The sequence below is a fragment of the Salmonella sp. SAL04162 genome (assembly GCF_046551535.1).
GTDB lineage: Bacteria > Pseudomonadota > Gammaproteobacteria > Enterobacterales > Enterobacteriaceae > Salmonella > Salmonella enterica.
Map to the genome: position 1 here is coordinate 342,189 of NZ_JBGDVX010000003.1, position 100,651 is coordinate 442,839.

Below are 100,651 nucleotides of genomic sequence, written 5' to 3' on the forward strand. Positions count from 1 at the left end.
GGAGGCGGCACAGCTTGCCGCTGATGTGCTGTGTATTGATTACCGGGCAGCGCAAACCGACCCGGCAATAGCGAGCCAGAGAAGGGAGCAACTGGAAGCTGACCGCCAGCAGCGTGAGCAGGAGCGCCAGAAACAGGCAGCAGAGGACGCAGAGCAGCGAAGGGCTACGTTTGCCCGTCTGTATGCTGAAATGCGCCAGAGCGTCACGCAGGGCGAATCTGAGTACCTGCAATCAAAAGGGCTGTCCGGGTTTAACTATCCTGTTATGACGGATGGATCGTTATTGCTGGAACTGGTGGGCGAATCAGGCGCAGTGACCGCTGCACAGACCATTACACCGCAGGGAGAGAAGCGACTTCTGACAGGTTCAGCGAAGCGCGGGGCATATCACGTAGTAAACGCACCAGAACAGCCGCAGTGCGTGTTAATTGCTGAGGGGCTGGCGACCGCCCTATCTGTTCACCTGATGCGCCCGGAGGCGCTGACAGTGGCAGCGGTAGACGCTGGCAACCTGCTACCCGTTGCCGAAGTGATGCGCCGGATATATCCAGCCGCGCAGATTGTCATTGCCGCCGATAACGACCACCAGCGGGACGGACAGGCGAACACGGGCAAAGATGCTGCAGAGAAAGCCGCCTTATCCGTGGCTGGCTGGGTGGCGTTGCCACCGACAGACCATAAAGCAGACTGGGACGACTACCGCCAGCAAAACGGGCTGGAAGCCGCTACAGCCGCATTTAGTGATTCGATGTACCAGATTCAGGGGGAAGCCGTGAAACCACAGTTACAGGCCATTGAGGGTGGCAAAACTGACCAGCCAGAGAAAGACCCGCTAAAACCGCGCATTGAGAGCCGCAAAGATGGCGTTTACTGGATCACGCCTAAAGTGGACAAGGAAAGCGGCGAGATTATCAACAATGAAAACTGGCTTGCATCGCCTCTGGAGGTTATCGGCACCGGGCGCGACGAAAAGGATCAGTACCTGATAATTCGCTGGCTGGCCTTTGGTTCAGATTCGCACGTTACCGCCGCAATCCCTCTGGCCGATATTGGTGAGCGCGAGGGATGGCGCACGCTTAAAGCTGGCGGCATCAACGTCACGACTAAAAGCAGCCTTCGCGCCATTCTGGCCGACTGGCTACAGCGTAGCGGTGCGCGAGAGCTGTGGCGTGTTGCTCATGCCACCGGCTGGCAGTGCGGCGCATACATCATGCCTGATGGTGAAATTATCGGAACGCCTGAACATCCTGTTCTGTTCAATGGCCGCAGTTCTGCCGCTGCCGGATATACCGTTACGGGTACCGCAGAAGGGTGGCGTAACAGCGTAGCGCGGCTGGCACATGGCAATTACTCAATGATGACCGGCATTGCCGCAGCGCTGGCGGCGCCTTTAATCGGGTTATCAGGCGCTGACGGGTTCGGGATTCACTTTTACGAGCAGTCGAGCGCAGGTAAGACAACCACTGCGAACGTGGCAAGCAGTCTGTACGGCAACCCCGATTTATTACGTCTGACGTGGTACGGCACGGCGCTGGGGCTGGCGAACGAAGCAGCCGCGCACAATGACGGCCTGATGCCTCTGGATGAAGTCGGACAGGGCGCAGATCCGGTAAGCGTGTCGCAGTCTGCCTACGCGCTGTTTAACGGCGTGGGTAAATTGCAGGGTGCGAAGGACGGCGGGAACCGGGATCTGAAACGGTGGCGGACCGTTGCCATCAGTACCGGCGAAATGGATTTAGAAACCTTCATCGCCACTGCAGGGCGGAAAACGAAGGCCGGGCAGCTGGTGCGCCTGCTCAATATCCCAATGAGCAAAGCGGTACGTTTTCACGATCACCAGAACGGTAAGCAGCACGCTGACGCCCTTAAAGATGCCTGGCAAAACCAACACGGCGCAGCGGGCCGGGCATGGATTAAATGGCTGGCAGACCACCAGCAGGAGGCAGTCAGCGTGGTACGCCAGTGTGAGGAACGGTGGCGCAGCCTGATACCCGCTGACTATGGGGAGCAGGTACACCGAGTGGGCGCGCGCTTCGCCATTCTGGAGGCTGCGTTGTTGTTGGGTGAGGTTGTAACCGGGTGGGATGCTCAGACCTGCCGTGACGCTGTACAGCACACCTATAACGCCTGGCTGCGTGAGTTTGGCACGGGCAACAGGGAGCACCAGCAGATAGTTGAGCAGACGGAGGCGTTTCTTAACGCACACGGCCTGAGTCGCTTTGCGCCTTTCCCGTACAGTCCTGCAGACATGCCCATCAGAGAACTTGCCGGATACCGCCAGCGCGGAGAGCACGACGAGAGCCCGATGATTTTCTACACCTTTCCGGCCACGTTCGAGAAGGAGATTGCTGCAGGGTTCAATGCCAAGCAGTTTGCCGAGGTGCTGAAAAATGCCGGAATGCTTACCCCGCCAAACAGCGGACGGGGGTACCAGCGCAAATCACCGCGCATTGAAGGCCGGCAGATTAACGTTTACGTACTCAACTATCAGCCAGGGGACTACAGCCAGCCAGAAGAATAATTTTCTTCATGTGCGTAGAAATGGTGTTGGTTCAGTTGGTTCAGTTGGTTCAATTTGTAAAGATGCTTGTTTTTATTAGTTATTTCTCAGAAAAGTGAACCAACACTGAACCAACAAATGCCCGTTTTGAACCAACACCAGAACATGGCTAATTACTCTCTGGCAGGAAAATACCCGCATTCCGATGATTTTTAGTGTGATGGAGACATCTTGATGAGCACACTCACGATTAACCGCAAACCGAAAGGTATATATCAGAATCTGCAGCAGGCGAAGCAGGCGGCGTCTGAGGGCAATATTTCACTGAAAGGCGTTAACGGTGCGCCTGAATTAAAGAACGGCGCAGAGAAGCGTACAGGCCCGAAAACGAAAGCAGCCAGGGCCCGCCTGAGAAAGATGATGCGCCTCGAGCAACTCTGGCCTGAGCTGTTCAGCCTGAATGAGCCAAAGCCATTGAAGATTGGGGTACTAGAGGACCTGCAAAATAGCATCGCCAGCAGAAAGATTGATTTTGGTAACGGCTCGCTAAAGGCTGCGCTGGCAGGATATACCCGGCGTTATCAGTATAAAAAGGCATTAGCGGCTGGTGGGCATCGCTTCGGTATTGATGGCACTCCTTATGGAGAAGTGACCACCGAACAGCAGCAGAACGCGCTGGCCGGCTTAACGAAATCTGCCGTGGAGAGCCAGAAAAATGGTTAAGGATGAAAAGGCCGAAGAACTCGAAGCAAAAGGACTGTACCGCCGGGCGGCTGCCCGCTGGGTTGAGGTTATGGCCCAAAGCAACAGCGAAGGGGATCGGGACTGGATAGCCACGCATCGCAAAGAATGCCTGGAAAAAATCAGAAGGCCACCAGCCAGAGCGGATGATTACGGGGACCTGCACAAGGCCGTGAATGACACTCAGCGCCGCATGGGTATTGCGAGGCCGAACGGCGAAGCATTCAGGCTGAAGGGCAAAGCTATTTAGACAATGGTAACGGAACGGGAAGCCAGTTAGCACGGGCTGTTTCCCGTTCCGCTAAACGCTGGTAGGCTTTATTCACATTTACATTTTAGGGTCAGTGATATGAAAAAAGCTTTGCTGTGTTTGCCATTTTTATTTTTAATTTATGGATGCGATGAAAGTAAGAACGCAACGGCCTCTGGTGGGTCCGATACAGCCATCAAAATGTTCAAAGCTGAAATGGATAAGGGCGATCACCCCTCCTTCACTTACGGCCACCTTGTTTTCAAACCAGACCATCAAAACAGCAATAAAGCTTTAAGTGGCTGGGTATGCGGTGATGGGAGTATGGTACGCAACGAAAGAACATTCAATTTTAAGGTAAGGGGGCATGTTATAAAAACTGATGATGTCTCATATGTCGGAGATTTGGCTGCGTTGCTGGCTGATACTGAGATGTCCAAGCAGGACGCTTTATACGACACGCATTGCAATTAACAAACATACAAACGCTGTGATAAGCCCCGCTCTGTCGGGGTTTTTTATTGTCTACATATCAATAAATTCGATCGTGAGCATTAAATAATCATTTCAAAATACGCAATGTCGCCATTAACCGTTGCTGATTATGCAAGTATAATTACTGTATAAATATCAGGAGGAACTAAAATGGCAACACCATCAGTAAAACCAGTATTGCTCAGTCGTGACCAGATTGAACAACTTCGAGCGCTGCAGGAGCAGGAGCGTAAAAAATCCCCTCTGGGCCTCGCTCCAACAATTCATGTCATCGCACGTCAGCTAATGGATCGTGCCCTGAATATGCCGAAGGAGGCGTAATGGAGCAGTTAACCAGGCTGGCAGATACCATCGCAGAAATCTATGTTCGTGAACTGGAGCGAGTAACCGGCGGAAATACCGTTGAATACAACGGCGTCTCAGGGCGGGTAGTTCCCCATAAGTTGTCATCAGGGCTGGTGGACAATGTTATCTCTGCCGTTCGTGAAGACGCTGATAAGGAAGCTTCGGCATATAAATTACTGGTGCGGCTAATTGATATTAACGGGCGCGAATACCGGATTACGGCACATGGCGCACTGGTTATAGAAAGTATGCTCAGGAACGGCCTGATGAATAGCAACAAACGTGTAGTTCACTAAGGAGGGGCAATGGAAGTCGGATCAGTTGTCTATATCATCAAAGCAGAAACAGACCAGCTGCTAAAAGCCAACAAGCAGGTCGATAAATTCCTTTCACAATTACAGTCAAACTTCGACGGAGCGGACAAAGCCGCTGATAACCTTGGCGGAACACTCAAGCAGACAAGCTCCGCTATCGATGATACCAGTGGCGCTGCGGGTGCTATGTCCCGAAATGTCGCCGCAGTAGAGGGCGCGATAGGAAAGCTTAATACCAATATTAACTCTCTAACCCGGGCTATTCTCGAATCCAGATCCGGAGTCAGCAGCGCCAGCTCAGAATTTAGCCGGGCAGAATCAATTATCGAATCGCTGGGCAACCAGCTCGCAATCCTCGAAGAACAGCAGGAAGGCAGCGCCAGAAGCGCCGCCATTTTGGCTGCACAGCTCCGGGCCGGGAGTAATGCCACTGAGGAAGAGAAAAAGACCATAGCCGATCTGACTGGGCGGCTGTACGACATGAAGAACGGCACGGAAGCGGGAGCAAAGGGAACTAAAAACTGGAAATCCACCATGCAGCAGGCGGGTTATCAGGTAAATGACTTCATCGTACAGGTTCAGGGCGGACAGTCGGCATTATTAGCGTTTAGTCAGCAGGGTTCTCAACTGGCTGGCGCATTTGGTCCGGGCGGGGCTGTGCTGGGCGCAGTGATTGCGCTTAGCTCGGTAATTGCCGGGACGCTGATTACATCGTTAAGTGGCGGTAAAAATGCCATGGAAGCCCTTAAAGATGCGACGGAGGCGATGGATCGGGTAATTAATATCTCTCAAAACGGAGTGGCTGCCCTATCTGATAAATACGCGATGTTGGCTAAAACAAATGCAGAAGCAGCCACTATCCTCCGTAATCAAGCCATTATTGAGTACAACGTCGCTGTTTCTAAAATACCAAAGGCTATAGGTGACGCAGCAGCGTCTGTAATCAACTTTGGCGACAAGGCATTAAGCGCCTTTTCGGGTGGGTATGCGTCAATTCAGGGATTTAGTGATCGGCTTGCGGCGCTTGAAATTACTACCGATGACTATTCCGAGGCAATGAAGCAGGCGTACGGAGCTGGGCAGGCATTCGAGGCTACAGCGAACAGTATTGGGAATACAGTGGGCTCAGTTGCGAGCAAGTTTGGGATTTCTGAGCAGGCCGCATTTAAACTGGTTAAGCAGATGGACGAGGTGCAAAGGACCCGAACGCCTGAAGCACTTCAAAGGCTGGTTATTGAATTACAAAATACCAAAAGCTCCTCCGATAGTGGTGCCAGCGCAATCGCTGCGTTTTTGAAGCCCCTTACAGAATTAGTCGGCGCCGCGGGAATGGCGAAAGTTAATTTGGCTGGAATGAATAGCGAAATGGATCTTCTGACTGCCGGCCAGAAGAACCTCATCAAGCAGTCTGAGCGTAACCTTGCGCTTTCAAAGCTGCAGGGGGAAGCGCGCGCACGATTGCAGGCGCAATATGCTGCTGAGGATGCAGGTTTTGCGAAAGACGATCCCCACGCTAAGCGTATGGAGGATGACGCGGCCGCCACGTACAGGAATACGCAGGCACAGAAAGACCTACAGTCCCAGCAAAAGAAAGGCGCCTCACAAGCTGAATCCATTGCTCAGAAGCTTGAGCGACTGAAGCAGCAATCAGATCTCGCAGCCGATTCGACAAAAGAATTAAGCCGCGAACAGGCAGTTCTCGCAGCCCAGCAATCACTGGGGAAAGGCGCAACTCAAGAGCAGATCGCGCTGGCTGGTAAATATCGCGGGGAAATCTGGGATACAGCAAACGCCCTTAAAGCTCAGGCCGCTGCTGAAAAACTACTACCGGAAGCCAGAGAAAACGCGAGCTACAAGCAGGATGTTGAAGACCTTAAAACCGCTCTGGCTGCCAAGAAAATAAATCAGCAGCAATATAACCAGGCGAGTGAGCAGCTTGAGCAGCAGCACCAGACTAATTTAGCAAAAATCAGAGCAGAGCAGGCATCCGTTAACCCCATTGCCGAGGCGAGAGGACAGGTAGACCCGGTTCAACAGCTTGCTAATGAGAACACTCAAAAACTGAAGCTCATGCAGCAGTACCAGCAGCAGGAGCAGGCAGTTCTTAGCCAGTCATATAAAAATGGGCAAATGTCTTATGCGGAATACATCGCCGCCAAACAGACAACAGACGCTCAGTACCTCGCGCTCAGAACCGCACAGGAAACACAGTACGAACAGCAGCGTATTGAGGCGCAGTGGGAGATCTTCCGCAACCAGAGTCAGGCTAACGAGTTGCTGGCGGCATCGCTGGATGGCCTGCAGAACAGCACTTCTAGCGCCCTTACCGGTTTGATAAATGGGACTCAAAGCCTGCAGGAATCATTCGCCAATATTGGTTCGACAATACTCAACAGCGTTGTAAGCGCCATTGTGGATATGGGTGTTCAGTATGTTAAGAGCCTGATTATAGGTAAGGCCATGTCATCTGCCGCAACTGCCGCACAAATTGCTGAGGCTGGCGCTCTAGCAACAGCTTGGGCTCCTGCAGCCATGGCGGCGTCTATTGCGACTCAGGGTAAAGCATCTGCTATCGGTTTGGCTGCCTATAGTTCTTCCATGGCGGCAGGGCAGGCACTTCCTATTGCCGGCGCCCGCTATAACGGCGGGCCCGTTGCTGCTAGCTCGATGTATCGTGTCGGTGAGCACGGAAAGCCTGAGATATTCCAGGCGGCCAATGGCAACCAGTACATGATACCCGGGGACAACGGTCGGGTGATTAGCAACCGGGATATGCAGGGAGGTGGGAGTGGTGGAGTTGTTCAACATATCACTTTTGAAATTAACACTACAGGCGGCATTTCAGATGCTGATTGGGCGCGAATTGAAGCGAACGGTGTGAAAATAAGCAAGAAAATGGCGCTTTTCCATATTCATGATGAAGCTAATCGACCTGGCGGGATAATCCAGAAAAGGAAGTAACTTTAATTAGGCTGGTGGGCTTTTATTCCACCAGCTTTATTCACTTATGCGCCCTACCCCATGAGAAGTTAGCAAAACTTGACATCAAGAGGCGAGCCTGTGACTGACAATGAGAAGCGAAAACTCTACCGAGCATGGGCAGAGAATATCTGCGCGTTAAAACCATTTCCGGCTGATTGTCGCGGCCTGACATGCGGAGCAACCACCAGAAAGGGAACACCTTGTAAAATAACGGCGCTCTTTGCTTCCGGGCGATGCAAGCTGCATGGTGGTATGAGCACTGGCGCAAAGACAGCGGAAGGAAAAGCCCGGCAGTTAGAAGGGTATCGTCGCTGGCGGGAGAAACAGCTACAGACCGACAGCGAAGCGGATGGTTCGTAATAGTGGGCCACACCGAAACAGCTACAAATTTGGACAGTCCTTGACGGGTTTAGAGACAGAGTGATGCTGGAAACCACGTCATTAGCGACTTGCGGCAGTAATACCTGCTTTGCTTGTCAAAAATAATCCTGTATGGAGTACGCTTTCTTGTACGCAGCAAAAATGGCAATTCCGGTTTTCTGACGGAATTAGCTGAAATCAAAGGGTTAGATACATCATCATCGGCATAAATGCAAAACCATGCACACGCCACGATGATGTCCACGACCTTACCCCATGAACGCGGTACGATTACGGTAAGGTTAAAAACAAAGTGCTGACAGGGCTTAAATAAAAAAGAAAGGATTCTCTTGACACCAATATCTATCCTCACAGGAGACATAACCATGCTGGATCACCAAACGCTTGAGTTAACCATGCTGGAAATCGCCAGAAAGAGCGGTAGGCCGCTGGATAGACACACTATTTATGAGGTGAGAAATGGTGTTAGAAACGCGCTGGCGGCAAAAGAACGACATCGTAAACGCATGAATGCCCCGGCCTACCAGTGGAAAAAGCCAGCATCACTACGAAGTTAGTAATATTGGTGGCCGCGCGCTCATAAGCTATTGGAGTCGGTGAACTACTACACCTCTAACAACTCTGATAGCTTTTGAGCATTATTACCTTGACGCTTCCACGCACTGTAAATGTCCTTGTCCCACGCCTTACCTGCTTTAGTCTGATACCCGGCTTCGTTGATCCGTTCGGCTATCACCCGTCCATTGTCAAAGCCCTGACGGATAGTATCAGCAGCAATTTGGATCACCGCGCTCTCGTTATACGGTTTTGGAGGTACACCTTGCTTTCCTGCCATCAACGCAGCGGCGGCAGTTTCCATTCGCTCCACCAGACCAATCATACGAGAATCAATGGTATTCTCTGGCTGGCCCAGCTTGTGACGTATAGCATCGACAAGCCATGCAGTTTTATCCCCGCCTGACGCCGCTACAGAATGATTGAATGCTTCCTGTAAATCAGCAGGAATCCGGAATGCTACCAGATTGGTTTTGCTCACTGTATAAACCGCCTAAGTGGTACTGGATGACGTACAGTATACTACCGTATAACAGCGTTATACATCATAACAGTAAGCTATAAGGTGAGATTTCTCACCTTTAACGAACGAGTAATTAATGAAAGAAGATACGGGATTTTCCCGCATGTAGACTCCACGAAAGGAAATTGAATATGGCGACGAGAAAAATGTTGGTTCAAGGCGAAACTATGTTGGTTCAAAATGGTGCTGTGTTGGTTCACTTTTCTGAGAAATAACTAATAAAAACAAGCATCTTTACAAATTGAACCAACTGAACCAACTGAACCAACACCTTTTTGCTTATATATATAAAAAAGTGGAGCGATACCCTCATACAATAAGCCGCATTGATGGCGCTGCTATTCTGTCAGGCTGGGACATCTATCCTGATTGCTTCGCCCTCTATAGGCGGCCGGACACCGGTATCCCCGGTATGCCGATATATTCCGCACTTACCCGGCAATCCGTAGCGAGCCACGTTACACCATACCCCCGGCGCATCGGCACTACTCTGGGTGATGTTTTGCCGCTGCTCATAAACCGTCACCTTTTCCAATAGCCCACCAGCCACCATATTCTCGAGGGTGCGGCGTGTGGATTCGAGCTGGTGGCGCTTGTCGAGCGATTCCATGCCATGAATGAGGTAGGCTATCCCGGACACATCGAAAGGCGGCGCGCCAATCTCACCTATCACCCATTCGAGACTATCCGGCTCGTAGTAGCTCAGTATCTCTTTTTTACGGCTGGTCATTCTCATGGCTGGACTGTCTCCTTATTGTGGGATAGATCTATCATACAATAAGGCGTGAGAGGGTGAGGCTAAGATAAGTGTAAAAAACAACCAAAAGGCCAAGCGCCTCAGAAAAGCGTGTACACAAGGGTGTACACAACAAAACATCTCCCATCACAAAATCCAGCAAAGACATGAACTTAAGCCATTCACTCAATAAACAAATCCAGAATATTGAATAATTCTGGCGCTCAATATGTCACAGAGCCCGCCTTATGCGGGCTCTCGCGTTTATCGGTAGTACGTTTTTAATTTCCGGCGAATAGCGTCGATAAGGCGCCGCTTCCACTCTACCGTTGAAGCCCGATACTGCATAAAAATAGCGCCTTCCGCCTGCTCCCCGGCAAGCGGCAGGACAAAAAGACCGCGCTTATCGGATAAATTTTCATACCAGGGGCGCGGTACAATCGCCATTAGCGGCGCCGACTGGACAGCAGGCGCAAGTTGACTGTAATCATGACAAACAAACGCCAGCGGACGTTCAAACCCGGCACGAGCCTGCTGCCTGTCCAGTTCGTTGTTCTCTTTTGTCCACGGCAAACAGTAAATGTGTTGATAATGCTGTAGATCAGCAAAATTCAACGCTGTGGCATTCTCCAGACGTGAACGCAATGGCGCGCCATAAACCGCGATCAAACGCGTAGTCCCCACCCGCTCGTAATGCAGAGCGCTGACCTGCTTTTGATGGTCGCCAATTGCCAGCACCAAATCAACCGAGCTATCCAACAGTTCATCACGCCAGGGTCGGCGGGCAAAAGGAAGGCACTCGATCACCGCCTGATGAAGATGACCTTTCTCTGCGAGAACAGGCGTAAGCAGCGCGTTCAATGCGGGAGGAAGTACCACCCGGAAACAACGGGAGCCGTTCTCTTTATCGCCAAACAGCTCCTCATTAAGCGAAACAAACACAGGCGCCAATTTGTCACGCAGCGCCTGCGCATAAGGCGTAGGAATCTGGCGGTTCCCTTCCCGTCGAAACAATGGGTCGTTTAGCGCATCGCGCAATCTCATTAACGCATGACTTACCGCAGAAGGCGACAAAGCCAGCTTTTGCGCCGTTTTCCCCGTAGAGCTCGTCTCCAGCAGCACATACAGTACTTTTAACAGGTTCATATCCATTTGCAGCAAGTTCATTAAACGTCTCTCTTATTGAACCTGACTAAATTACTGCCAGGTATACTGCGGGCGCTTCAATCAGGAGAACATTATGAATCGCTATGAATTATTCTTTGTATGTATATTTTCAACATCAGCACTTCCTGCCATGGCGGCATTAGATCCTTCACAACCGTTATCACCCGCGCCTCCGTTATCACTGTTTAAAGCGTGGGCTAAGCCTATGAAGCCGTTTCAAATCACAGAAGGCGTGTGGTATGTCGGCACGGAAAATCTCTCTTCTATTCTGCTGACCACCCCGGCAGGGCATATTCTTATTGATGCGGGATTGGATGAAAGCGCACCGCAAATTAAAGCGAATATTGAAGCGGCAGGATTCCGCCTCACAGACATACGCTATCTATTGAACAGCCATGCGCGGCTGGATCAAGCGGGGGGCATGGCACGTTTGAAAGCGTGGAGCGGCGCACAATTGGTCGCCAGCCAACCCAACGCCGATCAGATGGCGAGGGGTGGACGAGAGGATTTTGCGCTTGGCGATGCGCTCCCCTTCCCGCCCGTCACCACTGATAAAATTATCCACAACCAGGAAAGCATCAGCCTCGGAGGGATAACCGTGACAGCACTATTCACGCCTGGACATCTGCCCGGCTCAACTTCCTGGCGCGTAACGCTCCGCAACGGCAAGACGCTAATTTACGCAGATAGTCTCGCCACACCTGACTATCTGCTGATTAACAACAAAAATTACCCTGACCTGGTTACTGATATTCAGAGCAGCTTTAAAACACTGGCCGCCCAGCATGTTGATATCTTTATTGCCAACAAAGGTGACCGCTTCGGGCTACTGGAGAAACGACAGCAACTTCGCAACGGCGATACACAGGCATTCTTTGATTCCAATGGCTTGCAACAGTATGTGGAACGCTCGCGCCAGCGCTTCATCACACAACTTACCGCACAGCAGCCATAATGAAATGATTCACCGGCGGCGCGTCCAGGGCGCCGTTCTTTTAAATTATCTAAGTCAAAATAGAAAAACCTCGCATACAATAAACCACAAAAATGATGTTCAATTTATTGATATTTATAATAAATAATTATTAATCATAAATTTAAAATCATTACTAAAATTTATTAATCGTGTAATGCCTTAGAAAATCTCAATCGTGATACAGCGCACAAATCGTTAATCTTCGCCCCCAGTAAATTAGGGGGAAATCATGCTGTTGCACGTTCTTTATTTAATTGGCATCACTGCCGAGGCCATGACGGGCGCACTCGCTGCGGGTCGTCGTCGCATGGATACATTCGGCGTAATTATTATTGCTACCGCCACTGCCATTGGTGGAGGATCGGTTCGCGACATTCTGCTCGGTCACTATCCGCTGGGTTGGGTGAAGCATCCCGAATATGTCATTATTGTGGCGACTGCCGCTGTATTGACCACCATTGTTGCCCCCGTCATGCCCTATTTACGCAAGCTTTTCCTGGTACTTGACGCGCTGGGGTTGGTGGTTTTCTCTATTATTGGCGCTCAGATAGCCCTTGATATGGGCGAAGGGCCAATTATCGCCGTGGTAGCCGCCGTCACTACCGGCGTCTTTGGCGGCGTGCTCCGCGATATGTTCTGCAAACGCATTCCACTGGTGTTTCAAAAAGAGCTATATGCCGGCATTTCGTTCGCCTCGGCGGTGCTCTATATTGCGCTGCAACATTACGTCATGAATCCGGATGTCGTCGTTATCTCTACGTTACTGTTTGGCTTTACAGCAAGGTTATTAGCGCTACGTCTTAAACTTGGCCTGCCGGTATTTTATTACCGCCATGAAGGGCACTAAGACCCAAATCCGGGAATATGCTGAGCAGCCAGCCATCTGCTCAGCGCTTTGATCTGCGGATTATTCCGCCAGTCGATGACTCTCCCGGCACGACGCTCGCCCGTCGCTGGTAACTGCCGCCAGTGTTGCTCTGTTCGCATTAATAACTGCTCCCATGAACGATCGCCGCAGGCCTGTAATGCAGCCTGCGTTAAGGGGATATCCATCGCCATGATCCAGCGGGTAAACGACTGCCGGCGCGCCAGGTTAAATTGCCGCCATATCTGCTCGCTTTTTCCTTTAGCAAAGCCTGGCGTGTGGGCTATTTGCGCTGACGTCAGGGCAAGCCAGGAGAAGATATGCTCAAAGCGATGCGTCTGATGCAAGGCCCGCCAGCTGGCTTCGCCCATTCCGTCCAGACCCAACGCCGACCGTGACCCCAGCCATACCAGCCTGGAGATAAACTGTTCCTGACACGTTGCCGACGCGTAAAAGCAGGTCAGCGAGTTGAAATGGCTATCAGGCGGTACAGGCTTACTCCGCTCACGACTCCGCCAGACGACCTCATCAAGCCGGGGAATGCCTTGCCCGGCCAGACTCACCAGGATCTGATCGCCCGGCGCGATATCCCACGCTTCCCAACGTTTCACAGAGCCGATATTGACCCGCTGAACCCGCTTATCATCCAATATAACGGGGACAAGCGACGCTACTACGGTAATTTTGCCGCTTTTCCCCACCGAGAACTGAATAGCGCTCACTTGCGCGACCTGCGCTACTGGCGGATATTTCCATGCTGCCAGCCAGTCGCCCTGCCCGGGTCGCCAGTATTGTGCCGCGGGCTCTTTAGCCATGCGTATCACTACGCCATCCGTCACAAAGGGCAACGCTGACGTCAGCCATGACTGGCGCGCCCGCTCGACCTCGCTGGCATCTTTTACCGCCAGGGTATATTTCTTCGTCAGACTGAATCCAGCCTTAGCAAGTTGGCTTAATCTTTCGGGCATATTTGCCGGACCGTCCGGCCACGCCCAAATAAAAATACCCAACGAATTTAGCGCGGAGGCGTTATCCTGGCGCATTAACATTCCTGCGACTTTCGAGCGCGCATTCATCCCGCCCATCCGTTGCTGGATATGCCCCTCGCGCTGTAGAAAGATTTCGCCCTGCAACACCGCGTTAGCAAGCGCGCCTTGTGTTGTCTGCGGTATAGAGGGGATCAGGCGAATTTTTGGCGTCCAGTCCTCGCCTTGTAGTCCGTTACCCCGGCTGATAGCCCTGGTCAGTTTACCGTTTTGATAAACCAGCGTTACCGCTACGCCATCCACTTTTGGTTGTACCCAAAGCTCGCTGCGCCCGCGCATCCACTGTTCTACCGCCTGTCGGTCCGCGAGTTTGCGTACGCCCGTATGCGCAACAGGGTGCATTGTTGTACCGTTTAACGGCGGTGAAACCGGAGTAGATGATACATCCTGACCAACACAGCGTTGCCACTGAACCAGCCTTGCGCTGAGTTGGTCGTACACACTATCGTCAACCGCGCTAACACCTTGTTTCCAGTAGATGTCATTCCAGTCAGCGAGCTGTTGCTGTAAACGGGCGATTTCTTCAGCGGCCCTTGCTGGCGGCCAGGTCGGGCAAAGCGCCCCACTCTGCGAATGCCACAATAAAATTCCCCACGCCATGCTTTTCCATAATCTCATCACGACCTCCTGCGCACATTGCCCGGCAGGTATAGCGCTTTAGTGAATAAAAACCGACAGGTAAAAATGCATCATCCGAGCCACTTTCCAGATTTTTTGGTGGGTTGCTGCAACGACGCGATAAAAGCGGAAAAAGGGACGCAAAATGCAATAATCTGGCGCAAAAAGTGTGACAAAGACTACGTCGCATAACGGCGATGTGTATAATAAGCCCGTATCAAGGCTCTATTTCGATAATCACAGACGTAAGATACTCATGGCTCAAGGTACGCTTTATATTGTTTCTGCCCCCAGTGGCGCGGGTAAATCCAGCCTGATTCAGGCTTTATTAAAAACCCAACCGTTGTATGACACTCAGGTTTCCGTTTCACATACCACGCGCGCGCCGCGTCCGGGTGAAGTGCACGGTGAGCACTATTTCTTTGTAAATCATGATGAGTTTAAAACCATGATTGGCAGGGAGGCGTTTCTGGAGCACGCGGAAGTGTTTGGCAATTACTACGGCACTTCGCGCGAAACCATTGAGCAAGTGCTGGCAACCGGCGTTGATGTTTTTCTGGATATCGACTGGCAGGGCGCCCAGCAAATTCGCGAAAAGATGCCGCAAGCACGCAGCATTTTTATTTTGCCTCCGTCAAAGATCGAATTGGATCGCCGTTTACGCGGTCGCGGGCAAGATAGCGAAGAAGTCATTGCCAAACGAATGGCGCAAGCGGTTGCAGAAATGAGCCATTACGCCGAATATGATTATCTTATTGTGAATGACGACTTTGATACCGCGTTAAGCGACTTGAAAACCATCATTCGCGCTGAACGTCTGCGTATGAGCCGCCAAAAGCAGCGTCATGACGCTTTAATCAGCAAATTGTTGGCAGACTGAACCCACTTTCAGTATCATGCCCAGTCATTTCTTCACCTGTGGAGCATTTTAAGTATGGCACGCGTAACTGTTCAGGACGCTGTAGAGAAAATTGGTAACCGTTTTGACCTGGTACTGGTCGCCGCGCGTCGCGCTCGTCAGATGCAGGTAGGCGGAAAGGATCCGCTGGTACCGGAAGAAAACGATAAAACTACCGTTATCGCGCTGCGCGAAATCGAAGAAGGTCTGATTAACAACCAGATCCTTGACGTCCGCGAGCGCCAGGAACAGCAAGAGCAGGAAGCCGCTGAATTACAAGCCGTTACCGCTATTGCTGAAGGTCGTCGTTAATCACAAAGCGGGTCGCCCTTGTATCTGTTTGAAAGCCTGAATCAACTGATTCAAACCTACCTGCCGGAAGACCAGATTAAGCGTCTTCGGCAGGCGTATCTCGTTGCACGTGACGCTCACGAGGGCCAGACACGTTCAAGCGGTGAACCCTATATCACGCACCCGGTAGCGGTGGCCTGTATTCTGGCCGAGATGAAACTCGACTACGAAACGCTGATGGCCGCTCTGCTGCATGACGTGATTGAAGATACCCCCGCCACCTATCAGGACATGGAACAGCTTTTCGGTAAAAGCGTTGCCGAGCTGGTAGAGGGGGTGTCGAAACTTGATAAGCTCAAGTTCCGCGATAAGAAAGAGGCGCAGGCCGAAAACTTTCGCAAAATGATTATGGCGATGGTGCAGGATATCCGCGTCATTCTCATTAAGCTTGCTGACCGTACCCATAACATGCGCACGCTGGGCTCATTACGCCCGGATAAACGTCGTCGTATTGCCCGCGAAACGCTGGAAATCTACAGTCCTCTGGCGCACCGTTTAGGTATTCATCACATTAAAACCGAGCTGGAAGAGCTGGGTTTTGAAGCGCTGTATCCCAATCGTTACCGCGTCATCAAAGAAGTGGTAAAAGCGGCGCGCGGCAACCGTAAAGAGATGATCCAAAAAATCCTCTCTGAAATCGAAGGACGCTTGCAAGAGGCGGGAATTCCGTGTCGCGTTAGCGGTCGCGAAAAACATCTTTACTCGATCTACTGTAAAATGGTGCTCAAAGAGCAGCGTTTTCACTCGATCATGGACATTTACGCGTTTCGCGTCATCGTTCATGACTCCGATACCTGCTATCGCGTACTCGGCCAGATGCACAGTCTCTATAAGCCGCGTCCGGGACGCGTGAAAGACTATATAGCCATTCCCAAAGCGAACGGCTATCAGTCTTTGCACACCTCGATGATCGGCCCGCACGGCGTTCCTGTTGAAGTCCAGATCCGTACCGAAGATATGGATCAGATGGCGGAAATGGGGGTCGCGGCGCACTGGGCGTATAAAGAACACGGTGAGACCAGCACCACGGCGCAGATCCGCGCCCAGCGCTGGATGCAGAGCCTGCTGGAGCTACAACAGAGCGCCGGTAGTTCGTTTGAATTTATCGAAAGCGTAAAATCCGATCTCTTCCCGGATGAGATTTACGTTTTCACCCCGGAAGGACGCATTGTCGAACTGCCCGCTGGCGCTACGCCGGTGGATTTTGCCTATGCAGTGCATACCGACATCGGTCACGCCTGCGTCGGCGCGCGTGTCGACCGGCAGCCTTATCCGCTGTCGCAGCCGCTTAGCAGCGGTCAGACCGTCGAAATTATTACCGCGCCAGGCGCGCGTCCCAACGCCGCCTGGCTGAACTTTGTCGTCAGCTCTAAAGCGCGCGCTAAAATTCGTCAGTTGCTGAAAAACCTCAAACGTGATGACTCCGTAAGCCTGGGCCGTCGTCTGCTTAACCATGCTTTAGGCGGTAGTCGTAAGCTGGCGGAAATTCCGCAGGAAAATATTCAGCGCGAATTGGATCGTATGAAGCTGGCAACGCTTGACGATCTGCTGGCGGAAATCGGTCTCGGCAACGCGATGAGCGTAGTGGTCGCGAAAAATCTGCAGCAAGGCGAAGCCGTGGTGCCGACCGTTGCGCAATCGAATCACGGCCACCTGCCGATTAAAGGCGCGGATGGCGTGCTTATCACCTTTGCGAAGTGTTGTCGTCCGATCCCAGGCGACCCGATCATCGCCCACGTAAGCCCAGGTAAAGGACTGGTGATCCACCACGAATCCTGCCGTAATATCCGTGGATACCAGAAAGAGCCAGAGAAATTTATGGCGGTCGAATGGGACAAAGAGACGGAGCAGGAATTCATTACCGAAATCAAGGTGGAAATGTTTAACCATCAGGGCGCGCTGGCTAACCTGACGGCGGCGATTAATACCACCACCTCCAATATTCAAAGCCTGAATACTGAAGAGAAAGATGGTCGCGTCTATAGTACCTTTATTCGCCTTACCGCACGCGATCGCGTACATCTTGCGAATATCATGCGCAAAATCCGCGTGATGCCAGACGTTATTAAAGTCACCCGTAACCGAAACTAGCGCTATGAATCCAAAACGTTATGCGCGTATATGCGAAATGCTCGCCAGGCGTCAGCCTGATCTCACGGTCTGCATGGAGCAAGTCCACAAACCTCATAACGTTTCTGCAATCATTCGTACCGCAGATGCCGTTGGCGTCCATGAAGTCCATGCTATCTGGCCAGGTAGCCGGATGCGTACCATGGCTTCCGCGGCGGCGGGCAGCAACAGTTGGGTACAGGTGAAAACACACCGTACCATTGGCGATGCGGTAGCCCATTTGAAAGGGCGGGGAATGCAGATTCTGGCAACCCATCTTTCTGATAAGGCCGTAGACTTTCGCGAGATTGATTACACGCGCCCGACCTGTATTCTGATGGGTCAGGAGAAAACCGGTATTACTCAGGAAGCATTAGACCTGGCGGATCGGGATATCATCATTCCTATGATCGGCATGGTACAGTCGCTGAACGTTTCCGTCGCCTCCGCGCTCATTCTTTATGAAGCCCAGCGTCAGCGTCAGAACGCGGGCATGTATCTGCGTGAAAATAGCATGTTGCCGGAAGATGAACAGCAGCGCCTGCTGTTTGAGGGCGGTTATCCGGTGCTGGCGAAAGTCGCTAAACGTAAAGGTCTGCCTTATCCTCGCGTCAATCAGCAGGGCGAAATCGACGCCGATGCTGACTGGTGGGCGACGATGCAGGCGGCAGGGTAATCACCATGTCAGGCCGCTTGTTAGACGCTGTTCCGCTCAATTCCCTGACAGGTGTCGGCGCAGCGCAAAGCAGTAAACTGGCGAAAATTGGCCTGCATACCGTCCAGGATTTGCTATTACATCTTCCTCTGCGTTACGAAGACCGTACCCATCTCTACCCCATTGGCGAACTGCTGCCTGGCATCTACGCCACCGTTGAAGGTGAAGTGCTGAACTGCAATATCACTTTCGGCGGTCGTCGGATGATGACCTGCCAGATTAGCGACGGTTCCGGCATTCTTACCATGCGCTTTTTCAATTTTAACGCGGCGATGAAAAACAGCCTGGCGACGGGGCGACGTGTGCTGGCCTACGGGGAAGCGAAGCGCGGCAAGTATGGCGCAGAGATGATCCATCCGGAATATCGCCTGCAGGGCGATCTCAGCACGCCGGAACTTCAGGAAACGCTCACCCCCGTCTATCCGACCACCGAGGGCGTGAAGCAAGCGACACTGCGCAAGCTTACCGATCAGGCGCTGGAGTTGCTCGACACCTGCGCCATTGCCGAACTACTGCCGCCGGAACTGGCGCAGGGTATGATGAGCCTGCCGGAGGCGCTACGTACCTTGCATCGCCCGCCGCCGACGCTCCAGCTCGCCGATTTAGAAACCGGCAAACACCCGGCGCAGCGGCGGCTTATTCTTGAAGAGCTACTGGCACATAATCTCAGCATGCTGGCACTTCGCGCAGGCGCGCAGCGCTATCACGCTCAGCCGCTAAGTACAAACGATACCTTAAAGCAGCAACTGTTAGCGTCGTTGCCGTTTAAACCCACCAGCGCGCAGGCGCGGGTGGTGGCAGAGATCGAACGTGATATGGCGCTCGATGTGCCAATGATGCGTCTGGTTCAGGGCGACGTCGGCTCAGGGAAAACGCTGGTTGCGGCGCTTGCCGCCTTGCGCGCTATTGCCCACGGTAAGCAGGTGGCGCTGATGGCGCCGACCGAATTGCTGGCTGAACAGCACGCAAATAATTTCCGCAACTGGTTCGAACCGTTGGGCGTTGAAGTGGGTTGGCTGGCGGGTAAGCAAAAAGGTAAAGCGCGTCAGGCGCAGCAAGAGGCTATTGCCAGTGGTCAGGTGCAGATGATTGTCGGCACCCACGCTATCTTTCAGGAACAGGTGCAGTTTAATGGGCTGGCGCTGGTCATTATCGATGAGCAGCACCGCTTTGGCGTCCACCAGCGTCTGGCATTGTGGGAAAAAGGCCAGCAGCAGGGCTTTCATCCGCATCAGTTGATTATGACCGCAACGCCTATTCCGCGCACCCTGGCGATGACTGCCTACGCCGATCTCGATACCTCGGTGATTGACGAGCTACCGCCGGGCCGTACCCCTGTCACTACCGTTGCTATTCCGGATACCCGTCGCCATGAAATCATTGATCGTGTGCGCAATGCCTGCACAACCGAAGGCCGTCAGGCCTACTGGGTCTGTACGCTGATTGAAGAGTCCGACCTGCTGGAAGCGCAGGCGGCGGAAGCTACCTGGGAGGAACTCAAGCTGGCGTTACCGGAGTTGAATATTGGCCTGGTACATGGCCGCATGAAGCCCGCCGAAAAACAGGCGGTGATGCAGGCCTTTAAGCAGGGTGAACTGCATCTGCTGGTCGCCACTACGGTGATTGAGGTGGGGGTCGATGTTCCTAACGCCAGCCTGATGATTATTGAAAACCCGGAGCGACTGGGCCTGGCGCAGCTGCACCAGCTCAGAGGGCGCGTTGGCCGTGGCGCGGTCGCATCGCACTGCGTGCTGCTCTATAAATCGCCGTTGTCGAAAACGGCGCAGAAGCGTTTACAGGTATTGCGCGACAGCAATGACGGCTTTGTGATTGCACAAAAAGATTTAGAGATTCGCGGCCCGGGGGAATTACTGGGCACGCGCCAGACGGGTAACGCCGAATTTAAAGTAGCTGATTTGCTGCGCGATCAAGCCATGATCCCCGAAGTTCAGCGTATTGCCCGTCATATTCACGAACGTTATCCGCAGCAGGCACAAGCGCTGATTGAGCGCTGGATGCCGGAAACCGAACGTTATTCCAACGCCTAATGAGCACGGCGGCTTTAATGCCGCCGTACAAACTATTATTGCGCGAAAATCGGTAACAGCAGGTACAGCTTGATTACCAACGCATTGACGATATCGATAAAGAACGCGCCGACCATCGGCACCACCAGGAACGCCATATGCGAGGGGCCAAAACGGTCGGTAATCGCCTGCATATTAGCAATGGCGGTCGGCGTTGCGCCCAGGCCAAAACCGCAGTGACCCGCCGCCAACACCGCTGCATCGTAGTTTTTCCCCATCATGCGCCAGGTGACGAAGATCGCGTACAGCGCCATGAAGATGGTCTGTACCACCAGAATCGCCAGCATCGGCAGCGCCAGCGACGCCAGTTCCCACAGCTTCAGGCTCATCAGCGCCATTGCCAGGAACAGTGACAGACTCACGTTCCCCAGCACCGAAACAGCACGCTCAAATACGCGATAAAAACCCACCAGCGCCAGGCCATTGCTGAGGATCACCCCAACAAATAGCACACAAACGAAGACCGGCAGTTCAAGCACCGTTCCCGCCAGTAGCTGCGCTACGATTTTGCCCACGGTCAGACAGATAGCAATCAGGGCGATGGTTTCGATTAGCACCAGAGAAGTGATCATACGGCCCACATCCGGCTTTTCAAAGGCTGTCGGCACGGCCTGATCGTCAGGCATTCCATCCGGCGTGGTGGAGTGTTTCACCAGATAACGCGCTACCGGGCCGCCTATCAACCCGCCCAGCACCAGGCCAAAGGTCGCACATGCCATCGCAACTTCGGTGGCATTGGCAAAACCATAACGTTCGACAAACAGTTTACTCCACGCCGCGCCGGTACCGTGTCCGCCGGACAGCGTAATTGACCCGGCAATCAGCCCCATTAACGGGTCCAGCCCCAACAGACTCGCCATGCCGATACCGATGGCATTCTGCATCAGCAGTAATCCGACCACGACGACCAGGAAGACGCCAACAACGCGTCCCCCCTTGCGCAGGCTGGCAAGGTTAGCGTTAAGGCCGATCGTCGCGAAAAACGCCAGCATCAACGGATCGCGCAGGGTCATATCAAAGTTGACCTCCCAACCGACGCTTTTTTTCAGTACCAGCAGAGCAACCGCGACCAGTAACCCCCCTGCCACCGGCTCCGGAATCGTATATTTCTTCAGTAAGGAGACAGACTGGACCAGCTTGCGACCCAGTAGCAGCACCAGCGTGGCGGCGACAAGGGTCGATAAGGTATCGAGTTCAAACATTTAAAGCTCCTGTAGTGCGCTGTGACACGTGCGCACAAATCATTTCCTGAGTCAGTTTTTTAGCTCTTTGCGAGTCTTCGGCATGGATTTTAAGCAGAAAAAGGCAAAAAGTTATATAAAAAGGTGCATTTATCTTTTTTAAATATTAAGAATATTCGCTCGCAATCGTTTGCTTTTACCACCTGGTCAGATAAAATCACCGCTTTTCCACCACGAGAATGTCCCTGATGTCCGTTAACGCCATCGAGCCGGCAGATGCGCAACCGGTTGCGCAGACGCAAAACAGCGAATTAATTTACCGTCTTGAAGATCGCCCGCCGCTCCCTCAAACACTTTTTGCCGCTTGTCAGCATCTGCTGGCCATGTTTGTCGCGGTAATCACGCCAGCGCTGTTAATCTGCCAGGCGTTGGGTTTACCGGCGCAGGATACGCAGCACATTATCAGCATGTCGCTGTTCGCCTCCGGCGTAGCCTCTATTATTCAAATCAAAGCGTGGGGGCCGGTAGGATCGGGGCTGTTATCCATCCAGGGAACCAGTTTTAACTTTGTCGCCCCGCTGATTATGGGCGGTACCGCGCTGAAAACCGGCGGCGCGGACGTCCCGACGATGATGGCGGCGCTGTTCGGCACGCTGATGCTGGCAAGCTGCACCGAGATGGTGCTTTCTCGCATTCTACATCTGGCGCGCCGGATTATCACGCCGTTAGTCTCCGGCGTCGTGGTGATGATTATTGGCCTGTCGCTGATTCAGGTGGGGCTAACCTCCATCGGCGGCGGCTATGCCGCCATGAGCGACAACACCTTTGGCGCACCGAAAAACCTGCTGCTGGCCGGCGTCGTCCTGGCCATTATTATCCTGCTGAATCGGCAGCGTAATCCCTACCTACGCGTGGCTTCTTTGGTTATTGCCATGGCGGCAGGCTATCTTTTGGCCTGGTTTATGGGCATGTTGCCTGAGAATAACGCGCCAGTCTCGCAGGACATCCTGATGGTGCCGACCCCGCTGTATTATGGTCTGGGCATTGACTGGAACCTGTTACTGCCGTTGATGCTGGTCTTTATGATTACGTCGCTGGAGACCATCGGCGACATCACCGCCACCTCTGATGTCTCCGAGCAGCCGGTATCCGGCCCCTTGTATATGAAACGGCTAAAGGGCGGCGTACTGGCTAACGGCCTGAACTCATTTGTTTCAGCGGTATTTAATACGTTCCCGAATTCCTGTTTCGGTCAGAACAACGGCGTAATTCAGTTGACCGGCGTCGCCAGCCGCTATGTGGGATTTGTCGTCGCGCTGATGCTGATTGTGCTCGGCCTGTTCCCGGCGGTAAGCGGTTTTGTGCAGCATATCCCGGAACCGGTGCTCGGCGGCGCCACGTTAGTGATGTTCGGCACCATTGCCGCCTCCGGGGTGCGTATTGTCTCACGTGAGCCGCTGAACCGCCGCGCGATTCTGATTATCGCCCTGTCGCTGGCCGTGGGTCTTGGCGTCTCGCAACAGCCGCAGATCCTGCAGTTCGCGCCGGAATGGGTGAAAAATCTGCTCTCATCCGGAATTGCCGCTGGCGGCATCACGGCTATCGTGCTGAACCTGATTCTCCCGCCGGAAAAACCGTAAAAACCCTGCGGCGGCGACGCGATTCGCCGCTGCTGTAACGCTCTTTCACCATTCCTGTCTTGAGGATTGCACGCAAATCGTGCATAAATCCCCTATGTGCATTTCACGGGATGGAAGACCATGAAATTGATTGGGAGGTTGCTTCTCTATGTGCTGATCGCCTGTTTAGTGGTGATTTTCGGCTTTTATTTTCTGCTGCAAACGCGCTGGGGCGCAGATCACATCAGCAACTGGGTATCAGAGAACAGCGGTTATCACCTCACATTCGACGTGATGGATCATCGTTTTTCCGCCCCATCCCATCTTTTACTGGAGAATGTGACCTTTGGTCGTGATGGTCAGCCTGCTACCCTGGTCGCGAAAACCGTAGATATCGGCCTGAGCATTCGCCAGTTAACCGCGCCGCTGCATGTCGACACGATTCTGTTACAGGACGGCACGCTGAATATTTCAGTGCAAACCGCACCTTTCCCGTTTGAGGCCGACCGCCTGCAACTTCGCAATATGGCGCTCAATAGTCCCGGCAGCGAATGGCGGTTGAGCGCCCAGCGCGTTAACGGCGGCGTAATGCCCTGGCGCCCCGAAGCCGGTCGGGTATTGGGCAATAAAGCCCAGATCCAACTGAGCGCCGGTTCGCTGACGTTAAACGACGTTCCCGCCACTAATGTGCTTATTGAAGGCAGTATCGACCATAATCAGGTGATGTTAAACACCGTCGGCGCCGATATGGCGCGCGGAGCGTTAACCGGCGTCGCCCGACGTAACGCTGATGGTAGTTGGGTCGTTGAAAATCTGCGGCTGAATGATATTCGGTTACAAAGCGATAAATCCCTGAGCGAGTTTTTCGCGCCGCTTACTACGGTTCCATCTTTGCAGATTGGTCGTCTTGAAGTGACGGACTCCAGCCTGCAAGGACCAGACTGGGCAGTCACCGATCTTGACCTGAGTTTGCGCAATCTGACTCTGCGCAAAGAAGACTGGCAAAGTCAGGAAGGTAAATTATCGATGAACGCCAGCGAGTTTATTTACGGCTCGCTGCACTTGCTCGATCCAATCCTGAACGCCGAATTTTCACCACAGGGCGTTGCGCTACGCCAGTTCACCACCCGCTGGGAAGGCGGTATGGTCAGAACCTCCGGCGCCTGGTTACGCGAGAGCAAAGCGCTTATTCTGGACGATACCGCTATCGCCGGGCTGGAGTATACGCTGCCGGAAAACTGGAAGCAGTTATGGATGAAGCCGTTGCCCGACTGGTTGAACAGCCTGACGCTGAAAAAATTCAGCGCCAGCCGCAATCTGGTGATTGATATCGACCCGGCCTTCCCGTGGCAAATCACCGCTCTGGACGGCTACGGCGCAAACCTGGAGCTGGTACAACATCATCAATGGGGCGTCTGGAGCGGCAATGCGACCCTCAACGCCGCAGCGGCAACCTTTAACCGTGTGGATGTGCGCCGCCCGTCGCTGTCGTTGACGGCTAATGCCAGCACGGTCAACATCAGCGATCTGAGCGCGTTTACTGGAAAAGGGATACTGGAAGCCACTGCCAGCGTATCGCAACTGCCGCAGCGTCAGACGCAAATCAGCCTGAACGGACGCGGCGTACCAATGGATGTGCTACAGCAGTGGGGCTGGCCGACATTACCGATTGCTGGCGATGGCAATATTCAGCTCACGGCCAGCGGCAATATTCAGGCCGATGCGCCGTTGAAACCGACGGTAAATGGGCAATTACACGCGGTCAACGCACAAAAGCAGCAGATAACGCAAACGATGCAAGCGGGCGTGGTGTCCGGCGGGGAAGTTACGTCAACGGAGCCAGCGCTGTAATTGAGGGCTTGCCCGGTGGCGATGGCGCTTACCGGGCTTACGGTTCTTGCTCATTTATAGGCCGGATAAGCGCAGCTCACGGCGCCATCCGGCGATTCAGATTTAAAGCGTAATCACCACTTCATTTCCCTGCGGGGTGATCACTACGCCCAGTTCACTTCCCGCATATGAGCCGCATTTGGTACCGCTAATCTGCGTAATATTACGCAGACACAGCGTCCAGTTGCGCGCCTCGCCTTCGCCGCTCACCGTAATGGTATTGCCTGTGCGTTTCGCCTGCAGCGTAAAGATTGTCGAACCATCCGTAGCAGGGACTTCGCAGACCGCTTCGCAACCGTCATCCAGATGGAATAACTGGAAGGCCGTACCCTCATGCCAGGCGTAATCGGGCTTCTGGCTATTGTTGCCCAGCGCCAGTAGTGTATTGTCACGCACGTACACTGGCAGGCTCAGGAAGCCATGCTGCTGTTTATGCCAGCGACTGCCCTGCACTTCATCGTTGCGCCACAGGTGCGTCCAGCGGCCTTCTGGCAGGTAGAACTCCACGTCGCCCGCTTCACTAAATACCGGCGCTACCATGACCGCATCTCCCAGCATGTACTGGCGATCAAGATAATCACACGCCGGATCGTCCGGGAACTCCAGCATCATCGCCCGCATCATTGGCGTACCGGCTTCGTTGGCGCGCGCCGCTTCCCGATACAGATACGGCATCATCCGGCACTTCTGTTCGGTGAAGAAGCGCACCACGTCACAGGACTCGTCGTCATAGGCCCACGGAACCCGGTAGGATTTGCTACCGTGCAGGCGGCTGTGGCTGGAGAGCAAGCCGAATGCGCACCAACGCTTGTAGACATGCGCCGGCGCGGTATTCTCGAATCCGCCAATATCATGGCTCCAGAAGCCAAATCCTGACAGGCCAATGGACAGCCCGCCGCGCAGGCTTTCCGCCATCGATTCGTAGTTGGCGTAACAGTCGCCGCCCCAGTGCACCGGGAACTGTTGCGCGCCCACCGAGGCGGAACGGGCGAACAGCACCGCCTCTTCAACGCCGACGGTCTCTTTCAGCACGTTCCATACCAGTTCGTTGTAGATATAGGCATAATGGTTATGCATTTTCTGTGGATCTGAACCATCAAACCACTGCACATCCGTTGGAATGCGTTCGCCGAAGTCAGTTTTGAAGCAGTCCACTCCCATCTCCACCAGGCCCTTCAGCTTGTCGGCATACCATTCGCAGGCTTGCGGGTTGGTGAAGTCGTAAATCGCCAGTCCCGGCTGCCATTTATCCCACTGCCACAAGGAGCCGTCCGGGCGTTTAAGCAAATACCCTTTCTCTTTTAGCTCCTGGAAGACCGGGGATTTCTGGCCGATGTAGGGGTTAATCCACACGCAGACTTTCAGCCCTTTCGCTTTCAGGCGGCGAATCATCCCTTTCGGATCGGGGAAAGTCACCGGGTCCCATTCAAAATCGCACCACTGAAAAGCTTTCATCCAGAAACAGTCGAAGTGGAAGACGTGCAGCGGTAGATTGCGCTCGGCCATACCGTCGATAAAGCTGTTAACGGTCGCTTCGTCGTAGTTGGTGGTAAATGAGGTGGTCAGCCACAGGCCAAACGACCAGGCGGGCGGCAGCGCCGGACGACCCGTAAATTGGGTATAGCGGTTCAGCACGTCTTTCGGGGTCGGGCCGTCGATGACGAAGTATTCCAGATACTCGCTCTCGACGCTGAACTGAACTTTGGAGACTTTCTCGGAGCCAATTTCAAACGACACGCACTGCGGATGGTTTACCAGCACACCGTAGCCACGGTTGGTGATATAGAACGGGATGTTCTTGTAAGACTGCTCGGTACTGGTGCCGCCGTCGCGGTTCCAGGTCTCCACCGTCTGCCCGTTACGCACCAGCGCGGTAAAGCGCTCGCCCAGCCCGTAGACGGTTTCGCCCACGCCGAGATCCAGACGCTCGAACATGTAGTTGCGCCCGCTATTGGTGTCCTGCACATAGCCGTTATTTTTCAACTGACTACCGGTGATACGTACACCGTTGCGCAGAAAATCCAGAGACCAGAGCTCGCCTTTGGTGACGCGCACGCTCAGGCTGCCGCTCTTGAGTTCGGCAAATTCGGCGTTGTTCTGCATCTCTACGTTGATATCTTGCAAGACATTGAGTGGATAATGTGGGCCGTTATCCAAAGCGCCCTGGAAGTGTTCCATCCGTACACCTATCACTCCTTCCTGCGGCGAGAAAAAGCGCAAGGTAAACAACGGGGTATCCAGTTGCCAGGTTCGTTCGCGGACATCGCGCGGCGCGGCATAGACCACCATCTCATTCCCCTGCTGTTCAACGTCGAACACCTGAACCGGGTGAATCAAATTAAGGCCAGGCTGGATCAGCCAGTTTCCGTCGCTAATTTTCATAGTCTGTTCCTTTAGTTTTGCAATTCTTTATGGGTAAATTCTTGTTCGTTGCGGTGTGCGCCCTGCGCCAGTTGTTCCAGAATGGTTTTCAGGAACGGGCTTTTCAGGGTGTAGTAGCGTTTAGCGATCGCGGCGCTCAGCAGATAACAGATGGCCGGGACGATAGTGAACAGAGCGATAATGATGCTGATCGTGGCGCTGTTTTGCGTTTTCGCCGCCGCGTCGTAACCGCCGCCTGCCAGCATCCAGCCAATCAGCGCCCCGCCGAGGGCAAGACCCAGTTTCAGCACGAACAACGTGCCGGCAAAACTGATCCCCGTCAGGCGTTTGCCGTTACACCATTCACCGTAGTCGACGGTGTCAGACATCATCACCCACTGGATAGGCGTGACTAACTGGTGCAACACGCCAATCACGAAGATAAAGACGAACATAGCGATCGTGGCGTGCATCGGTACGAAGAACATCGCCACGCTGATTACTGCGAGTAAAGCGTTGGTCCACCAGAAAACGCTCACTTTGCATTTCCAGTCGGTCAACGGTTTTGCCAGCGCCGAGCCAATCAGGTTGCCGACGCAATAGGTAGTGAGGAAGGCGACAAACACGCCCGGCTTGCCCAATATCCAGGTGACGTAATACATCATCGCCCCGCCGCGCACGCATACCGCCAGAATATTCAGGATGGTGAGCAGGCCGACTATGCGCCACTGGTCGTTGTGCCAGATATCACGCAGGTCTTCACGCATGGAGGTATGGGTGGCAGGCGCTTCAACGCGCTCTTTGGTGGTAAAGAAGCAGAACGCCAGCATCAGGAACGCCACCACCGAGAGCGCCGCGATACCCCCCTGGAAGCCCAGCGCCTTATTCTCGCCGCCAATCAGTTTCACCAGAGGCATCATCAGTACGGTAGAGAGCATTCCGCCCGCCGTTGCCAGCACAAAGCGCCAGGATTGCAGGGAGATACGCTGCGTTGGGTCATTGGTTATTACACCCCCCAACGCGCAGTAAGGGATGTTGACCACAGTGTACAGAAGGGTGAGCAACGTGTAGGTGATGGCGGCATAAATCATTTTGCCGTTCAGACTGAGATCCGGCGTGCTATAAGCCAGCACACAAACGATACCAAACGGCAACGCGCCAAACAGCACCCAGGGTCGGAATTTGCCCCAGCGAGAGCGGGTGCGGTCGGCCAGCAGGCCCATGCAAGGGTCGGAGATGGCATCAAGCGCACGCGCCAGTAAAAACATGGTGCCGACAAAACCAGCAGGAATGCCGAAAATATCGGTATAGAAGAACATCATATATAACATGACGTTATCAAAGATGATGTGGCTGGCGGCATCGCCCATACCATAGCCAATCTTCTCCTTAACGGAGAGAATTTCACTTTTCATTACGCATCCTTAACGCTCACAACACTCACTGATACCGGTTACAGTTTTTGTAAACCTTCCCTGCGAGCGTGAATATTCCGTTATTTAGTTATCAAATTACGATTCTTGTTTTCTGTGATCGGGGTAGCGTCAAAAAGTGTGATGAAATGTAACTAATGGATTTTATGGGGATTTACATGAAACCGATCATGGCAGAAGGAAAGGGAAGTTAAAAAAGCACGGGAGGGGATGTGGAAACGCCAGGAAGTAGCTATAATGCGCGCGCCTCCATGTAGCAATCGAGGCGCGGAAGATCGTCGTCTCCGGTGAGGCGGCTGGACTTCAAATCCAGTTGGGGCCGCCAGCGGTCCCGGGCAGGTTCGACTCCTGTGATCTTCCGCCAAAATTCCTCCGCCGGTATTCGAGAACGTCTAAAAATCCTTTATTTTCAACATCAATAGTAAATCACTTATCCGTAACCGTCCGACAAGTTCTCCCTGAATCCATGAAAAATATGTATAGTGATGTGTATAGATTTTTTATACACATTTTTGGCTTATACAAATGGCACTTACAGATATACAAATCAAACGAGCAAAGCCCCAAGACAAGCCATACACATTGAACGACGGGCAAGGCCTGTCATTGCTTATCAATCCCGATGGATCGAAGGGCTGGCGTTTCCGTTTCCGCTTTGCCGGAAAAGCGCGGTTAATGTCATTTGGTAGCTACGACCTTGTGAGCCTAGCTGAAGCACGTGAGAAGCGTGAGACCGCTCGTAAGCAAGTTGCCAATGGCATTGACCCGGTTGAGGAACGCAAAGCCCAGAAACTGGCTCAGCAACTCTCCACTGAAAACTCATTCGAAGCTATATGTCGAGAATGGCACACCAACAAAGCTGACCGCTGGACAGTGGCCTATCGCGAAGAAATCATTAAGACATTTGAACAAGATGTGTTCCCGTTCATTGGTAAACGCCCTATCAGTGAAATCAAACCGTTAGAACTGCTTGAAGTATTGAGACGAATAGAGAAGCGTGGAGCACTAGAGAAGACCAGAAAAGTGCGCCAAAAATGCGGCGAGGTCTATCGCTATGCAATCATAACTGGCCGCGCAGAATACAATCCTGCTCCTGATTTGGCTATTGCTTTGACCGTTCCGAAGCAAAAGCATCATCCATTTTTATCCGCTGAAGAGTTACCTCATTTTATTCGTGATCTTGAAGCGTATACCGGCAGCATCATCACTAAGAATGCGACAAAAATCGTTATGCTAACTGGTGTTCGAACACAAGAGATGCGCTTTGCTACGTGGGATGAAGTTGACCTTGAGAAAGGTATTTGGGAAATCCCAGCAGAAAGGATGAAAATGCGCAGGCCTCACATAGTGCCACTTTCTACTCAGGTAATCGACCTTTTCAAGCAACTCAAGCCTATTACTGGTCACTACCCTTATATTTTTATTGGCAGGAACAACCGTAGTAAACCGATCTCAAAAGAAAGTGTGTCACAGGTAATTGAGTTGCTTGGTTACAAAGGACGTGCTACCGGTCACGGTTTTAGACATACAATGTCGACAATTTTACATGAACAGGGGTTTGATAGTGCATGGATTGAAATGCAGTTAGCACATGCTGATAAAAACAGTATACGAGGCATTTATAATCATGCGCTATATTTTGAAAAACGCAGTGAAATGATGCAATGGTATGCTGACAACTTATATGCATATTATAAATTGCCAGCATGATAAATCATTTTGATTTGAGTATAAAATAGGATGGGTGGTTTTTAATCGCCGCCATTCTATTATTATAATCATAAACTGTTTTTCCTGCTTGCAAAGCTACTGCAAGAAAACTTGCTGGCATTGTAGTTAACCCAACCGCCAGTAACCCAAAATCAAAAGCTGAATTTAAAACAACATTCTTTTTCATATCTTTTATTGCCTTTTTAACTTCAGGCATACCTTCATCTATAATTTTCTCTTTAAGCTCTTGATGTAATCCTATTATCTCGTTTTCACTACTTGCAAATTGAATCCGTCTAGCTATATCTTTAAGGATTAACTTATAAGCATTAAAACTCTCACCATAGTCTTTTTTGACATTTGCGATATAATCAATTGAAAGATTATTCAATATTGGAGAATCAACTTCAACCATTTTTTGAATAACACTTGAACCGTCATTTAGATAAGGAAGTATTTTATTAATAAAAGGACATGTAGTTGTGAATGATGAATTTAGATAATAGGCAAATCCATAATCTATAGAAAAACTATTGTAATGCTGAGAAATTGTTCTGTGAATGGAGGATTTGACCCAGTTCTTGAAAATTTCTTCAGTCTCAGGAGGTGTGTCTTTTTTTATTTGGAATCTCAACAACCCGCTATTTTGATCATAATCAATAACCTCCATTGTAGAGTAGTTATAACAATTCACATAGTCACTAGTACAATCACTCAAATTAATAATAATAAAATCACTTATTTCTTGAGCATCTAGTATTTTTATATGCCCTTCAGCAGATAGGCGCTTACAACTCCTATAACTTGCAGCATTTAAATATTCGCTGACAATAGCCGGATTGGATATCATTTCATGCAACTTTTCCTCATCGGCATCATTCAGAAGCATAGCTTGCTTTGTAACATAGTGATACGCACTCGATTTTCTCCCAACAATCTGTATAGAACCTATAGCAATAAGATCTTTGTTTTTTCTTATAAAATTTATAAAATTTGCCACCTGAGACTTTAACTTTGGAATGATGTTTGAATCCTTTTTCCAAAGCATATTACTCATCGTTTCATCGATATCCGTGCGTTTAGCTTGGTAATAGCACTCAATAATTTCATCATTAATTATTATATTATCAATACTAAGAAGAGCCTTGTAATAAAAACTAGAATCATTTATATCCGTCATATATAAATTCAAAAAACCATCATCCTCCAGAAAATACTTAGCTTGAGCATCCACTTCTGAAGAATAACTGTAATACTCCTCTAACAACCTCACAAAATCTGAATCAGGAACATTCGAATATATCTGTGAGGAATCAATATCGTCATATAATTGACTTTGCAAAAGAAAATCTATTAAATTTTTATCCATATCTTCTCCAAATTCGTTTAAATACTACCTAAATTAGTTCAGAACAACCCCAAGCCCCCATTAGGTAATGCTCTAAACCTCCGACCATTAGAGGGTCATTACAGCATATTACGCTTTAGTCACGTCATCAGAAATCACATCGTCATAGAGATGCGGTTTATAACTCATCTCCAATAACTCAGTGACATTAAACTGCTAAAAACGATTAACATCTGAAGCACGCAATGCTCTCCCCGCCACGCCTGCCCGCTTTATAGGGTAGTTTTCATGCAGGTGCATGAACCGGCTCAGGCCGCGCCGGTACTGGCGTGGTAGGGGAAATAAAATACGGGGATTTGCATGCAAAACCATGCACCTTATGGATGCATGGCTTTTTTCGGGAAAAATAGCAGAATTTTCGGTGATTTTTTTGCGTGCTACCGTGCGGCCAGTTCTGCACGTCGGCGGGTGTAAGTCAGGTTCTGTGCCGGGGTGAATTTCTGGCGATTATCATCCCGCGAAGCCGCATCAGGCCTGAATCCGATGGCCGTTAAAATATCGTTGTCCTGCACGGAATAATTAATTTTTTCACCTGCGGCCAGCCACACCGACAGGGCTTCACGCAGATAATCAACCGAGTGCTGCATGGCGCTCTGTTTTACTGCGGGAAGCTGTTCGTTATACCCCATCAGCTCAGGTGCCAGCGTGGCGGCCAGCTCCGCGCCGTGCTGCTGCATAAAGTCATGGAGCCGGTTGCGAATGCTGATGTGCTGCACTTCCTCATGTGAGCGGATATAACGACCGGCGGCCTGATTAATCTCCCATTTTTTCACGTCGATATTGTCGCGCAAATCCTGCATTCTGCGCGGGATTTGTTCGTCACCGGCAAGGAGCTGTTCACGGTATTCCCGTTCAAGGTCTGCCAGTTCGGCTTTACGTTTCAGCCAGGTATTTTTGTTCGTCTGACAGGCCTCAAAGGCCTGCTGTATGGTCACAGTGGTCACGAGTCTCTCTCCTGATTAATGCCGGAACGGCGAGCTGTAGCAGCCCTGTACTTTACGCGGCGGCGGTGGCGTCACCGGGGCGGGGTCGGTTTTTTCCGGTGCGGCACGTATCACACCGTCAACCGACTCAATGGTGCGGAAAGTGGCCGAACATTCGATATTGGTACACTGGTGATAACGCTGTTTGACGTTTTCCGACAGATACCGGCTGGTACGGACGTGCGCGGTCTTTTTGCAGAACGGACAGTGAAACATAATTCAGCCCTCTGCCTGTTCGTGGTCTTTTGCGGCCAGTTCAGCGGCAAGCTTCATCCGTCTGGCCGGGCTTCTTAACAGCGCCATATCAACCCCGGTTATGACCGGGCGATTCATGCCCGTTACGGACAGGACCGGCTCCTGCTCCATATCAAAATGATACAGGGCTGACTGCATATTCAGGGCATCACCCAGCTCACGGCTCACGGTCGCACGCGGCGAGGTTTCTCCGCTCATTTCCAGCGACTGAATACGCAACAGAAAGGCACGTAACAGTGCGGGGCTGATACCGGCTAACGCCTTCTTCCACTCGCTGTTGGCGTAGGTAGTGAACGCTTTTTCATGGGCGCTGATATAAGCCGTACCGGAGGAGCATGCGCCAAGCATGGCGTGGCTTTTATCTTTCTCCAGTTCGGTAATCAGACCGGTGAACTCATCAGCCAGTTCGCGGCTGGCGATACGTTTACTGTGTTCAGCTTTCAGTTCAGGAGTAAGGTTGCCGCGCAGAGTTCGAAAGCGGCTGCGCCAGTCCTGTTCGGCCTGTGCACTTTCACTGAGGGCGGTCTGTCGTTCCTGCTCACAACGCTGAATGGAAGCCTCAATGTCGCTGAGTTTACCCATGCTGGCCGTGTGTGCGTCTTTTGCTTCATTAAGTGCGGCCAGCGCACCGGCAATACGTTGTTCCGCGCCTTCATCCTGTTTACTGATAACGGTCTGCATGGCTTTGATAATGAGTTCGGGTTTCATGTTCAGGCTCTCCGTGTGTTCAACCTGAAATGATTCTGACGCCTCCTGCACAACAACACGATTCATTGCCGTTGTCAGAGTGCTGGCACAAACAGACCTTAAAATCAGGCTGGCCAGAGAAAGGTCGCAGGAAAACCTTACTCACCGTTTGTTTTTTTACTTATAACTATTCACCACTGTTCACCTTAAATAAAAAGATAAGTAATACAGTAAGTTAAATGGTGAACAGTTGAAGATCTGACTGTTCACCGTCTGTTCACCACTGTTCACCTTACAGTTTGTTCAGCCAGTCAGTTACTTAGACTTTTAGCGATTAAAAATAGAAATATATAAACAAAAGTAATCATAAATGGGCCACCGGTTTGCCAACGTTTACCAAAAAACGGCCAACGTTTGCCACTGTATAAAAATCGCTCTGTTGTGTGGTGGAGCAGTACAAAATGACTTGTTGCCCTGAGGGAAAATATTCACAAAATAGAGAGCTACCCGAAGCCGGACGGACACGACCGGCACTGTATGGACTTTGTGAGGTAGCCCGATGCAACACCGCTTTTTCTTCCCCGTCTTCTGCCCCTGCCGCGCCACTGATGCCGGTTTCTGATACCGTTCACGAACGCTTTATCCGTCTGCCCGAAGTGATGCATCTGTGCGGCCTGTCCCGCTCGACCATTTACGACCTCATCAGCCGGGAAGCCTTCCCGAAACAAATCTCCCTCGGCGGAAAAAATGTGGCGTGGGCGCAGTCTGAAATCACTGCATGGATGGCGGATCGCATTGCCGAACGTAACCGGGGTTATGACGCATGATGATGACCATTCAGCAAACAGCCTCTTTTTCTGGCTTGCTTCTTTTCGCCGTTTCCAGGTATAGTTTTCCCGCTGTCGCAAAATCGGCAGCCGGGCGTAGGAACCCGTGTTTAACTATGGCGACACCGGACGCGCCTTGCGTCTTTTTTTGTGTCTGTGCCTTGATGCACCCATTCAATACACAGTGGCCTTTTCGCCATTGTGGGTATCGCGTAATGGTGGCTCAGGCGGGGCAGCTTTCGGGCTGGCCGGTTCTCATAGTTACCGGTATTCCTACCCCCGTCTGGGCTACCACCCATGAGCGTAGGAACTCCGGTGGTAGCTGTAACCAGCTAACTATGGAGGTTGCCCTTATGGCTACGACCCTCACCCCGTCACACCCGCAGTTTGTCTTTGTGTTTGCCGCCGTTCGTCGCGCAGACCGTAAACCCCGTATCTGTATGCTGCGCACCGTTGCCGGTGACGAGCACGCCGCACGCCTTTCCCTCGTTCGCGATTACATCCTCTCGTTTGCGGGTCGCCTGCCGGTTGCGGAGGTGCGCGCATGAGATACACCACCATTACCGCCCGTGACCTCGAATGCCTTGAGCATATGCGCAATGTCGGCCAGCTCGTCGGCGACCTGATGCAGGTGTAGGACTGCGCCACCGTTCGTCGTGACCCGGCGCAGCACTTACAGCTCACCTCCGTGATTTACCTCATGACCGCCCAGCTCGACGGCGTGGTCGAACGCTGCAATCAGCAGTGGCTGACCGGGGAGGGCAACGTATGAAAAAGCCATTACCACCCGTATTACGCGCCGCGCTGTATCGTCGTGCCGTGGCCTGTGCATGGCTGACCCTGTGCGAACGCCAGCACCGCTACCCGCACCTCACCCTCGACGCGCTGGAAAGCGCCATTGCCGCCGAGCTGGAGGGCTTCTACCTGCGCCAGCACGGCGAGGAAAAAGGCCGTCAGATTGCCTGTGCCCTACTGGAAGATTTAATGGAAGTCGGACCACTGAAAGCTGCCCCGTCGCTGTCCTTTCTCGGGCTGGCCGTGATGGATGAGCTTTGCGCCCGTCATATCACCGCATCGGTACTGTACTGAGGGAGAAAACAACCATGAAAATGAACGTAACAGAAACGGTAAAACAGGCGTGCGGCCACTGGCCGCGCATTCTCCCTGCGCTGGGTGTGAAAGTGATTAAAAACCGCCATCAGTCCTGCCCGGTATGCGGCGGCTCTGACCGTTTCCGCTTTGACGATAAAGAAGGGCGCGGGACGTGGTTCTGCAATCAATGCGGCGCGGGTGACGGGCTTAAGCTGGTAGAAAAAGTGTTTGGCGTGACTCCCTCAGAGGCCGCCGGGAAGGTGAACGCCGTGACCGGCAATCTGTCGCCGGTTGCCCCGGAAGTGATTGCGGTCGCAGAGGCCGAAACTGTGGCCGGCCGCAAAGCGGCGGCCGCGCTGGCCGTCAGGCTCATGGAGAAAACCCGACCGGCCACCGGCAACGCCTACCTCACCCGCAAGGGTTTCCCCGCTCTGGAATGTCTGACGCTCACCGTCATGCATAAAACCGGCGGCGTGACGTTCCGCACCGGGGATGTGGTTGTCCCGCTGTATGACGATACCGGCGTACTGGTTAACCTTCAGCTTATCAATGCAGACGGTCTCAAACGCACCCTGAAAGGCGGTCAGGTCAAAGGGGCATGTCATGTCATCGAAGGGAAAAAACAGGCCGGAAAACGCCTGTGGATTGCAGAGGGTTATGCGACCGCACTCACCGTCCATCACCTGACCAGCGAAACTGTCATGGTGGCGCTGTCCTCCGTGAACCTCCTTTCTCTGGCGAGCCTTGCCCGTCAGAAGTCCCCGGCCTGTCAGATTGTCCTCGCCGCCGACCGTGACCTTAACTGCGACGGCCAGAGTAAAGCCGCTGTGGCCGCAGATGCCTGTGAGGGCGTTGTTGCCCTGCCGCCGGTGTTCGGTGACTGGAATGATGCGTTTATACAGTACGGCGAGGAAGCCACGCGCAAAGCCATTTATGACGCCATCCGGCCACCGGCGCAAAGTCCGTTCGACACCATGAGCGAGGCAGAATTTACCGCCATGAGCGCCAGCGACAAGGCTTTGCGGGTCCATGAGCATTACGGCGAAGCGCTGGCTGTGGATGCGAACGGCCAGCTCCTGTCCCGCTATGAAAACGGCATCTGGAAAAATATCCCTGCCGCCACTTTTTCACGGAATGTGGCTGATTTATTCCAGCGTTTACGCGCCCCGTTCTCATCCGGGAAAATTGCCTCGGTGGTGGAGACCCTGAAACTGATTATTCCGCAGCAGAATACACCGGCACGTCGTCTGATTGGCTTTCGCAACGGGGTACTCGATACTCAAAGCGGCCTGTTCAGCCCGCACAGTAAATCGCACTGGCTGCGCACGCTGTGCGACGTGGATTTTACCCCGCCGGTGGAAGGGGAAACGCTGGAGACGCACGCGCCGAACTTCTGGCGCTGGCTCGACCGTGCGGCCGGTAAAAATCCACAAAAACGCGATGTGATACTGGCTGCGCTGTTTATGGTGCTGGCGAACCGCTACGACTGGCAGCTCTTTCTCGAAGTCACCGGTCCGGGTGGTAGCGGCAAAAGTATTCTCGCCGAAATTGCGACCCTGCTTGCCGGGGAAGATAATGCCACGTCAGCCGATATCGACACGCTGGAAGACCCGCGCAAGCGTGCCTCCCTGATTGGCTTTTCGCTTATCCGACTGCCTGACCAGGAAAAATGGAGTGGTGACGGCGCAGGGCTTAAGGCCATCACCGGCGGCGATGCGGTCTCGGTTGACCCGAAATACCAGAACCCGTACTCAACACATATTCCGGCAGTGATTCTGGCCGTGAACAACAACCCGATGCGCTTCACCGACCGCAGCGGCGGCGTCTCCCGTCGCCGGGTGATTATTCATTTCCCGGAGCAGATTGCCCCGGAGGAACGCGACCCGCAGCTCAGGGATAAAATTGCGCGCGAGCTGGCCGTCATCGTGCGCCAGCTTATGCAGAAATTCAGCGACCCTATGACCGCCCGCGCACTGCTCCAGTCGCAGCAGAATTCCGACGAGGCGCTCAGCATTAAGCGCGATACTGACCCGACATTTGATTTTTGCGGCTATCTGGAAATGCTCCCGCAGACCAACGGGATGTTTATGGGGAATGCCAGCATCATCCCGCGTAATTACCGTAAATATCTCTATCACGCGTATCTGGCCTATATGGAGGCTAACGGGTACAGGAACGTGCTCAGCCTGAAAATGTTCGGGCTGGGGCTACCCATGATGCTGAAAGAGTACGGCCTGAATTATGAGAAGCGGCACACCAAGCAGGGTATACAAACCAACCTGTCGCTGAAAGAGGAAAGCTACGGCGACTGGCTGCCGAAGTGCGACGAACCCGCAGCAACATAACCTCACCCAGACCGGCAACAGCCGGTCTTTTTCTTTCTGCTCATTGCCACAAGGTGAACAATCCACTGTTCACCCTTAACCGTATATTCACCCTGTATCACCATGAAATTATTGATAAAAAACCAGATGTGAACAGTGTGAACAGTAAAACCTGAAAAAACTTTTTGCTCTCACTACAGCCTGACTGATCGTCTCCATAGCGAGCAGAAAATCATCAATAATGAAGAATCGACTGTTAACTCTGCGTCAATTCATGACCACTTAACTTAATGATATAAAATGGAAAACTATCGAAATGAATAGTCTGCAAAGTTAAATGCAAAAAATATATTCCAGTCAAATTTCGTTACGCACTCTCTCCAAAGAAGGAGATAAATACTTTATACGTCCACCATACTATGTTATTTTTTCTATACGGCTCTGCCTTAAATCTGTGAGGTTGTTTCGCCTCGAAGTATCTTATGTTAGTACATCACGCTACCAATCAGCGGTTAGTTACTTGACGTAACTGTTAATTGGCTAAAGTTTGCATAAAGTGATTGGGCGGAGCCGTAAATTTAGTCCATAAATACAGTGACGAGGTAGAGAGTGTCTTTACATGACAAGCTACTGATGCTTAGTCTCAGTTCAGCAAATAAAGAAGAAAATGAGACAATCCCGGAGTTACCTAAGTTAGAGCCTCAGCCCTATCAAGCTGGAAAAAATTTGAAATGGGATAATAAAGAACTCAAAAATCATCCCATTACTTCAAAGATTGACATTGATGTAATATGCAAAAAAATTGAAAACAAAAGCATTGTAATTACGTCAGCTAACGATGTAGCCAATCTTTTAGAAGTTCCGGTCGGACAATTATTATTTATTTTATATAATAAAAAAGATAACTATAGAACTTTTGAAATAAAAAAGAAAAATGGAAAAAGTAGAATAATAAACGCACCTCAAGGGGGTTTATCAATTCTGCAGGAGAAATTAAAGCCGATTATTGAGTACTTTTATCGTCCCAAAAAACCAGCGCATGGATTCATTAAGGATAAAAGTATATTAACAAATGCAGAAAAACATACAAAGAAAAAATATGTTGTTAATGTAGATTTAGAAAATTATTTTGGTTCAGTCACTTTCGCGAGAGTGTATGGAATATTTAAAAGTAAGCCATTTAATTTCTCACATCCTGCGGCGAGTATATTAGCTCAATTATGTACTAAAGATGGGAAATTACCTCAAGGAGCCTGCACTTCCCCTATCCTGGCAAATTTAGCATCAGCATCGCTCGATAAACACCTAACTCAACTGGCACGTAGAAAAAACATCACATACACAAGATATGCAGATGATATTACTTTTTCATTTAATCAACAACAAGTCAGAGAAATCATAACGTTAGATAATGAGAATAATTTTGAATTGGGTGAGGCTGTTATCTCTGTGATCGAGAAAAGTGGCTTTAGCATAAATACAAGTAAATTCAGAGTTCATAAAAGAAATGAACGTCAAAAAGTTACTGGATTAGTGGTAAATGAAAAAGCAAATGTCGAGCGTAAATATCTTAGAGTTACTCGTTCATTAGTTCATAAATGGAGAGAAGACAAGTTAACATCAGCATTATTATTTGTTAATAAAAAAGGCTTTAAAGCAGCAAATAATGAGCATGCTATATCAATTTTTCGCAATCATATTTATGGCCGATTGAGTTTTATAAAAATGATCCGTGGTGATGACTTTCCATTATATCTTAAATTAATGGCTGAAATGAGTCATCATGATCCTTTAAAAACAAAAGAAGGACTTAGAGCAATGAAAGAAACTGAAACTTATGATGTATTTATTTGTCATGCAAGCGAAGATAAAACATCCATCGCAATTCCAATTTACGAAGAATTAACCAAATTAAAAATATCAACATTCATAGATCATGTCGAAATAAATTGGGGCGATTCATTAATCCAGAAAATTAACTCAGCTCTTGTAAAGTCTAAATATGTAATTGCTATTCTTTCGGCTAATTCTGTAGATAAGCATTGGCCTAAGAAAGAATTGCATTCTGTGCTTGCAAGAGAAATCGCTGAAGGTGAAGTAAAATTACTTACTCTTGTAAAAGAAGCAGATGAAGCAATAGTTGCTGCATCTTTGCCTCTCTTAAGTGATAAGCTTTATATTACCTATAAAGATAATCCGGCAGAGATTGCGGATAAGGTTCGTGCACTTTTGAACAAGTGACAACTACTGTCCAATGTGTATAGTAGTGTGTATAAAGTCATTGATATGTTTATTTATATTTAACCAAAATCAATGACTTACAATCCAAATAAGACTCCTGTGATCTTCCGCCAATTAGCCTCTTCTGAACTAAATAAAATGAATTGCCACGCGCCCGTGGACTTCGGTATCCGACCCGAGCCTTTATCCCCACACGTTGCATCAACCACCAGACTTTGCTTACACCGCATTGTTCCTGATATCCCGCAGATCGAGACAGCTCTTGCGATAGCCATAAACACAGCCCGATTCTAGCCAGAACTGCCTGTATGCCCCGTCAGATTCAGGTCAACATGATGCCGTCGTGAATGTGGCGGCTTTATCCAGGCGTAAAGACTATGGGTAGTAATATCAAGACGTGTTGCGACGCTGGAAACAGAATGGCCGCGCTCAATAATCTGTTTTACCGCTTTAATTTTAAACGCTTCGGGATAACATTTACCGCTCATGGGCTCTTCTCTTTAAGTCATCTTAAATGACTCAGCGGTGTCTGTTAAACCTGTGGCGATTCACTCCTCCGTTTTATCCAGACAAAATTATCCTGATAATGTGCTGTAGCGGCTGAATGACTTAATAACACATCAACCTAAACACTGAATAGTTTCTCAGTTACCTGATTTTTCATTGTTATCTATTAGATACTGCAAGCATTTCATCTTTATACCCTTGTTCTCCCATACGTCCTGTTTATTCTTACCCCCCCCCATTATTATATTTCAGTAGTAAAATATCCGTATACATTCTTATACCAGGTACTCATATTACTGGCAGTTAGTTTAATTTTTTGTACGTATCCCACATAATCGTGCTATTCACATTTAGAGATCACGTCATCGAACTGCTGACGAAGGAATCTCTATGCATAAAGCCCGTCTCACTGAGCATCAGAACATCGCCGTAATTAAGTTGGTCGAAGCTGGACGAGCGGTTAAAGATATCTGCCAGGAGGCGGATATTTGTGAAGTGACTGACGACATCTATGGACATTAGGTTTGACCACATTCTGTTTCTCACTAATGTGCTCCGGGAAAGAGTTTTCATCAAATGAGCAATTGAAAAGAGAAGCCAGAAGCTGAAGTTGCTTCGACCGATAAGTCTGTCGGTTGCTCAGACCGTCACGATCAGAATTAAGTCAGATCAACTTATTGGCAAGGTATAACTCCCGGCGTTAAGTTACAAGATTTTCTCATGGCATTAGCATTACACCCTCTTAAAGTTTACATGTGTCTCTATAAAATAGTCTTAAATTTGTATATAAGAAGTTGATGAGAGCACAAATGTCACCATTAAGTCATTGAATAACAATGCAATAAAAGAAAAAATCTTAAATTAGGTTTTAATAATAAGAATTCATTACAGGTTTACAGGATTTACTTTTATATTTCATCACATCACCCCGATAGTGACGAAGGCAGCAGGCAGATGGTATTGAGAACCGTTATTTATCACTCTCATGATTTAGCAAATAGTGCTGTTTTAAGATTCTTTATGATATTGGAGATTATGTATAAAAATCCCAATGGGTGAAATACAAATCCGAAATGATGTATTACGACTGTCGGATCTGTCATGGTTCCTTAAAGCTGTATTTTAGGTCTTTCCAGGAGTTTATGACACTGACAATAATTCGCGACTTTTGACAGCCGTAGCACTGTATATTATCTGGATTGACACATTTATTTACCAATGAAATATTAATAGAAACATCGACGGGAGTCGTTCAGGATGATGAGAAAGCCTTCACAAATTGTCCATTGCATTAGTTGCGATTTATCCTGTCAATTATTCCCTGACAGCGCAGTACGGGTGCAATACTGTCATAATGCGGCATTTTCCATCTGGCCAGATGGTAATGCTTTCCTGAAAAAAGGGTTTATTGAAAAGTTATTGCTTGATAGACACAACCATTTATCCAGCGGTTTTATCTTTGTTGATTTTTCTTTCCCGAATCTTCGACGATTTACCGATTTGCAGTGGGCTGACAGTCTGGCAGACAGTGGCATGCATATTGTCCTGATTTCTGACAGAAGTTTAACTCCGCTGGCCAATTACTGGATTTTGAAAAGCAATAAAATACAAGGAATTATTTATTCCGATGACGATGATATTGTGCAACAGCAAAAGATACACCGCTTGTTTACCGGTCGGCTCGCCAACAGTAAACGTGGACGAACGCTTAACTATACGGAATTTATATTACTGAAGCGCTTTGTATCAGGAATAAGTATTCAGCAGATTGTAAATATTGACAATATTGATATTAAGAAACTTTATGTGCATAAGCTGCGGCTTGAAAATAAGCTAGGGCATAGCATTCATAAAATAATATCAAATATTTTATAGATCCGTTTCCATTTTTATTATTTCCATATTATTGCGATGTGGAAGACGCTTTACGCCATAATGCAGGAGGCAGAATGCCAACTCCCCAAAATTACTCATTCATCGCCATAGCGGTATCAGCAGCATTAGCCTCTATGGTATTTCCCTCCCAGGCGGCCTGGGTTGACGTTGATAGTCTGCCATCCAGTGGGCTAGTCAGCCAGTTGCCGCCGGAATTACAGGCCATTATTCCCGCTCAGGCCAGTACCGGTTTCACCAAAGTCGGTACCATGCCCAACTACGTTTATCAGTGGAACACCGGCACCATCCCGGTTTATGGCAATGGCCTCACGCTTAATGGGCCGGGCGCGGAGGCGTTTGAACACACTGTCACGGTTATTCAAAACAGCGGGACGGGAAGTCCGGGCGTGATTTTTGGCAACGACCTGACCATTCGGACGCAGTCGGCGAATGCCGCGAATAATGGTAGAGACGTCGATGGCATCCGTACTCACGGCGCGAATACTCCGGATAACCCGGTATTTATTATTACCGGTGACCGCACCCGCATCTACGTGGATGGTCAGGATGGTGACGGTATTAACGCCGGATATAACTCACTGGGCCAGGGTTGGACCGGATCGGCCAATATTTACGTCGGCGACGATCTGTATATCAAAACTACCGGTAGCCAGGGACGTGGAATTACAGCCAACGCCATGAGGGATGCGTCACGTGCCAAAAATACGATTGTCGTCGGCAATCGTGCACATATTGTTACTACCGGCGACAGTTCGGAGGGGCTGCGTACCGGACAAAGCGGTTCGTTGATTCGTCTGGGTGACGATGCAACCATCGAAACCTCCGGCGCATCCTCTACGGGGATTTACGCAGCATCCTCCTCCAGAACCGAGCTTGGCAACAACGCTACTATTACGGTGAACGGTGCCAGCGCACACGCGGTATATGCAACTAACGCTACCGTTAATTTGGGAGAGAATGCCGCTATTAGCGTTAACAGCGCCAGTAAGGCTGCATCCTATAGTAAAGCCCCTGCCGGTTTATACGCCCTCTCCCGAGGCGCCATTAATCTGGCAGGCGGTGCGGCTATTACTATGGCGGGCGATAACAGTAGCGAAAGTTACGCCATCAGCACGGAGACTGGCGGCATTGTTGACGGTTCTTCAGGAGGACGTTTCGTCATCGACGGTGATATTCGTGCTGCTGGCGCCACCGCTGCCAGCGGTACGCTACCGCAGCAGAACAGTACGATTAAGCTCAATATGACGGACAACTCGCGGTGGGACGGGGCGTCGTACATCACCAGCGCTACGGCGGGCACAGGCGTTATCTCTGTACAAATGAGCGATGCGACCTGGAATATGACCAGCAGCTCAACGCTCACTGACCTGACGCTGAATAGTGGCGCAACCATTAACTTCAGCCATGAAGATGGCGAGCCATGGCAAACGCTCACCATCAATGAAGATTATGTAGGCAACGGCGGTAAGCTGGTCTTTAATACTGTGCTCAACGATGATGATTCCGAAACGGACAGGCTGCAGGTTCTCGGCAATACTTCAGGTAACACATTTGTTGCAGTAAATAATATTGGAGGAGCCGGGGCGCAAACCATTGAAGGTATTGAAATTGTTAACGTTGCTGGCAATTCCAACGGTACTTTCGAAAAAGCAAGCCGTATTGTTGCCGGAGCCTATGACTACAACGTGGTGCAGAAAGGTAAAAACTGGTATCTGACCAGCTACATTGAGCCGGACGAACCAATTATTCCCGATCCGGTGGACCCTGTTATTCCCGATCCGGTAGACCCTGATCCAGTAGACCCGGTTATCCCTGACCCTGTTATTCCCGATCCGGTGGACCCTGATCCAGTAGACCCTGAGCCAGTAGACCCGGTCATCCCTGATCCGACAATTCCTGACATAGGGCAATCTGACACACCGCCGATAACAGAACATCAGTTCCGTCCGGAAGTGGGCAGCTATCTTGCCAACAACTATGCGGCAAATACGCTGTTCATGACGCGTCTCCATGACCGTCTGGGTGAAACCCAGTACACCGACATGCTGACGGGTGAGAAGAAGGTCACCAGCCTGTGGATGCGTAACGTCGGCGCCCATACTCGCTTCAACGATGGCAGCGGGCAGCTAAAAACCCGCATCAACAGCTATGTGTTACAACTGGGAGGCGATCTGGCACAGTGGAGCACTGACGGTCTTGACCGTTGGCATATTGGTGCAATGGCAGGTTATGCCAACAGCCAGAACCGCACGCTGTCGTCCGTGAGTGACTATCATTCCCGTGGTCAAGTCACCGGTTACAGCGTCGGCCTTTACGGCACCTGGTATGCTAACAATATCGATCGGTCTGGGGCTTATGTGGATACCTGGATGCTGTACAACTGGTTTGATAACAAGGTCATGGGTCAGGATCAGGCCGCTGAGAAATATAAATCCAAAGGAATTACCGCCTCGGTTGAAGCCGGTTACAGCTTCAGGTTAGGTGAAAGCGCGCATCAAAGCTACTGGTTGCAGCCCAAAGCGCAGGTGGTATGGATGGGCGTGCAGGCTGACGACAATCGCGAAGCCAATGGTACTCTCGTGAAGGATGATACCGCCGGTAATCTGCTAACCCGCATGGGCGTAAAAGCCTATATTAACGGCCACAACGCTATTGATAACGATAAATCTCGAGAGTTCCAGCCGTTCGTGGAAGCGAACTGGATCCATAATACGCAGCCTGCCAGCGTGAAGATGGACGATGTCAGCAGCGATATGCGTGGTACGAAAAATATTGGTGAACTGAAAGTGGGCATTGAAGGGCAAATTACCCCGCGCCTGAACGTATGGGGTAACGTGGCGCAACAGGTAGGTGACCAGGGCTATAGTAATACCCAAGGCCTACTGGGGGTTAAATACAGTTTCTGATTCAGGTAACAACAGAGCCGCTGATCTTCAGCGGCTTTTACCCGGAAGCGCTTTCATTTGGCTGATAGGTTTCATGAACGGCTCCAAAACCGCTTAATGTGTACAGAAAAATATCGGGCGTTTCCCGATGGTGAACATAAAGCCACGATGGCCCTGAGTCAGGATGGTGTAACTGATACTTTTCCCTGGATAGACATAAAAATCGGGTAAAACCGTCTCGATAACCGCATCGGACAGTGTTTCGTCACGCGTGACTTTGTTGATATCCGTCGATATAAAATGGGTACTGTCTTTATTTTCACTCCATACATAGGAAACATCACGGCGGATCACGCCGCTCATTTTATTATCGACGTAATACGTTCCGCTGATGGAAACCACCCCAGTGCGTTTTTTCAGCGAATACATAAAGTCCAGCGTCAGGTTAGCCTGAGTGTTGTTATAAAACACAATCACAGGCGCCGTACATTTCTCAGGATCCCGGTTCTTTTCCGTATATAAATGAAAAAGATGCCCAAGCCCTACTCCCAGAAACAGTAGCGTCAGGCAGGCTAACATCAGTGCCTTTTTACCCATGAGCCACCCCGCGGAAAAAAAGCGTCACGCAGCCTGTATCACCGCGCGTTTTATAAGGTTGCTGACAAATCAATGCCGTAACCGCTGGGGTGCGACTGCTGGAAGGGAAATAGACCCATGGGTATTTCTGACAATCCATACCGGTTTTTAGAATCATTGACTTATAGCTTGCAAAGCGGCTACCGCTTTCGATATCTTCATTCCGCGAGAAAAAATGACAACCCTGGGTTGTTTCAACCAGCGTGTAGCGATCATAAAAATCCTTATCAGGAACGGTTTGCCAGCTTATAGTGCCAAGCAAAATACCGACAGCAAATGTCCCGGTCATCCAAAGTACAGGTACATAATGTTTAAACCAACGCTCTGACATACGCGGCGGCGTCTCACCCTTTTTTTCTATTGTCTGAGCGAAGTCTTTGCGGATGGTCATGATGCTCACGCCAGGCTCAATCTGAAAGCCTCTACGCGGAACCGTGATTATCAGCGTATCTTCATTTTCGCCAACGGTACGTAATCCGCGGCGAATAATGGAGATATTCTGATAAAGCGTATTTGCCGACACCACCATGCCGTCTTCTTCCCACACTTTTTGAAAGAATGTTTGTTGTGAGACGACAGAGGGGGCGTTTTCCAGCAGAAGGCGCAAGCAACGGCTGGCGGGCGTTGTCAGAATAATGTTGAGATCTGGCCTCGATAATGACGCCAGGCGATTCATTTCTGGATTAAATTCAATATTATCGTTAATTATCCATAACATCGCATTGTTACCATGCCAAAACATAACGTAGTTGGAGAGGGTTAATAGACACCACTGAGTATAGTCTGATGCTGTGGCTGCGTAGCAGGACATGGATTGTCCCCTGCACATACCGATCATATAGAAGAGCGAGAGGCATAAGACATTAACAGGTAAGCGTAGACACCGCTTTTCTCATTATAGCAGACTCAGGGGTGAAAGTACGTTTGGTTTTCTTGTTCGTTAAGTCACCTGTTTTGTATTGAGGTGAGAATATCACCTTTAATCAGGTGGCCAAATTTACTGTGCCGCTACGCTTTAATATCTCATATATAAATCATGAGAAAATATATCCTGACAATCTATATCATATGAAAGACAGGGTTTTATTGAACGTGTTCTCTATAATGGCTTGTAATATCCAAAAAAGCAGCACTCGTTATGTAGGGATAGTTTTCAATTTATTAAGAGTTACAGTAGCCATACTTAATGTCAGCACGCTTCCCACTTAATATTTAAGCTACGCTTTATATTATTTAAATATAAATAAGTTAATCCTTAAATTGAACTATTTCAAATTTATACTAAATAAGTTTAAAACTATCTATCAGAAACAATTTGTAGGGATATTGCCTGTTTTTTCAATCAATAATCCTCTCTGACATGTAAAATAGAAACATTTATTCATAATATGAATATTGTTGTGATAACAGATTCGCGTGAAAGTAAATCGACTGAAGGTGATGCCGATGAATATTCCTTCAGAAAGAACTCAACAGGGTAATCCAAAATCGGCAACGGATTACTGTCATCAGCTTAAAAACGGAAATCGCCCCGGCGATTAATGACTTTAACACTGATAGTGATTATCAGTGAAAGGCAACAACAAGGAATGAATTATGTCTACACCCGCGAATTTTAACGGTCAACGCCCTGCCATTGATGCTAACGACGCAGTAATGCTGCTGATTGACCACCAAAGTGGCCTGTTTCAGACCGTCGGCGACATGCCGATGCCGGAATTACGCGCGCGCGCCGCGGCGCTGGCTAAGATCGCTACCTTATGCAATATGCCGGTCATTACTACCGCATCCGTACCACAGGGACCGAATGGTCCGCTGATTCCGGAAATCCATGCGAATGCGCCACACGCGCAATATGTCGCGCGTAAAGGGGAAATTAATGCCTGGGATAATGCCGATTTTGTACAAGCGGTAAAAGCGACAGGCCGTAAAACGCTGATCATCGCCGGTACTATTACCAGTGTCTGCATGGCTTTTCCAGCCATCAGCGCCGTCGCGGAAGGTTACAAGGTATTTGCGGTAATTGATGCCTCCGGTACGTACAGTAAAATGGCGCAGGAAATTACGATGGCCCGCGTGGTGCAGGCGGGCGTAGTACCAATGGATACCGCGGCGGTAGCCTCTGAGCTGCAACGTACCTGGAATAGGGAAGATGCCGCAGAATGGGCGGATGTATATACCAAAATATTCCCGGCCTATCAGCTACTGATTGAAAGTTATACCAAAGCGCAGGAAGTAGTAAAAAATAATGAACTGCTGGATTCTCAGCGCGCATAAATAACGCCCTGAAGCGGCTAAATAGCCCCATTTAATGGGGCTATTTTACTTGCCATTTTGGTCCTGGGCAGAAAATCCTCACGTACTACGTGTACGCTCCGGTTTTTGCGCGCTGTCCGTGTCCAAACTGGCTGCGCCAATAACGCCTGGTGGGATAGGCTCTTAATCAAATACGCCATTAATAATCGCCGTGACCACCGCGGTACTGAGCGCGATCAGCACCAGATTATCCCCAATGATTTTCCACTCATAGCCCGGATAATAAGGTAATTGTCCCAGCATAGACGCCGGCACCGTTTTTTTAGCGATTCCCGGCGGCAGCGGTTTTCCTCTCGCCAGATTTTTCGCAATCCCCGGAGGTAAAGACTGATAACCCGTCAGCCCTAAATTCACTGCCAGTTGCCTGGCGACAGCATAGCTAATGTCCGACTCGACGTGATCCGGTTTACCGCCATTTTTACGGTGTTCCGTTTTTTGCCCGGCATTTCCTTTATGTCCGTTACCGTTATTACCCTGATTAGCCGCGTTATTACCATGTCCGCCGCCATTGCCATTTCCCGGATTCGCCAGCACAGGCGTAGCGCTCAGGGAAAACGTAATCAACGTCGCCAGGACGGCGGTTAAACCACGACGATTATTCATGATATTGCCCTTCTGATGTGGGATACCATGAAAATAGCGCCCCGCCATAAAAAGAACAACTACATCGATTCTTATTTTAAGCGGGGCTCGCCAACAGCAGCTTATCGTATCCAGATAGTCAGTAAAATCAGGATGATTGCTATCAGGACAACCTGATAAAAAATTTTGTCCAACCCTCTTTTTTGCATGGCGTCACCTCGTTATAAAACGATTTGCCAGAGGGCTAAACACAACACCAACAGGCTAATCAGTAAAAATATCAGCGCGATGATTTTATCGGGTGAGCGATTCATCTGGGCGATCCTCAAACATCATTAAAACCACTGGCCAAAGCGTTTGATATAAAAGCGCTTCATGCCTTGCGCCACCAGACAGTAGCTCAATAATGTCGCCACCAACCACGGGAAGTAGCTCAGCGGCAGCGGCTCCAGTCCAACCATCGCACCCAAAGGTGAGAATGGAATATAAATGCCTATCGCCATAATCAAGCCGGTCGTCAATAATACCGGCAACGTCGCCCGACTTTGGATAAACGGTATTTTCTGCGTCCTTAGCATATGCACGACCAGTGTCTGCGAGAGCAGACCCTCAATAAACCAGCCGGACTGAAAGAGCGCCTGCGCCTCTACGTTATTAGCCGCAAAGACGTACCACATCAACGCAAAGGTTGTGATATCGAAAATAGAAGACGTTGGGCCAATCCATAGCATAAAACGACCAATATTTTTCGCGTCCCATTTCCGCGGCTTACGCAGGAACTCTTTATCCATTTTGTCCCACGGCAACGACAACTGCGAAATATCGTACATCAAATTCTGGATCAACAGATGAATCGCCAGCATCGGCAGAAACGGAATAAACGCGCTGGCTACCAGTACCGAAAAAACATTGCCGAAATTAGAGCTGGCGGTCATATTCAGGTATTTAATGATATTGCCAAAGGTTTCCCGCCCTTTGATGACGCCTTCCTCAAGCACCATGAGATCTTTTTCCAGCAGAATAATATCTGATGACTCTTTAGCAATATCGGCGGCGCTATCGACGGAAATCCCCACATCCGCATCACGAAGCGCGGGCGCGTCGTTGATCCCATCCCCAAGAAAACCAACGGTATGACCATTTTTCTGTAGCGCTTGCAAAATACGCGTTTTTTGTAACGGCGTCAGCCGGGCGAATACTGCGCGTTTCTCCACTTCAGACGCCAGTTCGGCATCTGACATAGCCTCAACCTGGGTTCCGGTCAGGATATCGTGCGTATCAATACCCACTTCCAGACAGATACGCGCCGTCACGACCGGATTATCGCCGGTGAGGACTTTGACCGCCACGCCGTTATCCCGCAACGCGGCAATCGCTTTTCCGGCGCTCTCTTTCGGCGGATCGAGAAAAGTGAGCATCCCTTCGATGGTAAGTTCGGTCTCATCCTCCACACTTAATGTCGGATTGTTCCCGGAACCATCCAGCTTACGTGTCGCTATCAGCAATACACGGAATCCCTGCGCATTGTAATCTTCGGTTTTCGCCAGCAGCAGCTCGCGGCGTGTTTCCGTCAGCGCCACCACACGATCGCCTTCGCGAAGATGGGTGGCTACCATCATCATCTCTTCAACAGCGCCTTTGCAGATCAGGCATCTGTCTCCATGCTGCGTATCCTCCACCAGGACCGATACCCGGCGACGTACAAAGTCGAATGGCAGTTCATCGCGTTTAACGAAGCGCGCTTTTGTCGATGGCGCGATGCGACCCTCGCCAAAACGCAGTATGGCGCGATCCATCACATTCCGGGCGCCGCTCTGGCTGCTACTATTCAGCCAGGCCAGCATCAATACCCGGCTGCTTTTTACACCGCTCACATCCAGATGATGCTCCAGAAAAATATTGTCCTGGGTTAAGGTGCCGGTTTTATCTGTACACAACACATCCATCGCGCCGAAGTTTTGAATAGCGTTCAGGCGCTTGACGATCACTTTGCGCCGCGACATCGCAATCGCGCCTTTTGCCAGGTTGGAACTGACAATCATGGGCAACATTTCCGGCGTCAACCCCACCGCAACCGCCAGCGCGAACAGCGAAGCCTCTACCCAGTCTCCCTTACTGAACCCATTGATCAGCAGGACAACCGGCACCATGATCAGCATAAAGCGTATCAACAGCCAGCTCACGCTGTTGACTCCACGATCGAAAGCCGTCTGGGTACGCGTACCCACAATGGATTTCGCCAGCGAGCCGAACCAGGTACGGCTTCCCGTCGCGACCACGACCGCTTGCGCTCTGCCGCTGGTTACATTGGTTCCCATCAGACAGATATTGCCCAAATCTAGCAGGCTTTTATCTTTGTCAGGCAATTGCTCGCTGTCTTTACCTGCCACATCAGCCATAACATCGTATTTTTCTACGGGTAATGATTCACCACTAAGAATTGACTGGCTGATAAAGAGATCGCGCGACGCCAGCAGTCGGACGTCGGCGGGCACCAGATCGCCTGCGGCCAGAAAAACCACATCGCCCGGCACCAGTTCTTCAATGGGAATCTCTTCCTGCACCGCGCCTATATTGCCCGGCCCACGACGCAACACCGTGGCGGTGGTGCGAACCATCTTTTTCAGCGCCTGTGCTGCTCTGTTAGTGCGAAACTCCTGCCAGAAACGCAATAACCCGCTCAAACTGACCATCGTCAGAATAATCAGCACGCCGGTGAGATCGGTCTCTTCGCCACGGTGTAACGGGAGCCAGTAATCCGTGATGAAACTGACCCCTGCCAGTGCCATCAGAACGTAAATAAACGGGTTATTGAATGCCTGCAGAAGCTGAACCAGCACCGGAGGAACTTGCTCATGCGCCACTTCATTGCGCCCATACACTTTCAACCGTTCGCTGGCCTCTTCTATCGTGAGGCCCTGACGATGGCTGTTCAGCCGCGCCAGTGTCTCCTCCGGGCTATGAAAAGCTTCCGCTTCGATCGGAAATACTTTTTTATGCTGCTTATCATTTTCTGACGCCGGGCGATTGAGTTTCCGGTTTTCAATGTTCATGTCAGTCATGATGAATCCCCAAAATTAAGGTGTAGTGTTTCCTGCATATCACGCCCAGGGAATAGTAAACTCACGATTACAAGGTGAATGCCCCGGGAGAACTATCTATGCATAAAAAAGGTTATTGCTTACTCACTATTTTGAGTGGGTTTTATTTTATCGACTCGGGAATATCCATCATTCCCTCCTTATACGTCTGGCGTAATGTTGAAATTGAATCAAAAACTATTATTGACTATCAATACTCCAGTGAATTGCGGTGATATTATCGTTATCACCTATTCTGGATATAATCAGTTCTCGCGTTTTACGATAATCAGCATGACCCACGAGCTCGGCACGAATTTCTTTATAGCCCTGTTCCTGAGCGGGGACCGAACCTAACCCTTGTAAACAGATCGCAGCCTCTTTTACGATATTCAGTAACCACTGACGAACCTCGCTCTCATCTTCTTTATTACAGGTTACTTTCAGGATATAACGTTTTTCTCCCTCGGCGGATACCGGGAGTTGATTTATACGCTGCGCCGCTTCACGCAGTAAAATATTGGCACAAAGAATAATGATCGTCGCCGCCAGCGCATTTTTGAACTGCCCTAAGCCGCATAACACGCCGATGCCCGCCGAACACCATAGCGTTGCCGCAGTGTTCAGCCCGCGCACATTCATCCCTTCGCGCATGATGACGCCCGCCCCCAGAAAGCCAATACCAGAGACAATCTGCGCCGCAATTCTCCCGGGGCTGTCTGGCGATGTCGTCATGGAGCTCAGAATAAAAACGGCGGCGCCTGTCGCCACCAGCGCATTAGTGCGTAATCCCGCCATACGTTGACGCCATTGTCTTTCCGCGCCAATCAGCGCGCCCAACAGCATAGCGGCCAGTAAATTTAAAATATAAGGAAACATTAACATACGTTCCTCCATTTTTTCTGGAAGAATAAGTACGTGCTATATTTAGCACACGACAAATTTCTGCCCTGAGGCAATTAGCGTCGTGTTAACGGCGGAGGAAATAAAGCGTGTTTAAACATGAACATGACGATTACCTCGCGACAATGCGCGTGTTGTAACATTATTGGGATGACAATCGTCACAAGGGGAGATTGCTGCCCACCGGTTCGGCAAGCAGCGCAGGAATAGCGTGCGTTAACTTGCCAGATGATTTACGTAAAAGTGACTGTCCAACATATTACTCCTGCATGAATTTGCGCTTATTATAGTCAGTCAATATGTTCTGTAAAGTGCAAAGGCGGGGATAGTGACGATTTGTTTAAGTTTGTTTGATATTTTCTATGACAAAAAAATGACAATATTATGTCAATAACAGGCTCGTCTGAAATCATTAAACAATAAATTCCTGCTTAATGCCGGCGATAGCTCTGTTATGATGCCTGCACGTAAAAAAATAAAACAACATGACGAGGAAAAAATGGGTTCCACCAGAAAAGGGATGCTAAACGTCCTGATTGCCGCCGTATTGTGGGGGAGTTCAGGCGTTTGCGCGCAGTACATCATGGAGCAAAGCCGTATGTCGTCACAGTTCCTGACGATGATACGTTTGTTATTCGCCGGGCTGATACTGGTGACCTTCTCCTTTATGCACGGCGATAAGATATTTTCAATTCTTAAAAACCGCAAAGATGCACTGAGTCTGCTGATTTTCTCCGTGGTGGGCGCGCTCACCGTTCAGCTAACCTTCCTGCTCACGATTGAAAAATCCAATGCTGCCACCGCGACAGTGCTGCAATTTTTATCGCCGACCATTATTGTAGCGTGGTTTGCATTAGCGCGAAGAACACGACCAGGCATTCTGGTCTTAACCGCCATTCTTACATCGCTTATCGGCACCTTTTTACTGGTCACTCACGGCAATCCAACATCGCTGTCGATCTCTTCAGGCGCGCTGTTCTGGGGTATCGCCTCCGCATTTGCCGCCGCCTTTTATACGACCTGGCCTTCCAGGCTAATCGCCCAATACGGCACACTGCCAGTGGTCGGCTGGAGTATGTCCTTTGGCGGCCTTATTCTGCTGCCCTTCTACGCTAAAGAAGGAACGCACTTTGCGGTGAGCGGCAGTCTGATTCTGGCCTTTTTCTACCTTGTGGTGATCGGTACGTCGCTGACGTTCAGCCTGTATTTGAAAGGCGCGCAACTGATTGGTGGCCCCAAGGCCAGCATTTTAAGCTGCGCGGAACCGTTAAGCAGCGCCCTGCTGTCGCTGCTGCTGTTGGGGATTAGTTTTACCTTGCCGGACTGGCTGGGCACGCTGCTCATTCTCTCGTCAGTGATTCTGATCTCCCTCGATTCCCGTCGACGCGCGCGGGCCGCTTAACGCCGTTGATAATCACGATGACCGGGCGGAAGAGGGAAAAGTTTAATGGCGCTTTGCCTTAATCTCTTCGTCAGAAAGCCCGGTAATCATCAGCACCATCTCTCGCTCGATCCCCTGTTCCAGCATCGTATGCGCAATACGCAAGGCCTCCTCCTGCTTACCTTGATGTATACCTTGTTGTACGCCTTCACGCTTACCTTTTCTGCGCCCCGATTCACGTATTCTGTCTACGATCGTCATTAATCTCTCCTTGTGTTGGGGAACACGACGCGCCACCTCGCGGATAAACTTGCCAAAACGAGGCGTGCTGCCATGCTGTATTAGCAAATAATTAAACAGCGCTTTTAGCTGACTGTCATTAGCGTTTCCCGTAATAAGAAGTACCGCTAAGCGCTCGACCAATCCCATCAGGTCGCGCTGACGTATATGCTTTTGTACCAGCTCCAACATCGCGATACGTCGATGCTGCATAATCTCGTTATCCGGCACCACCGTAATGTCTACCAGTGGAAATGCCGTCGCATAAAGCTGACGCGCCAGTGCAGGATCGTCAAACTCATCCAGCCAGCACAGCGAAAAGGGATACGGGCTTTTCGCGCCATGGTAAAACAGCATGGGAATCACCAGCGGTAACGTTTTATGGCCAGCATCCAGATGGCGCTGCATCGCGGCAGTCGCGTAACGCATTAACCGGAACGCCATATGCGCGTCCGGCGTACTCTGATGCTCTATAACGACATAGATATAACCGTCGCCTTCACACGTTTTTAGCGACCAAAGGACATCGGAATAAAACGCGCGTAAATTTTTCTCGATAAAACTGTCTGGCGCCAGTTTCAACGTCGTCAGATCGCAACGTATTCTTAGCGAATGGGGAAGATGAATATTGAGAAAATCCCGCGCGGTATCCGGATGGCGTAAAAACGTTTTGAATACCGCATCATGAGGCGTGGATGTGGGGCTTTTTTTCATGGCGATCCGTCACCTGAGGAATAAGATGACGCCACTGTACTCGCCAAAAATACAGACAGCATTCAGGAAAATTTAACCCTGCGAGGAGGCTCGAAAGGGAATCACTGACGGCTGCAATACGTACATTTTTGCCCGGCCTGCTACGCATTATCGCCCGGTAGCGTAACGCTAACCGGGCCTACAAATACACGTCATCTGTAGGCCAGGTGAACGCAGCGCTCTTCGGCGATAAATCTCACACCAGCGCTTTGACTATCTCCATCAACCGAATGACGTCTTCGGGGCGCGTATTGCCGGTTTGCGGATCGATAATCGAGCTGTAAACATGCGGCATGACGCGCGGCACGCCTGCCTCCAGGCAGGTTTGCAGGATAATACCGAAATTATCCAGTGAGATACCGCCGGTCGGCTCGATGAGCGTCATGCCGTGGCGGGCGGCGGCTGTCGCCAGCGCATAGAGTTCCGGTAACGACTTTTCGCCGCCCATCGGGAAAAACTTCGCCGCATGTGCGCCCATATCCTGCATCATGCGTACCGCCGCTTCACAGGAAACGCGGGCTGGCGTTCCCTGGCTGCTGCTGACGCCGGTAGAAATCACCACCTCGCCAGGCGTTCCCGTCGGGCTGACCAGGGCGTTAATATGTGTTTGCTCGCCGCCTGTCGCCGCCAGTGCGCCCGCTGCGAAGCCGCTGCCGGTAAAAGTCTGGTTGACGTGGGCCGGGTGAGTATGGGCGGCAATCATCGCCGCTTTGTAGTACTGCGCCGGGTCGCCTGCGCCCAGACCCACTGAGATTGACGGCACCTCCGCCATCCAGCGTTTCACCTCCGGCACGCCCTCTTCTACCGTAGCGAACTGCGCGGAAAGTACGCCAATGACCGCATGGCCTTCGGCGGCTTCATAGATAGCCTTCGCGTTGGCGATATCCTTTGCCAGCACGTTAATCGCTACCCGCTGACGATAAAAATTAATCTGCTGCATGTTCTGCAATCTCCCTGAGTCGCGCCACAATCAATGCCATTTCCCCTTCGGCTACCGTGCGTGGATCGAGGCTAAAAACCCCCTGATGAAGCTGATATTTGCGGGCGTAAATCGCTATCTCACCGCCGCGCAACTGCGCTTCGACGTCCTGCGCATTCAGCCCCAATTCAGATGCGTTCACCCGCACACGAATACGCCAGATTGCACGCCCGGCTTCATCCTGTTCGATATCGGCATAAAGACCATGGATGGCGGAAATCGCTTCCGCGACCGGCTGTAACTGTGCTGCGGTCACGGTCGTCTGGCCCTGGTGGTAATTCTCCAGCGCATACACCAGCCCAACCATGTTTTCCTTGCCAATTTTCATCGCCCTGGCAATCCCCTGGTGCTGCGCTTTGCAGGCGGCAATCCACGTTTTCCTACCAGTGATAAAGCCAGAGGTTGGCGCATTAAAGGCTTTCGCGCCGCTATAGATAACCATATCCGCGCCGCTCGCCACCCAGCCGCGCAAATCCTCTTCCGCCGCGGCATCGACAATCAACGGCAGGTGGTTGGCCTGCGCCACCTGTACAAAATCGTCAATGCTCAACATGCCTTTCTGTACGCAATGGTGTGATTTCACATACAGTAGCGCGGCGGTCTTTTCGTTAATGGCGCTTTCCAGTTGCCAGCGGGCCGCCAGATTGCTCGACCCCACTTCCACTATGCGCCCGCCGCCAAGACGAATGGCGCTGGTGACTGGCGCGCCGTAGTCCACATTATGCCCGCGCAGCATCACCACCTCATTGGCCATACCGGTACTGTCCGGCATCAGGGCGACGCGCGCCCGATCGCCGTGGGTGATAGCGGCAGCGACGGCAATGGCAATACCCGCCGAGGCGCACGAGGTGATATAGCTATCTTCAGCACCCGTATAGCGCGATACCAGTTCGCCGGTTTTTTCCACCAGCGCGTCAATCTCGACGAAAGCGGAAGCCGCGCGCGCGGTGGCCTGCATGACCTCCGGCGCGACGCTTGAGACGCCCAGAATGGTCATTTTGCCGCAGGCGTTAATGACCTTTTTCAACCCCAGTTGTTGATAGATATTCGGCGTCATGATTTACAGCACTCCCAACAACGAACAGACTATGCTCAGTGCGACAATCGACAGTAAAATGGTGGTGTAGCGCGGCCCTTTTTTTACCAGATAGAAGTAGATGGCGAATACCGCCGCCAGTGGCAGTAAGCCCGGCGCGATAGAGTCGAGGATCTGCTGAACCACCACTTCAGATCCTTTCAAAGCGCTAATTTTTAACGGCGTGGTGATTTTGACGTAGCTGGCGGAAAGCGCGCCCATCATGATCAAACCCAGCACGTTGGCCCCGTAGATCAGTTCTTTGATTCGCCCCCCTTGCAGCAGGCCGATAATCGAATCACGCCCCAGCGTATATCCCTTGTGGACCATACCGTAGCTGATCGCCAGGGTGATCGCCGGGTAGAGAATCAGCGGGATAATACCGCCCATCGCGCTGCCATTTGCCGCGAACGGAATAAAGATCGCTATCAACAGCGGCATCACCGCCGCCCAGATAATCGAATCGCCCATCCCGGCAAGCGGCCCCATCAGGCCAGTTTTAATGCCGGTGATAGACGAGTCGTTAATCGGCTCGCCGCGCGTTTTTTGTTCTTCCATGGCAATAGAGATGCCCTGAATCACCGCGCCGAAGGTCTGCTCGGAGTTAAAGAAGTTAAGGTGGCGTTTTAGCGCTTCTACCTGCTCCTCTTTTTGTGGGTAGAGTTTTTTGATGATCGGCGTCATCGAGGCGCAGAAAATCAGGCTCTGTAAGCGCTCATAGGAGCTGGAAACCTCGGCGCCCAGCCAGTAGATAAACCAGGCTTTGGTGATATCTGCTTTGGTCAGCGCCCCGCTTTCCCGCGCGCGCTCAACCAGTTCATGCTGCATTACGTCACTGCTCATCATGCTGCTCCTTCATTTTTCGCCAGGCCTTTAATCAGGAAGGCGACACAGGTGCCGAAGATGGCCATCGCCATGATGTCGACCTTGAGGTACAACACCGCGAAGAACCCGCCGATAAACCACGGCAACAGGCTCTTTTTACCGATCACCATAATGGTGATGGCAAAGCCCAGCGCCGGCAGAATGCCGCCCATGATTTCAAAGGAGTGGGTTAACCAGTGCGGCATCAGTTTAAGGAAACTTTCCACCACATCCTGGCCAAAGTAGTTAGCGGCAAAGACCACCGGGAAGCGCAGCACCAGCCCCAGCAATGCCGGGTAAAGAAAGGCGCAACGCATGATGCCCGCCATGTTTGCCGTTTCCGCGTGTTTATCCGCCATATGTACCCAGGCGGCGTTCAGCGTGCGCCTCAGCTGATCGAGAAACACGCCAATCACGCCAAACGGGATTGCCAGCGCGATCGCCAGGTTTGGGTCCATACCGGCCTTCACCGCGATAGGAATGGAGATACAGGCCGCCAGCGCCGGGTCCGACGGCACGTTGCCGCCCGGCGTTGAGGTCACGCCCAAATAAACGAGCTGCATCCCTGCGCCGATGATCATCGCAGTCTGCATATTGCCAAGCAAAAGCCCGACAAATACCGCGATCACCACCGGTTGTAACAGCATCGCGGAGAAGGTGTAGCCGAGGCGTAAACGGGCAAACCAGTAATACAACCCCATCAGGCTTGCAAAGAGTAAGGTATCCATAGTGTTATCCTATACACTTCATCCTTCAGGCTGCCTCTTTGTTGGCTGCCTTCGCTCACCCCAGTCACTTACTTTAGTAAGCTCCAGGGGATTCACTCAGTTGCCGCCTCGATGCATCCAGAATGATTTTGTGTCTATTAAAGGGTTAGAATTTTTTCAGGATATCGTCGAGCGGCTGCGGCTTATCCTCCGGGATGGTCTGGAAAAATACCTGAACGCCACGGTTTTTCAGGTCGTTAAGAATGCCGACGTCTTTTTCATCCAGCGTAATATTCTGAAAAACCGCCTTGCGGTTTGGCCCGCCGCCGAGACCGCCAACCTGAATGCGGGTAACGTCAAAGCCCAGTTGTATGGCGTCCTGCACCGCCGCCAGTGAGGGAAAAAGCACCAGCACGTTACCGTCGCCAAGCTGATTTTCTTTCCATGCGGCGGCAAAACTCTGGTTGCCGAAGCAATCCACTTTGATATTTGGCGGCGCGGCCATCAGGTAGATATTTTTCATAAACGGATCGGCATCCAGTTCATCACTCACAACGGCTATCCGGTTCGCCTGAGATTGTCCGACCCACTTCGTGACAACCTGCCCATGAATGAGACGGCTGTCGATGCGGCATAAAACGATATTGGCCATGATGTTTTCCTTAGAGTGATTGTTGTAGCTGACGTACATGGGCGACCACATCCAGGCAGCTACTGCGCCCGGCCTCAACTAACTCGTCCACGCAGGCAGTTAGCATCCCTTGTTCGCGCCTGTCCAGCGCCTCCAGCAGTAGCGACGCATTCAATCCGGCAATCACCGCCACCGGATAATCGGCGCTTAGCCGCGCCGCGACGTTGGACGTCGTGCCGCCGACAAAATCCGTCAGGATCAGCGAGCCTTCCGGCAGCGTTTTCACCACGGCCTCGACGCGTTGATAAAACTCGCCCAGCGTATCGACAGGCATTAGCGCGATTTCCGTCACGCCTTTAATTTCGCCCGTGACCATACGCAGGCTGTTGCAAAGCGGTTGTCCCCAGCCGCCATGCGTCAGCAGCAGGATGTGGGGCAACGGTTGTGTGGTAGTCAAAATGGCCTCCTGGCGCAATTACATGAGGACACCGGCATATATTGCCCGGTGGCACTGCGCTTACCGGGCCTACAGGACACTCCCGGTAGGCCGGATAAGGCGTTTACGCCGCTATCCGGCATAACGCATCATCAGAAGAGCAAAGGTTGTGCCAGAATTTGTGTCACGCGAGGAAGAAGAAAGGTCTGGCGAGGCGCGAAGCCCCGCCAGTAAAAGGATTAGCTATAGAGCAGTTCGTAGATATAAAAATATTCCGCATCTGATAAACGGATGGCGTAGGCATCTTCGATCGGCAGAAAAGCGGATTTGATGACACTAAACGCGCGCGCGTCCAGATTCGGCTGACTTTCCAACGCCATCTGTAACGGTTTTCGGTTAATCACAATACGCTCTACCATACAGCAGCAGTGGATCAGGAAGCGCAGTGTCACCTGGCGGCTTGGTTTCAGGGAAAGCGAAGACGTCAGATGGTTAAAAACGCCCTCCATCTCTTTCAGAATACGCTGCGGGTTAAGCACGGAAATATGATTGATGATGCTCTCCATCGTTAGCGCGCTGATAAAGCGCATGGCGCTGCGCTCCATCTCCAGACGGCGTTCAGCGTTGGACAGATCGGGCGTTAACAGGCTCAACACCAGTTCCGGCCCTTGTTCGGAGAAAAGCTCTTCCAGCGAAATAAACGGAATATCCGGCAGCCCCGGCTGGAAAGTGCCGACAATCCCCGCCAGCCGCTCGCTGGCATTCAATGCCTGCTGAACGCGCTCCAGACTTCGTACCTCGTTATAATCAAGGATCACCATCCTGGTATCTTGCGACATCAGTTCGCCAAAGCTCTCCTCCAGCACCTTTTTGATTTTTTCCGCCGTTCCCATGCCGGTAATACAGGAGATGACCAGCACTTTGCCGCCGTTCTCCTGCTGCGGCGTACAAAGCTGGCAGGGGATATTTTTACTCTGCAGGAGCGCCGTCAGCTGTGGTAAATCGCTGGTTTCATAGCTTAAATCTAGCCCGACTTCCAGCAGACTGGTCAGCGTGATGTTCGGCATGAGCAAAACATCTATCTGGAATAACTTACTGATCGTACTGCCGAAATGGATCAATGAACCGATGTCCACCAACAGGATAAGCCGCCGATATTGGCGGGTTTGAATCATTTGGGTCAGCGTTTCCAGCGTGTCATGCACCGACTGTTCAAACGGCATGTCGATGGCGCTGAACAGCTCGCGCTCCAGTACGCGGTTGACATATTGCGCCTGACTGGTGGCGGTGGTCGCGCCGTGGGCGATCAAAATAACCCCGCAGTCGGGGCTGGCATCGATACGCTGACGATAATGGCGGCACTCTTTCAGGAACAGGCATAGCCAGACCACTTCCGTCGCCGGACACTGAATATGCAGCAGTTCGTTGATTTTCCGACACAGCAGCGCGGCGTTGTCATATTCGTCTTTGCAGCGATCCAGGATCAAACTGGAAGAGTAAAGCTGCGGGATCAGGCCGCGCTGCACGTAGCCTATCAGCGCCAGGAAGTGTTTACGCAGTGGGTTAACCAGATTTTCCGGCAGCGAAAAGCCCAACACCTGCTCTACGCAGCCAATCAGCAGCGTCACGCGCTCTTCAATCTGGTCGCCATAGCGCGGCGGATGCGCCACGCTGTCGCGGCTGTAGAGACCGTATTCAAAAATCGAGCTGAGTTTATTTTTCAGGATCGCCAGCGTCTCCGCCGGGGGGACGTTACTGTTGCGCAAATTAACATATTCGCGCGTCAGGAAGCTGTAAAAGAGGTCGCTCTCTTCAATTTCCGCCCCGGTCGCCAGCGACGTCTTCAATGCGGGCAGCGTGCGCGCGTCTATATTTAGCCGCGCTTTACCGTCAAACAGAGTATCCACCAATAGACGCTGTTCCGGCGTCGGGTTAACCGACATCTCCGCCAGCCGCTTATCCAGCTGTAGCGTGTCGTTATGCTCGGTCATTCCCGATGCCCACGCCTGAGCGCAGAGAAACTGAATATCGCTTTTTAGCTGACCGATATTGCCTTCAAGGGGTTTATTCAGCAACCAGAGCAACAACGGTTTATCAATGCTGACCGTGCGTTCTATTTTGCGGCTTTCCCGCTGTAAGAACCCCACGATCAGTTCGATCTGTTCTTCAACGGAGCGCTGGCGAATGCCCGGCAAATCAATACATACCTGAATACGCCGCTGGAAAGTACGTAACAGCGCCGACCCGACCGGCTCGGTAGTGGCGCAAATCAGGCGTACCGAAATTGATCGCGGCTGGCTGCTCACGCCAAGCGGACGGTACTCGCCTTTATCCAGAATAGAGAACAGCTTTTCCTGCCCTTCATAAGACAGACGGTGCACCTCGTCCAGCAGCAGATAACCACCGTCCGCCTGCTCCACGAGGCCTGTTTTATGTTCATTCGCGCCGGTAAACGCCCCCTGCCGATGACCAAACAGATGCGAGGAGAGCAGTTCCGGGTTATGGGCGTATTCCGCGCAGTTAAAGTAGACCAGCGGCGGGATAGCGCCGCTCGCCTGTTCACAGGCGAAACGGTGCATCAGTTCCGCAAAAAAGGTTTTACCGACGCCGGACGGCCCGGTAAGCAGAACGTGTAAACCGTGCGGATAGAGCACCGCCGCACGGCCTTTTTCTACCGCATCGCGCAGGCTGCGATCGTAACCAATCAGGCTGGTAAACGGATCGTCGGGCGCGTAATACTCTTCATGCGGCAGCACATCCGCCACCGACCGCACCTCGCGTTCAGACTCTTCCAGCTGTCGTCCCAGCAACGTTTCCAGCGCCTGGCGATGCAGAAAATAGACCGGGCGGCCACGGCTTTTGATTGCCAGGCCGTCATTCCATAACTGATTGAGATCTTTGCTGACGGAGTTACGCGCCAGCCCAAGATTGAAACCTATCGCCTCCGCCGTAAACGCCGTCTCCTGCGCCAAATCGGCAAGACATAACCCGCGCGTCAGCCGTTCCAGCTCTCCCAGTACGATCTCAATACGTCTCATTACACTACCGCTTACGAAATAAAAGAGTAGTCAGAACATACACTATTCTGCCACGCAAGAAAGTGAAGGCGCAGCGAGAAACCGCCTTCCCACTTTTGCCTGACTTCAACGCCAACGGATAGCACGCCCCGATGAGTGAACGTCGCACGGTCTACACTTACTCTTGAAAAAGTGCAAACCGATAAGGATACCGTTTATGAAACGAAAAACGCTTCTGCTTATTGCCGCGCTTGTCGCGCTACCGGGCGTCACGTATGCCGACTCTCCGTTTAGCTCGCTTCAGACGGCACATGAAAAAACCACGATTTTAAAGGATTTGCGCAAAATGTGTACGCCCAAAGGCGCGCTAACCGATGAAGCCTGGGAGAAAAAAATCATGGCGAGCGAGGGGAACCAGCAGCATATTCGGGAGGCGATGATCGCGATAGAGCGCAACAATCAGCATAACTACTGGCAGGCTCTCGGCAAGGTGGAATGCCCGGAGATGTAGCACACCTTTTCCGTTTTTTGGTCGCGAAAATGCGGACTGTAACCGGTTTCTGTTCGCCAAAACCGCGTATTCTGGAGCGAATTTACGCGATCAAGGAGCACGACAATGCGATACCGTTTTCCCGATAACTTCTGGTGGGGCAGCGCCTGCTCAGCGTTGCAAACCGAAGGGGATAGTCTGAATGGCGGTAAAAGCCAGACCACGTGGGATGTGTGGTTCGAGCGCCAGCCGGGTCGTTTTCATCAGGGCATCGGTCCAGCAGAAACCTCAACGTTCTATCGCCACTGGAAGCAAGACATCACGCTACTGAAACAGTTAAAACACAACAGTTTTCGCACCTCGCTAAGCTGGGCGCGGCTCATTCCAGACGGCGTAGGCGAGGTGAATCCACAAGCGGTGAGCTTCTACAATCACGTCATCGACGAGCTACTGGCGCAGGGCATCACGCCGTTTATTACGCTGTTCCATTTTGATATGCCGATGGTCATGCAGGAGAAAGGCGGCTGGGAAAATCGCGACGTCGTAGAGGCGTTTGGTCGGTACGCGCAAACGTGTTTTACCTTGTTTGGCGACCGCGTGAAGCACTGGTTTACCTTTAACGAGCCGATTGTGCCGGTGGAAGGCGGCTATTTGTACGACTTCCACTATCCCAATGTGGTGGATTTTAAACGTGCAGCCACCGTGGCGTACCATACCGTGCTGGCGCACTCGACCGCCGTGCGCGCCTGGCGCGCCGGGCGCTACGACGGTGAAATCGGCGTAGTGCTGAATCTGACGCCGTCCTACCCACGCTCGCAGCATCCCGCCGATGTGCAAGCCGCGCATCATGCGGATCTGTTATTCAACCGCAGTTTTCTTGACCCGGTATTAAAGGGAGAATACCCGGCGGACTTGGTGGCGCTGCTGAAAACCTATGATCAGTTGCCTGCCTGTCAGCCAGGCGATCGTCAGCTTATTACCGACGGCAAAATCGATTTACTGGGGATTAACTATTATCAGCCGCGCCGCGTGAAATGCCGTGATACGGCGGTGAATCCGCAAGCGCCATTTATGCCGGAGTGGTTATTTGACTATTACGACATGCCGGGGCGCAAGATGAACCCTTACCGCGGCTGGGAAATTTACGCGCCCGGAATTTACGACATCATCACCAACCTACGGGATAATTACGGCAATCCGCGCTGTTTTATCTCCGAAAACGGGATGGGCGTTGAGAACGAGCAGCGTTTTGCGCAAGCGGGACAGATTCACGATGATTACCGGATTGACTTTATTTCTGAGCATCTTAAATGGCTGCATAAAGGCATTAGCGAGGGCTGTCACTGTCTTGGCTACCACATGTGGACCTTTATCGATAACTGGTCATGGCTGAACGGCTATAAAAATCGCTATGGTTTTGTACAACTGGATTTAGCCACCCAAACGCGCACGGTGAAAAAAAGCGGAGAATGGTTTGCCGCCACCGCAGAGCATAACGGTTTTGATTAAGCATTTATTATTGCCGGATGACGACTAACGTCGTATCCGGCCTACAAATGGCAGCAATATCAACTCATTGGCGTAATACGGACTTTCGCCGCCACGACTAACGCCGTCAACAGCATCAGGCCGCCGGAAAGCGCCAGCGGCGAAAGCAGCCCGAAATTGTCGAGCGCATAACCGCCCACCGCCGCGCCACAGGTATTTGCCAGTTGAATCACCGCGACCTGGATGGAACCGGCTTTTTCCGCCTGATCGGCAAGGGAACGAGTGATCCACGTTGACCATCCCACCGGCACCAGCGCAAACGCCAGTCCCCAGATAATCGCTATGACCGCCGCCACGGTTTTGTCGCTTCCCCACACAATGAGCGTCAGCGCGCTCAGCGCCAGTAGCAGCGGCGCACCGGCCAGCGCCAGTTTTACCGAACGTTTCAGGACATAAGATGAGAAAGAAGTGCCAACGAAGCTGGCAATACCAAAGCTTAGCAACACCAGCGTCAGACCATCAACGTCAAAGCCCGCCAGATTCATATAGACCGGGCGAATATAGGTAAAGAAAGCGAACTGCCCGGCAAAAGACATAAAGATGGCGATCATCCCGGCCATCACGCCAGGGCGTTGCAACAGGCTAAACATATTCTGTTTCTGGTGAGAAGGTTCGCCCGGCAGCGACGGCAGTGATTTCACCACCCAGATGACGCACAGTACGCCCATCACCGCAGCGGCGTTAAAGACATTACGCCAGCCAATAATACCGCCCAAAAAACTGCCCAGCGGCGCGGCGATCACTAACGCGATGGAAACCGCGCCAAAAATCACCGACAGCGCTTTCGGCACGGTACGCGCGGGAACCAGTCGCATGGTCAGCGACGCCGACATCGCCCAGAATCCGCCCAGCGCCAACCCAAGACAGGCGCGGCCCAGCAATAGCAGCGTAAAGCTGTTGGCAAAGGAGACCATCAGACAAGAAGCCGTCAGCAAAACGGCGAACAGAATAACGATATAACGCCTGTCGGTCGCCTGAATAATCTGGGTAATGAACAGGCTGGAAAACATCGCGACAAATGCCGTAACGGTGACCGACTGACCGGCGACGCCCTCGGAGATCCCCAGATCCTGCGCCATCGGCGTCAACAGACTAACGGGCAAAAACTCAACGGTAATCAGGCAGGCGACACAAAACGCTACGGCAAAAACGGCTGACCAATTAGGCCTGGCAACCCCATCAGCGCGGAATTTTTCTGCGATATTTTCATTCATTGTGGTTACCTGCGTCGTTTTAGTGCGGAAAATCCACGCAGTGTAACATTACAAAATGTGATCTGATTAACGTTTTAGCAACTGACATTGTTGTGCTGCATTTTGCGAGGCTGGTCGAGCGTTGAGAATTATCTTCTCTCGCTGCGTGCAAAACCAAAAGGTAAGACATAGTGTATCACCTGGTGCTATACTTTAGATTACAGGATGTCAACCTGATGCGAATCTTCAAAACCAGGTGGTTTAACAGAGAAGCGAAGTCCCACACGATAAAAGATGACGAGTTAAGCGAGGCCATCAACGCCGTACTGCAAGGAAAAGCAGATAATCTTGGCGGCGGAGTTCATAAAAAACGTCTCAATCAAAATCGCGATCGCGCAATCGTGTTGGCAAAGGGAGACGAGCATTGGTTTTACACCTTCCTGTATGCCAAACAGGATATGGCCAACATTAGCTATCGCGAACTCGCGGGTTTCCGTGAGTTAGCAAAACACTATGCTTGCCTGACCGAAGATCAGATAACGGCACTCATTAATAACAAAGAACTGGTAGAGGTGCGCCATGTCAGCAAAAACTAAATTCAAAAGCCCTGCCTTTGAAGCGATTCATAGCGCGGCATCTGGATTATTTAGCGTGGATGCCATTCCCCAGGAGACAATGCGCAGTTTTGACACGGCCTGCTTAAGCAGCATCAAAGACCTGCAGCCACTTGAAATAAAAGCGTTACGAGAAGAACTCAACGTTAGCCAGCCGGTTTTCGCTCGGTACCTGAATACCAGCGTATCAACGGTTCAAAAGTGGGAAAGCGGCGCCAAGCGTCCCAGCGGGATGTCACTGAAACTACTTAATGTTGTCCAAAAACACGGGCTAAAGGTGCTGGTATGAGAGTTTTACCGATGGTCTGTTAAGGCTATTCATACGATAATGAGTGCAGGAAGCCTCTACAACTTCCTGCGCCGTTTGACGGGAATTGCACTATACTGACTCACCAAAGCCATCAGCAAATGCAGATTTTAATTCATCCATAAAAGCCAGTTCATCCTGTCCATCACAAATTAAATCAATCATTGTGTTTCCCTTTACGCCAGCCCCCAAAATACTCATCATTCCTTTAATGGGAATTTCTTTGTCATTATTAACTAGCGTTAATGAAGACTGGTATTTTTTGACAATTTTCGCAAGCGTAGCGGCTGGCCGCGCATGAAGCCCCGTACTGTTCATAACGCGTACTTTTTGTCTAATCATATATTTTCCTTAAGAGACTTTGCGGAATGCTGAGTGATGTTTATTCATCATCTTAATTTTAGAATAAACATCATCCTCAACTGCCTGTTTTGCGTTCGCCATGACACGCGCCAGATTAGCCTCGTTGTTATTATTTACCCAAGCCTTACCAACAGTAGTAATAAAGGCTTTACGCAAATCACTCGCAATATTCACTTTGGCTACTTTGTAATTAACAAAGCTGCGAAGAATATCCGCGTCAATACCAGAACCTCCATGAATAACCAAAGGTACCGGACTGACAGACGCGATGCGTTGTAATAGCGGGATATCAATGCGTGGGATATCTTCAAGACCATGTACATTACCAATTGACACTGCCAGCATGTCGCACCCTGTCTCCTCAACAAAGCGCTGAACCTTCTCAGGTTCAGTTTTGCAGTCAGCCTCGCTGACATGATCATCTTCCTTACCCAGAATAGCGCCTAATTCCGCTTCGACGGGAACACCAAATGATTTACAGAAATCGACGGCTTCTCGGGTAAATGCAATATTTTCTTCGAACGGTAGCGCCGCGCCATCAATCATTACTGAGGTAAATCCGGCCCGGACAGCCTGCTTAACATCTTCCAGAGTTTTCCCATGATCCAGATGCAGGCTGACAGGAATATCCATTTTATCGGCATGTCGCTTAACTATTTCATAAATGTAATCGTAACCTGAAAGCTGTGCATTAGTAGGAGCAATTTGAATAAAATTGGGCAATCCGGAACGTTCTATTGCATTAAGAATGGAAATTGTTGTCTCCAGGTTCGTTGTATTAAATGCACCCGCAAGGACATGTTTTTCCTGAATACAATTGAGCAGGATCCTACCATTGACTAAAGGCATATTAACTCCAGATATTTATGTGAGCAGTGTAAGTAAATTATCGAACTATTGAGTTATCACAGTTATTCACCAATAAGCGCCCCTTCTTGCCGCAGTTTAAATTGATAAAATGACAGCCATTGCTGCTGATATATTTTCAACTTTGCAGAACGAACCGCGTCAGGAAAATATCGCTCAGCCACAGGAACAGTCGGGGGGACAACATTCGGACAGGCTATCAACAATGCTCCAAGGGAGACGGTTTCATCAAAAGCAATGGCCTCAATTGGACACTGGAGGATGTCAGCCTTCAACTGGAGCCAGTATGGGTTTTTCACCGCAGGGCCAATGACTTTTACTGTCCTGCCCGCCGGGATATTAAAGCACCCGTGACAGTGTGCAAACTCCATCGCCAGGCCGATAAAGACACTCTCAAGCAGAGACTCCGGAGGAAGTGAATCCGTCAGACCAAAAAGCAGGCCACGGGTGTGCCGATTTTTATTTGGCGAACCCGAGCCCCGCAAATGAGGAATAAATACCGGCACATGCTCGACAGACCAGGAAGGTTTGAGGTATTGCTCCATGGCTTTTTCCAGGCCTGTGCTTATTTCCTTATCAGTTAAACGAAAGGTTTTTTTCACCCATTCAAGCGCATAACCGCCGACAGGCAGAGAAGCGAAAAGCGTGAAAAATTCACCATCGGAGTAACAACCATTTGCCAGCTTATCCCTGCGAGCCTGCACATCAAGCGTTGGTTGTGTATTCAGCAGTAAAATACCCTCTGTCGTGCCGGTAGAATTCAGCACATCGCCCGGTTGCAGCTGTAATGCGCGGGCACCGACCATATGATCGTGCCCGGCCAGGGTAACTTTTACCTCATGAGAGAAGCCCAATTCCTCTCTAAGCGTTGCCGTCACCCATCCGGCCACTTCACCTGGCTTTATCAACGGAGCCAGTACACCGAACGGTATGCCGAGAATCCCGGTAGCATTACGAGACCAGGTACGGCGAGCAATGTCCAGACACAACGTTCTACTGGCCAGGGATATTTCCGTCTTTTTCGCACCTGTCATTCGCCACAACAACACTTCTGGTGCATGTAACCAGCAGATATCTTTTCTTTCATGCAAGGAGTAGTTATCAAGCAACCATCTCATTTTAAATGCTGAGTAATTACTGTGAGGTGGCAATCCCGTTATAGAATACAGTTCTTCAGCCTCTGCCTTGCTTAATGACGAGAGATAAGATTCACCACGTCGATCATACCAGGCCAGCATCGGGGTAAGAATGACGCCCTCCTTATCCACAAAGACACCAGACTCACCGAAACTCGCAATACTGATATTTTTTACCGGAAACGGTACTGAAGCCACCAGTTCAGCCATTACCAGTCGCAGTGCCTGCCACAGCGCTTCGATATCGAAATCTACCTCGCCTTTGTCCGACGATATTATTGGCGTCGGAAACTTGCGGACTTCCAGAACTGACACGTCATGACAGGAATAACAGCTGACTTTGCAGTTAGTTGTGCCAATGTCAATGACAAGCGCTGCGTGGTAATCAGGCATAGACCGTTCCTTTTGTCAGGCGAAAAACACCATAAATAATCAGCGCAAGCACAGGAATTAGCCCGATAGCAACAATATTTCCGTTGAATATTTCAAGCAGCCAGAAACGGAAGGGGTTACCGCCATCAAGGAAGCTTGATACCTGACCACTTGACCCCTCAGCCATTTTGAAATTGACATCTTTAGCCATACCGGTAATAAATGGCGCAATTTTGGTCGCAATCCACAAGTCGGCGACAATAACAGGAATTGCGGTTATCACAGCCCGGAAAATATTGCCACGACATGCCAGTACAATCATGGAAGCCATGACTGCCAGGTTCGCAAGGTCTCCGAGTGGCAGGACTTTATTGCCAGGAAGAAGGAATGCAATAAAGACAGAGATGGGTGTCAGAATCAGTGCTGTAGATATAATGGCTGGGTTACCTACTGCTACCGCGATATCCAGTCCGATAAAGAGATCATCACGGCCAGGATATTTGGCATTCAAATATTTCTTAATGGCTTCAGACAGAGGTAATAAACCTTCCATCAAAATTCGTACCATACGCGGAAGAATGAACATGACACCGCCAATGCTGATCCCCAGCAACAGGATATGTTTAAAGTCATACCCGGCAATGATGCCCAACAAGACCCCCAGAATAGTACCCACCATCATAGGCTCGCCGAAGATTCCCATTTTTTTCTGAACGTTTTCCGGATCAATATGAATACGGTTAACGCCAGGGATCTTGTCGATAATTTTGTCGAACAGCAATCCAATTGGAAAGAAGACGACAGATGACAGGGTCGGAAGTGAAATACCTTCCAGACCGAAGTACTTTGCCACTAATGGCGCTGACCAGTCCGCCAGTTTGAGAACCACGATCGCGGCAATAGCGGCTGCGGACAGACCCAAAACAAAACTCCCTGTGCTGTAGTAAACCAGCGTTCCAGCCAGGGCAAAGTGCCAGTAGTTCCACATGTCGACATCAACAGTACGTGTCTTATTCAGGGCCAGCATGGCGACATTAATCAGCATCGTCAGCGGAATGACAAAGGGTGCGATTGGTGAGCCCCAGGTAATTGCGGCCAATGGTGGCCAGCCTAAATCGACAACAGGAAGGCTAATACCAGTTCGCTCAACCATTGCCTGTGCAGCCGGGCCTACGTTGCTGGTAAGTATGTCAAAGATGGCATAAATTCCGACAAACCCTATTCCGACAATTAACGATGAGCGAAGTGCTTTAGCGGGTTTTACTTTGAAGAACAATGCCAGGAAAAAAAGGACCAGCGGCAATAAAACCGTTGGGCCAAATCCCAGGACATATTGCACAACGGTATAGAGAGTATGTGCTATATCATTCATATCCGACCTCTTATTCAGATGTGACCAGACCTCGCGTTAGCGCCTGGGTAATTTATCTGTTTTTTATTTATGAAATCAGGCTTGGCCTTTAAGGATTGAAACTATTTTTTCAAGAACTTTATCTTCACCTACTCCGGTAATGATTGGCAGACCACTAACAACCGGAATATCCAGTTCATAAGGAACTTTCGTTGTTGATACAACCAAAGCTGCACCATCGGTATTGTTTGGCAATGAGGCTACATTAGTTTGTGAATAATTAACATCAAGTCCATTGTCTTTACAATATTCCATTACTTTTTCTGCCACAGCCGTGGAAGTAGCAACACCCGTTGCGCAAACAAATAGTATCATTTTACTCATACTTCACCTCTTTCAGATATGCGTGTGTAAATTGACTGATAAATTTCATCATCATTCATGACCAGTAACTGCTGCATAAAATCCTCATCCTGGATCACATCCATAATCCAACCCAGTACGTTGAGCTGCTTATTGCTTTCACCTAAAGCAAGCATAAACACCACCCTGACAGGTACGGGATCTGGTTCCCCGCCCATATCTTCGAAATTGACGGGTTCTGCCAGTATTCCAACGCTAATGGCGTTTTGGCGAACATACTTGTGATCGGTATGTGGAATAGCGACACCTACAGGCTCAACCGGTAGACCCGTTGGAAAATTCTGTTCTCGCGTAATGACGTGATCGGCAAAATCAGATACAACCATACCATCGTTAATTAACGGACTGGCAAGAGCCTTGATTATGTCATTCTGACTCACCTCTTTAGGGAGGTGGCGAACATAATGACGGCGAAAATGAATATCCTGCATAGATTCCTCTTTGCTAGTTAGGCATCCAGGCGCTGTAAAATAGTGCCAAGATAATATTTATTACCTTTTAACCAGACGTTACCAAAATCAATGGCCAATCCACTAGAGAAAAATACCAACTGTTCCAAATGCAAAACAGGTGCGTCTTCACCAATATCAAGATAATGGCCTCGCTCATTACCAATTAATTTGGCTGCGTAACGGCTTTCAGAAAAACTTATTTTCTTATCAGATAATCTTTCTATTGCTGAAAATAAATTCTCCCTGGTAAAATCTACATCAATAATACCGGGGCAGAGATCAATGTTGATACGATTTTCAATCAACATGACTTTTTCATCGCCAATACAACGAAGGCGTTTAAGAAATAAAACATCTTGTCCCGGTTTGATACTCAGTTTCTCTGCTACAAAGCGGTTAGCGGGCTCCAGTCGGGAGGTTATAACACTGGTTGTGAAGTTTATCTTCTGGCTGGCTAAGGCTTCAGCAAAGGAGAGCAAACCTTCACCCAGTGGGTAAGCAACATTTTCCTTCTTTACGAAAGTTCCTTTACCCTGCACTTGCACAAGAACACCTTCCCGGACAAGTTGGTCAACCGCTTTTTTAACGGTACCGCGACTCACCTCCAGCATATCCATGATTTGAAACTCTGAAGGTATCCGGTCATCCTCAACTAATTCTCCGCTATAAATACTTTCCCTTATCCACTCCACAACCTGTTGATACAGTGGGATGTGTGAACTTTTACTCAATGTTTTCATGGGGCGCGCCTAAACATTTAGAGTTGTCTATAGACAATCATGTACAACTTCGAGTTTATGATAAGAAATTTTGAGACAGGAGGTATGGCAAGGAGTCACAGTTTTAGTGTTCAAAACAAGATCACATTTCCGTGATATATGTCACGGAAATGATGAGCTATAAGTCTCTGATGTTTTGGCGTCGTTAGCGATTATTCGGTGCGTTACTTCTGTGGTTCACCCTTAGCAAATACGATGGCGGCTACGCTTTATTTGGCTAACGATGAATCGCGCCATCCGGCCGTTAATCGTGGCTCGCCGCCCCTGCCAGCCTCATTCATCTCGTCTTTTGTTAACGAGATAGTGAAGAGTATCAATGCAGCCAGTGGACACCCTCTTCCGGCTGAAAAAAGGCGTTATAGCGCAGTTGAAACGCGTTGATCTCCTGCATATCGGGTTCCATTTCGCGCAAAAAACCCAGCGCCAGCCGTACCTGTGTATCGGTGATCGGCGCAGCTAAACGCGCTTTTTGCAGCAACCGATGCCACCGCTGCAAATTCTGATCGCCGCCATCGACAATCACCATTTGCCAGATCAGTAACACCTGAGCGGCATTTTGCAAATGCGACTCATCAGGGCGATGCAGATACTGTAAAAACTCACCGCCCGCCGTTTTACCCATCTGATCAATCATCGATTCTATCGGCACTACATCAATATTCAGACGTTCGCTCAGGCGGCGAATCGCCCGGCGAGTATCCGATGTCAGCACCCGAAAACCCACAATAAACACCACCACAAACGTGGCCAGAATCAACCAAATCATGCGCACATCCGTCACCAAACAGGATGCCCATCATAACGGTAAATTTATAACTGTCGACGTTCTGGCCTGTCAGGATGTGATTTATTAACGCCTGTCTTCATTTACGCCAGACGCCGGATGTCCTGTCTGACGAACGCAAGGCATAAAAAAGCCCGGCGTTAAGCCGGGCAAAACGTTACCAAATGCACACATTTAAGCGATATTGACTTGCTGAATTTTTTTCTCACGGCGGATTTTGCGCTCTTCCATCACGGCGACCATCGCCATCAGGCAGATACAGCCGATCGCGGCGGCGTCCAGCGCGGCGAAGGTGCCCGCCCAGCCGGTCAGACCAAAAACGGGGGTGCCGTCGGCAATCATGCCCAGACCCAGCTTGGCAAAGCTATCGCCGATAAGATAAGCAAAGGTTCCCTTGATACCGTCCGCAGCGCCGATAGCTTTTTTCGGTACGAAACCGACTGCCGCCACGCCAATTAACAGCTGCGGCCCAAACACCAGGAAACCGAGCGCGAACAGCGAGGCCAGATAGACATACTGGTTGCTGGCGTGCTGGTAGACGCCGAGGGTGGCGATGATTAACGCCAGCGCCACACAGGCTACCAGCGCACGACGACCGTTCGCCAGGTCAGAGAGCCAGCCCCACAGCAACGTGCCGACCAGCGCGCCCACTTCGAACAGGGTAAAGCCCTGAATCGCCACTTCTTTGGAGAGCTTCAGTTCCTGGAAGGCGTAGACGGTTGACCACTGGTCGATACCAATACGTACCACATACAGGAAGATATTGGAGAAGCACAGCAGCCAGATCACTTTGTTTTTCAACACATATTCAACAAAGATCTGCCACTTGGTCATTTCGTTTTCTTCAGTCTCTTTATCCTCTTCGCTGATCTCTTCGCCGAACAGTTCTTCAGCTTTGCCCAGACCGTAAGATTCCGGGGAGTCGCTGCCAAAACGCAGACCGATAAAGCCAACAATCAGCGCGATAATCGACGGGAAGATAAACATACCGATGACGTGACCGTCGAACAGGTAGTTGGCGCCGAACAGCGCCACGCCTGCCGCGCCCGCGCCGCCGAGGTTGTGGGAGATATTCCAGAAGCCGAGAAAGGTGCCGCGTTTACGACGCGGAGTCCATTTGGTGATGGTCGAGTAGCTGCACGATCCGCCGGTACTCTGGAAGAAACCGCTCAGGGCATAGAAAGCGATCATCAGAAACAGACTGGTTGACCCCGCGCCCATGCTGGCGCTGAAGCCGAGCATACAGATAGCGGAGAGGATCAACATAAACGGTAGAAACTGCTTGGTATTTTTACCGTCAGCGTAGTAGGAAACCAGCGTTTTCCCCACGCCGTAGGTGATCGAGAAGCCCAGGCCAATCATCCCCAGCTCGGTCATGCTCAACCCGTAGGTAGAGATCATGTCGTTCTGCGCGATGTTAAAGTTTTTGCGGATCAGGTACATGGTCAGGTAGCCGATAAAAACCACCAGATAGGACTGCATGAACGGCTTGAACCACATTTTACGCCGCACATCGAGCGGCAGATCCAGGGTCGGCTTGCGCACCTGGTTTAAGAAGGCCAGCATGGATTACTCCTGAGCTAATTTTTATACCTGCGAATGGCAGGCATTGTAAAAATCCACAGGAAAAGTGGCCTGCGACAGCGTCCAGGCAAAACCGGGAAAATTTCTTAGTTTTGCCCCATTCAGCGCAAAAAGGTGAGGTGCGTCACGCTTCGCTGGTCTCGCGTGGGGCCTGGGCGTTCAGAAATGGCAGCAGCAATAGCGCGGAGATCCCCGCCGCGATGGCGATGACCGCAAAAAAACCGGTCCAGTGCCAGATCTCCAGCACTTTCGCTAACGGCCAGCCGGAAAGCGACGCGCCGAGATAGGCGAACAGGCCGACAAAGCCGGTGGCCGCGCCCGCCGCCTCTTTATGCGAGCACTCCGCCGCCGCCATGCCAATGAGCATCTGCGGGCCGAAAACAAAGAAACCGGTGGTGAAGAAACAGGCCGCCTGCATCACGTAACTGGCGAACGGCATCAGCCACAGCGAACCCACAGAGAGCAGAATCCCGGCGGCGAAGATTAAATTCATCGGTCCGCGGTTGCCGTTGAAGAGTTTGTCCGAGCCCCAGCCCGCCACCAGCGCGCCGATAAATCCCCCCAGCTCAAACATCGATACTGCCGTGTTGGCCGTGACCAAATCCACGCCCAGCGTCTCGGACATATACAGGTTGCCCCAGTCATTGATCGCCGCGCGCACCACGTACACTAAGACGTAACACAGCGAAAGCAGCCAGATATAGGGATTCAACAGCACATATTTAGCGAGGATTTCTTTGCGGCTTAGCCCCGCGCCCTCTTGCTGTTGGGCGACCTCCAGCGCATCGTGCCGCCAGTCGCCTACCGGCGGTAAACCAATCGCCTGCGGACGGTCGCGCAGCCGCCAGCAGAGGACCATGCCCACCCCGATGGCAAGCAATCCGGCCACCATCATCCCGACACGCCAGCCATAATGCAGGGCGACAGCGGCCATAACGAGAGGGATCAGCGCCCCGCCGACATTGTGCGCGGTGTTCCATAACGCCCACCAGCCGCCGCGTTCGGTACGCGAGTACCAGGCGGTCAGCAAACGGGCGCAAACCGGCGATCCAAACCCCTGGAAAAAGGCATTCAACGCCCATAGCAGAGCAAAGGCCCACAGCGAGGTCGAGAAGCCGAACAGAATATTCACTACGCCGGTCGCAATCAGCCCGATGCCCATAAAATAGCGAGCGTTAGAGCGATCGCTAACGATGCCGGAAACAAATTTCGACACCCCGTAGGTGATGTAAAACAGCGTCGCCAGCAGGCCGATATCGCTGCGACTCAGAATGCCGCTGGCAAGGATTTCCGGCGCGGCGGCGTTAAAGCTTTTACGGGTGAAATAGAACAGCGCGTAACCCAACCAAATGGTGATCAGGATGTGCCGCCGCCAGTAGCGATAGCGGGCGTCAACCTCGTGCTTATCGGTGATGAGCGGCGCGTTGGCCGGGGCTTTTAAAAACGAAAGCATTATCCTTCCTTAAACGTAACGCTGGGGCAACGAGACGCTCACCCGCGTACCGTGGGTACAAGAGATGGTTAGCGTCCCGCCGAGCGCCGACACGCGTTCGCGCATTCCGGTCAGGCCGAAGCCCTGCTGCTGAGAGCCCGGCGGCAGGCCGCTGCCGTCATCCTCAATCACCAACATCAGCCGCTCATCCTGCTGCCAGCCCTGGAGCGTCACCGCGCTGGCATTGGCATGTTTTACGATGTTATTCAGCCCTTCCTGACAGACGCGAAACAGCGTCACGCGCTGACTTTCACTCAACGCCGTTTCGTCAATTCGCCAGTCGAGGTGACTGACAATACCGCGGCTTTCCAGCTCCATTTCGCGCAGCAGCGAACGGATGGCCTGCGCCAGCGTTAAGTCGTCTAACTGGCGCGGGCGCAAGCGCCCCAGCAGGCGACGCACGGCGTCATACACGCCCAGCGAAAGCTGCTCGATAAGTTGCCCGCTCTGCTTCACGCCGCCGTTATCCGCCGCCAGTCGTTGCACAATGCCCGCCTGGGTTCGAATCGCGGTGATGGTCTGCCCGATGTCATCGTGCAGCTCACGCGCAACATCGCGCCGCACGCTCTCTTCGGTCTCCAGAAGACGCTCCGCCAGCCGATGGTTGCGCGCCAGCTCCTTTTGCAACGACTGGTTCAGCTCGCGCAGACGCTGAATGCCCGCGCCAAGCAGTAGCCCGGTCAGGCTTTGCGCCAACAGCGAAAGTAATAAATCGACGGGATGATCGTGCCAGGTCTGGCTGGCGATCAGCGCGATAGCGTTCATCAGTGTGGCAATGAGCGCGCCCTGCCAGCCATAATGCCAGGCGAGCGCGATAATCGGCAACGCCAGGCAGAACGGCGTAAAGCGCGAAAGTTCAGCAGGTAACCCCAGTTGCAGCCACAGACTGACGATAAACAGCAGCAGATACCAGATCAGATGCCGCCCGCGCCAGTTTACCGGCTGCGATACCAGCGATGGTCCCAGCGGCAGCCAGGTAGTGCTGGTGAGATAGTGCCAGAAAACCAGGCAGATGGGGGCCAGCGTCAGCCCCCCCGTGAGGGTCAGCAGTAGCGCGTTCCATGCCGCTTCCCCCTGCCCCAGCCAGGGCAGGGATTGCAGTAGCGCCGCGGCGGTGAGGGCCGCGCCCTGAAGCAATAACGTGCGCCAGTCGCGCTGATGGCGGTAACGCGAAGTCAGCGCCACGGGCAGTAGCGTCAACACACCACCGATCATCAAAAGCGGCAGATGGGCCAGCGCAACTTCCTGCGCTAACCAGTACACCAGTAGCCACTCCGCGCCCAGCAATACTGGCCAGTATCCACGCGGGCATTGCAGCATAAGTCCCAGGCGCAGGCCGAAGGGAAAGAGCAGCGCCGCCAGCTCCGGGCGCTCTACCAGATGCAGGCTGATGCTCCACAGGCAGAACCACGCGGCGGAGAAAATAAAAAAGCAGGCAGCAACGGTGATTAAACGGGAAAAAAAGGTGTTCATTACCAACCGTCAAACATGCGATGCGCCAGTTCAACGTCATTGCTGACGCCTAATTTTTCCAGCAGATTCGCGCGATGGACATGCACCGTTTTTGGCGACAGCCCCAGCTCGGCGGCAATCTCTTTTACCGCCATACCCTGGGCGAGTTTTTCCGCCACCTGACGCTCGCGTTTGGTCAGCGGATCTTGCCGACCCGCCGCCAGTTTCACGGCAATATCGGGGGTCAAATAGCAGCCGCCCGTCGCCACCGTATGCACCGCGGCGATCAGCTCATCCGGACTACAGCGTTTAGAGAGAAAACCGCGCGCGCCGGCGTTCAACGCCTGTTCCACCAGCGCCGGGCTATCGTGAACCGAGAGCATGATCGTCGCCATCCCTTTTGGCAGTTGGCTTAGCAGCTCCAGTCCGGAAATATCCGGCATCGAGATATCGCAGATACACACCTGTACGCCGCGCCCCGGTAAGCCTGCCAACGCTTCGCGCCCGGAACCAAACTCAGCGACCACCTGCAAATCGGGTTCCAGCCCCAGTAGCTGTGCAAAGCCGGAGCGGACGATAAGGTGGTCGTCGATAAGGGCAACGGTGATCATGGGTTCTGTCCTGATGGATAAAAAAAACGCGCTTACCTTAACGATAAGCGCGCGGCTGTTCAAGCCTTGAGCGGTCAGACAATGCCTGTCGTGACGGTGAACGTCCGGGTTTGCTGCGGTTCCAGTTGAAGCAAGGTTCCATTTCGCTGCGCCGCGAGAAAACCTTCAGGCCGACAGGTCGCGGGCAGGGCAAAGGCGGCAACCTGCTGATCGCCGTTATAAAGAATCCAGCGGGTCACGTAATTCAGCTCCGCGCTGGCGAAACGTGTCACGAACGTGGTGCCATCCGGGGCGATCATACTGAATTCCGGGGTATCCGTGTACCTGTCCAGTTCATCGGCGAAGAACACGATTTCCGGGTCGTAAAAGCCAGGCTCGTTGAGCGTTGCCAGCGAGGCTTCACCCTGCAAAAGTCGTTGATTAAACGCCAGCCACTGCGCCGTGGGTTTGACATGCGCCGGCACCGACTCGCGTAGCTTCAGCGCGGTATCCGGGATATTCTGGCGGAACGTGGCGTTCGGCACATAGGCATAGTTCATGTGGCACATGTACTGTAGCGGCATGGCGACTGAAGCCAGGTTAGTCACTGTCATCTGAATATCAAACAGCGCGCTTGCTTTACGCATTACCACCGTAGGTTGCGCCTGATAATGATGACCGAACCCCATCACATACTCGTAGCGCCCGGTCACGCGCAGACTGTCGCCCTCTAACTCCAGCCAGGCGTCGTCCATGGCAGCGCAGGGCATCTCGCCGTGCAGCGGATGTGTATCTTCCGGCGACGGGCAGCCATTCGCCAATAGTCCGGAATGGAAAGCAAAGCAACCATACGTTGCCACCACTTCCGCAGCCGGCTTCGGCTGGCGGAACATGTTGCGCATAGTCAGATCATGACCGTCAAACTGCGCGTCCCAAATCATCTGCCCCATCCAGGGCAGAATCACCAGATGACCGCGGCTGTTTTGTATTTTCAGTCCTTCCACGCCGCTGGCGTAACGAAACGCCGTAACCGTAAAATCGTCATTTTCCAGCAAGATACGCGGCTGCTCGCTAAAAAGCTCCCGCCATAATGTAATACGTGTTGTCATGGTTGATCTCCTCAGGACGCGGCGACTTCAGCCAGGTTGCCGCGCACTTTGCTTTCGCGCCAGAAGTAAACGCCAACGTAAACAAAGCACAGCATGGAAACCAGGAATGAGAGCTGTAGCGAGTGGAACATGTCCGCCACATAACCCTGAATCGCAGGAACCACCGCCGCGCCGACAATCGCCATCACGATGACCGCCCCCGCCATTTCAGTATGTTCGTTATCGACGGTATCGAGCGTTCCGGCATAAATGGTCGCCCAGCAGGGGCCAAACAGAACACTGACCAGCACCGCCACGTATACCGCGCTAAAGCTGGGCGCCAGCGCCACGTAGGCCAGGAACAGCGCGCCGATCACAGAGTAAAGGATCAGGACTTTTTCCGGGTTAAAGCGCGTCATCAGAATGTTGGCGATAAACTTGCCGATAAAAAAGCAGGCGAAGCTGTAGACCATAAAGGTTGAGGCATCGCGCTCATTGATATCGCCTAATTCCAGCGCCAGACGGATAGTGAACGACCAGACCGCCACCTGCATTCCCACATACAGGAACTGCGCCACAATACCGCGACGGAAACGGGCGTTGCTGGCGAGATAGCGTAACGTATCCAGCGCCGAAGGACGTTTATGACTCGCGGTTTGCGCGACTTTACAGGTCGGGAAACGCGTCAGCAGGAACAGTACCATCACCACTACCAGAACCATAATCATGTACTTATAGGGTTCCAGAGTGTTTTCCAGCATCAGCACCTTGAAGTTGTGGACTTGCTCGGCATTCATGCCCGCCATCTGTTTTTCCAGGCTTTCCCCTTCGGAAAAGACCAGATATTTACCCAATAAAATGCCTGCCGCCGCGCCGATCGGATAAAAGGTCTGGCTGATATTCAGCCGCAGCGTGGCGTAGGCTTTCGGCCCGATCATCGAACTGTAGGTATTCGCCGCCGTTTCCAGGAAACTCAGGCCAATCGCAATGGCGAAAATCGCCGCGAGGAACATGGTGTAGGTCGCCATGTGCGACGCCGGGAAAAAGAGCGTACAGCCGACAATGTATAGCGTCAGGCCGATAAGTATCGCCACTTTATAACTGGTTTTTTTAATGACCAGCGAGGCCGGAATAGCAATTAAAAAATAACCGCCATAAAAGGCGCTTTGTACTAATGCCGAAGCAAAGTTGCTCAGCGAAAATACACTTTTAAATTGCGTAATCAGAATATCATTTAACGCGGCTGCGCATCCCCATAATGGGAATAAACAGGATAACAAAATAAACTGGAACAGAGGTGTCTTATTCAGATACCCGTCGGGCATCTGAACGATGTTTTTATCGTTCATAGTGCTACCTTTAACAGTGCAGGGTGATTGTTATTCGTTCAACGAAAGATACTCATTAAATTGCTCAATGCTTGGATAAGAGGATTGGGTGCCTTTCCCGGTGACGCTGAAAGCGGCAAAGAGGACGGCTTTTTTCATGGCGGCTTCCACATCCCCGCTCTGGACATAGTAATGCGCGAAACAGCCGATAAAGGCATCGCCCGCGCCGCTGGTATCGACAGCGTTCACTCTAAACGCCGGAACATGGACTTCCTGGTCACGCGTCATCCACAGCGCGCCTTTCTCACCCATGGTGACAATAATATTGTTCAGCCCTTTATCTACCAGCGAACGTGCCGCTGCGCGAATATGGTCATAGGTATCCACTGGCATACCGGTTAATATTTCCAGCTCGGTTTCATTGGGTACAAAGAAATCGCATTTACAGGCATAAGACATATCTAATTCCCGTAATGCTGGCGCAGGGTTTAATAACACTTCAATCCCATGTTTCTTGCCAAATTCTATTGCGTGATAAACCGTTTCAAGCTGAACTTCCAGTTGCAGAACAATAAGCTGGCATTTTTTTAAATCTTCCGCCGCGCGATCGATATCTTCCGGCGAGAGAAACTTGTTGGCGCCTTTGATGATCAGAATGCTGTTGCTGGAGTTGGCGTTGACGAAAATCGGCGCTACGCCGCTGCTGGTACACGGTACTTTTTCTACATACGTCGTATTGATCCCCCAGGATTCGAGATTACGAATGGTGTTGTCGGCAAAAATATCGTCGCCCACTTTGGTCAACATCAATACTTTTGAATTGAGCTTAGCGGCCGCCACGGCCTGGTTCGCCCCTTTTCCGCCGCAGCCGATTTTAAACGCCGGCGCTTCCAGAGTTTCCCCTTCTTTAGGCATCTGGTTGGTGTAGGTGATAAGGTCCACCATGTTAGAGCCAATAACCGCGATATCCATTTTACTCCCTCTCAGAAATCGTCACACGACAATGATATTAAAATAACATTATCATGTTACTTCCGTATCATTTGTGACTATGATCGCGATTAGAGGATCATTTTGCCATTTACTGCGTGAACAATCCCTGGCGGAACAAATCATTTTTAGGGTTACAATTTACTGAAAATTAACTATTTATTGTTATAAAACGCGAATAAGCCCACTTTTATTTCCTGACGGCCGGACGTATAGTAGTGCCACACTGTAATGTTCTCAGAAACACATAAATGTTACTGATGGAACATAACAACATGATTTGCGGAGAGGGTGAATGGAGACCAAGCAAAAAGAACGTATCCGACGCTTGATGGAGTTACTGAAAAAGACCGATCGAATCCATCTGAAAGACGCCGCGCGGATGCTGGAAGTTTCGGTGATGACCATTCGCCGCGATCTCAGCCAGGATGATGACCCTTTACCGCTGACGCTGCTCGGCGGCTATATCGTCATGGTAAATAAGCCTACGTCTTCAACCAATATGCCGCTGCCGGCGAAAAAGACGCATCATCGGGACGACCTTCCCGTTGCGATCCTGGCCGCCGGCCTGGTGCGTGAAAACGATCTGGTTTTTTTTGATAACGGTCCGGAAATGCCATTAGTTATCAGCATGATACCGGATGATATTACCTTTACCGGGATTTGCTACTCGCATCGGGTATTTATCGCGCTGAATGAAAAGCCTAATGCCACGGCGATTCTGTGCGGCGGCACCTATCGGGCCAAGAGCGATGCCTTTTATGATGCCAATAATCCTTCGGCGCTGGATTCGCTCAATCCGCGCAAAGTGTTTATTTCCGCCAGCGGCGTACATGAACATTTTGGCGTGAGCTGGTTTAACCCGGATGATCTTGCCGCCAAACGTAAAGCGATGGAGCGCGGTCTGCGCAAAATTTTGCTGGCGCGTCACGCCCTGTTTGATGAGGTCGCGCCTGCCAGCATTGGTTCGCTTTCTGCCTTTGATGTCCTGATTAGCGATCGCCCATTACCGACAGATTATGCCGTTCACTGTCGGAATGGTTCCGTCAAAGTCATCACGCCTGATTCGGAAAGTGAATAACTTACTCAAAAAAGACGGCAATTTTATTGAACATGGTGGGATCGGACTGGTTTCGTACCACCTTCGCCACGTCTTCCAGTTTATCGATCTGACTGATCATCTGTTCAAGCCGCTGATCGTCATTGACCAGAAGCCAGATGCGGCTCTGATCGCTACCCTGAATCGGTAAACAGAGAATACCCTCAACGTTGAAAGCGCGTCGGGCGAACAGCCCGCAGACGTGGGTCATCACGCCAGGATGGTTGCGAACGGTCAGCTCCAGAATAACGTTATCATGTGATTGTTTCTGCATGGCTTATTCCCCCACCATCTCTGTATTTGCCGCGCCCGGCGGCACCATCGGATACACTTTTTCTTCCGCATCAATGCGCACGTGGATCAACGCCGGTCCAGGACGACGAATGATAGCCTGCAACGCCGCCTGCGGATCGGCTTCGTTATTCAAATCACAGGTGTCCAGACCAAACCCGGCGGCAATCTGCATAAAATTGATGCTTCCCGGATAGGTTGCCGCAAAAACGCCCTGTTTATAGAACAGACTCTGTTGCTGATGTACCAGTCCCAGCGCGTCGTTATTCATCAGGATGATTTTCACATCCAACTGGTTTTCGCTGGCGGTAGCCATCTCCTGAATATTCATCATCAAACTACCGTCGCCGGAAAAACACAGCACCTTGTTGCCCGGATTCGCCAGCGCCGCGCCAATCGCCGCGGGCAGACCAAACCCCATGGTGCCCAGCCCGCCGGAAGTCAGCCACTGACGCGGACGGTTGAGCGGATAAGCCTGCGCGGTCCACATCTGATGCTGACCTACGTCAGTGGTAATAATCGCGTTGTCGTCCACACAGGCGGCGACTGCGTTAATCAGCCCATAGTGACTAAGCGGGTTATTTTCCTGGGGAATACTGCAGGGGAATTCTTGCTGCAAGTCCGCCACCAACTGATGCCATGCTTCCCGCGGCTGTGCCTCGATATGGGGAATTAACTGTGCCAGTACATCATCGACATCCGCCTGAATAGCCACATGCGGCTGCTTAATTTTGCCTAACTCGGCGCGATCGATATCCACATGGATGATTTTGGCGTTCGGACAAAACTGCTCCGTTTTGCCAATCGCCCGGTCATCAAAACGCGCGCCCAGGACAATCAGTAAATCGGCCTCTTGCAGAATAAAATTGGTACTGCGCGCGCCGTGCATCCCCAGCATTCCTAACGACAGCGGATGCGCCTTAGGCAGCATTCCCAGCGCCATTAAGGTCATTGTCGTCGGCAGTTGAGCTTTTTCCGCCAGTTCGCGCACGCGTGTCGGCGCATTGATCACGCCGCCGCCCAGATACAGCACCGGACGCTTCGCCGCGTTAATCATTGCGGCGGCCTCGCGGATACTCTCTGCGCTAAACTCCGGCGGGGGTGATTTTTCCGCCGGCGACGGCAACGCATCCAGCTCAATTGTCGCCGTCTGCACATCTTTAGGAACGTCTATCCACACCGGGCCAGGACGCCCCGACTGCGCCAGACGAAAAGCATCGCTCATCACCTGAGGCAGCTCGTTGATATTTCTGACCAGATAGTTGTGCTTGGTGATGGGGATAGAGATACCGTAGGTATCCACTTCCTGAAACGCGTCAGTACCGATCATGGACGCCGGAACCTGCCCGGTAATGCAGATTAACGGAATGGAATCCAGGCGCGCATCGGCAATGGCCGTGACCAGATTGGTCGCGCCCGGCCCGCTACAGGCCATACAAACAGCAGGTTTACCCTCCGTCCGCGCCATCCCCTGCGCAATAAACCCCGCGCCTTGTTCGTGGCGCGCCAGAATATGACGGATTTGCGTGCTTTGGCTTAACGCGTCGTAAACGGGGAGGATCGAACCGCCGGGAATGCCGGTGACGATACGAATCCCCTGGCGCTCCAGAAAATGAACAATAAATTCCGCGCCCGTAAAGCGCTGAGGTGTAGATGTTGTGCCCGAACTTGCCATGCTCCATTCCTTTTATTCTGAGCCGACGTTCCGGGAAGGTGTCTTAAACAAAAAACCCCGCCCGGTTTGCGCCGGCGGGGTTTTGGAATCGTGTGTGTTCCGGACCCTACGGCGCATTGCCGACGACCACCACCACACGCACGACGACCACTGCGCGAGATGGCGCAGTTGTTAGTAGGGTCGCGTTCAGCATGGAAGGGTTCATTAGGGGCCTTGTCTGTTTGTTATTAACACGTTTTATACAAGCACAGCGCTTTCAGCATGACAACGGAAAAATTTTCATCTGCACAAAAATGCTTCAGCGATCACATTTTTCTACGAATTTACACGCTTTGAGTATAGGCGTGATAAGCGTAGCGCCCTCCGGTAATCGCCGGGATTGATGATCACGCGTTTCACAATGCCGGAAAACAAAAAACCTCGCCGAAGCGAGGTTCTTACAGCGTAATGCGGGTGGTAGCCGCGAAGCACACTGTGTTATGTCAACAGCAGAAGTATACGCGTTCTGTGCAGAACGCGCAATTTCGGCGCGAATTTTGATGAATTTGAGTATGGATCAGAAGCTCCGTTCTGTCTATAAATTACTGTTAATTTATACAGTACTTAACTATAATGTCTTTGACACAATGTGTTATGCGGGGGCCGCATCGTAAACCGGCGCAACGAAGTCCTGGCTGAAACGGGTGGTGCCGTCAGCGCCTTAACCCCCTCGTGAGCACACTGTGTTATGTCAACACGCACACTATTCCTCGCAAAAGGGATCGCGTGCGCAACAGCTGGCAACAGGCAGCGGAAAGGTACGTCGGCTGGCAGTGCTCCTTAACCACAGGAGACGCGTATGAGCGTAGTGGATATCACCATTCTTATCCTGAAACTCATTGTTGCAGCACTGCAACTGCTTGATGCTGTTCTGAAATACCTTAAGTAATTCAGATTCAAGCCGCACCGAAGGGGAGCGGGCAACCGCTCCCCTTTCACCTTATCCGCTGGTCTTTCGCTTCCCGGGTATGTTACGTTTTTATGACATCCTCAACGACGCCTGACGCTATGACCCTTTCCGTTTTCTGCATTTTGCTGTTCGCCGCGCTGCTACATGCCAGCTGGAACGCCATTGTCAAAGCGGGAAACGATAAGCTCTACGCCGCGATCGGCGTCAGCGGTTCCGCGGCGGTCATGGCATTGATCCTTTTGCCCTTCTCGCCGCAGCCAGCTCACGCCAGTATCCCTTTTTTAGCGGCCTCTACCGCGCTCCAGGTGGTGTATACCGTCCTGGTGGCGAAAACCTATCAGGTCTCGGACATGAGCCAGACCTATCCTCTTATGCGCGGCACCGCGCCGCTGCTGGTGGCGCTCATTAGCGTTCTGTTTCTTGGCGACAGCCTGTCGTCGCTAGCCTGGGTCGGCATCGCAGTGATCTGTATGGCGATACTTGGGATGGCCTGTAATGGCCGCGCCAGTTCTCAACGTGGTGTCGTGCTGGCATTAACTAACGCCTGTTTTATTGCCGGATATACGCTGGTGGACGGGACCGGCGTAAGACTCTCCGAAACGGCGCTGGGCTATACGCTATGGTCATTTTTTCTCAACGGCGCCTGCCTGTTAACCTGGGCGATGATTGCGCGGCGGCGGGAAGCGTCGCGTTATCTGGCGCAACAGTGGAAAAAAGGCATTTTTGGCGGGATTGGCACTATGGGATCTTATGGGCTGGCGCTATGGGCCATGACCCAGGCGCCGCTGGCGGTGGTCGCCGCGCTGCGTGAGACGTCGATTTTATTCGGCGCGCTGATAGCCTGGCTGCTGCTTAAAGAGAAAGTGGCCGGGCTACGTCTGGTGGCGGCTGGCGGGATTGCCCTCGGGGCGATTTTACTCCGTCTGTCATAATTGCCCAATAACAGCCGCAGACGTAACACATTCTCGGCAACATTTGTTGCCGCTTTTGTTTACATATCCTGCCGTTCCTTCGTCTGCCATTGCTGGTCGCTGTCTGGCCTTCTTTTTCTGGTGTGATAGATTCCTCTCGCATTTATGGGAATGCGCAGCAAGTTATTCTTATTTTTTCTTTTTTTGAAAAGTAATCAGCGAAATGAAAAGGCAGAGAAACGTCAATTTGTTGTTGATGTTGGTGTTACTAGTGGCCGTAGGGCAGATGGCGCAAACCATTTATATTCCCGCCATCGCCGATATGGCACAAGCGCTAAACGTCCGGGAAGGCGCCGTCCAGAGCGTAATGGCTGCTTACCTCCTGACCTACGGCGTCTCGCAACTGTTTTACGGCCCGCTTTCCGACCGGGTTGGGCGCCGCCCGGTAATCCTCGTCGGCATGTCTATTTTTATGGTAGCGACTCTGTTCGCCATGACCACGCATAGTTTGACGGTGTTGATTGCCGCCAGCGCCATGCAAGGGATGGGAACCGGCGTTGGCGGAGTAATGGCGAGAACGCTCCCGCGCGATCTGTATGAAGGAACGCAACTTCGTCACGCCAATAGCCTGTTAAATATGGGGATTCTGGTCAGCCCGCTGTTAGCGCCGCTGATTGGCGGTCTGCTGGACACCCTGTGGAACTGGCGCGCGTGTTACGCTTTCCTGCTGGTGCTTTGCGCTGGCGTCACCTTCAGCATGGCGCGCTGGATGCCGGAAACCCGCCCCGCCGGCGCGCCGCGCACACGGCTGATCGCCAGCTATAAAACGCTGTTTGGCAACGGCGCATTTAACTGTTATCTGCTGATGCTAATCGGCGGGCTGGCTGGCATTGCGGTCTTTGAAGCCTGTTCCGGCGTGCTGATGGGGGCAGTATTAGGTCTCAGCAGTATGGTGGTAAGCATTCTGTTTATTCTGCCGATTCCGGCGGCGTTCTTCGGCGCCTGGTTTGCCGGACGCCCGAATAAACGCTTCTCAACCCTGATGTGGCAGTCAGTTATTTGCTGTCTGCTGGCAGGCCTTATGATGTGGATTCCCGGCTGGTTTGGCGTGATGAACGTCTGGACGCTACTCATCCCCGCTGCACTGTTTTTCTTCGGCGCCGGGATGTTATTTCCACTGGCCACCAGCGGCGCGATGGAGCCGTTTCCGTTCCTTGCAGGCACCGCTGGCGCGCTGGTCGGCGGGCTGCAAAATATTGGTTCCGGCGTACTGGCGTGGCTTTCGGCAATGTTGCCGCAAACCGGTCAGGGCAGTCTGGGACTGTTGATGACCCTTATGGGATTACTGATCCTGGCGTGCTGGCTGCCGCTGGCGTCACGGATATCGCATCAGGGACAGACGGTTTAACGTTCCCCTCGCCCGGCTTTTTGCCGGGCGTTTCACATTCCGGCGCGATCATCGCATTGAGCAGGGACTCTTGCGCCGGACGCCACGCTCCTTCTTCGCCGTCATAAAACTGTGTGTCCGCGTTTATCGCATACGGAATATGCGCTTTTTTCAGCTCGCAGGCCATAAAACGGGCAAACGCGAACTGTGAAGCGACCGGCGTCATTTTTATCGACTCTCCCGGCGCCCATCCGCCCACCCAGCTTGCATGGCCGGTCTTATGCTGCCAGCGAACTGCAGCGTTAATCCGTGCCCGAATCGCCGCTTTTTCCGCCGCCGTGCCTGACGTCCACGGATATTTACCGCCGCTTTTCAGGGGTCCCCACGGGAAGATGTGCCACTCCGCCAGTACATAGTTCTGGCTTTGCGCCGGCAGTTTAAGCGCCGACAAATCCTCCGGCGCGGCGCGCATTCGGGGGGCAACGAAAATCATCCGCTGTGGGTCAATGGCGTGAATCAGGCGGATGGTTTTGTCATATACGCGATTCAGCGACGCCATATTATGATTGAGTTTGTCGGCAGGCTCATAAATGAGATCGAACCCCAGAAGCGGGGATGTCTGACCAAAATAGCGCGCGACCACGCTCCACCAGTTGATCAGCTCCTTTTCATGGCTGGCGCTGGGATCGGTTTTATACGCATCCGCCTGATAGGCAATAATGGGTATGACACCATAGTATTCGCAGGCTTCTACCAGCTTACGCAAATGAATGAGGCGCGCTTCCGTCGGCGCGCCTGCCACACGAATACGGACATGCGTTAACCCTTTTGCCTTAAAATCCCGCACGACCAGCGGATCAAACTCGCGAATACCCCGTTCCGTTCGCGCCCAGTCAACATCCATCCCAACGCCAAGCTGCTGCGCATAGCGCGCCGCCGTCAAAGGCATCGGTTTCGCATAGACGACCGCGCTGGTCAGCATGAGAGAGGCAATAAGCGGTTTAAACACGACGCCCCCTAAAATTTTTACCACGGTGATAGCACGTATTTAGCATATTCACTCCCGGCAGGTGTAGCGACAAAGCGTAATAAATCTTCACACCTGTTCCTGCAACCAGCGAATAAATGCCTCGATTTTCGGCCACTGCCTGCCAGGCAGAGTGGTGACATAATAATGCTGATGACATTTCAGCCTCATGTCACCAAAAGGCGCAATCAGTTCGCCGCTGTCGAGACGCTTTTGCACCAGCCGTTTACGCCCCATCGCCACGCCAATGTGGTTCATCGCGGCAATCACCGCTAAATCAGAACGATCGAAGCCAATGCCGGATGAATCCGGCAAATTTACCGCAAAATGCTGCGCCCAACTGTGCCACTCATCAGTGCCAGAATCGTTACTCCACGCCTGTCTGTCGTGTAAGAGCGTACAGTGCCGCAAGTTATTCAGGTTGTCCTGCAAGGCGAAACGACGGGCGTAATCCGGGCTGCAAACGGGCAAAATCGCCTCATCCATTAAAAAATGGTGCGTGAGCTGCGCCGACGGCGCATCGTCAAAATAGATAGCCAGGTCAATGCCGGCACGCTGTAGGTTAACGTTATCGTTGCCGGTCAGCATAGTGAGAGAAATTGACGGATAGCGACGGGTAAAGTCCCCCAGCGCGGGCACCAGCCAGCACTGGGCGATAGAGGGACGTGAATACACGGTTAGCGTGCCGGACAGTTCCTGATTTTTGATATCGAGGATTTCCTGATTCAACGTATCCAGCGACGATTTCAGCGCCCAGAATACCCGTTTGCCTTCATGGGTAAGCTCCACTTTACGGTGAGAGCGGACAAATAGCTGGATTCCCAACTCGGCTTCCAGTTGATTGATACGATGGCTTACCGCACTTGGGCTTAACGACAGCTCATCTGCCGCCAGAGCAAAGGACTGGTGTCTGGCCGCGACTTCAAAAGTATAGAGTTTGGATAACTGCCAGCCGTTGAGTAAGCGGTTTCGGGTATCGCGAAGGGGTTCCATGGCAACCTCAGTCATCTTTTAATTTCCCGAAGTGTAAAAAAACACGCTGAAAAAATCCGCACATAGATGAAGCAAAATGAACCATATCGCAAAATAAAGGCAATATTAGATGGAAATCACATAGTTGATTCAATTTACATCATGTGAATGGCAAATTATATCGTTTGTCAGGGGGTGCTGTTTTTCTGTCCAATAAGAACAGATTAATCACAGGGTAGGTGAGATATGCACGCTCAAATCTGGGTAGTGAGCACGCTGCTGATCAGCATCGTGTTAATCGTATTGACCATCGTGAAGTTTAAATTCCACCCCTTCCTGGCGTTACTGCTCGCCAGTTTCTTTGTCGGCGCGATGATGGGCATGGGGCCGCTGGAGATGGTCACGGCGATAGAAAACGGAATAGGCGGTACGCTCGGTTTTCTGGCCGCCGTTATCGGTCTTGGCACCATCCTCGGCAAAATGATGGAGGTTTCCGGCGCGGCGGAACGCATCGGGCTTACGCTCCAGCGCTGCCGCTGGCTCTCTGCTGACGTGATCATGGTACTGGTGGGGCTGATTTGCGGTATCACGTTGTTCGTGGAAGTGGGCGTCGTGTTGCTCATCCCACTGGCGTTTTCTATCGCTAAAAAGACCCATACCTCGCTGCTGAAGCTGGCCATTCCGCTGTGTACCGCGCTGATGGCCGTCCATTGCGTGGTACCGCCGCATCCGGCTGCGCTGTTTGTCGCAAATAAACTGGGGGCGGATATCGGCTCGGTGATTGTCTACGGTCTGCTGGTCGGACTGATGGCCTCATTGGTCGGCGGCCCGCTGTTCTTAAAGTTTCTGGGTAATCGTCTGCCGTTCAAGCCCGTACCGACAGAGTTTGCGGATCTTGAAGTGCGCGCCGAAAACACCCTGCCATCGCTGGGCGCAACGCTGTTTACCGTTCTGTTGCCGATTGGCCTGATGCTGGTGAAAACCGTCGCTGAACTGAATATGGCGAAAGACGGCACGTTGTATACGCTGCTGGAGTTTATCGGTAATCCGATCACCGCGATGTTTATCGCTGTCTTTGTAGCGTATTACATACTCGGTCTGCGCCAGCATATGGGGATGAGCACGCTACTTACCCACACCGAAAACGGCTTTGGCGCCATTGCGAACATCCTGCTGATTATCGGCGCGGGCGGCGCGTTCAACGCCATTCTCAAAAGTAGCGGGCTGGCGGACACGCTGGCGGTGATCCTCTCAAATATGCATATGCACCCGATTCTGCTGGCATGGCTGGTAGCGCTGATTCTGCACGCGGCGGTCGGCTCTGCGACGGTGGCGATGATGGGCGCCACCGCGATTGTTGCGCCCATGCTGCCGCTCTATCCTGACGTCAGCCCGGAGATCATTGCGATTGCCATTGGTTCCGGCGCCATTGGCTGCACGATCGTGACCGATTCCCTGTTCTGGCTGGTCAAGCAGTATTGCGGCGCTACGCTGAATGAAACGTTTAAATACTATACGACGGCCACGTTTATCGCATCTGTCGTTGCACTGGCTGGCACATTCCTGCTTTCCTTTATCATCTGATCGTAAAGAGACGTACTATGGAAAACATACAAAAGCTCATCGCCCGGTATCCTTTGGTCGAGGATCTGGTCGCCCTCAAAGAAACCACCTGGTTTAACCCGGGCGCCACCTCTCTTGCACAAGGTCTACCGTATGTCGGCCTGACGGAGCAGGACGTAAACGCCGCCCATGACCGTCTGGCGCGCTTTGCGCCGTATCTGGCGAAAGCGTTTCCGCAAACCGCTGCCGCTGGCGGCATGATCGAATCTGACGTGGTCGCTATTCCGGCCATGCAAAAGCGGCTGGAAAAAGAGTATGGGCAAACGATCGACGGTGAAATGCTGTTAAAAAAAGACAGTCACCTGGCAATCTCTGGTTCCATTAAAGCGCGCGGCGGCATCTACGAGGTGCTAACGCACGCGGAAAAACTGGCGCTGGAGGCGGGTCTGTTAACCACCGACGATGACTATAGCGTGTTGCTTTCGCCGGAATTTAAACAATTCTTCAGCCAGTACAGTATCGCCGTCGGTTCAACCGGCAATCTGGGGCTATCGATCGGTATCATGAGCGCCTGCATCGGTTTTAAAGTGACGGTACATATGTCTGCCGACGCCCGCGCCTGGAAAAAAGCGAAGCTGCGTAGCCACGGCGTGACGGTCGTGGAATACGAGGATGATTACGGCGTGGCGGTTGAGCAGGGCCGAAAAGCAGCACAATCCGATCCAAACTGTTTCTTTATCGACGATGAAAACTCCCGCACGCTATTTCTGGGCTATGCGGTAGCGGGCCAGCGCCTGAAAGCGCAATTCGCGCAACAGGGACGCGTCGTTGACGCCAGCCACCCACTGTTTGTTTATCTGCCGTGCGGCGTTGGCGGCGGCCCTGGCGGCGTCGCCTTTGGCCTGAAACTGGCGTTTGGCGACAACGTCCACTGTTTCTTTGCCGAACCGACCCATTCACCCTGCATGTTACTCGGCGTTTATACCGGTCTGCACGATGCCATCTCAGTACAAGATATCGGTATTGATAACCTGACGGCGGCTGACGGCCTGGCGGTAGGTCGCGCTTCAGGCTTTGTTGGTCGGGCAATGGAGCGTCTGCTTGACGGCCTCTATACCTTAGACGATCAAACAATGTATGACATGCTGGGCTGGCTGGCGCAGGAGGAAGGAATTCGACTGGAGCCATCAGCTCTGGCAGGGATGGCCGGGCCACAGCGCATTTGCGCCGCCACCGAGTATCAGCAAAGGCATGGATTCAGTCAGACGCAGCTCGGCAACGCGACGCATCTGGTATGGGCAACCGGGGGCGGCATGGTGCCGGAGGATGAAATGGAACAATACCTGGCAAAAGGACGCTAATACTCGCTCAGAGCCGGAAAGACGGCAGCGCCATCCGGCACGCCATCGCCTGATGGCGCTACGCTTATCAGGCTTACGACGCTAACGCAGCATCGCCATCAACTCCTCCGGCGAGCGATGCTGTTTCAGTAAATCCCGCATCACCCGCATATGCGGCGAGGAGTAGTTAAAAAAGGTCTGGTAGCCCTCGCAAAGCCGGTTTTTCCCCTGGCTATCCCGATGCTCAGGGCATCCGCCGCCGCAAAATCGTAATAAAGAGCACTTCTGACATTCAGCGCTTAGCGGCGCCTTGTCCGGCGCTTCAGCGCCATTCCTGCCGCCGCACCACTGCTGTAGCGTCTCATCAAAAAGGCGAACCGAGATACGCTGAATATCTTCACGTACCCAAATATCAAATACGCTATTTAAAAACCGCCCCCAGTCTGCTGAACACAATGAATCCTCGGTCAACATTCCGTTCCGGTCATGTTCCAACAATGGGATAAAATGGACATTGCGAATGCCGAGCCGTTGTAAGTTACGGTACAGTTGCTGAGGGCGCTGGCTATTCTGGCGATTTACGACGACCTGAATCTGGTCATCACTCACGACAATGTCCTGACGTCCTGTCATATAAAATTCCCGATAAATGCAATAAGTTGGCGAATATGGGTAACAGCAAACAGGATTGCGAGCGACAACACCGCGAGGGAGATCAAAAATTTGTCACGCACGACATGAGTTTCGGAAAAATCGCTATGCGCGACATCCATCAAATTACGACTCAGGGTATAACGCCAAAGAATCACCGCCACTATCGCCAGAACGCTGATTGACACCCAGAACAAGAACCCCGCCTGATGCCAGTGGTGCCTGACGGCTAACGCCATTAACGCCCCGTATCCCAGCAGCGTGCGAAACCAGGCCAGCGAGGTACGTTCCGGTTGCAGCCCCGGATCGTTCTGCCGACGGGCTTTACGACTATCCGGCATACAGTACCAGCCCCATCACTATCACCGCGACAATCATCAAAATAACGCTGATGATCAACAGGCTATGGGTATAAGGCAAATCCTCTTTCAGACGCATCGCTTTTTCATTACGTAACCAGCGTAGATAGCCATAAATCGCCAGGCCGCCCGCAAACAGACAGAGTAATAACGCCAGCAGTTCACGGATCACTGGCGTGGCAAAATCCGGGGCGAGCTGATCAAGACCGACGCCTGCCGCCAGAAATCCCAGCGAGGTGCGAATCCACGCCAGAAAGGTACGCTCATTTGCCAGTGAGAAGCGATAATCCGGCGCTTCTCCGAGGCGGGAAATCTTCATGACGACTCCTTTTACGTTCTTATGTATTCCCGTTCGTTTTCAGAATACCACTCACGTTGTTGCTGATATGCTTCACATTATCCCGCAGCAAGGGAATCTTATTGCAAAATAACTGTAGTTCACTGGTGATGTGTTTCGGCGCAACCGCGCTCATTGCCGCTATTTTTCATTTCAGTTGCGACCTTTTTCAACGCCACCGCAAGGAAAGGCATTATTGCCGAATTAAAAGCTGAAAAACCACCCGTCGCGACGAAAAAAAAGGCGAAGAAGATTGATAACTAACTGAAACAAATTGGAATTATGCTCGTTGCCATTACGCTGATTAGCGCGTTCATTGAGGAAAGAGATAAGAAGAAGAGCAGAAGTGTGACCGGTGCGGCGCGCGTTATCCAGCCTGGATTTAACACAGTGCATAGGCCGGATAAGCAACGCGCCATCAGGCGCTAACCCATTCCCCAAAAAATCACCGCCAGCAGTTGTGGCGTGATAATACGCAGGAACATCACTAACGGATAGACGGTCGCGTAAGAGAGCGCCGCCGCGCCGCTGGTGGCATGAAGATTGTTGGCAAATGCCAGCGCTGGCGGATCGGTCATCGAACCGGCCAGCATCCCGCACAGCGTCAGATAGTTCATTTTGGCAAAAATCCGCGCCAGCAAACCGACGGTAATCAGCGGAATAGCGGTGATGAAAATACCATAGCCAATCCAGCTTAATCCTTCACCCTGCGTCAGCGTATCGACAAAATCGCCGCCGGATTTCAGCCCAACGATCGCCAGAAACAAAACGATGCCTAACTCACGCAGCGCGAGGTTGGCGCTCGGCGGCATAAACCAGTACAGCTTACCGATGCTGCCGATACGCCCCAAAATGAGCGCCATGATCAGCGGCCCGCCGGCCAGCCCCAGTTTTAACGCGACCGGGAATCCCGGCACAAACAACGGGATTGACCCAAGCAGAACCCCTAATCCGATGCCGATAAACACCGGCAGCATCTGCACCTGCTGGAGTTTTTGTTGCGCGTTGCCGACCACATTGGCTACCGCATCAATCGAGGCTGGACGCCCCACCAGATTGAGAATGTCGCCAAACTGCAGGCTAGCGTCGCTACTGGCGACCAGTTCAACGCCCGCGCGGTTAAGACGGGAGATAACCACGTCATAACGCTCTTTAAAGTGCAAATCGCGGATACGTTTGCCGAGCACTTTTTCGTTGGTGACGACCACACGCTCGACGCGTAAATCCGTGCCGCGCGTCGACAACGAGGTGTCCACTTCCTTGCCGATCACCAGTTGCGCGTTATGCAGGTCGGTAGATTGGCCGACGAGGTGCAGCAGGTCGCCTGCCTGGATAATCGTCCCCGGCGACGGCACCATCAGCGTGTCGTCGCGTTTCAGGCGTGAGCAAATGATTTTATCGCTGTTCAGGATCGGCACATCCTGGATAGCCATATTATTGAGGTTCGGATTCTCGACACGGATATTCATTGTTTGAATTAATGAATGACCGTTAGCGAGAGAGGATTCGTGCTTCTGCGCCTCCGCCTCGACGTTAACGCGAAAAATCAGCCGCATCAGCCACATGGTGAGCAAAATACCGCAGATGCCAAACGGATACGCCATCGCATAGCTCATCCCCATCTGATCCACCAGATCCACTGGCGTTCCCAGATCGCGCAGGATTTGCTGACCCGCCCCTAACGCAGGCGTATTGGTGACTGCGCCGGAGAAAATCCCCAGCACCACTGGCAGCGGAATAGCGAAAATTTTATGCAGAATCGCGGTGACCAACCCGCCCATAATCACAATCAGAACAGCAAACAGATTGAGACGCAGCCCGGAAACGCGCAGCGAGGCGAAAAATCCCGGCCCCACCTGTATGCCGATGGTATAAACAAAAAGGATCAGGCCGAATTCCTGGATAAAGTGCAGCATATCGCCGCTCAGCGTCACTCCAGCCTGATCGACGAAGTGGCCGACGATAATACCGCCGAACAGAACGCCGCCAATACCAAAGCCGACACCGCGCACTTTAATGTTGCCGATCCATAAACCGACAACCGCCACCAACGCCAGAACGCTGACCGTCAATGCGATATCACTCATCTTTTCTTCCCTGTGAGTAACATTTCAATTTATAGGGATTATGACTGAACCGTTAAGGCATATATACAGCATGGCGCACATTCTCATGTTACAAAACCGCCCAGACGTCCTGACTTCGGCAGCGTCTTACCCTTTTTCGTGGCACAAAAAAGCCCCGCCATCTCTGGCGGGGCAAGGCAAGGAGCTCATTAGCTATTTAATGCGGAGCGTTCGTTAATGGCGATACGCTGCGGCGCAATGGTTTCCGGCTCGTTGCGGGTTAAATCAATATGCAGCAGGCCGTTGGTAAACGTCGCGCCGGAAACTTCCATATTCTCAGCCAGCGTAAAGCTCAGGCTAAAAGGCTGCATGACCAGGCCCTGATGTAACCATTTGGGCTCGTTTTCCGGCTGTTCCGGCGTGCCTTTCACCGTCAGGCGCGTGCCTTCCAGTTGAATATCCAGATCTTCCTGACGGAAACCGGCTAACGCTAAGGTAATGCGATAATGGTTATCGTCGCTTTTTTCGATGTTATAGGGCGGGAAGCTCTGGCTTTCGCCGCTGTTTTGCAGCGCATTGGCCAGCTTGTCAAAACCGATCCATTGACGCAGCAGTGGGGATAAATCGTAGTTACGCATAATCATTTCTCCTTCTAAGAAGCGAGTTTTTACCTTCACACTTTACGTGCGAATATGCTCCCTGACGGCGAGCATGGGATGACAGGCCGCGCAACGCGACCCGACGGAATCAGTTAATTTCGATACGGCGCGGTTTGTTCGCTTCCGGAATCACGCGCTCCAGTTCGATATACAGCAGCCCGTTGACCAGGTTTGCGCCGCGAACGTGAATGTTCTCCGCTAACTGGAACTTACGTTCAAAGTTACGCTCGGCAATGCCCTGATACAGGTAAGTACGTTCTTTCTGCTCGTCCGCATGAGCGCCTTTTACCACCAGTAAATTATCCTGGGCAGTAATCTCCAGTTCGCTTTCCGCGAAACCGGCAACGGCAATGGCGATGCGGTAGTGGTTTTCGTCTACCAGCTCAACGTTGTACGGAGGGTAGCCGCCATTACTTTGGCTTTGGTTATTTTCAAGCAGGTTAAACAGACGGTCAAAACCAATGGCAGAACGGTACAGCGGGGATAAATCAAAGTTACGCATAATCATAAACTCCTGAAATCAGCGAGAATGTCAGACCTTCCATCATGGACAGGCCAGGATTGCCAGAACACCCATCAGGCGTGCCCTTCTATTCACTACGTCTTATAAATGGGTCTGAATACGTACTTTTCAAGTATTTTAATCCGACTTTTTTTTGCAGTTTATTGGCTATTGCATAGACTGGTTGGGACAGCACTGATTGTTAAAGTGCGATTACCGCCACAGTGCCACGTACTGGTGATGTTATTTTTAGCAACGGATCGCTATAACTCATCATGCAAATAACGACAACCAACAGATGAATGAGTGATGATAAAAAACGTGTTGTTAACGCTGATAATATGGAATGGGATGCTTTTATTAGGCGGTTGTTCAAGCGTCATGTCGCACACCGGCGGTAAAGAGGGTACTTATCCTGGCACGCGCGCCAGCGCTACGATGATCGGTAACGATGAGACAAACTGGGGCACCAAATCGTTGGCCATCCTGGATATGCCGTTTACCGCCGTGATGGATACGATCCTTCTGCCGTGGGACATCTTCCGCAAAGACAGTTCGGTAAGATCGCGCGTAGAGAAAAGCGAGGAGGAGACGAAAATGACCAATGCCGTCATCCCCCCGGCGAAGATGCCTCCTCCCTGATTTATCGCCCGGTTTCCGTCACCCATAGCTGACGGAACCCTTTCACCTCTTCCATCCATGCGACGTGTCGCCCATCCGGTGAAAAAACGACGGCGTCCGCAGACGGCGGGTTGTCGTGCCTGGCGGTTAAGAAGTCGATCTTCCCACTTTGTGCGTCGCAGCAGGCAATCCGATTTTCCAGCACCAGTCCCAGCCATTTACCCGACGGATGCCAGTTAAACGCTGACTGTACGCCGGTCGCATGATGCGTTAACTGCCAGGGCTCGCCTCCCTGCGGCGATATCAGCCATAGTTGCGCTACGCCGTTATCGTCCCGCATCAAAAAGGCGATCGCCGTCGCCTGCGGATTACTGCGGACCCAGTGGCGTGGTTCATTAGTGAGTCCAGGATAAACACGCTGGTGAGTGAAGGTAAGACGCCGCTGAACTACGCCCAACGGCGGCGATGGCATCGTTGATTCGGTTCCCGTCAGCGGCGTGTCGCCTGCCTGTTTCCAGCCGTTTTCATGACACGGTAAATCGACAATAAACAGCTCCGGGACTTTTTGGCCCGTCAGCGACAGCGTATCGCCAATAAAGGCGATCTGGCGGTTGCCCACCCAGCCCTCTTCATAGGCGCGGTTAATATCATCGCTGCCAGGTCTCGGCGCAGGCGTCGTGCGGCTAACCAGTACGCACCAGTGGCTACCGCTGTATTCGCGCGGATGCTGAACCGGCACCGTTACCGGCCCATACGGCACGGCCACGCCGACATTACGCAGATCCAGCGCCGGATCTCGCTCATGCAGAACGTGGTCATTATAGGTAAAACTCACCAGCTCGCCGTTCGGGCTAAATACATGGACGTGGCTGCCGCCGCGCAGCGCGCCGGGAGTATACGGCGCAGTAATATCCATCGCATCGAGGTTAGTCACGCCTCCCGGCGTTGCAATAACGCCCCGACGGTGGTGGAAATCGTAATGCCACGTCTCATCAGGGTTTTCAGGGCCATGAATAAACACATAGTGATTGTCGGCAGGATGCACCGTCACCACACCGACATGCGCGCCCTGCACGGCGCGATAAATCACCTCCACGTCGCCGGTATGCACATTGACACGCTCAATAGTCTTGCCCGTAAATGACGCGCCTGAAGGCCGCACATCAAAGACCAGCCACTGGCTGTCAGGTGTCCAGGTATTGGTGTTGGTAAGCTGGTGATGGCGCGGCGTAAAGGTGATTTGTTTCATGGGATGTCCTGATAAGAGACGATGCTCGTCATCATACTGCACACGGGCTTCACTTTCAGGCTTTCGCGTATCGTTGGGATAGCCAGGCCCGATGGCGCCACGCCACCGGGCCGTCAGGGTCTTATTTCTCCTGCGCCAGCCGGATACTGCGCTCTATCACCGCCCGCCGGGCGTCACCCGCCGGCAGTAACTTCAGCA

The 100,651-nt window shown here is 51.7% G+C and carries 93 protein-coding genes, 1 tRNA gene, 5 pseudogenes and 1 other annotated feature (1 of these 100 running past the window's edge); of the genes and pseudogenes, 43 read left to right on the plus strand and 56 right to left on the minus strand.

All coding sequences use genetic code 11. The features are described from left to right. From ACLJRH_RS08520 to ACLJRH_RS08560, 9 genes are all read left to right on the plus strand, one after another. Positions 1 to 2,521 carry the 3' portion of a TOPRIM and DUF927 domain-containing protein gene (locus tag ACLJRH_RS08520; RefSeq protein ID WP_001651017.1) on the plus strand. It extends 242 nt beyond the left edge of the window, so the window shows 2,521 of its 2,763 coding nt (coding positions 243-2,763); its start codon lies off the left edge, out of view; it ends in the stop codon at positions 2,519 to 2,521. A 213-nt stretch (positions 2,522 to 2,734) separates the two neighbouring features. Next, positions 2,735 to 3,223, plus strand: coding sequence for a ProQ/FINO family protein (locus tag ACLJRH_RS08525; protein WP_001651019.1), 489 nt, complete (start codon positions 2,735 to 2,737; stop codon positions 3,221 to 3,223). Beyond that, complete coding sequence (locus ACLJRH_RS08530; protein ID WP_023223121.1) at positions 3,216 to 3,491, plus strand: PerC family transcriptional regulator; 276 nt, start codon at positions 3,216 to 3,218, stop codon at positions 3,489 to 3,491. The genes ACLJRH_RS08525 and ACLJRH_RS08530 overlap by 8 nt, the downstream gene beginning before the upstream one ends. A 99-nt stretch (positions 3,492 to 3,590) precedes the next feature. Further along, complete coding sequence (locus ACLJRH_RS08535; protein ID WP_023223122.1) at positions 3,591 to 3,965, plus strand: hypothetical protein; 375 nt, start codon at positions 3,591 to 3,593, stop codon at positions 3,963 to 3,965. Between the two features lie 171 nt (positions 3,966 to 4,136). Next, positions 4,137 to 4,307 carry a hypothetical protein gene (locus tag ACLJRH_RS08540; RefSeq protein WP_001651020.1) on the plus strand — a complete coding sequence of 57 codons (171 nt, stop codon included), beginning with the start codon at positions 4,137 to 4,139 and terminating at the stop codon, positions 4,305 to 4,307. Then, on the plus strand, positions 4,307 to 4,627 hold the full coding sequence (locus tag ACLJRH_RS08545) for a hypothetical protein (RefSeq protein ID WP_001651021.1): 321 nt from the start codon (positions 4,307 to 4,309) through the stop codon (positions 4,625 to 4,627). The genes ACLJRH_RS08540 and ACLJRH_RS08545 overlap by 1 nt, the downstream gene beginning before the upstream one ends. A 9-nt stretch (positions 4,628 to 4,636) precedes the next feature. Continuing rightward, positions 4,637 to 7,606, plus strand: a complete 2,970-nt coding sequence (locus tag ACLJRH_RS08550; RefSeq protein WP_010835592.1) for a hypothetical protein — start codon at positions 4,637 to 4,639, stop codon at positions 7,604 to 7,606. A gap of 99 nt (positions 7,607 to 7,705) precedes the next feature. Next, the gene (locus ACLJRH_RS08555) at positions 7,706 to 7,987 is read left to right on the plus strand and encodes an HGGxSTG domain-containing protein (protein ID WP_072101397.1); all 282 of its coding nucleotides are present in this window, start codon (positions 7,706 to 7,708) and stop codon (positions 7,985 to 7,987) included. A 386-nt stretch (positions 7,988 to 8,373) separates the two neighbouring features. After that, on the plus strand, positions 8,374 to 8,565 hold the full coding sequence (locus ACLJRH_RS08560) for a hypothetical protein (protein ID WP_001651024.1): 192 nt from the start codon (positions 8,374 to 8,376) through the stop codon (positions 8,563 to 8,565). Between the two features lie 47 nt (positions 8,566 to 8,612). On the opposite strand, the gene ACLJRH_RS08565 is transcribed toward ACLJRH_RS08560, so the two are convergent. The 3 genes from ACLJRH_RS08565 to ACLJRH_RS08575 form a co-directional block, all read right to left on the minus strand. Further along, positions 8,613 to 9,044 carry a hypothetical protein gene (locus ACLJRH_RS08565; protein ID WP_001651025.1) on the minus strand — a complete coding sequence of 144 codons (432 nt, stop codon included), beginning with the start codon at positions 9,042 to 9,044 and terminating at the stop codon, positions 8,613 to 8,615. A gap of 388 nt (positions 9,045 to 9,432) precedes the next feature. Continuing rightward, positions 9,433 to 9,822 (minus strand): hypothetical protein, encoded by a 390-nt coding sequence (locus tag ACLJRH_RS08570; RefSeq protein ID WP_023223123.1) that lies wholly within the window; start codon positions 9,820 to 9,822, stop codon positions 9,433 to 9,435. Positions 9,823 to 10,086: 264 nt separating this feature from the next. Then, the gene (locus ACLJRH_RS08575) at positions 10,087 to 10,989 is read right to left on the minus strand and encodes a LysR family transcriptional regulator (protein ID WP_001050870.1); all 903 of its coding nucleotides are present in this window, start codon (positions 10,987 to 10,989) and stop codon (positions 10,087 to 10,089) included. 73 nt (positions 10,990 to 11,062) lie between these two features. Between ACLJRH_RS08575 and ACLJRH_RS08580 the strand changes: the two genes are divergently transcribed. Together ACLJRH_RS08580 and ACLJRH_RS08585 are read left to right on the plus strand one after the other, a co-directional pair. After that, positions 11,063 to 11,944 (plus strand): HARLDQ motif MBL-fold protein, encoded by an 882-nt coding sequence (locus ACLJRH_RS08580; RefSeq protein ID WP_023136645.1) that lies wholly within the window; start codon positions 11,063 to 11,065, stop codon positions 11,942 to 11,944. 250 nt (positions 11,945 to 12,194) lie between these two features. Further along, positions 12,195 to 12,812, plus strand: a complete 618-nt coding sequence (locus ACLJRH_RS08585) for a trimeric intracellular cation channel family protein (RefSeq protein WP_000924334.1) — start codon at positions 12,195 to 12,197, stop codon at positions 12,810 to 12,812. Here the strand turns inward: ACLJRH_RS08585 and ligB are convergent. Then, positions 12,809 to 14,494, minus strand: coding sequence for an NAD-dependent DNA ligase LigB (ligB, locus tag ACLJRH_RS08590; protein WP_023136643.1), 1,686 nt, complete (start codon positions 14,492 to 14,494; stop codon positions 12,809 to 12,811). The genes ACLJRH_RS08585 and ligB overlap by 4 nt on opposite strands. 256 nt (positions 14,495 to 14,750) lie before the next feature. Between ligB and gmk the strand changes: the two genes are divergently transcribed. From gmk to recG, 5 genes are read left to right on the plus strand one after another with little or no spacing between them, the layout of a single operon-like run. Beyond that, positions 14,751 to 15,374 carry a guanylate kinase gene (gmk, locus tag ACLJRH_RS08595; protein WP_000046966.1) on the plus strand — a complete coding sequence of 208 codons (624 nt, stop codon included), beginning with the start codon at positions 14,751 to 14,753 and terminating at the stop codon, positions 15,372 to 15,374. 54 nt (positions 15,375 to 15,428) lie between these two features. Beyond that, entirely contained in the window at positions 15,429 to 15,704 is a 276-nt protein-coding gene (gene rpoZ, locus ACLJRH_RS08600; RefSeq protein ID WP_000135058.1) for a DNA-directed RNA polymerase subunit omega, read from the plus strand. An 18-nt stretch (positions 15,705 to 15,722) separates the two neighbouring features. Next, positions 15,723 to 17,834: a bifunctional GTP diphosphokinase/guanosine-3',5'-bis pyrophosphate 3'-pyrophosphohydrolase gene (gene spoT, locus ACLJRH_RS08605; RefSeq protein ID WP_000280481.1), complete on the plus strand. Its 2,112-nt coding sequence runs from the start codon at positions 15,723 to 15,725 to the stop codon at positions 17,832 to 17,834. 4 nt (positions 17,835 to 17,838) lie between these two features. Next, entirely contained in the window at positions 17,839 to 18,528 is a 690-nt protein-coding gene (gene trmH, locus ACLJRH_RS08610; RefSeq protein ID WP_001068436.1) for a tRNA (guanosine(18)-2'-O)-methyltransferase TrmH, read from the plus strand. Positions 18,529 to 18,533: 5 nt separating this feature from the next. After that, complete coding sequence (gene recG, locus ACLJRH_RS08615) at positions 18,534 to 20,615, plus strand: ATP-dependent DNA helicase RecG (RefSeq protein ID WP_000016744.1); 2,082 nt, start codon at positions 18,534 to 18,536, stop codon at positions 20,613 to 20,615. Between the two features lie 35 nt (positions 20,616 to 20,650). On the opposite strand, the gene gltS is transcribed toward recG, so the two are convergent. Next, positions 20,651 to 21,856 (minus strand): sodium/glutamate symporter, encoded by a 1,206-nt coding sequence (gltS, locus tag ACLJRH_RS08620; RefSeq protein WP_000462249.1) that lies wholly within the window; start codon positions 21,854 to 21,856, stop codon positions 20,651 to 20,653. A 227-nt stretch (positions 21,857 to 22,083) separates the two neighbouring features. Between gltS and xanP the strand changes: the two genes are divergently transcribed. Together xanP and ACLJRH_RS08630 are read left to right on the plus strand one after the other, a co-directional pair. After that, entirely contained in the window at positions 22,084 to 23,475 is a 1,392-nt protein-coding gene (xanP, locus tag ACLJRH_RS08625) for a xanthine/proton symporter XanP (protein WP_000115428.1), read from the plus strand. A gap of 120 nt (positions 23,476 to 23,595) precedes the next feature. Then, positions 23,596 to 25,305 (plus strand): AsmA family protein, encoded by a 1,710-nt coding sequence (locus ACLJRH_RS08630; protein ID WP_000766650.1) that lies wholly within the window; start codon positions 23,596 to 23,598, stop codon positions 25,303 to 25,305. Between the two features lie 102 nt (positions 25,306 to 25,407). Here the strand turns inward: ACLJRH_RS08630 and yicI are convergent, their stop codons facing one another. Then, positions 25,408 to 27,726, minus strand: coding sequence for an alpha-xylosidase (yicI, locus tag ACLJRH_RS08635; RefSeq protein WP_000703009.1), 2,319 nt, complete (start codon positions 27,724 to 27,726; stop codon positions 25,408 to 25,410). A gap of 11 nt (positions 27,727 to 27,737) precedes the next feature. After that, positions 27,738 to 29,120 (minus strand): glycoside-pentoside-hexuronide family transporter, encoded by a 1,383-nt coding sequence (locus ACLJRH_RS08640; RefSeq protein ID WP_000834259.1) that lies wholly within the window; start codon positions 29,118 to 29,120, stop codon positions 27,738 to 27,740. 287 nt (positions 29,121 to 29,407) lie between these two features. Here ACLJRH_RS08640 and ACLJRH_RS08645 point away from each other — a divergent pair. Both ACLJRH_RS08645 and ACLJRH_RS08650 read left to right on the plus strand, forming a co-directional pair. After that, positions 29,408 to 29,502 (plus strand) — tRNA-Sec (locus tag ACLJRH_RS08645). A 161-nt stretch (positions 29,503 to 29,663) separates the two neighbouring features. After that, entirely contained in the window at positions 29,664 to 30,848 is a 1,185-nt protein-coding gene (locus ACLJRH_RS08650) for a tyrosine-type recombinase/integrase (protein WP_023136642.1), read from the plus strand. 4 nt (positions 30,849 to 30,852) lie between these two features. Here the strand turns inward: ACLJRH_RS08650 and ACLJRH_RS08655 are convergent, their stop codons facing one another. The 4 genes from ACLJRH_RS08655 to ACLJRH_RS08670 form a co-directional block, all read right to left on the minus strand. After that, positions 30,853 to 32,217 carry a hypothetical protein gene (locus tag ACLJRH_RS08655; RefSeq protein ID WP_023136641.1) on the minus strand — a complete coding sequence of 455 codons (1,365 nt, stop codon included), beginning with the start codon at positions 32,215 to 32,217 and terminating at the stop codon, positions 30,853 to 30,855. Between the two features lie 416 nt (positions 32,218 to 32,633). Continuing rightward, positions 32,634 to 33,200 carry a phage polarity suppression protein gene (locus ACLJRH_RS08660; RefSeq protein WP_023136640.1) on the minus strand — a complete coding sequence of 189 codons (567 nt, stop codon included), beginning with the start codon at positions 33,198 to 33,200 and terminating at the stop codon, positions 32,634 to 32,636. A gap of 15 nt (positions 33,201 to 33,215) precedes the next feature. Beyond that, positions 33,216 to 33,455 (minus strand): bacteriophage gene regulatory protein, encoded by a 240-nt coding sequence (locus tag ACLJRH_RS08665; protein WP_000468231.1) that lies wholly within the window; start codon positions 33,453 to 33,455, stop codon positions 33,216 to 33,218. A 3-nt stretch (positions 33,456 to 33,458) separates the two neighbouring features. Next, positions 33,459 to 34,202, minus strand: coding sequence for a hypothetical protein (locus ACLJRH_RS08670; RefSeq protein WP_023136639.1), 744 nt, complete (start codon positions 34,200 to 34,202; stop codon positions 33,459 to 33,461). A gap of 587 nt (positions 34,203 to 34,789) precedes the next feature. Between ACLJRH_RS08670 and ACLJRH_RS08675 the strand changes: the two genes are divergently transcribed. The 6 genes and pseudogenes from ACLJRH_RS08675 to ACLJRH_RS08700 all read left to right on the plus strand — a co-directional run bounded on the left by ACLJRH_RS08675 (position 34,790) and on the right by ACLJRH_RS08700 (position 40,665). Then, positions 34,790 to 35,008 carry a helix-turn-helix transcriptional regulator gene (locus ACLJRH_RS08675; RefSeq protein WP_023136638.1) on the plus strand — a complete coding sequence of 73 codons (219 nt, stop codon included), beginning with the start codon at positions 34,790 to 34,792 and terminating at the stop codon, positions 35,006 to 35,008. Next, positions 35,005 to 35,556: a host cell division inhibitor Icd-like protein gene (locus ACLJRH_RS08680; RefSeq protein ID WP_060641628.1), complete on the plus strand. Its 552-nt coding sequence runs from the start codon at positions 35,005 to 35,007 to the stop codon at positions 35,554 to 35,556. Before ACLJRH_RS08675 ends, ACLJRH_RS08680 begins: the two co-directional genes overlap by 4 nt. Beyond that, positions 35,553 to 35,780 (plus strand): annotated as a pseudogene (locus ACLJRH_RS08685) (hypothetical protein). Before ACLJRH_RS08680 ends, ACLJRH_RS08685 begins: the two are co-directional and overlap by 4 nt. Next, a complete protein-coding gene (locus tag ACLJRH_RS08690) occupies positions 35,777 to 36,097 on the plus strand; it encodes a DUF5375 domain-containing protein (RefSeq protein WP_023136634.1) in 321 nt (106 codons plus the stop codon). Before ACLJRH_RS08685 ends, ACLJRH_RS08690 begins: the two are co-directional and overlap by 4 nt. Before the next feature lie 14 nt (positions 36,098 to 36,111). Further along, a complete protein-coding gene (locus ACLJRH_RS08695; RefSeq protein ID WP_023136633.1) occupies positions 36,112 to 38,445 on the plus strand; it encodes a primase-helicase zinc-binding domain-containing protein in 2,334 nt (777 codons plus the stop codon). Between the two features lie 588 nt (positions 38,446 to 39,033). Continuing rightward, the gene (locus ACLJRH_RS08700) at positions 39,034 to 40,665 is read left to right on the plus strand and encodes a TIR domain-containing anti-phage reverse transcriptase (RefSeq protein ID WP_023213972.1); all 1,632 of its coding nucleotides are present in this window, start codon (positions 39,034 to 39,036) and stop codon (positions 40,663 to 40,665) included. Positions 40,666 to 40,792: 127 nt separating this feature from the next. Here ACLJRH_RS08700 and ACLJRH_RS08705 read toward each other — a convergent pair. Continuing rightward, positions 40,793 to 41,153: pseudogene (locus ACLJRH_RS08705) on the minus strand (transposase); the annotation flags it as partial. 409 nt (positions 41,154 to 41,562) lie between these two features. Between ACLJRH_RS08705 and ACLJRH_RS08710 the strand changes: the two are divergent. The 3 genes and pseudogenes from ACLJRH_RS08710 to misL form a co-directional block, all read left to right on the plus strand. Then, positions 41,563 to 41,673 (plus strand): annotated as a pseudogene (locus ACLJRH_RS08710) (transposase); the annotation flags it as partial. Between the two features lie 756 nt (positions 41,674 to 42,429). Further along, positions 42,430 to 43,047 carry a helix-turn-helix transcriptional regulator gene (locus ACLJRH_RS08715; RefSeq protein ID WP_023136631.1) on the plus strand — a complete coding sequence of 206 codons (618 nt, stop codon included), beginning with the start codon at positions 42,430 to 42,432 and terminating at the stop codon, positions 43,045 to 43,047. A gap of 74 nt (positions 43,048 to 43,121) precedes the next feature. Next, positions 43,122 to 45,974, plus strand: a complete 2,853-nt coding sequence (gene misL, locus ACLJRH_RS08720; protein WP_023223124.1) for an intestinal colonization autotransporter adhesin MisL — start codon at positions 43,122 to 43,124, stop codon at positions 45,972 to 45,974. A gap of 93 nt (positions 45,975 to 46,067) precedes the next feature. Here the strand turns inward: misL and ACLJRH_RS08725 are convergent, their stop codons facing one another. Then, positions 46,068 to 46,532 carry a hypothetical protein gene (locus tag ACLJRH_RS08725; RefSeq protein WP_001521985.1) on the minus strand — a complete coding sequence of 155 codons (465 nt, stop codon included), beginning with the start codon at positions 46,530 to 46,532 and terminating at the stop codon, positions 46,068 to 46,070. Positions 46,533 to 46,542: 10 nt separating this feature from the next. Beyond that, positions 46,543 to 47,400: a transcriptional regulator gene (locus tag ACLJRH_RS08730; protein ID WP_023136629.1), complete on the minus strand. Its 858-nt coding sequence runs from the start codon at positions 47,398 to 47,400 to the stop codon at positions 46,543 to 46,545. Positions 47,401 to 48,185: 785 nt separating this feature from the next. Between ACLJRH_RS08730 and ACLJRH_RS08735 the strand changes: the two genes are divergently transcribed. Continuing rightward, entirely contained in the window at positions 48,186 to 48,866 is a 681-nt protein-coding gene (locus ACLJRH_RS08735) for an isochorismatase family protein (protein WP_000106461.1), read from the plus strand. Positions 48,867 to 49,028: 162 nt separating this feature from the next. Here ACLJRH_RS08735 and cigR read toward each other — a convergent pair whose 3' ends face one another. The 5 genes from cigR to ACLJRH_RS08760 all read right to left on the minus strand — a co-directional run bounded on the left by cigR (position 49,029) and on the right by ACLJRH_RS08760 (position 53,464). Continuing rightward, positions 49,029 to 49,508, minus strand: coding sequence for an anti-virulence regulatory inner membrane protein CigR (gene cigR, locus ACLJRH_RS08740; protein ID WP_001065322.1), 480 nt, complete (start codon positions 49,506 to 49,508; stop codon positions 49,029 to 49,031). A 101-nt stretch (positions 49,509 to 49,609) separates the two neighbouring features. Next, on the minus strand, positions 49,610 to 49,696 hold the full coding sequence (mgtU, locus tag ACLJRH_RS08745) for a magnesium transporter protection protein MgtU (RefSeq protein WP_252515021.1): 87 nt from the start codon (positions 49,694 to 49,696) through the stop codon (positions 49,610 to 49,612). A gap of 12 nt (positions 49,697 to 49,708) precedes the next feature. Next, positions 49,709 to 49,801: a protein MgtR gene (gene mgtR, locus ACLJRH_RS08750; RefSeq protein ID WP_001082118.1), complete on the minus strand. Its 93-nt coding sequence runs from the start codon at positions 49,799 to 49,801 to the stop codon at positions 49,709 to 49,711. A gap of 21 nt (positions 49,802 to 49,822) precedes the next feature. Beyond that, positions 49,823 to 52,549 carry a magnesium-translocating P-type ATPase gene (gene mgtA / locus ACLJRH_RS08755; protein WP_001528297.1) on the minus strand — a complete coding sequence of 909 codons (2,727 nt, stop codon included), beginning with the start codon at positions 52,547 to 52,549 and terminating at the stop codon, positions 49,823 to 49,825. A gap of 219 nt (positions 52,550 to 52,768) precedes the next feature. After that, positions 52,769 to 53,464 (minus strand): MgtC family protein, encoded by a 696-nt coding sequence (locus ACLJRH_RS08760; protein ID WP_000392700.1) that lies wholly within the window; start codon positions 53,462 to 53,464, stop codon positions 52,769 to 52,771. 505 nt (positions 53,465 to 53,969) lie between these two features. Between ACLJRH_RS08760 and ACLJRH_RS08765 the strand changes: the two genes are divergently transcribed. Next, entirely contained in the window at positions 53,970 to 54,872 is a 903-nt protein-coding gene (locus tag ACLJRH_RS08765; protein WP_000535970.1) for an EamA family transporter, read from the plus strand. Between the two features lie 42 nt (positions 54,873 to 54,914). On the opposite strand, the gene ACLJRH_RS08770 is transcribed toward ACLJRH_RS08765, so the two are convergent. The 8 genes from ACLJRH_RS08770 to dagR all read right to left on the minus strand — a co-directional run bounded on the left by ACLJRH_RS08770 (position 54,915) and on the right by dagR (position 63,613). Beyond that, a complete protein-coding gene (locus ACLJRH_RS08770) occupies positions 54,915 to 55,844 on the minus strand; it encodes an Rpn family recombination-promoting nuclease/putative transposase (RefSeq protein WP_000749536.1) in 930 nt (309 codons plus the stop codon). Positions 55,845 to 56,079: 235 nt separating this feature from the next. After that, positions 56,080 to 56,823, minus strand: coding sequence for a 2-dehydro-3-deoxy-phosphogluconate aldolase (gene dagF / locus ACLJRH_RS08775; RefSeq protein ID WP_023136627.1), 744 nt, complete (start codon positions 56,821 to 56,823; stop codon positions 56,080 to 56,082). Continuing rightward, positions 56,810 to 57,919: a D-glucosaminate-6-phosphate ammonia lyase gene (dgaE, locus tag ACLJRH_RS08780; protein ID WP_023136626.1), complete on the minus strand. Its 1,110-nt coding sequence runs from the start codon at positions 57,917 to 57,919 to the stop codon at positions 56,810 to 56,812. Before dgaE ends, dagF begins: the two co-directional genes overlap by 14 nt. A 3-nt stretch (positions 57,920 to 57,922) precedes the next feature. Beyond that, positions 57,923 to 58,783, minus strand: a complete 861-nt coding sequence (locus tag ACLJRH_RS08785) for a PTS system mannose/fructose/sorbose family transporter subunit IID (protein WP_001526325.1) — start codon at positions 58,781 to 58,783, stop codon at positions 57,923 to 57,925. Beyond that, positions 58,780 to 59,529: a PTS mannose/fructose/sorbose/N-acetylgalactosamine transporter subunit IIC gene (locus tag ACLJRH_RS08790; protein WP_000380259.1), complete on the minus strand. Its 750-nt coding sequence runs from the start codon at positions 59,527 to 59,529 to the stop codon at positions 58,780 to 58,782. Before ACLJRH_RS08790 ends, ACLJRH_RS08785 begins: the two co-directional genes overlap by 4 nt. A gap of 145 nt (positions 59,530 to 59,674) precedes the next feature. Continuing rightward, the gene (locus ACLJRH_RS08795; protein WP_001284295.1) at positions 59,675 to 60,160 is read right to left on the minus strand and encodes a PTS system mannose/fructose/N-acetylgalactosamine-transporter subunit IIB; all 486 of its coding nucleotides are present in this window, start codon (positions 60,158 to 60,160) and stop codon (positions 59,675 to 59,677) included. A 10-nt stretch (positions 60,161 to 60,170) separates the two neighbouring features. Continuing rightward, positions 60,171 to 60,596, minus strand: coding sequence for a PTS sugar transporter subunit IIA (locus ACLJRH_RS08800; RefSeq protein WP_000214106.1), 426 nt, complete (start codon positions 60,594 to 60,596; stop codon positions 60,171 to 60,173). 218 nt (positions 60,597 to 60,814) lie between these two features. Next, entirely contained in the window at positions 60,815 to 63,613 is a 2,799-nt protein-coding gene (dagR, locus tag ACLJRH_RS08805) for a transcriptional regulator DagR (RefSeq protein WP_023136625.1), read from the minus strand. A 196-nt stretch (positions 63,614 to 63,809) separates the two neighbouring features. On the opposite strand from dagR, the gene ACLJRH_RS08810 reads away from it, so the two are divergent. Together ACLJRH_RS08810 and ACLJRH_RS08815 are read left to right on the plus strand one after the other, a co-directional pair. Next, positions 63,810 to 64,103, plus strand: coding sequence for a YicS family protein (locus tag ACLJRH_RS08810; protein WP_000824215.1), 294 nt, complete (start codon positions 63,810 to 63,812; stop codon positions 64,101 to 64,103). A 105-nt stretch (positions 64,104 to 64,208) separates the two neighbouring features. Next, entirely contained in the window at positions 64,209 to 65,591 is a 1,383-nt protein-coding gene (locus ACLJRH_RS08815) for a glycoside hydrolase family 1 protein (protein ID WP_023214553.1), read from the plus strand. Between the two features lie 59 nt (positions 65,592 to 65,650). On the opposite strand, the gene nepI is transcribed toward ACLJRH_RS08815, so the two are convergent. After that, positions 65,651 to 66,844, minus strand: coding sequence for a purine ribonucleoside efflux pump NepI (gene nepI, locus ACLJRH_RS08820; RefSeq protein ID WP_001004800.1), 1,194 nt, complete (start codon positions 66,842 to 66,844; stop codon positions 65,651 to 65,653). Positions 66,845 to 67,059: 215 nt separating this feature from the next. Between nepI and ACLJRH_RS08825 the strand changes: the two genes are divergently transcribed. Both ACLJRH_RS08825 and ACLJRH_RS08830 read left to right on the plus strand, forming a co-directional pair. After that, complete coding sequence (locus tag ACLJRH_RS08825) at positions 67,060 to 67,419, plus strand: type II toxin-antitoxin system RelE/ParE family toxin (protein WP_023137360.1); 360 nt, start codon at positions 67,060 to 67,062, stop codon at positions 67,417 to 67,419. After that, positions 67,403 to 67,726, plus strand: a complete 324-nt coding sequence (locus tag ACLJRH_RS08830; RefSeq protein WP_001274841.1) for a helix-turn-helix domain-containing protein — start codon at positions 67,403 to 67,405, stop codon at positions 67,724 to 67,726. Before ACLJRH_RS08825 ends, ACLJRH_RS08830 begins: the two co-directional genes overlap by 17 nt. A gap of 90 nt (positions 67,727 to 67,816) precedes the next feature. Here the strand turns inward: ACLJRH_RS08830 and ACLJRH_RS08835 are convergent, their stop codons facing one another. The 15 genes from ACLJRH_RS08835 to rbsK form a co-directional block, all read right to left on the minus strand. After that, complete coding sequence (locus tag ACLJRH_RS08835) at positions 67,817 to 68,086, minus strand: HPr family phosphocarrier protein (RefSeq protein WP_000621026.1); 270 nt, start codon at positions 68,084 to 68,086, stop codon at positions 67,817 to 67,819. A 9-nt stretch (positions 68,087 to 68,095) separates the two neighbouring features. Then, a complete protein-coding gene (locus tag ACLJRH_RS08840) occupies positions 68,096 to 68,956 on the minus strand; it encodes a class II aldolase (RefSeq protein ID WP_001131797.1) in 861 nt (286 codons plus the stop codon). A gap of 62 nt (positions 68,957 to 69,018) precedes the next feature. Beyond that, positions 69,019 to 70,503, minus strand: a complete 1,485-nt coding sequence (locus tag ACLJRH_RS08845) for an FGGY-family carbohydrate kinase (RefSeq protein WP_023137361.1) — start codon at positions 70,501 to 70,503, stop codon at positions 69,019 to 69,021. Then, entirely contained in the window at positions 70,496 to 71,854 is a 1,359-nt protein-coding gene (locus ACLJRH_RS08850) for a PTS galactitol transporter subunit IIC (RefSeq protein ID WP_000997826.1), read from the minus strand. The genes ACLJRH_RS08845 and ACLJRH_RS08850 overlap by 8 nt, the downstream gene beginning before the upstream one ends. Before the next feature lie 75 nt (positions 71,855 to 71,929). After that, complete coding sequence (locus ACLJRH_RS08855) at positions 71,930 to 72,217, minus strand: PTS sugar transporter subunit IIB (protein WP_000041396.1); 288 nt, start codon at positions 72,215 to 72,217, stop codon at positions 71,930 to 71,932. Further along, positions 72,214 to 72,687 (minus strand): PTS sugar transporter subunit IIA, encoded by a 474-nt coding sequence (locus tag ACLJRH_RS08860; protein WP_001152234.1) that lies wholly within the window; start codon positions 72,685 to 72,687, stop codon positions 72,214 to 72,216. Before ACLJRH_RS08860 ends, ACLJRH_RS08855 begins: the two co-directional genes overlap by 4 nt. Positions 72,688 to 72,704: 17 nt before the next feature. Continuing rightward, positions 72,705 to 73,448 (minus strand): GntR family transcriptional regulator, encoded by a 744-nt coding sequence (locus ACLJRH_RS08865; RefSeq protein WP_000854957.1) that lies wholly within the window; start codon positions 73,446 to 73,448, stop codon positions 72,705 to 72,707. A 352-nt stretch (positions 73,449 to 73,800) separates the two neighbouring features. Further along, a complete protein-coding gene (locus ACLJRH_RS08870; protein WP_001519640.1) occupies positions 73,801 to 74,253 on the minus strand; it encodes a DUF1198 domain-containing protein in 453 nt (150 codons plus the stop codon). 192 nt (positions 74,254 to 74,445) lie between these two features. Continuing rightward, positions 74,446 to 75,837, minus strand: a complete 1,392-nt coding sequence (uhpT, locus tag ACLJRH_RS08875) for a hexose-6-phosphate:phosphate antiporter (protein ID WP_000879181.1) — start codon at positions 75,835 to 75,837, stop codon at positions 74,446 to 74,448. 142 nt (positions 75,838 to 75,979) lie between these two features. Beyond that, positions 75,980 to 77,308 carry an MFS transporter gene (locus ACLJRH_RS08880; protein ID WP_000948164.1) on the minus strand — a complete coding sequence of 443 codons (1,329 nt, stop codon included), beginning with the start codon at positions 77,306 to 77,308 and terminating at the stop codon, positions 75,980 to 75,982. Between the two features lie 9 nt (positions 77,309 to 77,317). Beyond that, positions 77,318 to 78,820 carry a signal transduction histidine-protein kinase/phosphatase UhpB gene (uhpB, locus tag ACLJRH_RS08885; RefSeq protein ID WP_001091247.1) on the minus strand — a complete coding sequence of 501 codons (1,503 nt, stop codon included), beginning with the start codon at positions 78,818 to 78,820 and terminating at the stop codon, positions 77,318 to 77,320. Next, on the minus strand, positions 78,820 to 79,410 hold the full coding sequence (gene uhpA / locus ACLJRH_RS08890; protein WP_000633672.1) for a transcriptional regulator UhpA: 591 nt from the start codon (positions 79,408 to 79,410) through the stop codon (positions 78,820 to 78,822). Before uhpA ends, uhpB begins: the two co-directional genes overlap by 1 nt. 74 nt (positions 79,411 to 79,484) lie before the next feature. Continuing rightward, positions 79,485 to 80,498: an aldose 1-epimerase family protein gene (locus tag ACLJRH_RS08895; protein WP_001631358.1), complete on the minus strand. Its 1,014-nt coding sequence runs from the start codon at positions 80,496 to 80,498 to the stop codon at positions 79,485 to 79,487. 11 nt (positions 80,499 to 80,509) lie between these two features. Beyond that, entirely contained in the window at positions 80,510 to 81,826 is a 1,317-nt protein-coding gene (fucP, locus tag ACLJRH_RS08900; RefSeq protein ID WP_000998359.1) for an L-fucose:H+ symporter permease, read from the minus strand. Positions 81,827 to 81,856: 30 nt separating this feature from the next. Beyond that, a complete protein-coding gene (rbsK, locus tag ACLJRH_RS08905) occupies positions 81,857 to 82,777 on the minus strand; it encodes a ribokinase (protein WP_000350272.1) in 921 nt (306 codons plus the stop codon). Positions 82,778 to 83,090: 313 nt separating this feature from the next. On the opposite strand from rbsK, the gene ACLJRH_RS08910 reads away from it, so the two are divergent. Continuing rightward, on the plus strand, positions 83,091 to 83,876 hold the full coding sequence (locus ACLJRH_RS08910; RefSeq protein ID WP_000448643.1) for a DeoR family transcriptional regulator: 786 nt from the start codon (positions 83,091 to 83,093) through the stop codon (positions 83,874 to 83,876). Position 83,877: 1 nt separating this feature from the next. On the opposite strand, the gene ilvN is transcribed toward ACLJRH_RS08910, so the two are convergent. The 3 genes from ilvN to ivbL form a co-directional block, all read right to left on the minus strand. Beyond that, positions 83,878 to 84,168 carry an acetolactate synthase small subunit gene (gene ilvN / locus ACLJRH_RS08915; RefSeq protein WP_001171826.1) on the minus strand — a complete coding sequence of 97 codons (291 nt, stop codon included), beginning with the start codon at positions 84,166 to 84,168 and terminating at the stop codon, positions 83,878 to 83,880. Positions 84,169 to 84,171: 3 nt separating this feature from the next. Further along, a complete protein-coding gene (ilvB, locus tag ACLJRH_RS08920; protein ID WP_000168439.1) occupies positions 84,172 to 85,860 on the minus strand; it encodes an acetolactate synthase large subunit in 1,689 nt (562 codons plus the stop codon). Between the two features lie 106 nt (positions 85,861 to 85,966). Further along, on the minus strand, positions 85,967 to 86,065 hold the full coding sequence (gene ivbL, locus ACLJRH_RS08925; protein ID WP_001541152.1) for an ilvB operon leader peptide IvbL: 99 nt from the start codon (positions 86,063 to 86,065) through the stop codon (positions 85,967 to 85,969). A 522-nt stretch (positions 86,066 to 86,587) separates the two neighbouring features. Between ivbL and ACLJRH_RS08930 the strand changes: the two are divergent. The 4 genes and pseudogenes from ACLJRH_RS08930 (at position 86,588) to emrD (ending at position 89,128) form a co-directional block, all read left to right on the plus strand. After that, positions 86,588 to 86,702, plus strand: a pseudogene (locus ACLJRH_RS08930) (hypothetical protein). After that, positions 86,699 to 86,788, plus strand: a complete 90-nt coding sequence (tisB, locus tag ACLJRH_RS08935; RefSeq protein WP_000117642.1) for a type I toxin-antitoxin system toxin TisB — start codon at positions 86,699 to 86,701, stop codon at positions 86,786 to 86,788. The pseudogene ACLJRH_RS08930 and the gene tisB overlap by 4 nt, the downstream one beginning before the upstream one ends. A gap of 92 nt (positions 86,789 to 86,880) precedes the next feature. Then, on the plus strand, positions 86,881 to 87,741 hold the full coding sequence (locus ACLJRH_RS08940; RefSeq protein ID WP_001636137.1) for a DMT family transporter: 861 nt from the start codon (positions 86,881 to 86,883) through the stop codon (positions 87,739 to 87,741). Between the two features lie 202 nt (positions 87,742 to 87,943). Then, entirely contained in the window at positions 87,944 to 89,128 is a 1,185-nt protein-coding gene (gene emrD, locus ACLJRH_RS08945) for a multidrug efflux MFS transporter EmrD (RefSeq protein WP_000828737.1), read from the plus strand. Here emrD and ACLJRH_RS08950 read toward each other — a convergent pair. Continuing rightward, the gene (locus tag ACLJRH_RS08950) at positions 89,055 to 90,140 is read right to left on the minus strand and encodes a cellulase family glycosylhydrolase (protein ID WP_023137362.1); all 1,086 of its coding nucleotides are present in this window, start codon (positions 90,138 to 90,140) and stop codon (positions 89,055 to 89,057) included. The genes emrD and ACLJRH_RS08950 overlap by 74 nt on opposite strands. 63 nt (positions 90,141 to 90,203) lie before the next feature. Continuing rightward, positions 90,204 to 91,127 (minus strand): DNA-binding transcriptional regulator DsdC, encoded by a 924-nt coding sequence (gene dsdC / locus ACLJRH_RS08955; RefSeq protein ID WP_001541637.1) that lies wholly within the window; start codon positions 91,125 to 91,127, stop codon positions 90,204 to 90,206. A gap of 225 nt (positions 91,128 to 91,352) precedes the next feature. Between dsdC and dsdX the strand changes: the two genes are divergently transcribed. Then, the gene (gene dsdX, locus ACLJRH_RS08960) at positions 91,353 to 92,690 is read left to right on the plus strand and encodes a D-serine transporter DsdX (protein ID WP_000543319.1); all 1,338 of its coding nucleotides are present in this window, start codon (positions 91,353 to 91,355) and stop codon (positions 92,688 to 92,690) included. Between the two features lie 17 nt (positions 92,691 to 92,707). Continuing rightward, positions 92,708 to 94,030, plus strand: a complete 1,323-nt coding sequence (gene dsdA, locus ACLJRH_RS08965; RefSeq protein ID WP_000427988.1) for a D-serine ammonia-lyase — start codon at positions 92,708 to 92,710, stop codon at positions 94,028 to 94,030. 81 nt (positions 94,031 to 94,111) lie between these two features. Here dsdA and ACLJRH_RS08970 read toward each other — a convergent pair whose 3' ends face one another. From ACLJRH_RS08970 to ibpA, 6 genes are all read right to left on the minus strand, one after another. Then, positions 94,112 to 94,642: a radical SAM protein gene (locus ACLJRH_RS08970; RefSeq protein ID WP_000147831.1), complete on the minus strand. Its 531-nt coding sequence runs from the start codon at positions 94,640 to 94,642 to the stop codon at positions 94,112 to 94,114. Continuing rightward, on the minus strand, positions 94,639 to 95,001 hold the full coding sequence (locus ACLJRH_RS08975; protein WP_001113454.1) for a DUF202 domain-containing protein: 363 nt from the start codon (positions 94,999 to 95,001) through the stop codon (positions 94,639 to 94,641). Before ACLJRH_RS08975 ends, ACLJRH_RS08970 begins: the two co-directional genes overlap by 4 nt. Further along, the gene (locus ACLJRH_RS08980) at positions 94,991 to 95,338 is read right to left on the minus strand and encodes a YidH family protein (RefSeq protein ID WP_000703964.1); all 348 of its coding nucleotides are present in this window, start codon (positions 95,336 to 95,338) and stop codon (positions 94,991 to 94,993) included. Before ACLJRH_RS08980 ends, ACLJRH_RS08975 begins: the two co-directional genes overlap by 11 nt. A 443-nt stretch (positions 95,339 to 95,781) precedes the next feature. Beyond that, the gene (locus ACLJRH_RS08985; protein WP_023137363.1) at positions 95,782 to 97,443 is read right to left on the minus strand and encodes a putative transporter; all 1,662 of its coding nucleotides are present in this window, start codon (positions 97,441 to 97,443) and stop codon (positions 95,782 to 95,784) included. A gap of 188 nt (positions 97,444 to 97,631) precedes the next feature. Then, entirely contained in the window at positions 97,632 to 98,060 is a 429-nt protein-coding gene (gene ibpB / locus ACLJRH_RS08990; RefSeq protein WP_001246919.1) for a small heat shock chaperone IbpB, read from the minus strand. A 109-nt stretch (positions 98,061 to 98,169) separates the two neighbouring features. Beyond that, a complete protein-coding gene (ibpA, locus tag ACLJRH_RS08995) occupies positions 98,170 to 98,583 on the minus strand; it encodes a small heat shock chaperone IbpA (protein ID WP_001532742.1) in 414 nt (137 codons plus the stop codon). Further along, positions 98,577 to 98,650, minus strand: a sequence feature (ROSE (Repression Of Heat Shock gene Expression) occurs in the 5'-region of heat shock genes and acts as an RNA thermometer to modulate expression.). (Overlaps the previous gene by 7 nt.) Positions 98,651 to 98,892: 242 nt before the next feature. Here ibpA and ACLJRH_RS09000 point away from each other — a divergent pair. Then, positions 98,893 to 99,225: a YceK/YidQ family lipoprotein gene (locus ACLJRH_RS09000; RefSeq protein ID WP_001543704.1), complete on the plus strand. Its 333-nt coding sequence runs from the start codon at positions 98,893 to 98,895 to the stop codon at positions 99,223 to 99,225. Position 99,226: 1 nt separating this feature from the next. Here the strand turns inward: ACLJRH_RS09000 and ACLJRH_RS09005 are convergent, their stop codons facing one another. Both ACLJRH_RS09005 and ACLJRH_RS09010 read right to left on the minus strand, forming a co-directional pair. After that, positions 99,227 to 100,453 carry a DUF3748 domain-containing protein gene (locus ACLJRH_RS09005; protein WP_023137364.1) on the minus strand — a complete coding sequence of 409 codons (1,227 nt, stop codon included), beginning with the start codon at positions 100,451 to 100,453 and terminating at the stop codon, positions 99,227 to 99,229. Between the two features lie 121 nt (positions 100,454 to 100,574). After that, positions 100,575 to 100,651 (minus strand): annotated as a pseudogene (locus tag ACLJRH_RS09010) (hypothetical protein); the annotation flags it as partial.

Coding starts and splice junctions, on each gene's coding strand:
- ACLJRH_RS08525 (WP_001651019.1), top strand. CDS start 2,735: ATGAGCACACTCACGATTAACCGCAAACCGAAAGGTATATATCAGAAT.
- ACLJRH_RS08530 (WP_023223121.1), top strand. CDS start 3,216: ATGGTTAAGGATGAAAAGGCCGAAGAACTCGAAGCAAAAGGACTGTAC.
- ACLJRH_RS08535 (WP_023223122.1), top strand. CDS start 3,591: ATGAAAAAAGCTTTGCTGTGTTTGCCATTTTTATTTTTAATTTATGGA.
- ACLJRH_RS08540 (WP_001651020.1), top strand. CDS start 4,137: ATGGCAACACCATCAGTAAAACCAGTATTGCTCAGTCGTGACCAGATT.
- ACLJRH_RS08545 (WP_001651021.1), top strand. CDS start 4,307: ATGGAGCAGTTAACCAGGCTGGCAGATACCATCGCAGAAATCTATGTT.
- ACLJRH_RS08550 (WP_010835592.1), top strand. CDS start 4,637: ATGGAAGTCGGATCAGTTGTCTATATCATCAAAGCAGAAACAGACCAG.
- ACLJRH_RS08560 (WP_001651024.1), top strand. CDS start 8,374: ATGCTGGATCACCAAACGCTTGAGTTAACCATGCTGGAAATCGCCAGA.
- ACLJRH_RS08570 (WP_023223123.1), bottom strand. CDS start 9,822: ATGAGAATGACCAGCCGTAAAAAAGAGATACTGAGCTACTACGAGCCG.
- ACLJRH_RS08575 (WP_001050870.1), bottom strand. CDS start 10,989: ATGAACTTGCTGCAAATGGATATGAACCTGTTAAAAGTACTGTATGTG.
- ACLJRH_RS08580 (WP_023136645.1), top strand. CDS start 11,063: ATGAATCGCTATGAATTATTCTTTGTATGTATATTTTCAACATCAGCA.
- ACLJRH_RS08585 (WP_000924334.1), top strand. CDS start 12,195: ATGCTGTTGCACGTTCTTTATTTAATTGGCATCACTGCCGAGGCCATG.
- ligB (WP_023136643.1), bottom strand. CDS start 14,494: ATGAGATTATGGAAAAGCATGGCGTGGGGAATTTTATTGTGGCATTCG.
- gmk (WP_000046966.1), top strand. CDS start 14,751: ATGGCTCAAGGTACGCTTTATATTGTTTCTGCCCCCAGTGGCGCGGGT.
- rpoZ (WP_000135058.1), top strand. CDS start 15,429: ATGGCACGCGTAACTGTTCAGGACGCTGTAGAGAAAATTGGTAACCGT.
- trmH (WP_001068436.1), top strand. CDS start 17,839: ATGAATCCAAAACGTTATGCGCGTATATGCGAAATGCTCGCCAGGCGT.
- recG (WP_000016744.1), top strand. CDS start 18,534: ATGTCAGGCCGCTTGTTAGACGCTGTTCCGCTCAATTCCCTGACAGGT.
- gltS (WP_000462249.1), bottom strand. CDS start 21,856: ATGTTTGAACTCGATACCTTATCGACCCTTGTCGCCGCCACGCTGGTG.
- xanP (WP_000115428.1), top strand. CDS start 22,084: ATGTCCGTTAACGCCATCGAGCCGGCAGATGCGCAACCGGTTGCGCAG.
- ACLJRH_RS08630 (WP_000766650.1), top strand. CDS start 23,596: ATGAAATTGATTGGGAGGTTGCTTCTCTATGTGCTGATCGCCTGTTTA.
- yicI (WP_000703009.1), bottom strand. CDS start 27,726: ATGAAAATTAGCGACGGAAACTGGCTGATCCAGCCTGGCCTTAATTTG.
- ACLJRH_RS08640 (WP_000834259.1), bottom strand. CDS start 29,120: ATGAAAAGTGAAATTCTCTCCGTTAAGGAGAAGATTGGCTATGGTATG.
- ACLJRH_RS08650 (WP_023136642.1), top strand. CDS start 29,664: ATGGCACTTACAGATATACAAATCAAACGAGCAAAGCCCCAAGACAAG.
- ACLJRH_RS08655 (WP_023136641.1), bottom strand. CDS start 32,217: ATGGATAAAAATTTAATAGATTTTCTTTTGCAAAGTCAATTATATGAC.
- ACLJRH_RS08665 (WP_000468231.1), bottom strand. CDS start 33,455: ATGTTTCACTGTCCGTTCTGCAAAAAGACCGCGCACGTCCGTACCAGC.
- ACLJRH_RS08670 (WP_023136639.1), bottom strand. CDS start 34,202: ATGAAACCCGAACTCATTATCAAAGCCATGCAGACCGTTATCAGTAAA.
- ACLJRH_RS08675 (WP_023136638.1), top strand. CDS start 34,790: ATGCCGGTTTCTGATACCGTTCACGAACGCTTTATCCGTCTGCCCGAA.
- ACLJRH_RS08680 (WP_060641628.1), top strand. CDS start 35,005: ATGATGATGACCATTCAGCAAACAGCCTCTTTTTCTGGCTTGCTTCTT.
- ACLJRH_RS08690 (WP_023136634.1), top strand. CDS start 35,777: ATGAAAAAGCCATTACCACCCGTATTACGCGCCGCGCTGTATCGTCGT.
- ACLJRH_RS08695 (WP_023136633.1), top strand. CDS start 36,112: ATGAAAATGAACGTAACAGAAACGGTAAAACAGGCGTGCGGCCACTGG.
- ACLJRH_RS08715 (WP_023136631.1), top strand. CDS start 42,430: ATGATGAGAAAGCCTTCACAAATTGTCCATTGCATTAGTTGCGATTTA.
- misL (WP_023223124.1), top strand. CDS start 43,122: ATGCCAACTCCCCAAAATTACTCATTCATCGCCATAGCGGTATCAGCA.
- ACLJRH_RS08725 (WP_001521985.1), bottom strand. CDS start 46,532: ATGTTAGCCTGCCTGACGCTACTGTTTCTGGGAGTAGGGCTTGGGCAT.
- ACLJRH_RS08730 (WP_023136629.1), bottom strand. CDS start 47,400: ATGTCCTGCTACGCAGCCACAGCATCAGACTATACTCAGTGGTGTCTA.
- ACLJRH_RS08735 (WP_000106461.1), top strand. CDS start 48,186: ATGTCTACACCCGCGAATTTTAACGGTCAACGCCCTGCCATTGATGCT.
- cigR (WP_001065322.1), bottom strand. CDS start 49,508: ATGAATAATCGTCGTGGTTTAACCGCCGTCCTGGCGACGTTGATTACG.
- mgtU (WP_252515021.1), bottom strand. CDS start 49,696: ATGCAAAAAAGAGGGTTGGACAAAATTTTTTATCAGGTTGTCCTGATA.
- mgtR (WP_001082118.1), bottom strand. CDS start 49,801: ATGAATCGCTCACCCGATAAAATCATCGCGCTGATATTTTTACTGATT.
- mgtA (WP_001528297.1), bottom strand. CDS start 52,549: ATGACTGACATGAACATTGAAAACCGGAAACTCAATCGCCCGGCGTCA.
- ACLJRH_RS08760 (WP_000392700.1), bottom strand. CDS start 53,464: ATGGAGGAACGTATGTTAATGTTTCCTTATATTTTAAATTTACTGGCC.
- ACLJRH_RS08765 (WP_000535970.1), top strand. CDS start 53,970: ATGGGTTCCACCAGAAAAGGGATGCTAAACGTCCTGATTGCCGCCGTA.
- ACLJRH_RS08770 (WP_000749536.1), bottom strand. CDS start 55,844: ATGAAAAAAAGCCCCACATCCACGCCTCATGATGCGGTATTCAAAACG.
- dagF (WP_023136627.1), bottom strand. CDS start 56,823: ATGCAGCAGATTAATTTTTATCGTCAGCGGGTAGCGATTAACGTGCTG.
- dgaE (WP_023136626.1), bottom strand. CDS start 57,919: ATGACGCCGAATATCTATCAACAACTGGGGTTGAAAAAGGTCATTAAC.
- ACLJRH_RS08785 (WP_001526325.1), bottom strand. CDS start 58,783: ATGATGAGCAGTGACGTAATGCAGCATGAACTGGTTGAGCGCGCGCGG.
- ACLJRH_RS08790 (WP_000380259.1), bottom strand. CDS start 59,529: ATGGATACCTTACTCTTTGCAAGCCTGATGGGGTTGTATTACTGGTTT.
- ACLJRH_RS08795 (WP_001284295.1), bottom strand. CDS start 60,160: ATGGCCAATATCGTTTTATGCCGCATCGACAGCCGTCTCATTCATGGG.
- dagR (WP_023136625.1), bottom strand. CDS start 63,613: ATGAGACGTATTGAGATCGTACTGGGAGAGCTGGAACGGCTGACGCGC.
- ACLJRH_RS08810 (WP_000824215.1), top strand. CDS start 63,810: ATGAAACGAAAAACGCTTCTGCTTATTGCCGCGCTTGTCGCGCTACCG.
- ACLJRH_RS08815 (WP_023214553.1), top strand. CDS start 64,209: ATGCGATACCGTTTTCCCGATAACTTCTGGTGGGGCAGCGCCTGCTCA.
- nepI (WP_001004800.1), bottom strand. CDS start 66,844: ATGAATGAAAATATCGCAGAAAAATTCCGCGCTGATGGGGTTGCCAGG.
- ACLJRH_RS08825 (WP_023137360.1), top strand. CDS start 67,060: ATGCGAATCTTCAAAACCAGGTGGTTTAACAGAGAAGCGAAGTCCCAC.
- ACLJRH_RS08830 (WP_001274841.1), top strand. CDS start 67,403: ATGTCAGCAAAAACTAAATTCAAAAGCCCTGCCTTTGAAGCGATTCAT.
- ACLJRH_RS08835 (WP_000621026.1), bottom strand. CDS start 68,086: ATGATTAGACAAAAAGTACGCGTTATGAACAGTACGGGGCTTCATGCG.
- ACLJRH_RS08840 (WP_001131797.1), bottom strand. CDS start 68,956: ATGCCTTTAGTCAATGGTAGGATCCTGCTCAATTGTATTCAGGAAAAA.
- ACLJRH_RS08845 (WP_023137361.1), bottom strand. CDS start 70,503: ATGCCTGATTACCACGCAGCGCTTGTCATTGACATTGGCACAACTAAC.
- ACLJRH_RS08850 (WP_000997826.1), bottom strand. CDS start 71,854: ATGAATGATATAGCACATACTCTCTATACCGTTGTGCAATATGTCCTG.
- ACLJRH_RS08855 (WP_000041396.1), bottom strand. CDS start 72,217: ATGAGTAAAATGATACTATTTGTTTGCGCAACGGGTGTTGCTACTTCC.
- ACLJRH_RS08860 (WP_001152234.1), bottom strand. CDS start 72,687: ATGCAGGATATTCATTTTCGCCGTCATTATGTTCGCCACCTCCCTAAA.
- ACLJRH_RS08865 (WP_000854957.1), bottom strand. CDS start 73,448: ATGAAAACATTGAGTAAAAGTTCACACATCCCACTGTATCAACAGGTT.
- ACLJRH_RS08870 (WP_001519640.1), bottom strand. CDS start 74,253: ATGATTTGGTTGATTCTGGCCACGTTTGTGGTGGTGTTTATTGTGGGT.
- uhpT (WP_000879181.1), bottom strand. CDS start 75,837: ATGCTGGCCTTCTTAAACCAGGTGCGCAAGCCGACCCTGGATCTGCCG.
- ACLJRH_RS08880 (WP_000948164.1), bottom strand. CDS start 77,308: ATGCTTTCGTTTTTAAAAGCCCCGGCCAACGCGCCGCTCATCACCGAT.
- uhpB (WP_001091247.1), bottom strand. CDS start 78,820: ATGAACACCTTTTTTTCCCGTTTAATCACCGTTGCTGCCTGCTTTTTT.
- uhpA (WP_000633672.1), bottom strand. CDS start 79,410: ATGATCACCGTTGCCCTTATCGACGACCACCTTATCGTCCGCTCCGGC.
- ACLJRH_RS08895 (WP_001631358.1), bottom strand. CDS start 80,498: ATGACAACACGTATTACATTATGGCGGGAGCTTTTTAGCGAGCAGCCG.
- fucP (WP_000998359.1), bottom strand. CDS start 81,826: ATGAACGATAAAAACATCGTTCAGATGCCCGACGGGTATCTGAATAAG.
- rbsK (WP_000350272.1), bottom strand. CDS start 82,777: ATGGATATCGCGGTTATTGGCTCTAACATGGTGGACCTTATCACCTAC.
- ACLJRH_RS08910 (WP_000448643.1), top strand. CDS start 83,091: ATGGAGACCAAGCAAAAAGAACGTATCCGACGCTTGATGGAGTTACTG.
- ilvN (WP_001171826.1), bottom strand. CDS start 84,168: ATGCAGAAACAATCACATGATAACGTTATTCTGGAGCTGACCGTTCGC.
- ilvB (WP_000168439.1), bottom strand. CDS start 85,860: ATGGCAAGTTCGGGCACAACATCTACACCTCAGCGCTTTACGGGCGCG.
- ivbL (WP_001541152.1), bottom strand. CDS start 86,065: ATGAACCCTTCCATGCTGAACGCGACCCTACTAACAACTGCGCCATCT.
- tisB (WP_000117642.1), top strand. CDS start 86,699: ATGAGCGTAGTGGATATCACCATTCTTATCCTGAAACTCATTGTTGCA.
- ACLJRH_RS08940 (WP_001636137.1), top strand. CDS start 86,881: ATGACATCCTCAACGACGCCTGACGCTATGACCCTTTCCGTTTTCTGC.
- emrD (WP_000828737.1), top strand. CDS start 87,944: ATGAAAAGGCAGAGAAACGTCAATTTGTTGTTGATGTTGGTGTTACTA.
- dsdC (WP_001541637.1), bottom strand. CDS start 91,127: ATGGAACCCCTTCGCGATACCCGAAACCGCTTACTCAACGGCTGGCAG.
- dsdX (WP_000543319.1), top strand. CDS start 91,353: ATGCACGCTCAAATCTGGGTAGTGAGCACGCTGCTGATCAGCATCGTG.
- dsdA (WP_000427988.1), top strand. CDS start 92,708: ATGGAAAACATACAAAAGCTCATCGCCCGGTATCCTTTGGTCGAGGAT.
- ACLJRH_RS08970 (WP_000147831.1), bottom strand. CDS start 94,642: ATGACAGGACGTCAGGACATTGTCGTGAGTGATGACCAGATTCAGGTC.
- ACLJRH_RS08975 (WP_001113454.1), bottom strand. CDS start 95,001: ATGCCGGATAGTCGTAAAGCCCGTCGGCAGAACGATCCGGGGCTGCAA.
- ACLJRH_RS08980 (WP_000703964.1), bottom strand. CDS start 95,338: ATGAAGATTTCCCGCCTCGGAGAAGCGCCGGATTATCGCTTCTCACTG.
- ACLJRH_RS08985 (WP_023137363.1), bottom strand. CDS start 97,443: ATGAGTGATATCGCATTGACGGTCAGCGTTCTGGCGTTGGTGGCGGTT.
- ibpB (WP_001246919.1), bottom strand. CDS start 98,060: ATGCGTAACTACGATTTATCCCCACTGCTGCGTCAATGGATCGGTTTT.
- ibpA (WP_001532742.1), bottom strand. CDS start 98,583: ATGCGTAACTTTGATTTATCCCCGCTGTACCGTTCTGCCATTGGTTTT.
- ACLJRH_RS09000 (WP_001543704.1), top strand. CDS start 98,893: ATGATAAAAAACGTGTTGTTAACGCTGATAATATGGAATGGGATGCTT.
- ACLJRH_RS09005 (WP_023137364.1), bottom strand. CDS start 100,453: ATGAAACAAATCACCTTTACGCCGCGCCATCACCAGCTTACCAACACC.